At 44.8% G+C, this 115,343-nt stretch carries 98 protein-coding genes and 2 tRNA genes; 43 read left to right on the top strand and 57 right to left on the bottom strand.

Going from position 1 to position 115,343, the window contains the following annotated elements; genetic code table 11:
* Positions 1-84: 84 nt before the first annotated feature.
* The 4 genes from IKG78_RS03550 to IKG78_RS03535 form a co-directional block, all read right to left on the bottom strand.
* On the bottom strand, positions 85-1,068 hold the full coding sequence (locus IKG78_RS03550) for an SIR2 family protein (protein WP_290939394.1): 984 nt from the start codon (positions 1,066-1,068) through the stop codon (positions 85-87).
* 117 nt (positions 1,069-1,185) lie between these two features.
* Complete coding sequence (locus IKG78_RS03545; RefSeq protein WP_290939391.1) at positions 1,186-1,926, bottom strand: histidine phosphatase family protein; 741 nt, start codon at positions 1,924-1,926, stop codon at positions 1,186-1,188.
* Positions 1,927-2,086: 160 nt separating this feature from the next.
* Positions 2,087-2,632, bottom strand: coding sequence for a phosphatase PAP2 family protein (locus IKG78_RS03540; RefSeq protein ID WP_290939387.1), 546 nt, complete (start codon positions 2,630-2,632; stop codon positions 2,087-2,089).
* A gap of 77 nt (positions 2,633-2,709) precedes the next feature.
* Entirely contained in the window at positions 2,710-3,570 is an 861-nt protein-coding gene (locus tag IKG78_RS03535) for a hypothetical protein (protein WP_290939384.1), read from the bottom strand.
* A gap of 264 nt (positions 3,571-3,834) precedes the next feature.
* Here IKG78_RS03535 and IKG78_RS03530 point away from each other — a divergent pair, with 264 nt between their 5' ends.
* The gene (locus IKG78_RS03530; protein WP_290939381.1) at positions 3,835-8,793 is read left to right on the top strand and encodes a RecQ family ATP-dependent DNA helicase; all 4,959 of its coding nucleotides are present in this window, start codon (positions 3,835-3,837) and stop codon (positions 8,791-8,793) included.
* A 96-nt stretch (positions 8,794-8,889) separates the two neighbouring features.
* Here IKG78_RS03530 and IKG78_RS03525 read toward each other — a convergent pair whose 3' ends face one another.
* The 5 genes from IKG78_RS03525 to IKG78_RS03505 form a co-directional block, all read right to left on the bottom strand.
* A complete protein-coding gene (locus IKG78_RS03525; protein ID WP_290939378.1) occupies positions 8,890-10,149 on the bottom strand; it encodes an Rpn family recombination-promoting nuclease/putative transposase in 1,260 nt (419 codons plus the stop codon).
* Positions 10,150-10,398: 249 nt separating this feature from the next.
* Complete coding sequence (locus tag IKG78_RS03520; RefSeq protein ID WP_290939375.1) at positions 10,399-11,364, bottom strand: IS110 family transposase; 966 nt, start codon at positions 11,362-11,364, stop codon at positions 10,399-10,401.
* A 384-nt stretch (positions 11,365-11,748) separates the two neighbouring features.
* The gene (locus IKG78_RS03515) at positions 11,749-12,609 is read right to left on the bottom strand and encodes a hypothetical protein (RefSeq protein WP_290939373.1); all 861 of its coding nucleotides are present in this window, start codon (positions 12,607-12,609) and stop codon (positions 11,749-11,751) included.
* 79 nt (positions 12,610-12,688) lie between these two features.
* Entirely contained in the window at positions 12,689-13,096 is a 408-nt protein-coding gene (locus tag IKG78_RS03510) for a hypothetical protein (RefSeq protein WP_290939370.1), read from the bottom strand.
* Between the two features lie 143 nt (positions 13,097-13,239).
* Positions 13,240-14,562: an aspartate kinase gene (locus IKG78_RS03505; RefSeq protein ID WP_290939367.1), complete on the bottom strand. Its 1,323-nt coding sequence runs from the start codon at positions 14,560-14,562 to the stop codon at positions 13,240-13,242.
* A gap of 288 nt (positions 14,563-14,850) precedes the next feature.
* Between IKG78_RS03505 and IKG78_RS03500 the strand changes: the two genes are divergently transcribed.
* Positions 14,851-15,798, top strand: a complete 948-nt coding sequence (locus tag IKG78_RS03500; RefSeq protein ID WP_290939365.1) for a sigma-54 dependent transcriptional regulator — start codon at positions 14,851-14,853, stop codon at positions 15,796-15,798.
* A 7-nt stretch (positions 15,799-15,805) separates the two neighbouring features.
* Here IKG78_RS03500 and IKG78_RS03495 read toward each other — a convergent pair whose 3' ends face one another.
* Positions 15,806-16,720 (bottom strand): PorV/PorQ family protein, encoded by a 915-nt coding sequence (locus IKG78_RS03495; protein WP_290939362.1) that lies wholly within the window; start codon positions 16,718-16,720, stop codon positions 15,806-15,808.
* A gap of 274 nt (positions 16,721-16,994) precedes the next feature.
* The gene (locus IKG78_RS03490) at positions 16,995-18,503 is read right to left on the bottom strand and encodes a phosphomannomutase (protein WP_290939359.1); all 1,509 of its coding nucleotides are present in this window, start codon (positions 18,501-18,503) and stop codon (positions 16,995-16,997) included.
* A gap of 320 nt (positions 18,504-18,823) precedes the next feature.
* Here IKG78_RS03490 and rsmA point away from each other — a divergent pair, with 320 nt between their 5' ends.
* The 3 genes from rsmA (at position 18,824) to IKG78_RS03475 (ending at position 21,190) form a co-directional block, all read left to right on the top strand.
* On the top strand, positions 18,824-19,609 hold the full coding sequence (rsmA, locus tag IKG78_RS03485) for a 16S rRNA (adenine(1518)-N(6)/adenine(1519)-N(6))-dimethyltransferase RsmA (RefSeq protein WP_290939356.1): 786 nt from the start codon (positions 18,824-18,826) through the stop codon (positions 19,607-19,609).
* Between the two features lie 100 nt (positions 19,610-19,709).
* Complete coding sequence (locus IKG78_RS03480) at positions 19,710-20,588, top strand: MBL fold metallo-hydrolase (RefSeq protein WP_290939353.1); 879 nt, start codon at positions 19,710-19,712, stop codon at positions 20,586-20,588.
* 110 nt (positions 20,589-20,698) lie between these two features.
* Positions 20,699-21,190 carry a hypothetical protein gene (locus IKG78_RS03475; protein WP_290939350.1) on the top strand — a complete coding sequence of 164 codons (492 nt, stop codon included), beginning with the start codon at positions 20,699-20,701 and terminating at the stop codon, positions 21,188-21,190.
* Positions 21,191-21,433: 243 nt separating this feature from the next.
* On the opposite strand, the gene IKG78_RS03470 is transcribed toward IKG78_RS03475, so the two are convergent.
* Positions 21,434-22,216, bottom strand: a complete 783-nt coding sequence (locus IKG78_RS03470) for a YggS family pyridoxal phosphate-dependent enzyme (protein WP_290939347.1) — start codon at positions 22,214-22,216, stop codon at positions 21,434-21,436.
* A gap of 313 nt (positions 22,217-22,529) precedes the next feature.
* Here IKG78_RS03470 and IKG78_RS03465 point away from each other — a divergent pair, with 313 nt between their 5' ends.
* Complete coding sequence (locus IKG78_RS03465) at positions 22,530-23,636, top strand: ATP-binding protein (RefSeq protein ID WP_290939344.1); 1,107 nt, start codon at positions 22,530-22,532, stop codon at positions 23,634-23,636.
* Positions 23,637-23,740: 104 nt separating this feature from the next.
* Here the strand turns inward: IKG78_RS03465 and lon are convergent, their stop codons facing one another.
* From lon to IKG78_RS03430, 7 genes are all read right to left on the bottom strand, one after another.
* A complete protein-coding gene (gene lon / locus IKG78_RS03460; RefSeq protein WP_290939341.1) occupies positions 23,741-26,248 on the bottom strand; it encodes an endopeptidase La in 2,508 nt (835 codons plus the stop codon).
* Between the two features lie 50 nt (positions 26,249-26,298).
* Positions 26,299-27,585 (bottom strand): ATP-dependent Clp protease ATP-binding subunit ClpX, encoded by a 1,287-nt coding sequence (gene clpX, locus IKG78_RS03455; RefSeq protein ID WP_290939337.1) that lies wholly within the window; start codon positions 27,583-27,585, stop codon positions 26,299-26,301.
* Entirely contained in the window at positions 27,585-28,175 is a 591-nt protein-coding gene (locus IKG78_RS03450; protein ID WP_014546088.1) for an ATP-dependent Clp protease proteolytic subunit, read from the bottom strand. Before IKG78_RS03450 ends, clpX begins: the two co-directional genes overlap by 1 nt.
* 12 nt (positions 28,176-28,187) lie before the next feature.
* Positions 28,188-29,447 carry a trigger factor gene (gene tig / locus IKG78_RS03445; protein WP_290939332.1) on the bottom strand — a complete coding sequence of 420 codons (1,260 nt, stop codon included), beginning with the start codon at positions 29,445-29,447 and terminating at the stop codon, positions 28,188-28,190.
* Positions 29,448-29,491: 44 nt separating this feature from the next.
* Positions 29,492-29,571, bottom strand: a tRNA-Leu gene (locus tag IKG78_RS03440).
* Positions 29,572-29,651: 80 nt separating this feature from the next.
* Entirely contained in the window at positions 29,652-30,341 is a 690-nt protein-coding gene (locus tag IKG78_RS03435; protein ID WP_290939329.1) for a class I SAM-dependent methyltransferase, read from the bottom strand.
* A 166-nt stretch (positions 30,342-30,507) separates the two neighbouring features.
* A complete protein-coding gene (locus IKG78_RS03430; RefSeq protein WP_290939324.1) occupies positions 30,508-31,401 on the bottom strand; it encodes a hypothetical protein in 894 nt (297 codons plus the stop codon).
* Between the two features lie 286 nt (positions 31,402-31,687).
* On the opposite strand from IKG78_RS03430, the gene IKG78_RS03425 reads away from it, so the two are divergent.
* The gene (locus tag IKG78_RS03425) at positions 31,688-31,897 is read left to right on the top strand and encodes a hypothetical protein (protein ID WP_290939320.1); all 210 of its coding nucleotides are present in this window, start codon (positions 31,688-31,690) and stop codon (positions 31,895-31,897) included.
* Positions 31,898-32,175: 278 nt separating this feature from the next.
* Here IKG78_RS03425 and IKG78_RS03420 read toward each other — a convergent pair whose 3' ends face one another.
* The 5 genes from IKG78_RS03420 to secA form a co-directional block, all read right to left on the bottom strand.
* Complete coding sequence (locus tag IKG78_RS03420; protein ID WP_290939316.1) at positions 32,176-34,014, bottom strand: penicillin-binding protein activator; 1,839 nt, start codon at positions 34,012-34,014, stop codon at positions 32,176-32,178.
* Between the two features lie 18 nt (positions 34,015-34,032).
* Positions 34,033-34,353, bottom strand: coding sequence for a nucleotidyltransferase domain-containing protein (locus IKG78_RS03415; protein WP_290939312.1), 321 nt, complete (start codon positions 34,351-34,353; stop codon positions 34,033-34,035).
* 43 nt (positions 34,354-34,396) lie between these two features.
* Entirely contained in the window at positions 34,397-35,497 is a 1,101-nt protein-coding gene (locus IKG78_RS03410) for a metallophosphoesterase (protein ID WP_290939308.1), read from the bottom strand.
* On the bottom strand, positions 35,494-36,126 hold the full coding sequence (gene tmk / locus IKG78_RS03405) for a dTMP kinase (RefSeq protein ID WP_290939303.1): 633 nt from the start codon (positions 36,124-36,126) through the stop codon (positions 35,494-35,496). Before tmk ends, IKG78_RS03410 begins: the two co-directional genes overlap by 4 nt.
* A gap of 183 nt (positions 36,127-36,309) precedes the next feature.
* Complete coding sequence (gene secA / locus IKG78_RS03400) at positions 36,310-39,315, bottom strand: preprotein translocase subunit SecA (RefSeq protein ID WP_290939298.1); 3,006 nt, start codon at positions 39,313-39,315, stop codon at positions 36,310-36,312.
* A gap of 208 nt (positions 39,316-39,523) precedes the next feature.
* On the opposite strand from secA, the gene IKG78_RS03395 reads away from it, so the two are divergent.
* Together IKG78_RS03395 and IKG78_RS03390 are read left to right on the top strand one after the other, a co-directional pair.
* The gene (locus IKG78_RS03395) at positions 39,524-40,939 is read left to right on the top strand and encodes a histidine-type phosphatase (protein WP_290939295.1); all 1,416 of its coding nucleotides are present in this window, start codon (positions 39,524-39,526) and stop codon (positions 40,937-40,939) included.
* Between the two features lie 9 nt (positions 40,940-40,948).
* The gene (locus IKG78_RS03390; protein ID WP_290939292.1) at positions 40,949-42,049 is read left to right on the top strand and encodes a tetratricopeptide repeat protein; all 1,101 of its coding nucleotides are present in this window, start codon (positions 40,949-40,951) and stop codon (positions 42,047-42,049) included.
* Position 42,050: 1 nt separating this feature from the next.
* On the opposite strand, the gene IKG78_RS03385 is transcribed toward IKG78_RS03390, so the two are convergent.
* A complete protein-coding gene (locus IKG78_RS03385) occupies positions 42,051-42,314 on the bottom strand; it encodes a Txe/YoeB family addiction module toxin (protein ID WP_290939289.1) in 264 nt (87 codons plus the stop codon).
* Positions 42,314-42,571, bottom strand: a complete 258-nt coding sequence (locus tag IKG78_RS03380; RefSeq protein WP_173567884.1) for a type II toxin-antitoxin system RelB/DinJ family antitoxin — start codon at positions 42,569-42,571, stop codon at positions 42,314-42,316. The genes IKG78_RS03385 and IKG78_RS03380 overlap by 1 nt, the downstream gene beginning before the upstream one ends.
* A gap of 160 nt (positions 42,572-42,731) precedes the next feature.
* On the opposite strand from IKG78_RS03380, the gene IKG78_RS03375 reads away from it, so the two are divergent.
* Complete coding sequence (locus IKG78_RS03375; RefSeq protein WP_290939284.1) at positions 42,732-43,838, top strand: iron-containing alcohol dehydrogenase family protein; 1,107 nt, start codon at positions 42,732-42,734, stop codon at positions 43,836-43,838.
* 127 nt (positions 43,839-43,965) lie between these two features.
* Positions 43,966-44,574 (top strand): LemA family protein, encoded by a 609-nt coding sequence (locus IKG78_RS03370; RefSeq protein WP_290939281.1) that lies wholly within the window; start codon positions 43,966-43,968, stop codon positions 44,572-44,574.
* Between the two features lie 287 nt (positions 44,575-44,861).
* Here the strand turns inward: IKG78_RS03370 and IKG78_RS03365 are convergent, their stop codons facing one another.
* Genes IKG78_RS03365 through IKG78_RS03350 form a run of 4 tightly spaced genes read right to left on the bottom strand, consistent with a single transcriptional unit; the run spans position 44,862 to position 49,979 of the window.
* Positions 44,862-45,896 carry a PDDEXK nuclease domain-containing protein gene (locus tag IKG78_RS03365; protein ID WP_290939278.1) on the bottom strand — a complete coding sequence of 345 codons (1,035 nt, stop codon included), beginning with the start codon at positions 45,894-45,896 and terminating at the stop codon, positions 44,862-44,864.
* A gap of 49 nt (positions 45,897-45,945) precedes the next feature.
* Positions 45,946-46,140, bottom strand: a complete 195-nt coding sequence (locus IKG78_RS03360) for a hypothetical protein (protein ID WP_290939275.1) — start codon at positions 46,138-46,140, stop codon at positions 45,946-45,948.
* A 3-nt stretch (positions 46,141-46,143) separates the two neighbouring features.
* Positions 46,144-47,499, bottom strand: coding sequence for a hypothetical protein (locus IKG78_RS03355; protein WP_290939272.1), 1,356 nt, complete (start codon positions 47,497-47,499; stop codon positions 46,144-46,146).
* Entirely contained in the window at positions 47,499-49,979 is a 2,481-nt protein-coding gene (locus tag IKG78_RS03350) for an AAA family ATPase (protein ID WP_290939269.1), read from the bottom strand. The genes IKG78_RS03355 and IKG78_RS03350 overlap by 1 nt, the downstream gene beginning before the upstream one ends.
* 237 nt (positions 49,980-50,216) lie before the next feature.
* Between IKG78_RS03350 and IKG78_RS03345 the strand changes: the two genes are divergently transcribed.
* The 6 genes from IKG78_RS03345 to IKG78_RS03320 all read left to right on the top strand — a co-directional run bounded on the left by IKG78_RS03345 (position 50,217) and on the right by IKG78_RS03320 (position 53,829).
* On the top strand, positions 50,217-51,482 hold the full coding sequence (locus IKG78_RS03345) for an ATP-binding protein (protein ID WP_290939267.1): 1,266 nt from the start codon (positions 50,217-50,219) through the stop codon (positions 51,480-51,482).
* A gap of 1 nt (position 51,483) precedes the next feature.
* A complete protein-coding gene (locus IKG78_RS03340; RefSeq protein ID WP_290939264.1) occupies positions 51,484-52,227 on the top strand; it encodes an RloB family protein in 744 nt (247 codons plus the stop codon).
* A gap of 12 nt (positions 52,228-52,239) precedes the next feature.
* The gene (locus IKG78_RS03335) at positions 52,240-52,896 is read left to right on the top strand and encodes a hypothetical protein (RefSeq protein ID WP_290939261.1); all 657 of its coding nucleotides are present in this window, start codon (positions 52,240-52,242) and stop codon (positions 52,894-52,896) included.
* 76 nt (positions 52,897-52,972) lie between these two features.
* Complete coding sequence (locus IKG78_RS03330) at positions 52,973-53,128, top strand: hypothetical protein (protein WP_290939258.1); 156 nt, start codon at positions 52,973-52,975, stop codon at positions 53,126-53,128.
* A gap of 8 nt (positions 53,129-53,136) precedes the next feature.
* The gene (locus IKG78_RS03325) at positions 53,137-53,646 is read left to right on the top strand and encodes a hypothetical protein (RefSeq protein WP_290939255.1); all 510 of its coding nucleotides are present in this window, start codon (positions 53,137-53,139) and stop codon (positions 53,644-53,646) included.
* Positions 53,647-53,679: 33 nt separating this feature from the next.
* Positions 53,680-53,829, top strand: coding sequence for a hypothetical protein (locus IKG78_RS03320; protein WP_290939251.1), 150 nt, complete (start codon positions 53,680-53,682; stop codon positions 53,827-53,829).
* A 19-nt stretch (positions 53,830-53,848) separates the two neighbouring features.
* Here IKG78_RS03320 and IKG78_RS03315 read toward each other — a convergent pair whose 3' ends face one another.
* From IKG78_RS03315 to IKG78_RS03260, 12 genes are all read right to left on the bottom strand, one after another.
* Entirely contained in the window at positions 53,849-54,577 is a 729-nt protein-coding gene (locus IKG78_RS03315) for a phage Gp37/Gp68 family protein (RefSeq protein ID WP_290939248.1), read from the bottom strand.
* Positions 54,578-55,678 carry a three-Cys-motif partner protein TcmP gene (gene tcmP / locus IKG78_RS03310; protein WP_290939245.1) on the bottom strand — a complete coding sequence of 367 codons (1,101 nt, stop codon included), beginning with the start codon at positions 55,676-55,678 and terminating at the stop codon, positions 54,578-54,580.
* 6 nt (positions 55,679-55,684) lie between these two features.
* Positions 55,685-56,704: a hypothetical protein gene (locus IKG78_RS03305; RefSeq protein ID WP_290939242.1), complete on the bottom strand. Its 1,020-nt coding sequence runs from the start codon at positions 56,702-56,704 to the stop codon at positions 55,685-55,687.
* A 4-nt stretch (positions 56,705-56,708) separates the two neighbouring features.
* Positions 56,709-58,547 carry a hypothetical protein gene (locus IKG78_RS03300; protein WP_290939239.1) on the bottom strand — a complete coding sequence of 613 codons (1,839 nt, stop codon included), beginning with the start codon at positions 58,545-58,547 and terminating at the stop codon, positions 56,709-56,711.
* Between the two features lie 20 nt (positions 58,548-58,567).
* Positions 58,568-62,272, bottom strand: coding sequence for an ATP-binding protein (locus tag IKG78_RS03295; RefSeq protein WP_290939236.1), 3,705 nt, complete (start codon positions 62,270-62,272; stop codon positions 58,568-58,570).
* A 14-nt stretch (positions 62,273-62,286) separates the two neighbouring features.
* Positions 62,287-63,612, bottom strand: a complete 1,326-nt coding sequence (locus IKG78_RS03290) for a restriction endonuclease subunit S (RefSeq protein WP_290939233.1) — start codon at positions 63,610-63,612, stop codon at positions 62,287-62,289.
* Positions 63,613-63,678: 66 nt separating this feature from the next.
* The gene (locus IKG78_RS03285; protein WP_100425349.1) at positions 63,679-64,062 is read right to left on the bottom strand and encodes a GxxExxY protein; all 384 of its coding nucleotides are present in this window, start codon (positions 64,060-64,062) and stop codon (positions 63,679-63,681) included.
* A gap of 473 nt (positions 64,063-64,535) precedes the next feature.
* Positions 64,536-65,447 (bottom strand): Abi family protein, encoded by a 912-nt coding sequence (locus IKG78_RS03280; protein ID WP_290939227.1) that lies wholly within the window; start codon positions 65,445-65,447, stop codon positions 64,536-64,538.
* A gap of 106 nt (positions 65,448-65,553) precedes the next feature.
* Positions 65,554-67,206 carry a class I SAM-dependent DNA methyltransferase gene (locus IKG78_RS03275; protein ID WP_290939224.1) on the bottom strand — a complete coding sequence of 551 codons (1,653 nt, stop codon included), beginning with the start codon at positions 67,204-67,206 and terminating at the stop codon, positions 65,554-65,556.
* Positions 67,207-67,400: 194 nt separating this feature from the next.
* Complete coding sequence (locus tag IKG78_RS03270) at positions 67,401-67,784, bottom strand: GxxExxY protein (protein ID WP_173802324.1); 384 nt, start codon at positions 67,782-67,784, stop codon at positions 67,401-67,403.
* Positions 67,785-67,933: 149 nt separating this feature from the next.
* Complete coding sequence (locus IKG78_RS03265; protein WP_290939217.1) at positions 67,934-71,110, bottom strand: HsdR family type I site-specific deoxyribonuclease; 3,177 nt, start codon at positions 71,108-71,110, stop codon at positions 67,934-67,936.
* A 6-nt stretch (positions 71,111-71,116) separates the two neighbouring features.
* Complete coding sequence (locus IKG78_RS03260; protein ID WP_290939214.1) at positions 71,117-71,671, bottom strand: excalibur calcium-binding domain-containing protein; 555 nt, start codon at positions 71,669-71,671, stop codon at positions 71,117-71,119.
* Between the two features lie 193 nt (positions 71,672-71,864).
* On the opposite strand from IKG78_RS03260, the gene IKG78_RS03255 reads away from it, so the two are divergent.
* Complete coding sequence (locus IKG78_RS03255) at positions 71,865-72,029, top strand: hypothetical protein (protein WP_290939211.1); 165 nt, start codon at positions 71,865-71,867, stop codon at positions 72,027-72,029.
* A 23-nt stretch (positions 72,030-72,052) separates the two neighbouring features.
* Positions 72,053-73,105 carry a hypothetical protein gene (locus tag IKG78_RS03250; RefSeq protein ID WP_290939208.1) on the top strand — a complete coding sequence of 351 codons (1,053 nt, stop codon included), beginning with the start codon at positions 72,053-72,055 and terminating at the stop codon, positions 73,103-73,105.
* Positions 73,106-73,147: 42 nt separating this feature from the next.
* On the opposite strand, the gene IKG78_RS03245 is transcribed toward IKG78_RS03250, so the two are convergent.
* From IKG78_RS03245 to IKG78_RS03235, 3 genes are all read right to left on the bottom strand, one after another.
* Complete coding sequence (locus IKG78_RS03245) at positions 73,148-73,951, bottom strand: hypothetical protein (RefSeq protein ID WP_290939205.1); 804 nt, start codon at positions 73,949-73,951, stop codon at positions 73,148-73,150.
* A 681-nt stretch (positions 73,952-74,632) separates the two neighbouring features.
* Positions 74,633-75,031, bottom strand: coding sequence for a pyridoxamine 5'-phosphate oxidase family protein (locus IKG78_RS03240; protein ID WP_290939201.1), 399 nt, complete (start codon positions 75,029-75,031; stop codon positions 74,633-74,635).
* A 305-nt stretch (positions 75,032-75,336) separates the two neighbouring features.
* Positions 75,337-75,843 (bottom strand): O-acetyl-ADP-ribose deacetylase, encoded by a 507-nt coding sequence (locus IKG78_RS03235; protein WP_290939198.1) that lies wholly within the window; start codon positions 75,841-75,843, stop codon positions 75,337-75,339.
* Between the two features lie 180 nt (positions 75,844-76,023).
* On the opposite strand from IKG78_RS03235, the gene IKG78_RS03230 reads away from it, so the two are divergent.
* The 13 genes from IKG78_RS03230 to IKG78_RS03170 all read left to right on the top strand — a co-directional run bounded on the left by IKG78_RS03230 (position 76,024) and on the right by IKG78_RS03170 (position 85,899).
* The gene (locus IKG78_RS03230) at positions 76,024-76,578 is read left to right on the top strand and encodes a VOC family protein (protein WP_290939195.1); all 555 of its coding nucleotides are present in this window, start codon (positions 76,024-76,026) and stop codon (positions 76,576-76,578) included.
* Positions 76,579-77,028: 450 nt separating this feature from the next.
* On the top strand, positions 77,029-77,562 hold the full coding sequence (locus tag IKG78_RS03225; protein WP_290939192.1) for a hypothetical protein: 534 nt from the start codon (positions 77,029-77,031) through the stop codon (positions 77,560-77,562).
* A gap of 486 nt (positions 77,563-78,048) precedes the next feature.
* Entirely contained in the window at positions 78,049-78,750 is a 702-nt protein-coding gene (locus tag IKG78_RS03220; RefSeq protein ID WP_290939189.1) for a hypothetical protein, read from the top strand.
* A gap of 59 nt (positions 78,751-78,809) precedes the next feature.
* Positions 78,810-79,541 carry a hypothetical protein gene (locus IKG78_RS03215; protein WP_290939186.1) on the top strand — a complete coding sequence of 244 codons (732 nt, stop codon included), beginning with the start codon at positions 78,810-78,812 and terminating at the stop codon, positions 79,539-79,541.
* A 514-nt stretch (positions 79,542-80,055) separates the two neighbouring features.
* Positions 80,056-80,862 (top strand): RsmG family class I SAM-dependent methyltransferase, encoded by an 807-nt coding sequence (locus IKG78_RS03210; protein ID WP_290939182.1) that lies wholly within the window; start codon positions 80,056-80,058, stop codon positions 80,860-80,862.
* Positions 80,855-81,640: a ParA family protein gene (locus tag IKG78_RS03205; RefSeq protein ID WP_290939178.1), complete on the top strand. Its 786-nt coding sequence runs from the start codon at positions 80,855-80,857 to the stop codon at positions 81,638-81,640. Before IKG78_RS03210 ends, IKG78_RS03205 begins: the two co-directional genes overlap by 8 nt.
* A 127-nt stretch (positions 81,641-81,767) precedes the next feature.
* Positions 81,768-82,775: a ParB/RepB/Spo0J family partition protein gene (locus IKG78_RS03200; protein ID WP_290939174.1), complete on the top strand. Its 1,008-nt coding sequence runs from the start codon at positions 81,768-81,770 to the stop codon at positions 82,773-82,775.
* Between the two features lie 10 nt (positions 82,776-82,785).
* Complete coding sequence (locus IKG78_RS03195) at positions 82,786-83,586, top strand: M23 family metallopeptidase (RefSeq protein ID WP_290939171.1); 801 nt, start codon at positions 82,786-82,788, stop codon at positions 83,584-83,586.
* Between the two features lie 8 nt (positions 83,587-83,594).
* Positions 83,595-83,951: a polymer-forming cytoskeletal protein gene (locus tag IKG78_RS03190; RefSeq protein ID WP_290939168.1), complete on the top strand. Its 357-nt coding sequence runs from the start codon at positions 83,595-83,597 to the stop codon at positions 83,949-83,951.
* 371 nt (positions 83,952-84,322) lie between these two features.
* Complete coding sequence (locus IKG78_RS03185) at positions 84,323-85,075, top strand: metallophosphoesterase (RefSeq protein ID WP_290939165.1); 753 nt, start codon at positions 84,323-84,325, stop codon at positions 85,073-85,075.
* Positions 85,076-85,110: 35 nt separating this feature from the next.
* Positions 85,111-85,182: transfer RNA gene (locus IKG78_RS03180), tRNA-Met, on the top strand.
* A 24-nt stretch (positions 85,183-85,206) separates the two neighbouring features.
* Positions 85,207-85,632: a hypothetical protein gene (locus IKG78_RS03175; protein ID WP_290939162.1), complete on the top strand. Its 426-nt coding sequence runs from the start codon at positions 85,207-85,209 to the stop codon at positions 85,630-85,632.
* A 114-nt stretch (positions 85,633-85,746) separates the two neighbouring features.
* Positions 85,747-85,899, top strand: a complete 153-nt coding sequence (locus IKG78_RS03170) for a hypothetical protein (RefSeq protein ID WP_290939159.1) — start codon at positions 85,747-85,749, stop codon at positions 85,897-85,899.
* Positions 85,900-86,232: 333 nt separating this feature from the next.
* Here the strand turns inward: IKG78_RS03170 and IKG78_RS03165 are convergent, their stop codons facing one another.
* Complete coding sequence (locus IKG78_RS03165) at positions 86,233-87,606, bottom strand: glycosyltransferase (protein WP_290939155.1); 1,374 nt, start codon at positions 87,604-87,606, stop codon at positions 86,233-86,235.
* Positions 87,603-88,067, bottom strand: coding sequence for a hypothetical protein (locus IKG78_RS03160; protein WP_290939151.1), 465 nt, complete (start codon positions 88,065-88,067; stop codon positions 87,603-87,605). The genes IKG78_RS03165 and IKG78_RS03160 overlap by 4 nt, the downstream gene beginning before the upstream one ends.
* Before the next feature lie 28 nt (positions 88,068-88,095).
* On the opposite strand from IKG78_RS03160, the gene IKG78_RS03155 reads away from it, so the two are divergent.
* Together IKG78_RS03155 and IKG78_RS03150 are read left to right on the top strand one after the other, a co-directional pair.
* Positions 88,096-89,964 carry a DUF4954 family protein gene (locus IKG78_RS03155; protein ID WP_290939148.1) on the top strand — a complete coding sequence of 623 codons (1,869 nt, stop codon included), beginning with the start codon at positions 88,096-88,098 and terminating at the stop codon, positions 89,962-89,964.
* A gap of 29 nt (positions 89,965-89,993) precedes the next feature.
* A complete protein-coding gene (locus IKG78_RS03150; RefSeq protein WP_290939145.1) occupies positions 89,994-90,554 on the top strand; it encodes a M48 family metalloprotease in 561 nt (186 codons plus the stop codon).
* 251 nt (positions 90,555-90,805) lie between these two features.
* On the opposite strand, the gene IKG78_RS03145 is transcribed toward IKG78_RS03150, so the two are convergent.
* Positions 90,806-91,483: a hypothetical protein gene (locus IKG78_RS03145; RefSeq protein WP_290939142.1), complete on the bottom strand. Its 678-nt coding sequence runs from the start codon at positions 91,481-91,483 to the stop codon at positions 90,806-90,808.
* A 116-nt stretch (positions 91,484-91,599) separates the two neighbouring features.
* Here IKG78_RS03145 and IKG78_RS03140 point away from each other — a divergent pair, with 116 nt between their 5' ends.
* Positions 91,600-92,616 (top strand): hypothetical protein, encoded by a 1,017-nt coding sequence (locus IKG78_RS03140; RefSeq protein WP_290939139.1) that lies wholly within the window; start codon positions 91,600-91,602, stop codon positions 92,614-92,616.
* A gap of 8 nt (positions 92,617-92,624) precedes the next feature.
* Here IKG78_RS03140 and IKG78_RS03135 read toward each other — a convergent pair whose 3' ends face one another.
* The gene (locus tag IKG78_RS03135) at positions 92,625-92,963 is read right to left on the bottom strand and encodes a hypothetical protein (RefSeq protein WP_290939136.1); all 339 of its coding nucleotides are present in this window, start codon (positions 92,961-92,963) and stop codon (positions 92,625-92,627) included.
* 255 nt (positions 92,964-93,218) lie between these two features.
* Between IKG78_RS03135 and IKG78_RS03130 the strand changes: the two genes are divergently transcribed.
* A complete protein-coding gene (locus IKG78_RS03130) occupies positions 93,219-94,130 on the top strand; it encodes a WYL domain-containing protein (protein WP_290939131.1) in 912 nt (303 codons plus the stop codon).
* An 11-nt stretch (positions 94,131-94,141) separates the two neighbouring features.
* Here the strand turns inward: IKG78_RS03130 and IKG78_RS03125 are convergent, their stop codons facing one another.
* Positions 94,142-94,774: an FISUMP domain-containing protein gene (locus tag IKG78_RS03125; RefSeq protein ID WP_290939129.1), complete on the bottom strand. Its 633-nt coding sequence runs from the start codon at positions 94,772-94,774 to the stop codon at positions 94,142-94,144.
* Positions 94,775-95,089: 315 nt separating this feature from the next.
* Between IKG78_RS03125 and IKG78_RS03120 the strand changes: the two genes are divergently transcribed.
* Positions 95,090-95,368, top strand: a complete 279-nt coding sequence (locus IKG78_RS03120) for a hypothetical protein (protein WP_290939126.1) — start codon at positions 95,090-95,092, stop codon at positions 95,366-95,368.
* Positions 95,369-95,446: 78 nt separating this feature from the next.
* Here the strand turns inward: IKG78_RS03120 and IKG78_RS03115 are convergent, their stop codons facing one another.
* The gene (locus IKG78_RS03115; RefSeq protein ID WP_290939123.1) at positions 95,447-97,033 is read right to left on the bottom strand and encodes a hypothetical protein; all 1,587 of its coding nucleotides are present in this window, start codon (positions 97,031-97,033) and stop codon (positions 95,447-95,449) included.
* Positions 97,034-97,532: 499 nt separating this feature from the next.
* Between IKG78_RS03115 and IKG78_RS03110 the strand changes: the two genes are divergently transcribed.
* Both IKG78_RS03110 and IKG78_RS03105 read left to right on the top strand, forming a co-directional pair.
* The gene (locus tag IKG78_RS03110; RefSeq protein ID WP_290939120.1) at positions 97,533-98,228 is read left to right on the top strand and encodes a hypothetical protein; all 696 of its coding nucleotides are present in this window, start codon (positions 97,533-97,535) and stop codon (positions 98,226-98,228) included.
* Positions 98,229-98,250: 22 nt separating this feature from the next.
* The gene (locus IKG78_RS03105) at positions 98,251-98,466 is read left to right on the top strand and encodes a hypothetical protein (protein WP_290939115.1); all 216 of its coding nucleotides are present in this window, start codon (positions 98,251-98,253) and stop codon (positions 98,464-98,466) included.
* Between the two features lie 125 nt (positions 98,467-98,591).
* On the opposite strand, the gene IKG78_RS03100 is transcribed toward IKG78_RS03105, so the two are convergent.
* From IKG78_RS03100 to IKG78_RS03090, 3 genes are all read right to left on the bottom strand, one after another.
* The gene (locus IKG78_RS03100; protein WP_290939112.1) at positions 98,592-99,644 is read right to left on the bottom strand and encodes an Rpn family recombination-promoting nuclease/putative transposase; all 1,053 of its coding nucleotides are present in this window, start codon (positions 99,642-99,644) and stop codon (positions 98,592-98,594) included.
* A gap of 340 nt (positions 99,645-99,984) precedes the next feature.
* Positions 99,985-101,232 (bottom strand): FISUMP domain-containing protein, encoded by a 1,248-nt coding sequence (locus IKG78_RS03095; RefSeq protein ID WP_290939109.1) that lies wholly within the window; start codon positions 101,230-101,232, stop codon positions 99,985-99,987.
* 2 nt (positions 101,233-101,234) lie between these two features.
* Positions 101,235-102,077, bottom strand: a complete 843-nt coding sequence (locus IKG78_RS03090) for a TIGR02147 family protein (RefSeq protein WP_290939107.1) — start codon at positions 102,075-102,077, stop codon at positions 101,235-101,237.
* 179 nt (positions 102,078-102,256) lie between these two features.
* Between IKG78_RS03090 and IKG78_RS03085 the strand changes: the two genes are divergently transcribed.
* Both IKG78_RS03085 and IKG78_RS03080 read left to right on the top strand, forming a co-directional pair.
* Complete coding sequence (locus IKG78_RS03085) at positions 102,257-102,817, top strand: LemA family protein (RefSeq protein WP_290939104.1); 561 nt, start codon at positions 102,257-102,259, stop codon at positions 102,815-102,817.
* Positions 102,818-102,944: 127 nt separating this feature from the next.
* A complete protein-coding gene (locus IKG78_RS03080; RefSeq protein ID WP_290939101.1) occupies positions 102,945-103,997 on the top strand; it encodes a M48 family metallopeptidase in 1,053 nt (350 codons plus the stop codon).
* A gap of 553 nt (positions 103,998-104,550) precedes the next feature.
* Here IKG78_RS03080 and IKG78_RS03075 read toward each other — a convergent pair.
* From IKG78_RS03075 to IKG78_RS03065, 3 genes are all read right to left on the bottom strand, one after another.
* Positions 104,551-105,870 carry a glycosyl hydrolase family 5 gene (locus IKG78_RS03075; protein ID WP_290939098.1) on the bottom strand — a complete coding sequence of 440 codons (1,320 nt, stop codon included), beginning with the start codon at positions 105,868-105,870 and terminating at the stop codon, positions 104,551-104,553.
* 287 nt (positions 105,871-106,157) lie between these two features.
* Complete coding sequence (locus IKG78_RS03070; protein WP_290939095.1) at positions 106,158-107,720, bottom strand: glycosyl hydrolase family 5; 1,563 nt, start codon at positions 107,718-107,720, stop codon at positions 106,158-106,160.
* Between the two features lie 240 nt (positions 107,721-107,960).
* On the bottom strand, positions 107,961-109,691 hold the full coding sequence (locus IKG78_RS03065) for a glycosyl hydrolase family 5 (RefSeq protein WP_290939092.1): 1,731 nt from the start codon (positions 109,689-109,691) through the stop codon (positions 107,961-107,963).
* Positions 109,692-110,441: 750 nt separating this feature from the next.
* Here IKG78_RS03065 and IKG78_RS03060 point away from each other — a divergent pair.
* Both IKG78_RS03060 and IKG78_RS03055 read left to right on the top strand, forming a co-directional pair.
* A complete protein-coding gene (locus IKG78_RS03060) occupies positions 110,442-114,617 on the top strand; it encodes a hypothetical protein (protein ID WP_290939089.1) in 4,176 nt (1,391 codons plus the stop codon).
* Between the two features lie 586 nt (positions 114,618-115,203).
* Positions 115,204-115,343 (top strand): GTP-binding protein (locus IKG78_RS03055; protein WP_290939406.1); only part of this gene is annotated, 140 nt, incomplete at its 3' end.

Here is a 115,343-nt window from a genome sequence, read left to right as displayed (position 1 = left end):
AAGAAGCGTCCTTGTGGCGCTTTTTTTATTTTACCCGATAGGGTCCATGCCGACGGCGGCGGAACCGCAGTTTTTTCCCAATCCCTATTTTAGTTTTTCCAAGAACTCTTTCGCATCGCAAGATTCGACGAGACCTTCGCCGAGCAACTTCTGCAAGCGTAGCAAGTCATTGCGACCATCGCGAGCAAACACGACCACCTTCTTGAAGCAATCGCGGTGGCGTAACAAAAATTCCAAATTGTTGATATCCGTCTTCGGGAAACCGTATCCGATAAAATAAATTTCTTTGGCATTTTTCAGATAGTAATCGGCCTTGGACCATAGCAAGTTGAAAAGGCTCCCGCGCAAGAACGATTCCTTGGCGTGCGCCATCGGGATGAAGATAGGCGTGTCTTCGCAATAAATCGGGAAACTACGGTCTTGCGGCTCGACTTCGCAGACGTTTTTCAAGTCGAGTTCGTCACTAGCGCCTTTGACGGGGAACCAGTTGAGCGAGCCGTGCAATTTGATAAGGTCGATGGTGCGGCTCGACTTACCGCGTTTCGCCGAGCGGTCCGCCGGATCGATTTTCACTCCGTAATCTACAGAAACTTGTTCACAAAGTTCCTTGTCGTTTGCAATCGCAGTTTCAATAAGCGTGTCGTAATTGAACGATAGCAAGAGCGTTTCGCGGGAACCCGATGCGGAATCGTTTTCGCAAGACACCAAAAATCTCTTGAGAATCGCCGCAGACGCAGCATCAAGTGCATTGTCGCTGCGGATGACACTTGCAATAAATCGCAAAAGCTCAAAACGCAACGACGCATGGTAAAGCCGCTCGCGTTCGCCCGGGAAAATCTGCGCAGAAAGAATCGATGTCGCCAAAGGCTCGATGCCCAAGTAATCATTGTCGCCATTGCAAAGCGTCAAAAAACGCTTGCAGTAATCGCGAAAATGCGGAAACTCATCCGGAATTCCAAAAGGGATAAGTTCGTTCAAGTCGCGGAGCGTGGGCATCTGCGGCGAAAAAGACTTGCTGAAACCAGAGCCAAGCACAAAAATACGACGATAACAATTCGACTGCATCATACTGTTAATGTATATTTTTTTAGACGAGAGAACACTTCGCTCTCAGACTAGAGACTAGAGATTATTTAATAAAAAATTTCTTTCGTCTTTCGTCTGTAGGACCGCAGGTCCGTTCTCTCATCTAAATAGCAGCCAGCCTGTTTCCATCGCGGTAATAGGCGTGACTTTCACGTCGCCTTTTTCAGGGAGTTCAAAAGCAAGACCCGTCAAAAAGTTCATCCAGCATTTCGGCGTGAACTTCATGTTGCAAAAATGCGAAAGACACGGCACAATCCACGCATCGTGTGTCACGAAAACATTAAATCGCGAACTCGCTTTTTCAAACATCATCTCGCGCATTTGTTCGGCACGTTCATGCAACGGGCAAAACGCATCATGCGTGCCCGACTCAAGCCACTTGCAAATGCCCTCGTAAAAACCTTCTCTCAACGTTTGTTCGTACGCATCCCGGTTTTGAACAAAGAAATCACCTAACGCATCAAGCGGAGTGACTTTTGTAGCATTTGAATTCGCGGACTCCGACGAAACATTTGCAGAACACGGCGTAATGCTCCCCGTTGTACCAGTAGCATGCCCTACATACCCCGCGAGCTTTCGGCCCTCGGCAACGCACTCCGCAGTCTCGATGCAACGACCAACCGGACTCGAAAAATACACCGCATCGCCAATCGCCGGGAATACACGCCCAAGCGCCACCGCCTGACGGCGCCCGCGATCCGTAAGTCCCACATGCGCCCCAAAGTCCTTGTCTTGCGGCGTGATGTGATTGCGTTCGGCATGTCGCAACAACAGATAAATTCTGGAATTCCAGTCTATCTGTGCAAAAAATTCAGATGCAGGGAGAAAGTCGGCGATCATTGGGGTATCAGTGAATAGTTGTTAGTCAATGGTCACTAGTCAATAGTCATTAGTTGACAAAACATAGATAAAATGTATCTGTGATGGAGACCTGGTATATACCGACCCCGGAATAAATCCGGGGTGACACATTGCAGGGATGACAAAGCGGGAATAACAATCATGTTCCTATTGCAGCAGAAATGGGAATCCACAAAACATGCCCGATAACAAAACTCAAAATTCCAAGAGCGAACCCGCACAACACATCCGTAAGCCAGTGCACGCCGAAATAAACACGCAAAAGTCCCCACGTGAGCGGCAACAACATCATGATCCAACCATACTGCGGCACGCAATAGAATACAGTGCTTGCAACGGCCAAGTTGTTCATCGTATGGCCCGACGGGAAACTGTACTTGTCGAGCGGTGGAACCTCGGCCTTGATCTGCGAATTCGCTGCAAACGGACGCGGACGCTTGGTGCTCAGCTTAACGCATTCGTAAATCACAAGACTCATCACAAGCGAAACCAACGCCTGCCAAAGAATCGGCAAAAAACTTTCCCAGCCAATCATCCAAATCAAAAACGCAATGAACAAAGCCCAAATATAGCCATCGCCCAAGCGAACGTAAAATTTGAGGAACTTCGTCGTCTTCGATGAAAAACGCCGGTTTGTCCAATATACCGAAACACGATTGTCAAAATCAGAAATTTTACTTAACATCGTCGCAAATGTAGAATTTTTAAATTAAATGGGAAAAGCCAATCATTCGATCAAATTCAGAAAGTACAATACAACTCTCATTTTTTCCATGAAAACAACAAACTCTTTATTTTTTGCAGATAAAATCTAGTCCGTTCCAGTTCAATAAAGAATACAGCAACACAAACCACAGTCGTTGCATGCAAAAGGGAATGGATTAGCAAATCCGGCACCATAAAAAATTCAAAGCCTTTCCTGCCGATAGTTTGCACCATACTCCAAAAGACTTGTGCGAATATCGCTAACGAACATACCATCAAAATTTCCGTTTTCTTTTTCACGAGAGCCCAAATACCAGCCAACACCGACACAATACCGAGCAAGACTTGCGATAAAATGAACACATAAACACTCCCCGCAACACCACCCAGTCCAGCCACAAGAAAATATATCGCGCAAAAACGGTACAGACCTAAATTAAAACCTTCATAAGTCGCAACATCCTTATTTTCTTCTACACGCTTTTTAGGCGCAATAAAAAACACCGCTACGGCAGCAACAAGATTAACATTAAAAATCAAACCCGTAACAACTGGGCCTGGAGCACCAAAATAGAAAGGCAACAAAACCTGCCAAGCAATCATAATCACCGCAAGGATTTTTAAAGCCGTCACGTTCTTTTTGACAAGTGCGAATATTCCCAACCCCAAAGAAACTAAAATCGCAAGGGCGGCAAGCGCAATCGGGCCAACCCAAATAGACACAAACAACAACCCGATTGCCGCAATAATGTCTTCAAATGACAAAGTCGTAAGAGTGCTCCACAGCAAAGCAAGCACCCCGCCATTCCCCATAAATAACACACTGGCAATTATCTTGAGCAGGCTTATTATAAAGATTATGGCGCAAACCCTGAACAGCGCCAAATTGCCATTGAAACTAACTTTTTTTTCATTCATTCGAAATTCTCCTGTTGCAAAAATAACAAATTCAAAGCAAAACCTGTCAACGAAATTCCGAATGAGTCAACCCACTTGCTCTTTGTTTTCCTCTTTTAAACATTTTTGAGCAGGGCAAAAAAACACACATTTAGAGAGTTATACCGCAAAAAAGTGCTTATAATTCTCTAAATCTCATTTTTTTAGGACATTTAGAGAATTATAGAGAGTTTTTGTAAAAAAGACCTTTTCTGTTATCCTTAAATTCTTTTATATTTCTAAAAAATGCCTGATTTTAGTAAATTCTTATTTTTCGATTTAGAATACAATCCCGAAACAAAAAAAGTTCGGGAGTATGGCTACATCTTCGATGAAGAATTTGTTCGGGCTAGCAATCCTGCAAAATTAGAACAAGCCGCATCAAAAGCAAAATACATCGTAGGGCACAATGTACTTCGTCACGACGCCCCAATACTCCGGCAATATTTTTCTATTGATTTTCCAAACGTCCATGCGCTAGACACTTTAATGTTGTCATCGTTATTGTTTCCTCGCAAACCTTATCATAAACTACGCAAGGAATATTTACACAACGAAGATGATCCTTCAAACCCATTGGAAGATGCCAAGCTTTGCAAGAAACTATTAGAGGACTGCATTGAAAAATGGGATAATTATCCGTGGCAACTTCAATATCTACTATTTCAATTTCTAAAAAACGAGCCTGGTTTCGCGCCATTTTTTACTTTAGTCGAAACACCAAATCCTATAAAACTACGATTGAAATCATCTGAAATTCAAAGGTGGTTTACGGCTAATTACGAGAGAACAATTTGTCTGCATCAGAATTTTCAAAACGAATGGGTCGCTTACCGAGCAGAATGGTGTTTTCTCTTGACTTTATTCTATGAAGAAGGTCCCAGTGATTACGTTCCTCATTGGGTGCGATATCAATATCCGCATCTTGAAAACATTTTGCATCGCAGGCGCCTTGTTCCCTGTGGTAATCCACAATGTCCTTATTGTTCCGAACAACTAAGTTCCACAAAACAGTTAAAGAAATGGTTTGGTTTTGACAATTTCCGTTCTTTTAACGGAGAACAAATTCCACTGCAACAACAAGTCGTCGAATCGGCAATGCGAGGAGAATCTTTGTTGGCCGTTTTCCCGACTGGTGGCGGAAAGTCCATGACATTCCAGTTACCCGCATTAATTGCAGGAACACAAATAGGAGCGTTAACAGTTGTAATATCTCCAATCGTAGCCCTAATGAAAGACCAAGTTGACGTACTTGAAAAACGCAGACAGATTGGAGATGCCGCCTATATCAACTCAATGCTATCTCCTGCCGAAAGAAAGGACGTCATTGAAAAAGTCAACAACGGCGAAAAGAATATTCTTTACATTTCTCCAGAATCACTGCGTTCCAACACGACATTCAATTTGTTAAAACATAGACGTGTAGAGCGCATCGTCGTTGACGAGGCGCACTGTTTTAGCGGCTGGGGGCACGATTTTAGAGTCGATTATCTTTACTTAGCAGATTTTCTTAAAGATTTGCAAAAGGAAAAGAATCTCGAAACCCCAATTCCCGTAAGCTGTTTCACGGCGACAGCAAAGCAATCTGTGGTAGATGACATTTGCAACTATTTCAAGGAGCGTCTAAATCTTGATTTGGTCAAGTTCATTAGCCCAGCAAAGCGTACAAACCTGACATACAAAGTTATAGAATCGTCGGAATCCCCCAACGAGCGTCGCAAACAATTGGTGAATGTTCTCCGTGATTACAACGGTCCTAAAATCATTTACGCATCCAAAGTCAAGACAACAGAATCTCTAGCCGAAGAATTGCACAATCGCGGTTTTGCAAGTGCGTGCTATAACGGCAAAATGGAATCCGAAAAGAAGATGACCATTCAAGACCAATTCCAAAATGGCGAAGTCGATACCATGGTCGCAACAACTGCGTTTGGAATGGGCGTTGACAAAGATAATGTAGAATTGGTCGCTCATTATGAAATTTCAAGCACGCTTGAAAATTACGTTCAAGAAGCAGGTCGTGCAGGCCGTGATCCAAAATTGCAAGCAAGCTGTGTTGCTTTATTCAATCCAAAAGATCTCGACACTAATTTTCAAATTCTTCAGCAATCAAAACTTTCTGCACAAGAAATTTCGGCTGTTTGGCGAGTGCTTAAAAAGGTCGCAGGTAATCAAAATCGTTTGATTATGTCGGCACTTGAAATAGCCGATCAATGCGGATGGACCGAGAAGGAAACAGACGCCAGCGTCAACACCACAAAAGTCAAGTTAGCCATTCTCGTTTTGGAAGAACAAGGATTCCTAAAACGTAAACGCAACAGAACTCAAATGTACGGTTCTTCAATTACGGTAGAATCCGCAGAGCAGGCGCGAGAAACTATAGGTTCTGAAAAAATTGAAATTGCAAATTCTACAGAAAACATCGCATATCGTATCATTCACCACATCATCAGCAAACGCTGGACACGATCTCCTGAATGCGCTCTTGACGAACTTACAGTCAATCTAGGATTAACAAGAGAACAAGCCAACAACGGCTTACGACTGCTGCGAGCATTACACCTTTTGAACGAAGATGATGATTGGAGTGCAAGATTACAGAGAAAAGGACACGATACTCCTCGCACGCTTTTGAAAGCGGCATACGAACTGCAAGAGGAACTATTAAATGCTTGCGAAGGCAAGGGTATTAACGATCGGTTTGTGTTAGATATGACCAAACTTAATTCCCAGCTAAATCAAAGAGGCGATGCCGTTGGTGCATCAACATCTCGCCGCAATCTGTTTATATTCCGTGGTATATTACGTTATTGGGCCCACGAAAGCGTTGCAGAAATTCATCTTGTAGAAGCGGGGCATCAAGTTTATCAAATAGAGTTCCTTGTTCCGCCAGAATCTGTCAAAGAAAATCTCAGAAAACAGTGGCAAATATTTGACAAAGTCATTGATGCCTTGACAGAAATGCAAAAGGAACAAACTCGTCAAAACGGAAATATTGTCTGGTTCTCCTTGAATGGTCTAATGAAGAGAATGTACAAGGAAAAAGGAGAAAAAGCAGTCGCTCGCATTGAGATGCAAAAGCAACTTGAATACGCGCTTCTTTTCTTGCATCTTGTAGGTTCGATCACGCTAGATCACGGACTCGTCGTTTTCTACACCGGACTTGTAATGGAATTAAATCCGGAGGCAAAGCAAAGGAGTTTCACGGCCAAAGATTTTGAAATGCTCAACACTCATTATAAGCACAAAGCCGAAGCTATTCACATTGTTGGTGAATACGCAAAGATGATGCTTATTGATGAAAAAGCGGCACAACAATTGCTAGACGATTACTTCGTCATGGATATTGCAGATTTTCGTCTGAAATATATGCAAGGTATTGAGCAGATGGATTCCGTATCCGATGAACTGAAACGAAAAATCGAAAGCGTCAATGACGAACAGCGCAAAATCATCAAGAGCCGTAAGAAACACATCCTCGTAGGTGCAGGCCCGGGTTCGGGAAAAACACACTTGCTCGTTCATAAAGTAGCATCTCTTTTATGGATTGAAGAATCTAAGCCAGATTCAATCTTGTGCCTAACATATACTCGTGCTGCGTGTCGCGAACTAAAAAAACGCTTGTTCAATTTAGCGGGACCTTTAGCTGCAAAAGTAAACATTACAACGTTCCATTCGCTCGCCTTTTCAATTCTAGGAGTGCAAGGAAACAAGAAAGCACTAGAAAACGCGGACGACGTTGTATCCAAAGCAGCAGAACTTTTAGAATCTGGAGAAGAATCCGGTGTAGGCGCACCCGCAGTTATCTTGGTTGATGAATTTCAAGACCTGTCCGCAGGAGAATATCGCCTATTACGCGCCCTTTATGATTTAGGAGAAAAAGATCCGCGCGTTATCGTAGTTGGCGACGATGATCAAAGCATTTTTGCGTTCCGAGGAAGTTCCTCCGAATACTTCCAAAAATTTGCCGATGAATTTCCAAATACAGAAAAATTCTATCTAACAACAAATTACCGTTCCGTTGCCGGTCTCGTCCGAACAAACGCAAAATTACTCGACTTGATGACAGAACGCGTAAAAGAAGGTTCTCAACAGTTCGCCATAAAACAGAATCAAGCAGAGCTTACACTTTACGAAGAAGGAGACAAGGCTACAGCTGCATTTGGCGCCGCAGAAATTCTTGCTCAAAAATTTATTTCAAATCCAGCGGAGTCTTACTGCATTTTAACTCGTGAAAACGCAGAAGCATTTTTGGCAGCTGCGAAACTGGAAGAAAAACAAGTTCCATACCGTTTGTTAAAAGGCCGAGACAAGGACAAATGTCCTATTGAGAAAACTCGAGAAATTTTAGGATTCTACGCAATTCTTCAAGAAGATCCGAGAGTAGGAAAATTTCCGTGGAGCGCAAAAGAATTTAGACACATTGCGGAAGATTACAAAGCAAACCATCAGGCAGAAAGTTCTTTTGAACTTTTAAATACGTTAGTAGATGATTTCATCGAAACAGAAACTGCTTGTGGTGAAGATTCTATTACTCTAGGCGACTTCAATCAATATTTAAGCGAAGTTTCTTACAGCGACTTTGCATCAAAAAACATGGGAGCCGTTTCTATTGGAACGATGCATAGCGCAAAAGGGCTTGAATGGGACAATGTCATTCTCGCATTAGGCTCTTGGGTTCTGAAAGATGCTGATGAAAAGAAAGCTCAGGAGAATTATCGCCTGCTATATGTTGCAGCCACCCGCGCAAAAAAATCATTAACTGTTATCGGTAATGAAAACATGTTGCCACGTGAATGGATTTGCCATTTTTCAAAACAAGGCAAAGTCAACAGCGTCCAAATTCCGAATGTTTTGCATATAGAAACAGAATATGACGAAGTTGTTTGGGATCTTTACCGTAAAACGGGAGGTCCCTATGATACAATTGTTCCAATTAGGCAAGAATTTTTATGTTCAACAAAACTTGAAAAATCTTTGGAAATACATCAGGATAAAAATGGCAACTATAACGTTTATTTGGGAAATACCGTTTTTGCTTGGTTTGCAAAAAAATTTAGGGACAAACAAATTTCGTATCTTGACAGATACCATTATTGTCCTTTGTCAGCACAAATAATACAAATTTGCCAAGTTCACTTTGACGATGGTCAAAATGGATGGGTACCCCTATTTAGGGTAGAGTTCGGGAATAAACTTCATTGAAATTTGAACAATGGCGGCTTGGCCGCCTCATTTATTTTCCCCGAATTTGCTCTTCTGTAAGATTAAGCCTTTTGACATGCGTTTTTCAAATTGCCGTCATTCTTTAGTCAATTTACGACGTTCTTCTTCAAATTGTTGTCGTTCTTTAACAAATTGTTGACGTTTTTCTTCTAATTGCCGTTGTTCTTCCGCAATTTGTTGACGAGCTTCTTCAACTTGCTGGCGTTCCTCTGCAGCTTGATGACGCAGCTCTTCTACTTGTTGACGAGTCTCTTCAAGTCGTTGTTGATCTTCCGTAACCTGTTGACGAGTCTCTTCAAGTCGTTGCTGCGCTCCCGTAACCTGTTGACGAGTCTCTTCAAGTCGCTGTTGATCTTCCGTAACCTGTTGACGAGTCTCTTCAAGTCGTTGCTGCGCTCCCGTAACCTGTTGACGAGTCTCTTCAAGTCGCTGTTGTGCTTCCGTAACTTGTTGACGTATATTCTCAACCTGTTGACGGGTCTCTTCAAGCCGCTGTTGATCATTCGCAGCTAGTTGACGCAATTCAGCCAATTCCTGGCGTTCATCAGCCATTTGCTCGCGGAGATAATCGCCGATGCTTACGAAACCGTATTTTTGCCCGATACTTACGAACGCCATGTCCAGCTCCTTTAGGAAATCTTTTCCAAGATACTCCTGTAAATATATACTTGTTTTTCCAAGCAGGCAAGAGGCCTCACTTCGCGGCATTTTCTGCAGAAATTTGCAAAACCGCGGCAACAGTTCCAGCAGCTTGTCCTTGTTGAACGCGTGCTTCAAAGCGATTATCCCCATGCCGGTCGCCGTGTCTTCGCAGGCGAGGCAGTCGCTGTCAGGAATGTCCGCCATGTTCACGAACGCGCACTGGAACGGCAGTACCTTTCCGCGGAAGTAATCCGGGTAAGCCTTTTCAAGGCTCCTGAGCGGGTTCCAGCTGTCACGTCCGTTGTAGAATATTATCGCCATCGTCGGGATTCCGCTGAACATCCGGCTCTTGTCCTGGATTTTCATGACGGAATGGATGTATTTGGAAATCTGGTCGAAGATTGCAGGGTCGCGTCCGGACTTGTGTTCGAGCAGGATTCCGACAAGAATCGGGGCGCCCGTTGATACATTTACGCGGAACGCTAGGTCCGCTTCGCCGGTGTCGTCAACTTCGGAATACGAATCGGGAATACGCATAAGCGTATCGAGATTGACCTGCGTCAAGAACGTGTAGATATCGTGATTTATTTTCCCGGCAAGTTCAAGCAGGTAGCGAACATGCGCGGTGTCGGCAAACAGCCAGCGGAAATAAGCATCGTGTCTTCGTTTGGTTATTTTGTTATCGTTTCCCATTTGTTCGGTGAATCCAGTTGTTTAAAGCGAACTGGTACGCAATTTCATATAGCAAAAGATATAGGTAACGATATAGCAAACAAAATTCTTGAAAATGTCTTGCACCGTCAAGAATGAACGTACCTAATTTAACAAACTCTTTTCGAAAAAGCAAGAGATTTTTTGTTTTCGCTTCATTTTGCAAACAACCGTTAGCACGAGCGTCACGAAAACAAGCTTGCTTGTTTTCATGACATACTGTATTAAATGTCAAGAGGTTTTGGTACAAAAATTTGGTACATAGGCCTCTTTTTTTGTAAGAACCGCATAAAGCTGGCGTAGCAGCTTATTCGCTACCGCAATTAAGGCCACCTTGCTTGGCTTGCCCAACTCCTTCAAACGATGATAGAAAGCCCTACAATCAGGATTGTACTTTATAGCGACAACGGCACACATATAGAATTGACTTCGTAATCGTGTGCAACCCATCCTTGAAATACCTCCGTTTTTATGAATACTTGTCCCAGATTGTGCATTCCGGGGAGTCAAACCAATCCATGATATCAGGCTTCTGGAACTGTCAAACCTATTGATGTTTCCAACATGAGTGAAGAACTTTATCGATGTTTCCAGACCAATCCCAGGAATGGAGCATGCCAAGGCGGTCTCCTCTTTCTTATTGGACTCAATCATCTCAAGTTGTTTGTTTCTAGCCCGTTCCATAAGTGCTTCAAGACTAGATATTGTTTTCTTGATTATGGATACCGCCAAGTCATCTCGCAGGCTGACTTGGGTTAGAGAATGCAGCATGTTCTTGCTTTGACGGATCTGTTTCTGCAGACCGTCCACAACGGCATCAAGATGCTTTAGCTTTATTTCATCGTCTGTCGGACAAGTCCAGCAATCGGAATTCTTTTCCGCTGCAAATTTTGCAATCAAATACGCATCAGACTTATCATTCTTACAACGTCTTAGATCGCTTTGCATGTGCTTCTTCACGGCAAACGGATTCAAGACAGCAACCATGTTTCCTCGGGTAAACAGGTATCTTGCGCAATTCAGGTGATATTCGCCTGTAGCCTCCATTGCAAAGCGAGACTCCGTCGGCACTTCTGTCAAGAGACGCTTGAAGCCTTTAACATTGTTTTCCAATTTCAAATGGTTCTTTTTTCCGTTCGACAACCATGCAGCGTCAAACGTGTCCTTAGAGATATCTATGCCAACCCATGTTTCCATTTCATGTATCCTTTGCTATATTATTGATGGGTAATCACCCCACGCCCCATTGTCCAAAGGTATTCGGCATCTGCGTTTTGCCAGCATACTTGTTCGGGGTCCTGGGTTGAAGGAGATGGGGCCCAATGTCATGCACTGCGTCGGACGCTACCGAGGCGCCGGGTTGCCCATCTCCCACCCATTTCTAAAATTAGACAAATGAAGGGGTGATTTCCGTTCTTTTTAAATATAGGACCGAGTCGCAGGTTGTTCTACAAACAACCGTTAGCACGAGAGTCGCAAGATTTGTGAAGAGCTCGGCATTACGCTAAGAGTCAGGTCGTTCGAAAGTTAAGCAATAAAGCAAAGCTGCTGCCACCGAAAAATCCGGCAGCATTTTTTAAATCACGTCATCTCTTTCCATTTGATAAACATGCTCTTTGCTTTCTGGAAATAAGCACAAGTTTTCTCGGGTTCAATAAAGAACGTCGCCACGTAAACGACAACGTACGCACTGAAAAATAATCCTATAACAACACTGCCGACATAATAAACGTTAATAAAACGTTCATGAGAATCTAGAATCGTATTCCAAACGGTTCCCACATAAGCCACTATAGAATAAACCATCAAAACCAGCGAATTCTTTTTTACAAATGCGTACAACCCCACCGCTATAGGAACAAAAGTCCACAGAACGGACATTCCCCAGAAAACCTTAAAATCACCTGCAGCCAATATATTGATAATGCCATTCAACCCATCTACCAAAAAGAATGTTGCACAAAAACGAAGCAAGCCTAGATTCGTATTTTCATTTTTGGTAACGCATGTGCCTTCCTTTACTCGACTCTTTGCATCAATCAAAAAAAACGAAACGGCTAGCACAGCATTAACATTCACAAGACGACTTACATACTTCCAAACAATGTAACTAATTGGATAATCGGTAAAAAGCAAATCATGGGGAGCAAAAGCAATCACGCTCCACACCATCGAAACAAACATAAATACCGCACAGATTTTTAAAACCAGCGTTTTCTTTTTGACAAGTGAAATAACGCCAATCGCAGCAACAATCAAACCAGCCGGAAGATAAGCCCAACTCAAAGAATCATCGTTCACCTCTGACATCAACAAGGTCCATAATAAATCCAAAGATTTACTCAGACCGCTTACAATCACTATAATCGCACAAACTCGAAGCAAAGCCAAGTTGCCGGTGAATTGAGTTTTTTCTTCCATTTTATTTTCGCCTTCGCACATTTGGATTCCTTTTTATTATGCGCAGTTTCCCGCGCGTTTTTTATGCAATGGATGGGGCAACGCTAGATTCACAACTTCCCTATTTCGTTAAATATTTTTTCAATTCCGAAAACGAATGCGAATAAAAAAGCACAAACCGACCACGAATAAAAATAAATCCACCCCACTTTTCTGATTTAGATTTAAACTTCTTAATTCTAAACTTTCCAGATTTCAACTTCACGGAATCGCCAAGAAAAAAAGTAATGCGAGCGGACTCATCCTCGAATAATTCGACTTTCCTTGGAAACAGGTGAGCTATAGCAAACAAAATATAAAGACTTGCAACAGCCATATAAATCCAAAAAAAGACGTTGTCCTTATAAACGTCCGAGTTCATAACTCTATTTATATACATGCCCATAATAACAGCATAAATAACAATACCTTCTATTGACCCCCAAAGCCAAAGTTTGCTTTTAGACTCATATACTTTATTTTCTTCCATTTAATTACCTCGTTCTAATAATAAAAAAAACGGCCCGGATTTTATTCCGAGTCGTTTTTGAAATTAACTGGATCCCCTCCCTCGCGCTGCTCAGTCGAGGATGACGAGGAACGCGCGCTCAGTCGAGGATGACGCCGTTGGCGTTACTTCACGAATGCGTTGTAAATCGCCTTGATAGCCTTTTCGGTATCGGATTCGTCAACACCGGTGATGATGTTGATCTGCGAAGAACCCTGGTCGATAATGCGGACGTTCACCTTGCTTTCTGCGAGAGCCGTAAAGAGCGTCGCGGCAACACCGATCTTGTTCGTCATGCCGTGACCCACGGTAGCGATAAGAGCGATGCCCGGGAAAATCTTAATACGGTCGGGGCGCATCTGCTGCGTGATGTCTTCAAGGACAACGTCTTGCACGGCATCGAGAGCTCTAGAATCCACGACGATGCTCATGGAGTCAATTGCACTCGGGCAGAGTTCGTAAGAAAGTCCTTCGCTTTCGAGAACGGCGAGCACGCGGCGGCCAAAGCCGACTTCCTTGTTCATCATGGACTTTTCGATGTAAATCATCGAGAAGCCCTTGCGGCCTGCAACACCCGTAATCGGGAGCTTTGCGCTTTCCGGAGTCGGGCCAATGATGGTGCCAGCGTCTTCCGGGCGGTTCGTGTTACGGATGTTGATAGGAATCTTCTTCGCACGGCACGGAGCGATGGATTCGTCGTGAAGCACGCTTGCGCCGGAGTAAGCGAGTTCGCGGATTTCGCGATAGCTCACGTATTCGATCGGCAGCGGATTTTCGACGATGCGCGGGTCAGCCATGAGCATGCCCGAGACGTCGGTCCAGTTTTCGTACTTGGCAGCGTCAATGCCGTTAGCAAGGATTGCGCCAGTGATGTCGGAACCGCCACGGCTGAAGGTCTTCACTTCGCCACGGAGGTTACTGCCATAGAAGCCCGGCAATACGTACAACTGATTTTCGTCGCCGAGAGTCTTTGCAATTTCTTCGTAGGTCTTCGGAGCGATGCGATACTTGTCATCGAAAGTGATGAGCGGGTAGCTATCGACGAAGTTTGCGCCGAGGTACTTGGCCATGAGGCGAGCGCAGAGGAATTCGCCACGGCTCACGAGGAAGTCCGTGCTCACGGATTCCGGATGGTTCTTGAGCTTGTCTTCGAGACTGTCGAGGTCTTCAGTAAGCTTGTCTTCAAGACCCAAATCCTTGCAGATTTCGTCATAACGCTGACGGATCAAGTTCCACGGGGTCGAAAAGTCGAGGCCCTTGGAGGCGAGATCATAAGTGCTGTAAAGGAGGTCGGTAAGCTTGGTTTCTTTCGGATTACGCTTACCAGGAGCGGAAACGACGATGACCTTGCGGTTCTTGTCGGATTCAACGATGGCCTTGATTTTCTTGAACTGGCCGGCATCGGCGACAGAGCTGCCACCGAACTTGCATACGATTCTTTGACTCATTTTTTCCTTTCGGGCCACCAAACCTCTCAGCTTCGAGCGCAACCGCTTTCCTCACGATTGTCGTGCCCAAGCCTACCCATCTGGCCAGCCACTTTTGGTAATATGGTTGTCTATGTCTGCGACGGCACTTTACCGCCGCGCGGCACATATATAGAAAAATGCAAGGATTACGGCAAGGCTTTCGAGCTTTCTCCCCTGTTTACGAACCGCCGTTTACTCACCATTATTTTTAACAAAAATTTACAGGACAAATCGGCAAAAAAAGCGTGTTTATATAGTAGAGGGTCTATGAAAAAACACGAAAAATTGATGCTTATCGCCGCCCAATCCAACATTCCGGTTCTTTTGCAAGGGGAATCCGGGGTTGGCAAAGAGATTGCGGCCAAATTTATACACAATAACAGTTCACGGAGCAACGGGCCGTTTATCGCGCTCAACTGCGGCGCCATCGTCAAAACGCTTGCCGAAAGCCTTTTAGAAGGAGCCAAAAAAGGTTCCTACACCGGGGCCGCCATCGATCATCAGGGCATCGTGCAAGCGGCAAACGGCGGCACGCTTTTCCTCGACGAAATCGGCGAAATGCCGTTCGACATGCAAAGCAAGCTGTTACGCATTTTGCAAGAGCGGTCCGTTCTGCCTCTCGGGGCAACGCAGAGCGAACCTGTAGATTTTAGACTTGTGTGTGCAACAAACAGGGATTTGCAAATTGAAATCAACGATGGGAATTTCCGCAAGGATTTATATTTTAGACTAAACGCTTTCCCCATTGTCATCCCGCCGTTACGCGAACGAGACGATTTTGCCGATATCGTGCAAAACGTATGGAGAGACATTTCCGAAAGAACTTTTGCAGAGCACATCCCGCTACGCGACAAGCAAATTGATATGTTGTCCAAACACAAGTGGCCGGGGAATATCCGCCAACTGAAAAACGTACTCCAGCGCTACGCCCTCCTCAAGCAGCACGACATCACCCTTGGCGAAGTCCTTGCCGAAGAATTTTCAAAGACATCGTTAAATGAGAAGGAGTTCATAAACGATTATCCCGCACAACGTGCATCAGCCCCTAACTGGTCGTTTATTCAAAAAGCACTTTTCGAAAACAAAGGAAACAAGAGCAAGGCCGCAAAATCTTTAAATATCAGCCGCGGCTGCTTGTGCTACCAAATAAAAAAACACGAGTTCCAAAATAGTTGGGACCCGTGCAAAAAAATGCAAAAATATTCTCTAGCTTAGAACGCGTCTAGAACTTCACGCCGACTGCAATGTAATGATTGCCGCCTTCAAACGCGGGGCGTGGACTGTACGCGTAATCGAACACGATCATGCCGAATACGACTCCAAGACCACCGCTGATCGCATCTTCGGTATCTGGGCGGATTGCATAGCCCATTCGGAACGAAAGCATGTCGAAGTAAACGACTTCGCCGCCAAGCAACAATTGCGCTTTCGTATCGGCACGGCGATACGCATCAACAGACAAGTGAACCTTCCAGCGGTCAAGAATCGGGATGAATCCCGTCACGCCCGCCTTAAGTGCAAGCGGAGCCGCTTCCCTCTCTGTATCGTACTTGCTTGCAAAACCGAGGTTCGTGAAATTCGCGCCAAAGGCAACGTATTCATTCACACGGTAAGAAGCTCCCGCATCAAACGTAAAAAGAAAACCCGTCTCGTCGTCGATGGTCTGCGTCGCAAAGCGCATCGAGGCTGCCCAATTAAAAATCTTGGAACGGCTACCAAAACCAGCCAAAATGGACCACGCGTAAGAGCCATACTCCGAAGTCTTGAGACCGTTCTCGTCACGACCTTCGATATCATCGTAGCCTAAAAAATCAACCGTGAACGCAAGAGTAAACTTATCCGCAACAGGCAGTCCGTAATAAGCGGATATAAAGTTGTCGGCACCGCCTTCGCCAAAAATCACCTGACTGAGTCCAAATTCCGCATCGTTTGCAACGCTCATCGCAAGCGGATTTCGCGAAACTTCAGAAACGCGACCCGGATCAGCAACGCCAGCACCCGAAAGTGCAGCAGCACGCGGCGACACCGGCATCGACAAAAACTTCATCGTCACACCACCCGGATCCACATGCCAATAATCCCCGGCAAGCGCAAGGGAACCAACAGCAAAAACGAGTGCAATAAACTTTTTGAACATACGAGGTATAAGATACTAAAATAGACGAGAGAGTAGAGACGAGAGACGAGAGATTTTCAAACAATATACGCGCGAAGTGCCACTATCATCTTTCGTCTCCAGTCTGTAGGCTCGCAGAGCCGTTTTTTGTACAAGTACCAAATGCTAGGCTCGGAACAAACCTATAAGCGAGTAAAGCAGAAATGTTTACATTTCTATTTTCGAGCGACGGGTTTGGTACTTGTACAATGGTCCTGCAAGCAGTCCCGCTTCACTCGCCTTACGCATTTGTCATCTAAACGCGCCAGCCTTCCATGATTTTGAGGCAGTCCGCGAGGAGTTCTGCACTGCGTTCCTTGCCTTCGGTTTCCACGTAGCAGCGGAATTCCGGAGCGTTTCCGCTCGGGCGCAAGTGAATGATGTCGCCGGAATCGAATTCCATGCGGTAGCCATCGACTTCGTTGAGCGAAACCATCTTGCCCTGGAACGTCTTGTCCTTTGCAAACTTCGAAGGCTTTGCAGCAAGAGCGCCGAACAATTTTTCGCCGAGATTCTTTTCGCGGATTTCAGCGAGTTTCGCCTTCGACTTTTCAGTCGGGAATTCCTTGAGGCGGTCGCTCACAGTAAAGCGCTTGGGCAACTTGCGCAACAAATCCACAACGCACATGCGTTCCTTGCGGACCATCACCATCACGGCAATCATCGGGAGGAGAGCGTCACGCGTCGGGAGAGCCTTGAGCGTGCGACCATCGAGCGTCAAATCCGTCTCAAGCAAGAAGCCGCCATTGGCTTCGTAACCTGCAACCGTGAGGCTCTTGTCGTTTGCATCGACCAGGCTTTCCATGCCGGCAATCACATACGGGCTACCAATGCGCGTGCGGCAAATCTTTTCAAAGCTACCGGACTTTTCAAGCGAAGTATTGCAGCTCACCGGAGTCGCAATGCGCTTGATGCCAAGAGACTGTGCGGCCAAAATGCCAAGCACGTCGCCACGGAGCCACATGCCCACGTCGTCAGCCAAAAGCGGACGGTCTGAATCGCCGTCGGTGCTGAACACGGCATCCACGTAATCCTTATGAGTAAATTCACGGGCAAGTTCTTCGTCTTCCTTGCGGATAGCTTCGGTATCAACCGGCACAAAGACATCGCTACGGCCAAACGGCTTGACCGTCGCACCGAGGCTTTCGAGAACCTTCACCACAATGTCGCGGCCCACAGCGGAATGCTGGTAAACGCCAATCGTAAGTCCATGCAAAGCATCGCTACCGAAAAAGTCCGGATAACGCTTGCAGTAATTAGCTTCGGCTTCCGCCTCGACCGCCGGGAGTTCAGGCGCCGCCTTGAGCATGCCCTTATCGTCAAAAAGTGCTTCATCAAAATCCACCGACTGCGAAACAATTCCCTGTTCGTCAGCCTTCGTGATTTCGCCATTCGGGTGATTGAACTTGATGCCGTTGCGATCTGCCGGAATGTGGCTACCCGTCACCATGATGGTCGGCAAATGCTTGTCGATGCCGTACATCGCAATCGCCGGGCTCGGGATGCGACCGCAGTAAATCACCTTCCAGTTCGCATCGGCGCCTGCCTGCACAAGCGACTTCAAGATGCGTTCCGTACTCGGACGCAGGTCACCTGCAATCGCAATCGTATGTTCGCACTTGTAAGACACTTCGCAATACTTGATAAAGGAACGCGCATATACATAGCACACACGGTCAGTCATAGCGCTCACGAGACCGCGGGCACCACTCGTACCAAATGCCACCCCGGACTGTTTCATCACATCTTGCATCGCAACGGACATATTAAACCTCTATTTAGTAGGCGGTAGGAAGTAGTCAGTAGGAAGGACGCAATAGTGAGTTGCAAAATCCAAAAGCACTGCTAAACCGCCAAATGTTTTTACAAGGTAAAAGATACTAAAAACCGCTTAATATAAAGCGGCCCTCATTTCAACGATAAAAGAAAAAGAGGAGCATCGTGATAATAATCGCAAAGAATAGAGAACACATATCATGAATATACATTTCTATTTTGACACTTTACTGTCAAAAAAAACGCCCAACAGATACGTTTCATCATTAAAGTTCGCAACAACCCCCATCAATTTCTATATTCCCCGTCATGGATAGAGCACGCCGCCGCAAATTTGGACAAAACTTTTTAGATGTCGAAACCGCCACCGCCATCGCAGGCGATTTACCCGCCGAAGTTGGCGAATACGTCCTCGAAATCGGCCCCGGCCACGGTGCCCTCACGGAGCATTTGCTCCAGCGCGGTCTAGAACTCACCGCCGTCGAAATCGACGAGCAATGCGTCGAAGTCCTAAAAGAAAAGTTCAAGGATTGCAAGAATTTCAATATTGTCAACATCGACTTCTTGAAATTCGACTTGCAAGCATTCTTGGATGCACACGCAAAGCCGTGGGTCACCGGCAATTTGCCGTACAACGTAAGCACCGCAATTATCGCAGGGCTCATGCCGCGTTTGCACTTGACCAAAGGCTTTATGGGAATGGTGCAGCTCGAAGTCGCCGAACGCATTTGCGCTGAACCCTGCACCAGCAATTACGGAAGTTTGTCCGTACTCGTTTCTGCATTTGCAAACACACAAATTCTCCGCAAAATCGGGCCGGAGCATTTCACGCCGAAGCCGAACGTCGATAGCGCCACTATGCTACTCACTCCACGCGAAGACGCGATTCAAGCCCCCGACGGATTCTTCGACTTTGTCCGCACCGCATTCACGCAAAAGCGCAAAACACTTGCCAATTCGTTCGGTAGAAATTACGACAAAAAGAAAATCCAATCGACAATTGAACTTTTGGATTGGCCCACGACCATCCGCGCCGAAGAACTCAGCCCCGAACAGTTCCTGAATTTCTACAAGGCATTTAAAACCGAATCATAACAACGCAAACCCACAGCCAACACATTCCTTTTAATGCCCCCCCCAAACGCGTCATTCTCGACCGAAGGGAGGGAATCCATTATTTCTTCTCCCATACGCAATGAAAATTAAAATCCTTATCGACAACATCAGCGGTTGTGCCAACAGCGGCAACACCTGCGAATCCTGCACAGCCAAAGCTTCACAAAAGCAATTGAAAGGCGAATGGGGACTTAGCGTTTATACGGAATTCAACGGCAAACGCATTTTGCTCGACACGGGAGCCTCCGCACAATTCGCGAAGAACGCCGCCATCTTGGGCATCGACATCTCGCAAATTGACGTAGGCATCTTGAGCCATGCCCATTACGACCATGCAAACGGCATGCAAGAATTTTTCAAGCACAACAATCACGCCAAATTTTATCTGCGTGATTCCGCCGCCGAAAACTGCTACCACACGCACAAATTCTTAAAATTTTTCACGTACCAAGAATACATCGGCATCCGCAAAGGCACGCTAAAACACTACGCCGACCGCATCGTATTCGCGAAAGGCGACTGCGATATTTTTCCAGGCATCACCCTCGTCGGCCACAAGGCTCCACACCTCGACGAAATCGGCAAACGCGCCCACATGAGCGTCAAAGAAAACGGCAAGTACCGCCCCGACAGTTTCGACCACGAACAAAGTCTAGTCTTCGATACGCCCAAAGGCTTGTTCATCATGAACAGCTGTAGCCACGGCGGAGCCGACAACATCGTCAAAGAAATCGAAGCGACATTCCCCGGCAAACAAATTTACGCCATCCTCGGCGGATTTCACCTATTCCGCACGCCAGATGACCGCGTGAAAGCATTCGCCGAATGCCTCCGCGAGTTAAACGTTCAAAAAATCTACACGGGCCACTGCACCGGGCAACGTGCCTACGAAATCCTGCACAACGTGCTCGGCGACAAAGTCGAACAAATGCACACCGGCATGGAAATTGAGGTATAGTCCTCCAAAACTGCTAAAAAAGATTGATTATTCCAAGCAAAGGATAATCCAATATTTTATTTATTCTAATTTATCATTTAAAGTCGATTTCCATTAGAAAGGTATTTCCTATGAAAAAACTTTTTGCAGTTCTACTCATCCTCTGCTCCACAACACTTTCTTTTGCACAAGCAAAAAAACACACGCTAACCATGGACAGAGGCTTTTTCACAACCGACTATACCATTGACGGACAAGAAGTCGATTGCGACGCATTCGAAAGGGAACTCTCCAATGTTTATGAAGCAATCGACAAATGGAATACCGGAAATACAATGAGATATATTTCGTGGGGTGCAGCATTTGGTGGTGGATTTCTACTCGGATACAGCATATACCAAGGTTCATCTTATGGAGCGGGAAGCAGCTACTTAATGGGAGTAGCGGCAGGTGGCGCAATCATTGTCGCGGCATTTATTATCGATTACATCGGCAACTCTAAAAAAGATAAAGCTGTGGAAATTTACAACAATTACAAGGGCGATATCATAGGCAACGGCTCATTCAGCATGGGAATCGTCCCGACCCAACAAGGCGGCATCGCCCTAGCGTTCAATTTCTAAAATAAAAGCCTCTTGCGAGGCTTACGAAATTTTGCACAACGTGCTCGGCGACAAAGTCGAACAAATGCACACCGGCATGGAAATCGAGGTATAAAAAATCACTGGATTCTTCGTCTAACGACTCAGAATGACGATCTCCATTACACTGGATCGTTTGTGAGCAACAAGTTCTTGATATTAATCAAGAACGGTTGCGAGAGTGAGCGCATATTACACTTCACCTTTAACTTTAGCGCGAACGGTCTATAACTGCTTAGAGTAATCGCGCTCGCCAAAGAGAGCTGTACCCACGCGAATCATCGTAGAACCCTCTTCAATCGCGACTTCCAAATCAAGCGTCATGCCCATCGAAAGCTGATCGAACTTGGCAAACGCGCCACCTTTCGTAAGGAACTTGTCGCGCAGCCCACGCAAAAACGCAAAGCACTCGCGGCTATCTTCAGGCACACCCGTATTCTTGCCAATCGTCATGAGACCGCGGAAACGCAAATGCGGGAAATTCGCACTTTCGCCATCCGCATTCGCCGCCCCGGCACGCTTTTCCAAATCTTCAAGGAACGCTTCAGCCTCATGCACGTCAAGGCCGCTCTTCGTCTCTTCTTCGCCCGCATTCACTTGGAACAAAATATCAAGAACTTTGCCCTGACCATTTGCAGCCGCAGCACAAACCTTCTCCAGCTTTTCCACCGCTTCAATGCTCGCGATAGAATGAATGCAATCCGCCACAAGAGCCGCCTTCTTGAGCTTGTTACTCTGCACAGGACCAATTACATGACAACGCACGCGACTCCCGTCCTTCGCAACACGCGGCTCGGAGAACTTGAGTTCTGCTTCTTGCACGCGGTTTTCGCCAAAGTCCGTCGCGCCAAGCGCAATCGCATTTTCCACAGCCTCTGCCGGGTGGAACTTGCTCACCCACACAAGCTTAACCGATTCACGGTTGCGGCCCGCAATCTTGCAAGCCTCGACAATCCTTGCTTCGAGAGCTGCAAGGTGCTCACGCATTTCATCAAGTGTGAATTCCATAATTTTTAGTAGACAGTAGGAAGTTAGAAGTAGACAGTTGTTAGATTAGTGGTTAGGTACTTGCAAAAGATAATAATTTCACAAAGCTCTTGACATCTGGTTTTGCATGAATTTTACCGGTTAGCACATAAAACACATTTTATTTCCATAATTATGCATTTTTCCATAATATCGGAAATAAAACCAACTTTATTATTTATAAAAATTTTTATACCATTTGGTATTATACCAAATGGTATAATTTTTCAATTTCCCTATTGACCATCCCACAGAAATAAATTATACTATATAGTATAAGAAAGAGGACTATTACATGAATCCATTCAGATACGGTTGCGTTGTTGACGGGGAATATTTCTGCCCACGTCCTGTGCTTGAAAAAGAGTTAAGCCGCTTGGTATCGGCAGGACAAAACATTGTCATTCAAGGAGAACGTCGAATGGGAAAAACGTCCCTCGTTTGTCAAACCGTCCGCAACATGCGAAAGTTCAAGTTGCTGTACATCGACTTGCTAGGGATACGGACAATAGACGATTTTTGTAGAAAAACGACTTCAGCAATTTTATCTTTGGACAAACGCAAATCTTTCTTGACTTCTTTAATTGACCTGCTCAAAAATATCCGCCCAACATTGTCATTCGACCCCATGACAGCCAACCCAACGCTTTCCGTTGACGTATCTGCCACCACGCCATCTGATAGCATCGAAACAATTCTAGATGCCATCGAAAAGCTCTCCGAAAAAAAGAAAATCTGCGTTGTCTTTGATGAATTTCAAGACATGCTTTACTTGGATAACGCAAACAGCATTCTCGCTTCGCTCCGTAGCAAAATTCAATTTCAGCCAAGCATTCCTTACATATTCATGGGCAGCGTCAGGAATTCCATGGCAGAACTTTTCTCAAATTCCCGTAGCCCATTCTATAAATCGGCGGCTCTATTCGACATTGGCAAAATAGACGACGAAGATTTCATACCGTTTTTAAAAGAGCGCTTTAAATCGGGAAATCGAAGCATTGACAATCAAATTTTAAAAAGGATTATCGAACTCTCTGGGAATGTTTCTGGAGATGTTCAGGAACTGTGCGACGCTTTATGGACCGTCACAGATCACAACAAAGAAATTGATAATGAGGACATTTTTGATGCACTGAATTTAGTCTTCGCCCGTGAATCGAAATCTTACATGCCAATTTTATCGCAGCTGACAAAACAGCAATTGGCCGTTTTGAAGTGCATTTCCCTTATAGGTGGAGAAAATCCATTCTCTGTAGAGTTTATAAAAGCAAGCAAAATCAGCAACGCAAGTTCAATCCGAAAAGCAATTTTGCGACTCGTCAATCTGGATATTCTATACCTAAACGATGGAGTTTACAAGTTTTCTAATCCGTTCTTTAAAGAATGGCTAAAAAGACAATAAATTAATTATACTAAATAGTATAATACTAAATGGTATAATTTTTCAATCGCATATAAATGAGAGATGCCCGCTCGGAGGCGGGCATGTCAATATAATAAAAACAATTACGCTTTCTTCGTAGGCTTTTTCGCAGTTTTCTTTGCGGTAGGCTTGACGACTTTCGCAGACTTCACAGATTTCGCGGCGGTATTATCCGCACCTGCAGCCTTCTCGTCACCACCTGCACTAGCCTTTTCCACAGGAGTCTCTTTCGTCTCTCGCCTCTCGTCTTTCGTCTGAGCCGCCACTTTCACGCCAGCAAACAAAATCTTGACGATTTCGTCGATGTGCTTGTGCGTGAAAATCTTGAGGCCCTTCTTAGCCGGTTCCGGGAGTTCCGCCACATCCTTCTTGTTGCCTTCGGGCAAGCGGAGCGTTTTAACGCCAGCGGCGAGTGCAGCAAGAGCCTTTTCGTTGAGCCCACCAATCGGGAGGCAAGCACCCGTGAGGCTCACTTCGCCCGTAAACGCAATGTCCGGTGCAATAGGATGCTTCGTAAATGCACTGAGCAAGCAAAGCGTAAGCGCAATACCTGCAGACGGCCCGTCCTTCGGCACGGCACCTTCCGGCACGTGAATGTGGATGTCCGTCTTCCGCACAATCGCGGGGTCAATGCCAAAGCGCTGCAAGCGTTCACGCACAAGCGAAACAGCAATCTGTGCCGATTCCTTCATCACATCGCCAAGCTTACCCGTCAAAATCAGTTGCCCTTTGCCGCTCAAGAGCATGCATTCAATGGGCAGAATTTCGCCACCGACGCTCGTCCAAGCAAGTCCCGTCACAACGCCCGGGCGGCCCGGTTCCGGCAGCTGGTTGTCAAGGAAACGCGGAGCACCGAGATATTCATGGAGAATTTTCTCCGTAATTTCAGACTTAAACTTCTTGCCCATCACGATGTCTTTCGCACGATGGCGAACCGCATTTTCAAGCGTACGTTCAAGTTCACGCACGCCCGCTTCGCGAGTCCATCCACGCATCACGTACGAAATAACATCGTCGTCAAAGTGAATCTGTTCGTCAAGCTTCACGCCCGTGCGTTCACAAATGCGAGGCAGCAAATACTTGCTTGCAATCTGCAACTTTTCGTGCGGATAGTATCCCGGCAAGCGCACGATTTCCAAACGGTCGCGGAGTGCTTCTGGAATTTCGCCTTCGCTATTCGCTGTCGCGATAAACAGCACACGGCTAATGTCAAGCCCCACTTCCATAAAGTGGTCCGTAAAATCGTGGTTCTGTTCCGGGTCCAAAACTTCGAGCATCGCACTCGCCGGGTCGCCCCTAAAATCGCTTGCCATCTTGTCGATTTCGTCAAGCAAAATCACAGGGTTCATGCACTTCGCACGGCGCAACGCATGGATAAAGCGTCCCGGCATCGCACCGATATAAGTACGGCGGTGTCCGCGAATTTCAGCTTCATCACGCACGCCGCCAAGCGTAATGCGGACAAAGTTACGCTGCATGGCTTTTGCGATAGATTCCACGAGCGTCGTCTTGCCCACGCCCGGAGGCCCCACAAGGCAAAGAATCGGAGCGCGGCGTTCCGTACCGGTAAGCTTCAGCACGGCCACGTATTCCATGATACGTTCTTTAACTTTATCCAAACCGAAATGCTTGGAATCGAGTTCAGCCTTCACCTTCTTCATATTGAGAACGGTGTCGGTATAAACGCCATACGGCAAAGCCAAGAACCAATCCACGTAATTGCGGCTCACCGCATATTCCGGGGAAGTAGGCTGCATCATGCGCATGCGGCCAATTTCGTCTTCGAGCTTTTCTTCAATCGCCTGGCTAAACTTTTTGGCCTTGATTTTCTTGAGCAACTGGTCGGGTTCCGAAGATCCGCCGTTATCGGCATCCAGCTCGTCCTGGAGTTGGCGAATTTGTTCCGAAATAAACCATTCCTTTTGCTGCTGCGCCATCTTCTGGCGAACATTCTGCTGCACACGGATAAGCACGTTCTCGTTGTCCTGTGCAAGCTGCATCAGGCTAATCAAACGTTCCGCAAGGGCATCAATCGTTTCCTCTTCCAAAAGGGCCTGCTTCTCGGAAAGCGAAACCTGCAAGAACGGCACCATTCCATAAAATGCATTGATGTGGCTGTCCATCGTGAACATCGCTTCGACCATGCCTTCGGCGATATTCCTGTGCATCGCATAGTTGCGGAACATGTTCAGCACATCTTCAAACTTGGCGCACTTATCTTCGGGCTTGATAAAGTTCACCCTCGGAGAAACCGTCACCTGCAAAAATCCGTCACGCAAAACAATCGAGCGGAGATCCACTACGGATTCCCCTTCCAGTACAACCTTCACGCAGCCGTTCGGGAACGGAGTCACGTTCGCCACATGCGCAATCACGCCCACCGTATAGAGGTCGAGCATCGGATTGTCGAGCGATTCCTGCTCCACGTTCTTCTGGGCGACAAGAATAATTTCGTTATTGTGGTTCTCTGCAAATTCAAGGGCGCGAAGCGACATCTCGCGGCCTACCAAAATACGCCGCGTCGTCAGCGGGAATACAACAGCATCCCTCAGAGGGAGCAACGGATACGTTTTATTAAAATCAAAAGCCATGTTATAAAAATTAGTAAACCCCGCAAAAAATTCTGCGAGGTGTTGTGATACTATGCCATGTTCGTTTTATTCTTCGCGACCCCGCCGCCCGAAGTTGGTTTCGTATAAAGGCTTTCCTTCACCATCTCCGTCGTAAGAGTCAACTTCTTTTCGCCAGAACCCGGCATCTTGAACATCGCCTGCTGCAACACACGCTCCATGACAGAACGCAGCCCACGGGCACCCGTCTTGCGGGTCATTGTTTCGCGGACAATTTCCTGGAGGGCTTCGTCTTCGAATTCGAGCTTGATGTTGTCCATTGCGAACAAGCTCTTGTACTGCTTGACAAGGGCGTTCTTCGGCTGCGTCAAAATATTGAGGAGAGCCTTTTCGTCGAGTTCTTCGAGCGCAACGGCAATCGGCAAACGTCCGACGATTTCCGGAATGAGGCCGAACTTGATCAAATCTTCCGGTTCGAGCTGCTTGAAGAGTTCGCTCAAGCTGTTTTCGCTCGCCGTGTGGATTTCAGCGCCAAAGCCCATACCACCCTGATTCACGCGCTGCGAAATAATTTTGTCGAGCGTTTCGAAAGCGCCACCGCAAATGAACAAAATGTTCTTCGTGTTCACCTGCACGAGCGGCTGTTCAGGGTGCTTGCGTCCACCCTTCGGAGGAACAGAGGCAACCGTGCCTTCCAGGAGCTTCAAAAGTCCCTGCTGCACGCCTTCGCCGCTCACATCGCGAGTGATGGAGGGGTTCGCAGTCTTGCGTGCAATCTTGTCGATTTCGTCGATAAAGATAATGCCGCGTTCCGCCTTGGAAACGTCGTAATCGGCAGCCTGCAACAAACGAACGATGATGCTATCGACATCTTCGCCCACGTAACCCGCTTCGGTCAAAACCGTAGCATCGGCAATCGTGAACGGCACGTCCAAAAAGCGAGCCATCGTCTGCGCAAGCAAGGTCTTACCCGAACCCGTCGGACCTACCAAAAGCAAGTTCGACTTTTCGACATCGACATCGTCCTTGGACTTGTGCGTCTGCTTGTAACGCAAGCGTTTGTAATGGTTATACACCGCTACAGAGAGCGCCATCTTTGCACGGTCCTGCCCGATGACAAAATCGTCCAGATGAGCCTTGATTTCTGTCGGGAGCGGAAGCGGCTTCGTCGAAATTTCCTTCGCTTCCTGTTCCTGTTTCGTACGGGCCAAGTCTTCTTCAAGAATACGGCTGCACATGCGTATGCAATCGCTGCAAATATACGCACCAGCGCCCGTAATCATCTTTTCGACTTGTTCCGCCGGCTTTCCGCAAAAACTGCAACTTACAGCCGGATGGTTCTTCCCGCTACGGTACATTAAATTCCCTCTTTACGCGGCACAAAAATTTCATCAATGACGCCAAAGGCCTTTGCTTCTTCCGGACTCATGTAAAAATCGCGGTCCGTCTTTTCGCGGACTTCATCGACCGGCTTTCCGGTATGCTTCGCGACAATTTCAGTAAGAGTATCCTTTGTACGGATAATTTCCTTGGCGGTAATCTGAATATCAGTAGATTGCCCGGTAGCGGCACCCGACGGCTGGTGCAACATGATGCGGGAATGCGGCAAAGCATAGCGCTTGCCCTTAGTGCCTGCAGCAAGGAGCACGGCGGCCATCGAAGCACAACTGCCAATGCAGATAGTCGCGATATTCGGGCGAACATGCTGCATGGTATCATAAATGGCAAGCCCTGCCGACACGTAACCACCCGGGCTGTTGATATACAGCGTGATATCCTTTTCCGGATTCTCGTATTCCAAGAAAATCAACTGGGCCATGACGTTGTTCGCCACTTCGTCGTTGATCGGCGTGCCCAAAAAGATGATACGTTCCTTGAGAAGTCTAGAATAGATATCATAAGCGCGTTCACCGCGCCCGGTAGTTTCAATGACGGTAGGGATGATCATTTATTCCTCTTATTACTTTGTTTCTTCTGCAGCCGGACGGATACCGACGATGAAGTCAGCAGCCATCTGGAAGCGAAGTTCGTCGCGCAGCTGGTTGATACGGCCAGACTGACGGAAGTGGTTCTTCAAGTTTTCGAATTCCACGTGGTAAGCGTTAGCCATCTGCTGGAGACGTTCGTCAACGACAGCCTGCGTCGGCTTGATCTTTTCCTTCGTAGCGACGAATTCGAGAATGCGATGCTTCTTGATTTCGCGGACTGCTTCAGCAGAAAGTTCGTTTATCTGTTCTTCGGTCGGTTCGACAACGTCCTTTTCGCTCTGGGCATTGCGGTTCAAGGTCCACTTGATGAGGTCATAGACACGGGCCTTCGGCACTTCGAACGGGTTAGCTTCGATGAGCTTGTCGATAGCTTCGTTCACAGCCTTGTTCTTTGCAGCGTCCTTCTTCTGGGCGGCGAGGCTTTCGGCGAGGTTGTTCCTCAAGTCAGCTTCGTCCTTCACGCCAATCTGCTTGCAGAATTCTTCGTCCAAAGTCGGCGGAACGATTTCGCGAACGTCCTTGATTTCGACGTTGAACTGAGCGGTCTTGCCGCGGTAACGTTCGTCCTTGTGGTCATCCGGATACTTGAAGTTGATTTCCTTCTTGTCGCCAGCCTTAGAACCCATGAGGCCTTCGTCGAATCCCGGAGAAGCAGATTCACCGAGGAGAGAACGGAATTCCTTGTTTTCCGGGAGTTCCTGCTTTTCACCATCGATAACAACTTCGATATAGTCGCCCACGACAACGTCGCCCTTCTTGGCTTCGCGGTCAACGTGTTCGTCCTTGCTCCACATCTGCATGAGGCGGTTGAACTCGTTCTGGACTTCTTCTTCGTGGACGGCAGTGGCCGGAACGGTGATGCCCGTGTCAGCGTAACCCTGGATATCGATTTCCGGATCGACTTCGACTTCCACCTTCAGTGTGATGTCAGCCTTTTCGTCATCTTTGAAATCCGTGACAACCAACTTGCCTACCGGATTGATGTTCGCCTTCTTGAGCGTGTCCTGCACGATGGAGTTCACGACATCATCAACCGCTTCGTGACGGATGGAAGGTCCGAACTGCTTCAGAATCATGGACTTCGGCACCTGACCCTGGCGGAATCCCTTCAAGGTGACCTGCTTCTTGTACTGAGCAAGCTTCTTTTCGAACGGAACCTTGAGATCGTCCTGCGGGATTGTAATTTCAATGGTGCGCACGGTAGCGCTAGTTTCTTTGATTTCAGCGGACATATATACTCCGATAAACGGTTGTTAAAAAGGTGGTAAAAAAGAACTGCGAGGGGTGGGAGTCGAACCCACACACCGAAGTACCAGATCCTAAGTCTGGCGCGTCTGCCAATTCCGCCACTCTCGCGATTTCAAGACCAAAGATACAAAATCTTCAAAAATATTTTTTGACTACTTGCGTAAATAGCCGTTTACAAGTGCCCAAAATCACCCTTTTTCAATAATTCCGTAAAAACGGGACGGGTAACGTTTTGGGATAAGCCCAAGTTTGTTCATCACGCGGAACGGCAACATCAGGACAAAGCCGATCGGACCGCTAAAACAATTCCTCAAAAGCTTGATGCCGGACCCCGGGAAAAGATAGTCACCCATCGCGAGGCTGTACTTCACACCGAGGCCGTCCAACAACTTTTTCATCTCGTCGTACGAAAAGTGCCAAAGGTGATCGGACACCGCAATATGCGCATACGTGAGTCCGCTTTCGAATAACGTTTTAAAGTCATTCGTACACGGGAGCGTGAACAGCACCCGCTTTTTGGCTATCCCAATCGCGTACTTCAAGAATTCCGTCGGGTTCGGCACGTGCTCCAGCACCTCGATCAACATGACCGTGTCAAAGGAATTTTCGCCAAGCGTCTCGCCCGGTTCAAGTAGTTTCGTCTTGAGGCCGTTCTGGTCTGCAACCGCAAGCGACTTCTCGTTGATGTCGGCAACAGTCGTTACAAATCCGGACTTTTTCAATTCAAACGAGTAAGCGCCTTCGCCACCACCGAGATCAAGAACCGTCTCCCCGCGAATTTCCTTGAGCAAGAATTCGACAATAGGCAGATGAGCTTCGCCCGGCTTCGCCGGAGGCCCCGGAACAAAAAATGAAGATTGACCCTGCAATTTTCCCATAGTTTGAAATATAGTAAACAGTGGTTAGTGGTTAGTGGTTAGTGATTAGTAGACAGTAGGCAGTAGGAAGTAGACGGTAGACAGTTGACTGTCTTTTTGCGTCATCCTGACGACCGAAGGGAGGAAGGTCCAGTGACTGTTTGTAATTGGTAGGAAGTAGATTGTCTTAGATCAAATTGCGGCCTTTAAGGTCGTCCATGAGCGATTCCGGCATCCAATTCTTTTGCTTTTCAAATTCCGGGTCTTTGAGTTTTTTACGCTGTTCTTCGGCCTTGGCATCATTGCCCGCATCGTGGTAAATGCGGATAAGATTCAAGACAGAGCACCAATAGCGAATGGATTTTCCGGTGCGTTCCATATATTTGGATGCACTTTGTTCGTAAATACCGGCAGCTTCATCATAGCGTTTGAGTCTGTAGAGCATGTCCGCCTTGATTTGAAGCATAATCGGATGATTCGGAGCTTTTTTAAGCCCACGTTCAGCAAGTTCCAGCCCCTTTTGAAAATCTTTGCGGTCGTAATGAATCCAAATGAGCGGAGTCAAGAACAGCGGCCAAAAACGATTCGACTTGAGGGACGCCTCATCAAGCGTTTTAAGGTACGATTCACGGTTATCCGATTTAAACGGAAGCCAGCCCAAGCTGTTATCCACGAAATAAGCATAGACGGCATAAAACGCCTGCGCCTCCAATTCCGGGGATTCTTCGAACATTTTCGCCGCCGAACGCGTTTGCATCGCGCCCTTGACGGAATGGCCCGTTTCTAAAAGAACGTACCCAATTTCGTAATTGCGGAGAGCATCCCAAAGCCCATCGGTCTTGCAAGATTCCAGATTTTTAGCGGCAACCTTGAGCGAAGCCGTATCGCCCTTGTCGTCGTACAAGCTGATATGAATAATGTTCTGGAAAAGGCAACCCACGCCATCATTTTCAAGACGAAGTTTGCGTGCCAAATTAAACGCCTCGACATAATCGAGTTCCATCGTCTTTTGCGTAACCTGTTCTGCAAGCGCATTTTGCGTCGGGGTAAGTGCAAAAGAAAGATTGTCGGCAAAGGACATGCCAACTGCAATTAAAAGCGATATCAATAGTCTTGAAAACATTGTAAAAATAATTTAGAAATTTTTGATGAAGCTCACCACATTCCATTTTGGAATATGCTAACACTTGTTTATTAATGTAAAAAAATATATAAATACAATAGATGTTAATAAGAACTAAACATTTTATTAACAGCTGTTGGCTACTTTTTGACGTTAAGTGGTTGAATATCGGGAAGATATAACGAATTGGAATGAAAAAATTTTGAGATTGGGTGTAGGTTAAACATTTTTTATGGAGGCTCCCATGAAGTTGCTCCACAAAACACCGGCTGCGGCACTCTACTATCTGTTCCATCCAGGTTTCCAAACCTTCAAGGAACGGATTAAAGACGAACTGACTTCGAAAAGCAGCGTTAATCTCGAAGATGTCATGGATGACTCGAACCTTTACGCCTACTACCAACAGGGCGAATCGGCAGATTACGTAGCAGCCTATATCGCCGCATGCTGCTAGGATTTAGAACTAGAAACTTGAGGAATGCAAAGGGTAAAATGAAATCACACGAATGGGTTCGTAGCTAACGCTACCCACTAAGAAATTGTGTGTGTGTGGAGAAAAGACCCTGTGGCTTATGCCACAGGGTTCTTTTTTATAGTAAACATAATAAGAATTATCTCAATTTAAAAAAATGCCGGAATAAATCCGGCATGACAGACCTTAACAGGAAAATTTTAATGTCGTTTACTATAAAATGATACTTTTCCTAAGACCTAAAACCTAGCACCTATCAACTACTTCTTTTTCTTGGACTTGGCTTCTTTAGCGGCAGCGTCTTGCCTTTCGCAAGAAGTCACGACTTCGAACTTGCCTTTGTTCACGGTCACGATTTTCGTGTTGGCATTTGCGCCGCGACGGAACTTGATGTCTCCGTAAATTCCTCTAAAGTCCTTTGTCACATTGATGAAATGCGTCATGTCATCTTGCGAGTCCCTGACAGCGTTAAAGGCCGTGAAGATGATGTTTGCGGCATCATAGCTGAGTCCGCTTACTTTATCTTCACCAGGTTCAACACCCCAGCGTGCAGTAAAGTCCTTGACGAACGACGTATAGCCGACATTTCCTTTGTTCATATCAAGATCCGGGACGCTGAAATAGGAACCATCCACAAGACGCTTGCCCTGAATCAAAAGTTCACGACCGTACCAGCCGGATGTTCCGAGATACGTGCCAGTAACTTTATGGAATGCAGCCTGGCTCACCATGGCGCCAGCATCTGCCGGGTTTGTCGCAGGAATAAAGAGACCTGGAAATTCAGCATCGGCATCGGAGAGGTAAGCCTTGCGGTTCGTTCCCGATGCACCGAGGTCGCTTACGCCCTTGGCAATGTTACGGCGGCGGTTTTCACGATTGAAGTAAACATCGCGCATAATGTTGAATTCCGTCTTGTAGTCCGGGCGGCCTTCTTCGTAATTGCGGAAAGCGAAAACTTCTCCGCCACGGCGTTCAACAGCACGTGTAAAGGTTTCAGACATCGCCGTACCGAAATCGCCCAGCGGGCTCATCACGCCAAATTCACGAATGTCCAAGCACTTGATGGCGAAGTCCGCGATAGTTTGCGCAAGAATGTCCATTGTAATATTGACTTGGAAAATGTTCGGGCCGAGTTTCGCAATCCCACCGTCAGTCGCCGTCGGGGTAAGCATCGGCACGCTCTGGAGGTTCGCTCCAAGCCATGCGGCCACAGCCGTCGCCGGGGCACTCATGATGGGGCCGATAATTGCGATGACGCTATCTTGATTGACAGCGCGCTGCGTACGCATGATTGCAATCGCCGCATCGGCGTGCGTGTCCTGGAAACGAATATTGACCTTGTCCTTGAGTCCGGACTGTTCGTAAGCGAGAAGCGCACCCTGAACCGCAGCGGCACCAAATTCGGCATAATCGCCGGAAAGCGGAGCCAGGACGAGAATCGTCGGAAGTCCTGCGCCCAGGCCTTCAAGCGCGTTGAGTCCCTTCTTCGCGGTGCTTGTCAAACTTTCAGAAGTACTGCTCTTGAGAACCATCTTGTACCAATACCTTGCGGCACGGAAACGCTTTGCATTTTGGCACTCGCGCCCAATCTGGAGTTCAAGCCAACCCATGACATCGCGATCGACGGGATACTTTTCCAAGAGCGCCTGGAGCTGGTCTGCGTTCAAGAGGGAAGCGGCGAGCGTCTGGATGACGACATCTTTCGCACGCGACCTTGCAGCCGGGTTCGTCGAATAGGAAAGCACACGGAGCATGGCTTCGACACCGTCGAACACGGAACCCTTTTCGACATCGATTATGGCACGGGCAATTTCCATGAGTTCACGGTAGGCGGACTTCACATGGTATTCCAAGAAACGTGAAGCCACATCGTATGCAGCGTCCTTCTTGCCAGAGCGGAGATAGCATTCCGTCAACATGACGGCAGCTTTTTCGCCATCCAACTTGCTGAAAGAAGAACTGTAAACCTTTTGAAGCGACGCAATCGCTTCGGAGCAACGGCCACCCTTGACCATCGGCTTCACGCGATCGACTTCGCTTTGGGCGAATGCCGCAGTAGAAAGAAGAGCGACTAAAAATAGGGGAAACAAGCGATTCATAATTAAACCTCGCCAGCCTTACTGAAAGCTATCGGCGGCCTCCTGCACGACAGCATGTTCTTTCTTGATTTGCTTCTGGAGCGATTCGGGGAGCTTGGACCAATCGACGACATCGACGCGGAACGGAAGTCCGCTTTCCACAAAGGCCTTTTCCACCGAAGTCATATCATCAAGGGCTATGGGGGCATCCGAGATGACAACCAATTCCAGTTCCGTATCCGGGGTCAAATCAACGCCCGTAACACGCGTACCATAAGCCCAAACCTGAAAACCCTCAAAATGGAGTCCAAGTATTCTCTGTACTGTTTCCAGTTGATCTGATTCTAAACAAAGAGTCATAGTTCACTAAAATATAGTTAATGTATTTTGACACTCAGTGACATTACGGCGCAACAGGCACAAAACGGAGGAACCAAACCTCGGTTTCGCTACCGATGCGGACTGGCGGCCCCCAGGAATCGACTCCGCTGGAGACAAGCCACTTGATTTGGTCAAGTTCGCCAAGACCGTATGCGAGGCGCCAAACCCAATTAATGATGACCGTTCCCGGGAAAAACTGGCCGTTATGCGTGTGGCCAGACATGGCAAAGTCAGGACGACGGCCGGGATGTTCCGGTTCAATGCCGCGAGGCTGGTGGTCGAGGAGCAACCAAGGAATTTTTGCAGCATCAGTCGGTGGACGCAAGTCAAAAAGCGGTTTGCGTTCGACTTCGCGGATTTTCGCGACATTGTGGTCATTACGGCCGGTAACACAGGCCAAAGGCGTACAGACCGTAGAATCCTCCAGCACGATAAAGCCGTTATCTTGCATCCATCCCTTGAAGTTGTTGCCTTTGTGTTCGAGGAAGCCTTCGTGGTTGCCGTTCACGGCGATTGCAGCCACCTTGGCCGTCGCCGCAAGCTTCTGCACCAAGAAGTCATATTCCCACGCTGAAAGCGTCGAATCCACCACGTCCGAAAAGTCTCCGCCGAACAACACAAAATCCGGGTGGAGGCTGTCACTCACATGCACAATGCGTTCCATCTTTTCGCGGCTGAACAAAGGATCAATGTGGAGGTCACTAAAAAATACTGCCGTAAATTCACGCTCCGTCGGAACAGCCACCTTAAATTCACGGACCTTGAAGTTCTCGTTGTTGCCGACGCCAATCGCCACGAACACAATCGTCATCACGATCGAAACAAAAAGCAAAAGCCTCGACACCGAAATGACGATGCGGCGATCAATCGGTTTCTTCACCACGACACGGCGAATACCGCGAGCAATCCACCAAAGAATATAAAGGAAAAGAGCTTCGCAAAGCCAAACAGAAAAGAACGACATGCCGAGCGAGGCGATATAACTTGTTCGAAGCTTTAAACAGACGGAGAGGACAACAATCGTAAGCCCAGCAATGATGCTCCCCTTGATTCCTGGAGCCACGTTCCTCACATTCATGAACAGGAACAGCACGCCGAAAATGAGTATAAACAAAAAAATCATATCAGCCTTGCCTGTATAAGTGAAAGAACATTGCGATGAACTTCTTCGGGCGTACGGTCTGCATCGACAACGGTCACAACGTCGCTGTAATCGCGACCAGCAGCCAAATAGCCTTCGCGGACGCGTTCAAAAAATTCCGCCTTTTCGCTTTCGAGACGGTCGGGGGCGCCACCGCGATTTGCCATGCGCTTGCGGCTCGCTTCGACAGTCAAATCCAGCACAATCGTGAGTTCCGGGAAGCAACCGCCGCATGTGAGTTCCGTGAGGCGTTGTACTTTGTCTGCACCAAGGCCACGAGCATAGCCCTGGTAAGCAAACGTACTCCATGCAAAACGGTCCGCAATAACGATGTTCCCCGCATCAAGCGCAGGTTTAATGATTTCGTGAATGACTTGAGCGCGGGCGGCATTGTACAGCAGAAGTTCTGTATCATCTGCCATGATTCCCTTGAACGCAGGGTCGAGCAAGAGTTCGCGGATACGCTCGGAAATTTTTGCGCCGCCCGGTTCACGCAAACGCACGACCTTGTGGCCAGACGCTTCAAGGGCAGACACCAGCAAGTCGATTTGCGTCGATTTGCCGGAACCATCAATGCCCTCGAGGCTGAAAAATTTCTTCGCTGTTTGCATGGCTTCGCAGTGGTTAGTGGTTGGTGGTTAGTGGCTAGGGCACCTTCGGTGCAGTAGGCAGTAAACAGTAGGCAGTGGCTAGTGGTTGGTGGTTAGGAATTGCAAATAAAAGCATCTTGATATCTGCAACACTGTTTACAAACCACTTGAAAATCCTGTTTACTAACCACTAATCACTGTTTACTATTCCACGTCCTTGCCGTGGCACTTCTTGTACTTGAGGCCTGAACCGCACCAGCAGAGGTCATTGCGACCGAGCTTTGCACCGGCTTGCTTCTGCGCACGCTTGACGGCGGCTGCAAGTGCCGGATTCATGACACGATTCGGACGAGTTCCCGGAAGTGCGCTCTGCGACATCGGCTGATTTTCGGCCTGATCTTCGGAAAGCGCATTCGATTCAGAAGAGGCGGCTTGGCCTGCGAGGCCCGCAGCCTTTGCACCGTCTGCACTCAGCTGTTCGGCGGATTCCTGAGACGGCTGCGCATCAGCGGATGTCCCTTCGGCAGGCTCACTTCGACCCTGCTCAGTGCTGGCAGGGACCTTATCGGTTGGTGAGCTTGTCGAACCATCAGCAGCTTGGCGTTCGGCATCGATCTGTTCCTGACTCTTGAGCTGCAGCTGGTCCGGAGAGACCGTTACGCCGTTCGGGAGCGTGATGCGGATGTTCAAAATGCGAAGAGCCGTGAGTGTTGCAATCTTTTCGAGGCAGCTTTCGAACATCTTGAAGCCATCGTTCTTATAGACCATCAGCGGATCCTTCTGGGCGTACCCGTGGAAGCGGATGGCATCCTTCAGCTGGTCCATGGCGTACAAGTGTTCCTTCCACACCTGGTCAATCGTCATGAGGAGGAAGCGGCGTTCAATATTGCGGAAATCGGTATCCGGGATAATCTTCGTGAGCTTGTCGTAACGAGTCTTGCAGAGGCCGATGATTTCGTCGAGCACCTGTTCCGGAGTTTTAGTCACGGCATCTTCAAGCGTCAGGTTGTATTCCATGCCGAGCGTGCGCTGCAAGTCCGTATGCAAGTCTTCGAGCTTCCACTGTTCCGGATAGCTCTTCGCCGGAATGTAGGCGGAAACCTTGATATCGCAAGCGTCTTCGATGCGGTTCATGATTTCGTCGCGGATGTCCTCGCCGTTCAAGATGCGGCGGCGCAGCCCGTAAATCACCTTGCGCTGCTCGTTCATCACGTTATCGTAGTCGAGCAAGTGCTTACGGATATCGAAGCTCTGGCTTTCGACGCGGCGCTGTGCACCACGGATGGAGCGGGAAACAATCGGGTGCGTAATCACTTCGTCTTCGCCCACGCCAAAGCGGCTCATCAAATTCTTGACGCTGTCGCCACCGAAGATACGCATCAGGTTATCGTCGAGGCTTAAGAAGTACTGGCTAGAACCCGGGTCGCCCTGACGGCCAGAACGACCGCGCAACTGGTTGTCGATACGGCGGGATTCGTGGCGTTCCGTGCCGAGCACGTGCAAACCGCCGAGTTCGGTCACTCCCGGTCCAAGCGCAATGTCGGTACCACGGCCAGCCATGTTCGTCGCAATCGTCACCTTGTCCTTGTAGCCTGCGTACTGGATGATTTCAGCTTCGCGGCCATGGTTCTTGGCATTCAAAACTTCGTGCGGGATGCCTTCTTTTTCAAGCATGCCGTGGAGAATTTCGGACTTTTCGATGGAAGCCGTACCCACGAGGAGCGGCTGGCCCTTGCTGTGGCGTTCCTTGATTTCAGCGACAATGGCACGCCACTTGGCATCTTCGGACTTATAGACCAAGTCCTGCAAGTCCTTACGGATGCACGGCTTGTTGGTCGGGATGACCCACGTGTTCATGTTGTAAATCTTGATGAATTCCGTTGCTTCGGTTTCAGCCGTACCGGTCATGCCCGAAAGCTTCTTGTACATACGGAAGTAGTTCTGGAACGTAATCGTCGCAAGTGTCTGGTTTTCACGGCGTATAGGCACACCTTCCTTCGCTTCGATGGCCTGGTGGATACCGTTCGAATAGCGGCGGCCTTCCATCAAGCGGCCCGTGTTCTCGTCAACGATGATGATTTCGCCGTCACGGACGATGTAATCGACATCCTTTTCAAATAAGTACCAAGCACGGAGTGCGTTATCGAGGAAGTGAACCCAGTCGGCATGTTCGCCGTAGAGGTTCGTAATGTGCATCAAGTCCTGGATGTGGAGCACGCCCTTTTCGGTGAACTGGATGTTCTTGTCCTTTTCGTCAACGGAGAAGTCCTTGTTGCGGACGAGCTGCTTGGAAATTTCGTTTGCCTTCGCGTACTTCTCAGTAGCGTCTTCGGCCGGACCACTGATGATGAGCGGCGTACGGGCTTCGTCGATCAAGATGGAGTCCACTTCGTCAACGATACAGAAGTTGAGTTCGCGCTGCACCAGCTGGTTCGGTTCTACAGCCATGTTGTCGCGGAGATAGTCGAAACCAAATTCGTTGTTCGTACCGTAAGTCACGTCGGAGTTGTAGCTTTCGCGGCGCTGTTCCGCATCGAGACCGTTGATGATGAGGCCGACCGTAAGGCCGAGGAACTTATAGACAAGGCCCATTTGCTTTGCGTCACGGCCAGCGAGGTAATCGTTCACCGTCACCACATGCACGCCATGGCCTGTAAGACCGTTCAAATACACCGGGAGAGCAGCAGCAAGCGTCTTACCTTCACCGGTAGCCATTTCAGCGATGGCACCTTCGTGGAGAACGAGACCGCCAATCATCTGCACATCGAAAGGCAACATGCGGAACGGTTTCACGGATTCCGGATAGAGTTCGCGAACCTTGGCGTAAAGAGCTGCCGGGAGATAGACTTCCCATTCGTTCTTGCCACTTTCGAGTTCAGCCTTGGCCTTGTTGGCAGCTTCTTCGAGTTCAGCGCCCAAGCGGCTGAAGTCAAAGCCGAATTCCGGCTTGAAAATGTTGAAGATACCCAAGCGGCGGTCGCACGCTTCGCGGCAAACGGCAAACGCTTCGACCTTGATATCTTCGAGCGTGGAACCGTTATTGAGTTTTTCGCGGAATTCCGCACTTTTGGCAGCAAGGGCCGCATCGTCCAGTGTTTCGAGAGCCTTGCAGGCTTCGTGAATTTTCGCAATCACCGGGCGGAGTTGCTTCACCTTACGTTCATGAGGTGTACCAAAAATTTTATGGAGTACTGTATCTACAATGCTCATGTCTATCCTTTATAATTGCTATGGGAGTACCCACAGCTCAAGATTAAAAATTAAACGTGGTTAAAATTAGCAAAAGACGTGCCAATTTATTTTTGTTTCAAGATGAAATGTAGGCTAATCGCCTAAAAACCAATTTTTTTGTTGTCTGAACAAACATTTTCTTGATTTAATTTACTTAAAGAGAAAAATCAATATATATATTAGTTACATGAAGAATTTGCATTTCGTAAAAAGCTTTTTTATGATCGCGGCGGGATTTCTCCTTGCTGCACCCCTGAACGCACAGGTCACTGACGAAGAACTTGCCAAACACCCCGAATTCACGTCCAGCAATTATCTGGTATATCCAGAACCTGTAAATATCAAATACACTAAAGTTCCCGCAGGCTACAAGCCGTTCTATATCAGCCATTACGGGCGCCATGGCAGTCGTTTCCACCACGACGCCGACGAATACAAGTACCTCTACAACACACTTTCCAAGGCCGATTCCGCAGGCAAGCTCACCGAACTCGGCAAGCAAGCGCTCGCATACGCCAAAGTGCTCGCCACCAAAGCCGCCCCGCAAAAAGGCGACTTGACACAAGTGGGCGTCCACCAGCACGAAGGCATCGCCAAGCGCATGTATAAAAACTTCGCAGAAGTATTCAAGGACTGGAGCGTCGCCGGCAAAAAAATCACGCCGCACGTCAAGGCTTACGCAAGTACCAGCGGGCGCTGCATCGTGAGCATGGCCGCGTTCATGGGGGAACTCCGCGCACTGAACCCGAAAATCAAACCCGAGCTCATTTCCGGCAAGAGCTACATGAATTTCATCAGCGCCTTTGACTGGGGCAAGCTCGACTACTCCAAAGTCAAGACTTACACCGACGAAAGCGACAAGCTGTGGAAAAACGTAAACCCGCAACCATTCCTAAAAAAGCTCTTCAATGACAGTAATTATGTTGTAAATAATTTTGAAGCAGACAAATTCTATAACCGTTTCTTCGAAATTGCGACATCGCTCCAAGGCATGGACAAACCGCTCCTCGACGAAATCACGGCCAACGCCAAAGTGCCCGCCGACAGTTTCGTGAACATCTTCACGACCGAAGAAAAGATTGCCCGCTGGAAAGCCCAGAACGCCTGGTGGTACAGCCTCGAAGGCACAAGCCCGCTCATCAACAGCCCCAACGGTCTCAACTTCGCAAAGCCCACCCTACAGAACATCCTTGACGAAGCAGATGCAGCCATCGCCGCCGACACCACGCGTGGTTCAGCACCGATTGCAGCGACACTCCGATTCGGCCACGACGCAGCCCTTCTCCCGCTTGCCGCCCTCATGCAGTTGCCAATCGCAAACGCCAAAGTCTCGGACCTCTCCAAGCTGCACGAACAGTGGAACGACTTTAGAATCATCCCGATGGCAGCAAACCTTCAGATGGTATTCTACAAGGCTCCCAAAAAGCCCATCCTCGTAAAATTCCTCTACAACGAAATCGAACAGATGCCCGGTATCGAACTCGAATTGCCAAACCCTGAACATAACGCAGTCAAGATTGCCCACGGCACCTACTACTATTGGAACGATGTCCGAGAATTTTACAGAGCCATCCTCAATAACGAAAAAGCCATCCGCCATTAGTCATTTATCATGAATAAAGTTGTCGCACTCATTTTCAGCCTTGCCGCTTGCACACCGCTCTTTGCCGCTCCTAGTGCCGCACCCAATGGAGCGTCTAAAAACGCGACAACTAAAAACGCCGCCGTAACTGATATTGTCAATACATTAGTCAACGAAGGTGTACAATTCCACGAACAAGGTCAATACGACGAAGCCATCGCCAAGTACAAGCAGGCCGAAAAGAAGGCGCCCAAAAACGCACTCGTCAAATACGAGATGGCATTCTCGTACCACGCCAAGCACGAAATGGACAAGGCGCTCTCTTACGCCAAGGCCGCAGCAAAACTCGATACGAGAAACATCAACGAAAACCTCTACAGCCTGATGGGCACCATCTACGACGAAAAGGGCATGCCCGATTCCGCCCTCGCCGTCTATCGCAAAGGCTTCGAGAAAGAACCGAACTCGTTCAACATTCCCTACAACGCGACCATCACCTACATGCGCCAAAACAACGCCGATAGCGCTTATGCCTGGGTCAAGCGAAGCATCAGCAACTCCCGCATTCACGAAGGTAGCTATTACTATGCAGGGTTCATCGCAAGCTTGATGGGCAAATGGCCGCAGTTCTACGCCTATTCGATGTACTCGACGTTCATCACCAAAAAAGACGAAATCATCCGCGACAACCTTTCGAGACTTTACGGCAAGACAAAATATCTCGTCCAAAAAGAAGGGGACGAACTCAAATTGAACTCCCCGAATGTCAAGCAGACCGGCAGCGATTCCACCGTGAACAACGAATTTCTCCTTTCGCTCCAGACCATGTTCGCGACGGATTCCATCGGGGCCCGCAAGCTCTACGACAAGGATTCCACCTCGGCACAGCAAACCGAATTCTTAATCTACATATTGGAAAAAAGCATCAAGCTCATCGCCTTTACCGACGAAATCGACGACCCGATACAGAGATTTTACCAGGGACTGATCCATAACAGGCTGGTAGATGCGTTTATCTACACTATCTGCGAACCCATTGACCGCCCGACATTCGCCCAGTGGCTCATCAAGAACAGGAGCGAACAAACTCGCCTCTACCAATGGTTCAACAAAGAATGGCTGATGCTGTAATTTATTTATGATAATGAGTGCCGCAATAGGCAATATATATGGCACTTCCATCAGATTCTACTTTATAGACAATTCTATGAAAATCATCTATACGGCGACTCCAATATCCTGTCAAATCATCTTTTAAAGCTTCTGGTTTTCCAAGACCACTAAAAGGATTGCGTTCGATATCCTTAAGTAATTCATTGGTCTTTTTCAAAAGCTTCTTATCACTTTGCAAAGCTAAATAGTCATTCCATGCCGCATCCGACCAATTCTTTTGCATTAATCATCCTCAATCAAATCGTGAGCTTGATAGTGACCGGCTTCAATTTCAGCGACAGACTTTCTAAGATATGCAAGATTGGATTTGTTCCAATAAGGGTCAGAACTTCCCTTTATGTCAAAAGGAATTCGATTTTCACGCAGCGTCATCTTTGCAAAAAGATTCACTGCCGCAGACGGAGTCAAGCCAACGGACTCGCAAAATGCATCAAACGCATTTTTCACTTCATCATCCATGCGAACACTAAGTGTAGCCATAAAACTCTCCTTTCATAACACAATATATATTTTTTATTGCACATTGTCACACATTTTATAGACATTACCACACTTTTCATCTATTTCAACATCATTGATTCAAAATTCCATTATTTTCTCAGTAAAATTTTTATGTTTGATACATACTCAAGGAGCTTTTATGCGTTTTTACGTTCCCACAGACATTTACGTTGAAAAAAATTGCGTTAAAAACCACGCAAAAGATTTGCTCGCCATCGGAAAACGCGCACTAGTCATGACCGGTCGCAGTTCCGCCGCTGCAAACGGCTCATTAATCGACGTGACCGAAGTCCTGAAAGCAGGGGAAATTCCATTCCAAATTTTCAACGAAGTCGAAGAAAATCCGTCAACGGACACAGTGGGGAAAGCGCTGCAAATCGCCCGCGATTTTAACGCAGACTACGTCATCGGCATCGGGGGAGGTTCCGCTATCGATGCCGCGAAAGCCGTGGCTCTGCTCCTTAGCAATCCAGACCTACACGCGGACGAACTCCACAAAGTGCCTCAAAATCCGCTGGACCACGTGCCAGTCGTAGCCGTCCCGACCACTTGCGGCACAGGCTCCGAAGTCACCCCCGTCGCCATCATCACGAACCGTAAGATAAATCTCAAAAAAAGCATCCCGCACGTCATTTTCCCGACACTCGCCCTCGTCGATGGGAAGTACCTCGCCTCCGCAAAAAAAACGCTTATCGTGAACACCGCCGTCGATGCGCTCGCCCACATGGTCGAAAGCATCCTCAACGTCAAATCGAACACGCTCAACCGCATGTGCCCGGAATACGGACTCAAGCTCTGGGGAGAATACAAAGACACCCTCCTTTCCGATAGCGATGTAGATGAAAGTTTATACGAAAAACTCATGTTTACATCCACAATTGCCGGCATGTCTATCGCACAAACGTCAACCGCCGTGCCGCATGGCATGAGCTACGACCTCACTCTCCACGCAGGCGTTCCGCACGGCCCCGCCGTCGGCTATTTCCTTGCCGCCTATACCGAAGTCTGCGCCAAGTTCGTCCCTCAAGACGTCGCAAAAATCCTCTCGCTTTTGCAATTACAGAACATCGGCGAATTTTACGAAATGCTCCGCCACCTCATCGGCACATGCACCGTCACCCGCCAAATGCGTGACAATTTCGCCGCCGCCATGAAAGTGAACCACTCCAAGCTCGATCTCGTCCCCGGCAGCATCACCGCCAAAGACATCGACTACATCTACGAAAAATCGTTAGTGGTGGAATAAGAACTCTTCAACTGTCATCCCGTCCTTTCCTAGCTGTCATCCCCGCGAAGGCGGGGATCTCCTTATACCCTCCGAAATTTGTATATTATTACACTGAAAAACAAACGGTCAACCTACTGGAACCCACATGAAAAAAGCCCTTATCATCACAGCCGCCGTTATCCTCCTTATCATCCTCATTGTCGCAGTGAAAGGCGTCAGCGCTTACAACAACATCATCGCCCTCGAAGAAGGCGTAAAAACGCAGTGGGCACAAGTCGAAAACACCTACCAGCGCCGCTTTGACCTTATCCCGAATCTCGTCAGCACCGTGCAAGGCGAAGCCAACTTCGAAAAAAGCACCCTCACCGAAGTCATGGACATGCGCAGCCGCATGGGCGGAACCGTCAAGCTCGACGAAAGCCTCATGAACGACGAAGCCGCCCTCAAGCGCTTCCAGGAAATGCAAGGCAGCCTCAGCGGAGCTTTGCAGCGCCTCATGGCCGTCTCTGAAAACTACCCTGACTTGAAGAGCAACAAAAGCTTCCAGGAACTCCGCGTGCAACTCGAAGGCGCCGAAAACCGCATCGCCGTCGAACGCAAACGCTACAACGAAACCGTCAAGGAATACAACACCACCATTCGCCAGTTCCCCACAAACCTCGTCGCAGGTTTCGCAGGCGCAAGCCCCAAGGCACTCTTCTCCGCTGACGCCGGCGCAAGTACAGCACCGAAAGTCCAGTTTGATATAAAGTAGAATAGGTATTAGGTTTTAGGGGTTAGGGATTAGGAACGTCATTCTGGAGGGCAACGCCCGATAGGATCCAGTAAAATCTAGACGCGCTAAAAGCATTTTAAAAACGGTCATCGTGAAGCAACGCGATGACCTTTTTTTGAACTTCTCTAATCCATATTAGCGAATTAGGTGATTTTCCCGCTTTTCCAACCATTTTCAGTGCATTTTTGCCCGTTTTTCCAACTTTTTATCAAAAAGCCCTATTTTTTAAATCCTTCATTATCGAGACATGCTTATTCTTATTCAGCTCATTGTGCAGTTCGACAAGCTTCTTGCTTTTTTGCCAATTCCTTAGCTTCATTGATTTCGTTGACCAACTGCTCTGTAGTGGGCAGATACAATTTATATTCACTGGCAAGGATAGTTTTATTGTTTTCGGGCAATGTCATTTTCACCACAGAGTCATTCTTGCCTGCGCACAGGAGAATGCCGATTGTCGGATTTTCATCGGGAAGCTTTTCAATGCGGTCATGGTAATTCACGTACATTTGGAGTTGTCCGAGATCTTGATGCGTGATTTTGCCCGTCTTGATTTCAATAATCACAAAACAGCGAAGCAGCCTGTTGTAAAGAACGAGGTCGATGAAAAATTCATCGTCTTCAAGCATAATTCGCTTCTGCCGAGCAATAAAGGAGAATCCCTTGCCCAGTTCGAGCAGAAATTCAGTAATGTGTGAAATTATTGCACCTTCCAAATCGCTTTCATAAAAGGCTGGATTCTTTTCTAATCCAAGAAATTCCAGAACCATCGGATCCTTGATAACCTCTTGCGGAGTTTCAGGGAAGCGCTCCTTGCGAGCAACCGCCAATACGGCTTCCTTGTCGTTGCTGAGCAAAAGACGTTCGTACAGTTGGCTGTTAATTTGGCGTTCAAGTTCGCGACCGTTCCATGCATTGTTCACCGCCTCAAGTTCGTAATATTCACGCTTGTCGGAGTCGGAAATAGCAATAAGCATCTTATATTGAAACCAATTCAATTGCGTCCGCAATGCGGACGCAATTGGGTACAACAGAAAAAATTGACGAGCACGTTCAATTTGGCGAACACCAAACCCACTCCCATATTCAACTTCCAGTTTTTCAGCAAGCGACTTCACGATATACGCTCCATAATCAGCACGCTTCTTGCCATGCTGCTCTTCTTCGAAAATCCGCTTGCCAAGATTCCAATACATTTGAACACGGCAGAAATCGACACTCCTAACTGCATTTTTCCGTGCAGTTTCGATGATTTGCTTGGCGTCTTGAACCAACTTAGCCGAGATAACTTCTTTAGACTTCATATAGCCTCCATTAGCCGATTTTGCGGCTGGTTGATGTGAGAGGCGTCCCCTAAATATCACTTACTTCTACAAGTAACTTGCTTTTATCATCAATCCACTTTTGAAGTGAGTCCTTAGTCTTGCTCGCATCAATATAATCCGAAAGAGCCCAAGAAACCCGTCGCAGCAAATCGTTACATAAACGGTTACGTTCGGCAGCAAGGGCCCTGCGGCGTTCAAAGAATTTGCGGATGAAGGAAAACATAGATTACTTTTTGGGCAATGGAATCGCTATTTTATAAAGCCCTTCAAAAGCCTTTATTTCGTCGCATTGGCTAACGATAGACGCATTTTTATCAAATTCATATTTGCAAGAACAGGCTTTTTCAGCGACAACATTCGGCAACTCCCCATTGTCATTTTCTTCTACTTGTACAACAGGGTAAACAATCACACAATCCGGCAAAAATTTGCCTTTCTTGTCAGCTATATTCGCGTTCCATTTTAAAACTTTAAGAATTTTCTTATCCCTTGCATAACCGCTAATTTCTCTCACATCTTCGGTTATGCCAATATCACCTTTTTTATAGCACGGCTTATACTTCGCGTCAAGAATGATCTGTTCTTTGACATCAATATAATCAACCTGCGTCTTGTGTGATCCCTTCACCTGGAATTTAATCTGGTCGCCATAAGCCTTGCGGAGCAGACTCAACACATACATTTCATAAAGGCGAGGCATATCTATACAGAATGGTCGTACACTCTGCGCAGTTTCCGAAGCGTTGTCAATGGAATAATCGAAATGCCGAAGAATCAGTTTCGCGACCTTGATAGCGGATTCATAATGGCGGAATATCTTGCCGGCATTGACCTTTGCAACTTGAGCAATCGTTACGTCTTCAGAAACATTCTCGAAAGCGGAACCAATCATTGACAACTGTGGAGTCAATTCTTGCAAATGGCTTTTGAAACTATCGTATTGATTTATAAACCGCACAGAGAACGACAAAGCCTTTTTGAGAATCCTGTTCTCTGGAATATCTTCCGTGAATTCCTGAAATCGGCAAAAAACACGGTCTTCACGCTTGGCGAAAACATTTTTCGTCAAATGCCTTTGCAACAGGATTCGCCCACGGATTTTGGACTGCAAGTTTTCTTCCCGAACGACATAGCCCTTCTTGAGTCCCCTTGAAACAAGGTGCCTGAGCAGGGAGATGTAATGCAGAATAAGAAGCGGCGTGATTACATTATCCAAGGCATTCGTCTTAATTGCAGGCTTTTCAAAATCAATGTAATAGTAATTAGAGAAATATGCAGCCTCATTTTCGGAATTCAGTTCCAGCGCCGTCATGAATAACTTGATATAATCAACTTCCACTTTGGGCTTTACGACAAAAGCACACTTGTCTTTTATGAACCAAGAGGCACCAATATAATAATGGGCTTTTAGGTTTTCTCCGTCTTTGACAATACCGAGGTATTTGACATCTTTAATAGATTTGATATTTGGAATACTTGACGGAATATTGGAAAAGCCACCCGATGACATCATCGCATCGAATTCAGCCTTTTCCGCACATCCGCAAAGGCCATCATGCTCTGTAAATGGAAATACTGACATTATGAATTAGGCGAATCAGATTCTTTCTTTTGCCATGCTTCTACAAATTTGGCATAGTCCTTCTTTACATCCGCAATTTCATTACCAGAATCATCCTTCAATGGGGACATGCTGATGATTCCGTCTTTATGATACTCCATCAGAAGTGGCAGGATTTCATATCGCCATTTCATTTTCAACGAATCTTCGTTAGCAGTCATAAAGTAACTATGGCCAACCATCAAGTCTTCGATGTCCATGTCGTACTTAGATTTATTTAGGAAGTTTTTCACGGCATTGAATAAATTCCGAGCGTTTCCTTCGGGAACCTTATTTTCATCCGCTTCCAGAGTCACAAACGCAAATCGACGGCGCACGGCATAGTCAATTGAACCAACGCTACGGTCTGTTGTATTCATCGTACCGATGATATAAAGGTTCGACGGAACAGAGAAAGATTCCTTAGAATACGGGAGCGTTACAGTAAGAGGATGGTCCCCGCCAATACGCTTGTCAGCTTCCAACAAAGAAATCAATTCGCCGAAAATCTTGGAAACGTTACCACGGTTGATTTCGTCAATAATGAGGACGTAGTTCTTTAATTCGACTTTTTCTGTTTGCGTCGAAGCCATACTACCATTAGCCTCTTCAAACGCCTTCATTTTTTTGAACAATTCATAATAATAGATGGCATTTCCATGATACAAAGATTTACTTTCATATTTGGGTTTTATATCCTCATATGATTTGATTTCGCCATTTTTAAATTTTTGATAATCTCGTTGTACCATATCTAGCGAAAGTGATTGGTACGGACTATCAACAGTTCTTGATATGGAGATTGATTTGGCAGAACCATCACTTTTACGAAACACATCTCTAATCTTTAAAATGCTATGAGGTATCAACTCTATGCCGTCATTTTTTAATAAATCTTCTTCTAACTTTGAACAGAATTTTTCAAAAAGGATTTTTGTATCGGTTTCTGATTTCAATTCCTTGTCGGATTTTTTGCTATCCTCATAATTTGTCAAAGCCAAATCTTTAATCTTTTTAAAGATTCCATCCTCAATATCATAAATTACGCCATCGCCTTTTTTCTGGGGTTTAATACCTTCAACGAAATCTTCATAATCCAGCGATTGATGGAATGTTGTAAATGCAATTTGGCCTTCCTTTTGAAGCTCTTCATAGCGAGCCATAACAAGGGCATGATCGTCAAAAGCGTTGAAATTAGGGTCCACCATAGATAAAGCTAAAGCAGCTGTTGCATATGTCTTTCCTGTCCCCGGCGCTCCTTGAAGAATAATGTTCTTTTTCTGTTCAAGTAAGCGTTTGTTATCCTCTCGCATTTTATCAGCCTCCGTTCTATTTGTCGCAAAGTGTCCGTCAAGTTCCTTTATTTTCCCTTTAGCCCATTCAGATTTAACGCTGAAAATTGAATGTACCGAAAGTCCTCCCGCTGCATCTTGCACGCCAGAATTGCTCACGGGATTTTTAGGACAGAAAGATTCCCATCTTTCAACATCTATAAATTGACTCCAATCAGAATTGCACCCTTTGTAATTCTGTTCGTAATACGCGCTACAATCATCGTAAGCAATAAAGCCTTCTTTGGCAGGATATGTATGCACTCGCTTTTCTATAATCTCCTTCAACGAGGCCTTCGCAATAACATTCTTAGGGCTCTCTTTAACAACTCCATATGCATACAAAGCACCTCCATTATCCAAAATAAGAATATCACCTTTATGAACCTGTTTTGCATTTCCTAAGTTTATTGTAACTGCATTTGCATACTTTTCATGATCATATCTCTGCTGCATTCGCCAATGATTATGAATGACTGATTCTGCAAATATTTTTGGTGCATCTGTAATTTTTGCAATGAAGTATTGCTGTTCTTTTGTATCGTTCTTATCACCTAAATATTTACCAAGAATACTTTGCTTAATTTTTTCAATTTCTTCTTCTTTTAGAAAATTGTTATCAACAAGTTCTTTAAGAAAGAAACGCAGACAATCGTCTTTTCTCGTTTCACTCTGCTTGAAATAATACGATACATATATTGCGTTAGCCCCGCCCCTCGGATTATTAGATGAGCTTTCATATTGAAGAAACAGTTGCTTCTCTTTTATTCGATATAAGTTATAACATTCTGCATCATAATATTTAGACAAGGATTCATCTTCTGTTATTACATTACAGAGTTCTTCTTCGCTATCGCAATTAAAGAAATCTTTTCCATTTCGATACAAAGCGAAAGCATATACAATGTCTTCAGGACCAATCGGACTAGAATTTTTCCAACCTGTTTGACAGTATAAGTCAATACTACTCAGGTGTTTTTCGGATTCAGAATCTTCAAATTTACAGAGATTCACCCAACACGACTCTACTTCATTAGCGGGAGCTTCTATATCTCCATTCTCTAGCTCTTTTTGGAAAAGATCTTTATAAAATGAGCTTAAACTATTTTTTAAATCATTCAGGCTAATCATATTAATCTCCGCAATTTTCCACAAAAATACATAAACATCTTTCTCATAGGTGCCGAAATTGTCGATTTTGAAGCAATACGACCAAAATCTGGGAATTTACCCTTCCAGTGCGCGTAATTGGCCCAAATATTGTTTATTTTTGAAACGCTTTCTCATTTTCTAAATCGAAATCTTGTTTTTTATAAAGAAATAATGTAAATTTTGAGAAATTCTCTCAAAATTCAAGGATGTAGAATTATGCTTTTATCGTTTACCGTCGGCAATTTCCGTTCCTTTAAAGAAAACAAGACCTTTTCTTTGAAGGCAGCCTCCATCCAAGAACATAAGGAGTTCGTCCGGGAAGACAACAACTTTAAACTGTTGCCGTCTGTAGCTATTTATGGCGCGAATTCTAGCGGCAAAAGCAACTTGATCTCAGCTATAGGAATGATGAAAAAGGTTTTGCTTTCTTCCGTGAAGACAAATCCGACAGAAGAACTGAAAACCGATCCTTTTAAACTGGACGAACTTTATTTGCAGAAGCCAACTTTTTTCGAAGTTGTATTTACATCGGACAACAATACCTATAAGTATGGCTTTGAATACAGTCCAAAGAAAATTAATGGCGAATGGCTGTACATCATAAAAAATGATCACGAAAAGATTCTCTTTATTCGAAACAATGAAGGAATCGGCGTGACAAAAGATTTTCCTGAAGGAATAGGCAAAGAAGAATCCACTGCAGACAACCGCCTGTTTTTATCCCTTGTGACACAGCTGAATGGAAAAACTTCACTATCTATAATGAAATGGTTTGAAGATTTGAGAGTCACCTCCGGCGTAAATGATTCAAGTTTTAAAATCTTTTCATGCAATTACTTATTCGCAGATGACAAAACTTCGAATCAAGCAAAAGCATTTGTCACCAATATGGATTTAGGATTTTCAAACATTCAAAAATCTGAAATAGGTCTTAAAGAATATCTTCTAACCGAAGCTCACGCTGAAAGTGAATTGAGAAATATTTTGCCAGAAGATTTAAACGAAGCCAAAACTCCTACAATAAAAACAGGACACATGGTTCATAAACTAGACGGTTCCATCAAGGAAATGTTCTTTTATAACGACGAAATGGAGTCGGAAGGGACGAAAAAAATCATCAATATGTCCGGACCGATTATAGACACTCTTGAAAGGGGAGGACTAATCGTTGTTGATGAATTTGACGCCAAACTGCATCCTTTGCTTACTAAGAAAATCATTGAAATATTCAATTCTCCCGAATCAAATCCGAATAACGCGCAATTAATATTCGCAACACATGATACAAATTTGCTCAGTAACAAAATTTTCCGCAGGGATCAGATTTGGTTTGCAGAAAAAGACAGAAACGACGAATCAACAGACATTTATCCACTAAGCGATATCAGAGAACAGAACGGCGACAAAATCCGCAACGATCGTGTTTACGAAAAAGACTATATAAATGGTAAATATGGTGCAATCCCCTTCTTAAGGAGTTAGGATGAAAAAACTCTCGTTAAAAGAAATTGCACAGGAAGAAGAACTACACGCTAAACGAATTGAGCAGGAATCGCAACCCAAAGAGCGATTCGTAAAGCTCACGTTTTTGATTGCAACCGAAGGCACGCAGACAGAGCCGAACTATTTCAACGCGCTTAAAGCGGAACTCGAAAAATCGAACCGATTCAGTATCAACATTTCCGTGCAGGGCAAAGGGAAATCAACGACCGCTCTTGTCGGAAAAGTTCATCGACAAATAAAATACAACCACCAGGAATACGACCGCGTCTGGGTAGTCTTCGACAGAGACGAATTTCCCGATTTTGACGAAGCCATCCAACAAGCCGCAGAACACAAAATCAATTGCGCGTGGTCAAACGAAAGTTTTGAACTTTGGTTGCTACTACACTTTAAAGATGTTTCAACAAGTACAAATCGCAAAGATCTCTGCGATTTGCTAGAAGCCGCCATCCGCAATGAATTGCACAAAACCAATTCTGAAGCTCTTTACGACTATTCCAAAGGTGATTCCCAAATTTACGAGCATGTAACAAAACTCGGCAATGAAGCGGATGCATTTGCACGGGCCAAAACGCTTAGAAATAATTTCAAAGATTCAACAAATACGCCGAGATCACAAAATCCTTGCACACACGTCGATGAACTTGTATTTGAATTGAGAAATCCGGAATTGACGGCAGAGAAAGTTCGGGAAGAAGAAAAGACCGGAAGCTCAGGCCACTAAAAGGTGAACAAAATGCTTTTAGATAACGATCCACTCGGTTTATATAGCATCGACATCAAATATGAAGGTTCGACAAGTGCGACTCAATACTGTATTGACGACTTTATGAGGCTTCTCTATGGGAGTCGCAAAATTGTGGACATGACAATCCTGACTTGCGAAAATTATCACGCTCTTATGCTATGCTTTGAAAATCAGGATTACATTGTCTTTATCAAAAGTGGATTAACATCAGGTTATCCAGGCACAGGTCCCAAGGGGACATCACTTATCATCCGCCTTGCCGAAGAAGCTGGAATTATCATTAAGGAAATGAAGGCGGCACCTTCGCTATTCAAGAGAATCAATTCCTCTCGTGCCACAGTAAAAGATGTGGAATTCATCAAAAAGAATAGCAAGGAAAGTCTTGATTACGACCGTCTTTGCCTAAAGAATGTCGATAAAAAATATATCCAACAAGCGAAGGATTCCTTCAAGAAGGACAAGGATATCATTTTCGTTAGGGCCGAAGACGAAAAAACAAAAGACGCTGTTGAGATTGACAGGGCTAAGGCATTAAAGATACTGCAAGAAATTCACGATGCCGTAATCAATTCAAAAGGTTCATCACTTTTGTCCGACTTTGGGAACGCATCATCTATTTTATCACTAATTAAAAGTTTTCTATAAATTATCATGCATTTTTGCTTCAGCGCACTTACTCATAAAAAAATATTGTATATTTCTGCAAAAAGAGGAACCAAACATGAAAAAAAACTTGCAAGAAAGTATTACTGGTTTTAAACAACTTAATCCAACCGCCCAAAAACCACCACAAACACAAGGAATATCTACAAAAGCCAGCGTTGAGGGGTTTAATAAACTTAATCCAATTAACAACACTTCTAATCAAAAGAAGTAATATTTGCAATGAAAAATAGTATTAAATTCTGCTTACTAGAAGTAAGCGAAAACACATCCTCACATAGGGAGGATTGCCCCAAACAGGGATCTTCTATTGATGAACAAAAGCACCTTGCATGGTTTGAGCAAGGAATCTCTGCATGGTTACAAACAAAAATGGAACATGACAAAACCATGCTTACCATTTCATCAATTTTAGTAGGATTTATAGCAACAATTTATGCTGCTTTGATAAAAAATCCAATGAATCATTTTCAATTTACCATCATGTTGATTTCAATAATTAGTTTCGTTGTGTGTATGATAACAAACGCAATGATTTTTAATAGAAATGCGGATTATCTCAAGGCCTGCTTATTTGAAGCAGATGACTCCGACATAGACACGTATGAAAAAAAATTGTCAAATTTTGATTCCATTTCTAAGTGGTCTTTCATTATAGGAATAAGCGCATTTGTTACTTTTATTTTCTTTTTAGGATTTTGCTCAATCCAGGTAAAATGCCTTTCAACTTAAAGCCACCTATATTTCACAAAAAAGGACATTTTTATGACAGAGAAAAAGGTATTAAATCAAGATAGTAATGGAAATTTTGGCAACCACAATTCAAATGGACAAACAAATTCAAATAAAGTAAACTCAACATGCTATAGTTATGGGGGATTCAGCAAACTCAACCCCAAAAAGAAAACAAAATAATTTTTCAAGACCATACATTCTACCCTTTCGGCATCGCTTGGTAAATTTTCCCGTTTAACAACTTTCCGTTTGCCTTTTTAGAACGGCGAACGCCGTCAACGCCCCATGTTCCCCACTGTTTAAAGAAAAATGCAACTTTCTGTTCCAAAGCCTGCCTCTGGATATTTTCAACCCATGCCTTTTGCATCGGTCTCGCCTTAGGGCCGCTTTCGCCACCGACAATAACCCAGTGAATACCATCAAGATTTATCTTACCAAGATCACTCAGCAACGGCTCACATGAAAGAAAGCGAACTTTTGCGTTTATCTTACGTAATACTGCTATACGATTTTTACGAGCGGCATTTTCAACGGTCACTCCAATCCATGCATTATCCGGCACACTTCGAGTTTTAAAATACTCCTCCATTCGTTCCGCTCTTTTTGTTAGTATTTGAAAACGATGGTTCGTTGCCTTTTTGATTGTTTTGAAAACCTCGTCAATAAAAGTAAACGGAACCTTTTCATTAAACAAGTCGCTCATGGAACATACAAAGATATTGCTGGGTGAACGCCAATGAAGAGGCTCATCTAATGATTCTTCGTGTACTGTAACATCAAAACCATTTTTATACTTATCAAGCCCCATATTCTGCAAACGCAAAGACATTGTTGCCGCATAACAATTTGCACAGCCTTCAGATAAACGGTCACACCCTGTAACCGGATTCCAAGTCTGATCAGTCCATTCAATTTTTGTAGTCTTCATCTAGATAGCCTTGATATAAATTTTTTCGGTTTTATCATCGTCAAGGTAGAACGCATTCTTTCTTAATTTTTTAGATTCGTCGCATGCACAAACTTGAATCTTTCCTTGTTCTACAAATTTTCTCAATGCCGCATTACCATGTTTAGGCAGAGAGCCATGTTCATAACAAAAATTACGGACCTCTATATTCGTTTTAGAACCAGTCTTTAAATAAAACATCAACTTATCTTCAAGAGAGTCTCTGAAAAAAGATTCCAAGAAAGAAACTTGATCATTTTTATTCCTTTCATAACCAGTTCCCTCTTCTCCATCAATTTCCCATTTCGTTTCGACAAATTTTTCCAGACCTTTGCGGTTATTGGAAAAATAAATCAAACAATTATGTCCTTTACCAGAATTGTCTTGAATGATAAAACTATCAACAAATAAGCCCAACTTTTCTCGAAGCGTATCAAGAATGCTGCGAACAAAGGCAACATCACTTCCTATCATAGATGGATTTGGTACAGATATAAAATCATCTAAGAACATTCTTATAGCTTTATAATCTTCGTCCTTACTTTTAAAACGATAAATAAAGGATACAGGCAAAAAGAGCAAAAGTTCCGTATTTCTATCATTCAAAATAGCCTTTATGTCATCCAAATGAATGCCCTTATAACCGAAAGGATCTATAAAGAAGAATCTCTTGAAATAATTATGATTTTTGTGTTTTGCAATTATTTTAGGAAGTAACTCCGAATAGTCCTGATTTTGAACATTCACCTCTACCCAGGATTGTTTGGGAGCCTTATGTTCATATACAAGTTGATTGAGCTTTTGGCATTTTTCAGGATTCATTTCGTTAAAGCAAATTTTTACTTGCAAGTCATCCAAATATGTTTGAGAAAGATAGTCCAATAAAATCATGGGACTTCCAGGATTTCCCATTTCGTCTTGTCCAGGACCAGCGAATAAATCTGCTATATAGACGGAATTCTTTGTATTCCACGTTTGCTTATAGGCCTTACTCAACACCTTAAGGTATTTTGTTATATAGGCCTTATAAATACCAAGCTTTGCCTTGGTTGAATCGTTAAATTTGTCAAAGAATTCATGCATACAAACCTATTTGTAAAATTTCTTCCAAAAATCCTCTTTTAACTTTTTAAAAAGATAGTTTTTCGTTTCTGCACCTAGCGGGATTCCTAAAAGTAAACTTTTGATTTCCTCTTTTGAGCCTAATATTTTAGAGATATTTTCACCTTTAATTTTATTACATTTTTGAAGTCTTTTTATTAAATCGACTAGTTCTGCCTGAAAACAATTATATGATTCATCTAATTTAAAAGCCATTCTCGCATGATTTATTTTAATTTTTTCAACACCTTCACAATCCACTTTTAAGAACAATTTAATATTTCCATAAAAATTTTTTCTTAAAATAATTTTATCAATATCATCCTGTTCTTTATCCTTGACAGTAATACGAAATACAGCGTTATTATCAAACCCGCAAACATATGGATTAAACAAGGGCCATTCTTTATCCGCCTTCAAATGATTGCAATTATAACAAGATGGGACCATATTATAAACTGAGCAAGAAAAAATGGGATTTTCTGCTTTTGGGAAAAAATGATCTATTTGCGGTTTAATTCCTTCATTATTTGAAGATACATATATATATTGAGCATTGCAATATGGACAAGTAGACACCTTCAACAAATCAATAAATTTTCTAGAGCACCAATTTGCACTATCTTCGCAAAATGAATCATAACCCATAAATTCCAAAATTTCTTTCCCCATACTAATTAGGAATTTTTCGTATTTATTATGCTTTCTTTTTGACAAAATTGACTTGCTGATATGCAAACAATCGTATTTTAATTTCAACTCTTCAAGACGAGAAAAATTTCCAACAACAACATCATCCAAATCTTTCAAAAATTCCTTGGATAATTTGGAAGGAAATTTTGAATATCTATTTTTATATTTTTTTTCAAAAACATCTAGTTTTGCAACTAAGGACATCTCTCTATTTTTTGTTCTGCCTTTTTTTACTGAAATTCTTCTTGCGGCAATAAACGCAAGGTGTTTAGATTTAATCGTACTTATATTCGGAGAAATATCTATGTGCATCATAATATCAATCTCTTAGATTAGAAACAAGCTCTTTTAATATAGGGTCACCTATTTGCGATATCAACATATTTACATAATCTCTCTTTTCCCTCTTTTTTATCAAATCAATACATTCTTTTATTTTATTTTCAGCAAAATTTCCTATTGTATTTTCTACAAAAAAACCAGAATTTAATATATCAAACATATTGCCAGCAAAGAATGTTGATGGTTTATCTTCTACCAAATAATCCCTAACTTCCACATTTTGCCAAAAACCATTCTCTTCGTTATACACCCTTTTCAAAAAGACAACGTTATCACGCAGTAACTCCGTAAGAACAAATGGAGAATGCGTTGTTAAAAAAATCTGGCAAGATAAATCTTTTAATATATATCCATTTTGTCTAAGTGAATCACTTATCTTTTTTAAACCTAAAACAAATCTCTCAATCCAATGATATTGCCAGCTCGGATGCTGGCACGTATCCGCCTCATCAATAAACAAATATAAATTTTCAAAACGTTCATTTTTCAACGCAGAATACAACCGATAATAGAATTTTAGGAGATATCTTTCTCCCGAACTTAATGGCCTAGGTAATGAAAATTCAAAGAATGGCGTATCAAGTAAAAGACTGTTATACAATTGATTGATTTTTTTCAACGGCTCCTTATTTCGTTCAGCATTAAATTCATAACCATTTTTTTGTAAAATACCTATTTTTCTACATTCGCTAAGAATTTCTTCGATTACTTTCTGCAATTCAACAGGGAAAGATCGCTTCCATAATTCCAAATCACGAACTTCCTTAAAGCCAGTCAATTCATTCAACACATCTTCAGATTCAAATTTATCATGACAATAATAATTCAACAACAAGGAATAGCGAAATTTTTCATCCAAACTTAACGAGTTAAACTGATTTACTATTTCTATTCTTGATTGCTCTAGAATTTTTTGTTTTGCAACATCGTCTAAAGATTTAAACTCTTTAATTTTATCTTCATTTTGCAATTCGTAAACAAAATGTAAATTTATAAAGGCATCCTCATTGCGAGACACAAGTACATTTGTACATGCCAAAACATTTTCTAGCATTGGTTTAAAAACTAATTGATTTGGAACATTAAAAAATGTTGAAAAATATTCACCATTTTCGATTAAAAAATCGTTAAGCCTCTGATGCTCCATTTTAAGATATGCACTAAGACGATCACAATCTTTATATTTTTTGTCCAACTCTTCGTGAAGAATTGTTAAACTACTCACATCATAGGCCATCAAAGCATCTGTTGAAATATTTTTCAAATTCAATGACATAGGTGTATAAGACATTGTTTCCAATCTATAATCCACATCATTGAAAATAGGCGAATAATACACATACAAACCTCCAAGTAAAGACTCTTCAGAAGTATCTGCCAAATCATAACGTTTTCCACTATATCCATCAAATGTATTTTCAGCTATAACGCATTTTATTTCGGATTCAATATTTGTAATATAACCATACTCTTTATTTTCATCGTCTACACATAGCAGTACATATTTCTCTTTGCACTCATTATATCCAGCAGCAATCCTCGCTATTTTTTTTAAAAGCTGCGTTTTACCAGCACCATTGTCACCGATAAATACTTTCATATCAGAAATATTTTCCGAAAAAAATGATGAAGGATTATACCCTTCCTTTTTGCAAATACTTTTATTTATTGTAAATACAAGTTGTTGTTCATCCTTTTGAACATAATATTCAGATGAAAGATTGACCAAGAAATTTTCAAATAAGCATGGACCACTAGAGTCAAATTCGTCTAATGGAATATATTTGTCAATCCAAAAAGAAATATATTTTTTCATAAATTTTCTTCCTTATCTTTTCACGAACTTACTCGATTCATAAAATGATTCATTTTTACAGTAGGTTTACCACATCTCATATACCCAATTCCCGATAATGTCATCCATGTATAATCATCTTCGTTTTTTAAGGAATCTATTCGTTTTTCACCAAGAATTGTCCACGCAATTTTAAGTCCATTATTTTTCAGGGCGTTTAAAAATTCTTTTTTCCTAACCATCAAACATGAGGGGTGTTTTTCGTTTACAGAAGGATTTTTGCAAACAACAAGACCAGATTCATCAACAAATTCGCCATCTTTAATTCCTTGACGCAAGCCCATTAATTTGCATAATTCTTTTGAAGGTCTTATAAATGAAAAAAGACTTCTTTTTGAATGATCGTATTCATTTTCCCAATAATAATAGTAGTTTGTCAATGCAACCACGGCAACATCTTTCTTCTTCAAATCGCTAATCGTAGCCCAATCATAATCATCACCATATTCAGCTTCATAAGCTTTAGACCAACAGTACTCTCTAGAATAAACCTTGTAACATTGATGGCTTTCTGGCAATAATCTTCCATAAAAATTTTGTTTTTTCGCCCAACTCTTAAACGAATTAAAATCGTTATCTGTCATAATATAACTGTTTACACTACAAAAGAAATCCTTCTTTGGCTTGAACATTCCATTTAATCGATCTGATTGTTTTAAATGCATTGACTTGTTCAAAATTATCCATTCTACGTTATCAGCATCTTTTTCAAAAAGAAATTTTCCTACAGAAGGAAAGTTATTCTTTTTTGCAATCCATTTTCTATTTTTTTGATTCCAATGAAATTTTTTCATTATGCTAGAATAAAAAGATTCATCTGCACTATAAATAGATTTTTTTATAGTTGTCGGATCAAAATCTCTTACAAAGGGTTCAAAGCTCCCCTTATACGAACCTTTTTTCATTTGGCAATTATCAGACACTCTTGCAAGCAAATCATAGAAAGCAATCCACTGATATTTTTTTCCTATCCGTTCACATATATTTCCAAAACGTTCGCCATGAGACACACTCATATCAAATTCACCGTGAATATTATAGTCATACCCACTATCTTTTAGAATCCACATTATGGCGTAATTACTCAATAAATTGGTATCAATATTCCAATCATCAAAAGCACTATCCCAAACATATCTTCCAAAATCTCCATAATGCGATGTTCCTCGACCATATTCTGTTGTCATGGAATGTAGAATTATATTTATTGCATATTCTGGAGAACTAACAACCTTTTTTCCATAAGGAATCAAGTTTGCATCAACATCACTATTTGTGGGGAAATGCGTCGGCATTACACTTCTATATGGTGGATAAATTTTCCTTATGTCAAAATCAAATTTTATACCTAAATATTTCCCATATTCAATTGTATTCATTGCATAATCACGTAATAAAATATCAGGAACAACATTTGCAGATTCAAAAATATTTTTATATACACATTCGCACAAACTTTTTATACTTTCCCTATTAAAATTATTTGTCACACATCCAAAAGCAACTGCGTACATTCTCTGCAAAACATATGGATCATTCACATTCTTAAACTTATCTAACAAGAAAATCAAAACATCTATTTTATTTTTCAGCAAATTTACAAGAGCTGCTGATGATTCATCTCGTACTTCTCTATTCATTGATGTCAAAAACCAAATCAACATTTGGCCTAATAACCGAGTTGATTCATCAGATAATAATTCTAAATCATCATTATGCCAAGTCCAATCAATTATTCGTTTAACATTATTTATATCAGAGTCATCTTGTGTACTTATAAAAATAGACCATTCAGCATCCCGGTTTCCCATACTTAATGGGAATAAATATTCATGGAGATAATCGCTATTTAATGCACATTCTGGCTTTGAGCACAAAAGTAGAAGCGTGTCTAGCCATTTATTTTTATAATATTTTTCTGGCAAAATATATGTAATTATGTAATTATGAATTTTTCTTATATCTATTTTCTTACGCCACAACAGCCCTTCAATAAAAGGCTCTTGCGTTGCTATGATATCTTCATCCGCAATTATTTCGAAAAGTTCCAAATCATAATTATCTGGTAAAAGAATTGCCCACGCATTCAAAAGCCCAACATAATTGAAAAAACCAAATTCAGATGTAACATACTCATGCAATGAACCACCATCTTTAAACATTAATTTAATATTTTCAGGATTATGTTCTGTTCCGAGCAAAGCTTTCGCGACCAATAAATCATAATATCTTTCATAAGCAAACAATATACTTACTTTTTTTTCTTTATCATAAGATTTTATTAGAATTCCCTCAGACACTAATTCACTAAAAATATCTACAGCTCTAATTCCTGAACTACAGAATGATTCATCTAGTGATTTGAGAGCGCATTCGCTAGATATCAGTTCTTTTTTTTGTTTCAACATTTCTAAAGCAATATTTTCTATAGATGTTCTTATTAAATACAGTGAAGGATCTATATTATATTTTCTTGAAATTCTTTCATTAACATCTTCAATATAGTTTTTGAAAATATCAAGAAGACTATTGAACCCACTAGGAATTTCGTGCAATCCTCTTTTTTTTAACAATTCACAAAAAAGTTTTAAAAATAAAGGGTTAGAAAATTCAGGATTCAGCATGGGCGTATTTGGAAGATTTATTTCATAATATTCAAAAAAGTGTTTAACAGCCTCAAAAGAAGCCGTGTTAAATCCTTTATGCGTAACAAGGCAAAGTAAAGATTGTACCCGCTCAGATATAACATAATCTTTATATTCTGAACGAACACTTAAAACAACCCCAACATTGGGATATTTGCGAATATCGTTCAGAAACATTTCCAAATTTTGCGCCCAGAAATTCGGAACATCACATTCATTTAACGCGTCTATAAAAATCAAACATCGACAACGCTTTAACCAACCATATAGATTAAGGCAACGCAAAAAGATTATCTCATCCCATTTTACCGACATCTTTTCTAAAAATTGTTTCCAAAGACTTCCCCTTTCAAAGGTATTCCCCAAAAAAAGACAAGTCCATTTTTTACACTGAAGTCTTTTCGTAGCTATATCAGCAAGCAAATGCGATTTGCCAGAACCAGCTTTACCTACAATTAACATTATTTGATTTTGTATGAAACGCCCTGATTCATTAAAAAATTTCTGCAGTTTCCTTAATTCGTTTCCAGCATCATTTATTTTTACTTCATTATATTGTATCTGATTTTTGATTTCTTTTGGTACCGTTTGTTTTTTTAGGTTCAATCCACACATATAAATATTCACCAACATTTTGTTGGCTTTTTCGATTTCGTTTTTTAAAGAATCAAGATCAACAGGCTTTCTTCTATTTTTTTCAAAAGAAAAATAAAAATTCGCTATAAAATCTACACTTTGTTTAAAATTATCAACTAAGTTATCGTATTGAGAATTTCCAACCAATCCTACACCATTGCTTTTTTCACTAAATCCCTTAAAATAGGGAAACATACAGCTAAGGCTATCTTCATCTTTAGCTAACATTTTAAAATTTTCTTCAATTGGCAAATTCACATGCAATTCAGGCGTATAACGAGGGCCTAACTTGAAAATACTATCATCAAGTTTTCTTTTTAAAACATCTAATGAAAAAATTTTCCGAAAATCCAATATTATAGGTATAATTTTTGGTATTGAATTCAGTATAGTTAAAATAGACATATATTGTACCTTTTTCAATGTACCACTACTTGGCCGTTCATGAGGAGTGGGAGGAGTTTGTCGCGGAGGGCGGTGAGTTTTTGATTTTCAGCAATCAACCTTTCTTTCTTTTTCATGAATGATTGATACATTTCATCAAATTTATACATCAACTCTTTTGGTGGATGAGCCCAAGGAGTCGCTATAAAAGAATCTGTTTGAAAATTCTTTATACCGCTTGTCTTTCCTTCAAAGTTGAAGAAAATATCACTTGCATAGAATTTCTGCCACATTTCAAAGAAATAAGAAGCGCATTTGGCATCTTTCAATCGAATAATTTGACAGAAATTTGAGCACGTCATGGGAGAATCAAAACGATTTAATGTATTCCGCGTTACAAAAGTTGCTCTTCCCGTAGATTGCGTTGGGCTACCTCCAGATATTTCAACAATGATGTCATTTGGATTCAGAATACGATCTTTCTTTTTTGTTGAAATATAACGGACGGGCATATCTACCATATCAACGATATCAGCTCCACGAACACAGTGTACACGAATGTCATCTTCGGAAGCATCTTCTTTTCCCCATTCTCCATTAAAATTCTTTTCAATAAATTCAGATATAGGAGCAACGTCCCACCCTACAGGGATTTCACGTTTGAGGGTTTCGTTGTAGGTCATGGGGCCGCCGGTGGTTTTGTAGGGGTGGCCGTTTTTGTCGGGGAAGTCGTATTGGACGAACCAGTAGTCGTATAGGCGTTTTGCCATTGCTTCGAGTTTCTGGTTCATCTTTTTGTTCAGGGCGATTTTGTCGTCTAATGCGGAAAGAACGGAAGCGATTTTCTTTTGCTCTGATAAAGGAGGCAAAGGAATCAGCAAAGACTTTAAATCCGGAATATTTAAATTACTAACAATAGAGCCTGTTTGATCAATAATCTGAATCTGCTTTTGAACAAATTGACTTTGAATAGCAAACAATATATAGTTTGAATCTGCAACATCTTTATTAACCTTTAGAAGAACCAATCTTTGTCCCAAGCAACATTTTAGATTTTTTGGAATCATACAAACAGCTCCCATTGGGGCTTCTCTTGATATCACTAAATCTTCAAATTCAGGACATGCTCTTTGTGTTCTTTTTTCAAAAGTTTCTTCATCAACAAAGAACCCATTTGAAAAATCTAAAGAGCCATTAACAATATTGAAATTTCTAATGACACGAATTCCTTCGTTTTTCCATTCTGGTGTGGAATGAGGGCAATCAACAACATCACTGCACAAGTCTCCTAGCTTGTACATTCCCATACCGCTAACTTTTTCGTCTTTCGTCTCTCGTCTTTCGTCTAATATCATTTCCATATTCAAGTTCACCAAGATTCTTTTTCTTTGCCACACGGATTCGAAATTGCTAACGCAATTTCTTGGTTAATTTTCCTTTTTGAAATTCGTTATACGTTCCCATTTTAACGAGGTTTCCCCAAAGTTCACCAACAATCCAACATCTTTTTTTGCAGCATTCAGATAATTCAATACTTGAGCTTTGTGCGGTTTCGACAATACACTCACTGATTTTAGTTCAACGATTATTTTGTCATAACAGATGAAATCCGCATAGTATTCTTTCTTCAGCGGTTTTCCCTTATAAAATACAGGGAGCAGTTTTTCTCTCTCATACGGGATACCTTGCATTTTAAACTCTTCTTCCAAGGCTTCTTGATATACGGCTTCAAGGAATCCATGACCTAGTTCATTATGGACTTCAAAACAAGCCTTTATTATGTTTCCCGTTTCGTTCTCGTTAATTATCATACATTTTCCTTGATTTTCCGTTAGGAAAATCGAATCCGTGTGGCATTATAGACTAGCATTTGGTTCCTTGAACAATCCGTGTGGCGTTATCGGGGCGTTGCGGGGTGCCCCCGCTAGAAGGGGTAGCGGAAGCCCGGCCCTTCGGCAGGCTCAGGGACCTTAGACGGGGCTGGAGCGAGGGGGAGACTTCCCCCTTTGTATATCCATTCAAATAGTTCATCTTTCTTTTTTCCTAGATTCTTCCCCAAAGGGGATAACTCAACTAAACCAACAAGTTGTCAAGTTTCGTTTATCGACTTCACTTCGTTTCGCTCAGAATGACACATCCCTTATGATTTCTACAAAGATTTTCCGTTAGGAAAATCGACAAATGCGTAAGGCGAGCGTCGCAGGGCTGCTTGCAGACCTATAACCGAGCCTAGCATTTGGTACTTTGTACAATCCGTGTGGCATCAATAACTTCAATTTCCTCTTTATGTAAATAAATCCTGTTCTCGCCAGTTCTCTGGGAATCCCAATGACGGCAGCTGATCACGACGAACTTTTTTCATCAGTTCTTTCAATTTTTCCTTGAACTGATAATTTGGCGCACAACTATCCAACAACTTTGTAATGATACACAAAGAAAAATAAATCCGGTCCTGCCGTGGAATGCTATCAACCCATTTTGTAGGCCTGTGAATCGGTATCATCGGCCGCACGATAAAACTTCTAGTGAAAAGTCGCGAATAATGGGCACAAATGTTACGGACAAGGTTTAAATGCTGGAACCAGCTTACCAGGACACGCATGGTATTGCGGCTGAATCCAAAATATTGGGCCACGGCGGTTTTGGCGGGAATGTTGTTTTTGAGGTTAGAGAAGGTCTTTGATACCGTACCAAAAGTGGTCGTTTCAAAAATCATCCATGCAGGCGGCGAAACAGAGGAATCATATTTGTTTAGATAATGCTCCTTGAAAACCTCCCGCGAACGGTTCCAGTGCTTACGCAGTTCGTCCAAGTTGTCCCGGAAAATATTCTGGCTATTGCACAGGGCCGAATCTTCATACCAGCGCGATCCATGGGATAACGAAAGATGATATTCCATCTGTGTGCGAACAGCTATTTCAATGTAAGATAAAGCTTCCGAAACAATGGTCCTTAGACCCACATCAAACTCGTAATCGTTCTTGATATAAGCCCAACAGACCCCAGTAAGGAATGGGCTCCCCGGCACGGCATTATTCTGATATGGATATGTATATCCACGCAGGCGGTAATAACTGATATTTGAAAGGACCTGTACAAGTTCCGACTCCGTAATTCCTTGAAGTCCTCTGGAAATCAAAAGTCTCGCCTGATCCTGCAACGACAAGGGAGGTTTATTGTAAACACTTAGCGGCACCTACCCCTCCCCTAAAAAAAGAACCCCGCTGGTTGCGCATTGCAAAGAGGCGTGCAGGGTTTTCTTGTTCATAAATATACATAATAAAAGGCCTAATGTCAAGATTTTACTTTACAAATTTCAAGTTGCTCAACTGTTTCTGTATTTCACGCTCGAGTTTGTGGCTTTCGGCGAACATGGCGGCGAGTTCTTCGGTGTCGGCTTTCATCTGGGCGTTGAATTCGTCGGCGGTTATGTCCACATAATCAATCTTGATGTCGAAATACTGGCCGGCGCTCAGGCTGTAGCCTTTTTCCTTGACTTCGCTGTAGCTCACGACTACGCTAAAGTCCTCGACGGCTTTCGCCTTGCGGAAGGTGGTCACGATTTTCTCGATTTCGTCGTCTTCGAGGCGGACTTTCTTGAGGCCGTTCGCGTCTTTGTATTCCTTGCCGAGTTTGCTTGCGTCAACGAGTGTGACTTTGTCGTTGTCGGTCTTTTTGCGGGTTTTGTCGAAGAAGAGCACGCTCACGTTGGTGCCGGTGTTCGCGAATACGTTGCTCGGCATGCTCACCACGCCATAGACGATGTGTTCGTCAACGATGCGTTCGAGGATTTTGTGCTCGATGCCGGATTTCGCGGTGATGAACCCGGTGGGGATTACGATGGCGCCCTTGCCGCCTGCCTTGATGCTGTTCACCACGTGCTGGATAAAGCAGGTGTAGATGGCCATGCTCTCCTTTTTCTTATTCGGGACTTTCGGCACGCCTGCCCAGAAACGGGCGTTCCATTTCTTTTCGATGTCGTCGCGGGTGTCGCTGAAGTCCATCTTGAAGGGTGGATTGCTCACCACGTAATCGAACTGCTTGAGGCTCTTGCCGTCGTCGCTCTTGTGGTAGGGTTCCAGGAGGGTGTCGCCCTGCACGGCGTGATCGAGGCTCGAAACGAGTCCGTTCAACAGCAGGTTCAGCTTGAGCATTTTGTTACTGCGCTGCGAGATGTCTTGTGCAAAGATGGTGCAGCGGTCTTCGCCTATCTGGTGGCTAAGCGCCATGAGCAAGGTGCCGGTACCTGCGCTGGGGTCGTAGCATTCTACGTTGTGCAGGTCGGCGTTGTCGCCCACCAAGAGGCGGGCCATGATCTTTGCGATGGCCTTGGGGGTGTAATATTCGGCGTACTTGCCGCCGCCTGCGGTGTTGTAGTCCTTGAGCAGGTATTCAAAGATGTCCGAGAAAAAGTCGTAGTGTTCGGCGAAGGCGTCTTCGAAGCTGAAGTTCACGAGTTTATCGACAAGGGCGCGGGCGAAGTTTGCACGCTGGGCGTCGTCGGTCACGAAGATGGTGAGCTTTTCGAAGATGGGGATTTTCGTCTCTTGCGCGGTCTTGGTGTAGAATACGTCCAGGTTGTCCTTTGCGATGGCGACCATGGTCTCGTCAAAGATGACGTCGAAATCGCCCTTGGCCTGCTTGTTCCAGAGGTTTGCAATCAGGTAGTCGGGCTTGAACACCGGGACTTCGGGCGGCAAGAAGAGGCTCACCTTTTCACGGTCGGCCTTGGAGAGTTTCGCGTATTCCTCTTCCCACTTGTCGGATTTTTTGAGTGCCTTCAGGCAAGGGTCGTTAATTTTTTTGAGTTCGTAGCCGAATTTGTCGGCCATAAACTTGTACAAAAACACCTGGGTGATAATCTTGTATTCGTTGCCGTCATTGCCCATACCGTATGTTTGGCAAGTGGCCTTGAGAGAGTCAATAAGGGCAATGGTCTTGTCTTTGATGTTCATCTTTAGTTCCTAAAATCTAGTATAGAAAATCTCTTTTGGTTGCCACACGGATTGGAAATTGCTAACGCAATTTCTTGGTTTTAATAAAAACACTTAATTCTGCATTTATCACTTTCATTCCCATTTTTTCTCCTTGATTTTCCGTTAGGAAAATCGAATCCGTGTGGCATCATTATAACTATCTATTTTCCTGATTAATTTTCCTTTTTAAAATTCGTTATCCTTTCCCATTTTAACGATGTTTCGCCAAAATTTACCAACAATCCGATATCCTTTTTTGCTGCATTCAAATAATTTAGCACCTGAGCCTTATGTGGTTTAGACAAAACACTCACAGATTTTAATTCAACAATTATTTTATCATAGCAGATAAAATCCGCATAATACTCTTTCTTAAGAGCCTTTCCTTTGTAAAATACAGGGAGCAGTTTTTCCCTCTCATACGGGATGCCTTGCAATTTAAATTCTTCTTCCAAAGCTTCTTGATATACGGCTTCAAGAAATCCATGACCCAATTCATTATGGACTTCAAAACATGCCTTTATTATATTTCCCGTTTCATTCTCGTTAATTATCATACTTTTTCCTTGATTTTCCGTTAGGAAAATCGACAAATGCGTAAGGCGAGTGTTGCAGGGCTGCTTGCAGACCTATAACCGAGTCTAGCATTTGGTGTATACAATCCGTGTGGCAAAAAAATCCGTGTGGCTCCTTATTTTATAGCATTCTAATTTCCGTAGTAGGCGTTATACTGGTTAATATACTGCTTGGCGATGCGCTGTTGGATAAACAGATAGTCGGGCATTTCAGGCTTGATTTGCGGGAAATGCGCGAGTCCGTCTGCAATCTCTTTCATCACAGTCTTGCCGAAGTAGGCATCCTGCTTCAGGATGTCGTTGCGGTCGAAAACTTTCGCGTCAATCGTACCCTTGATAGTCAAGAGAGCCTGCACAATTTCTTCGTCGAACTTCGAGATAATTGGTGCCTGGTGCTTGGGTTCGCGGGCCTTATTCTCTTCGCGGATGCGCTTGTGGACGTAGGCGAATTTCGTGTCGCCGTTGTACTTGCGCAAAAGGGCGTCGTTTGATTTGCGAAGATCTTCGAGGCGTTTCAGGATGTCGTTCATCGCCTGGTTCTGCTCGTTATAAACGGCAAGGTTTTCCGGGGTAAAGCCGTGCTCGTCAAAGATGCGCTTGAACTCCTGTTCCAATTCAACAAACACAGGGTCTTCGTGGTCGAAGTTATCCAGAAATCCGCGAAGAGCACGTTTATACTTTTCACGCAGTTCCGTGCCATTGTCAATGATTTTCAGTTCTTCAGTGCCGATGCAGCTAAAGTTGAACTCGATGTTCATCATGGCTTCGTTTACAGCAAACTGCGTCGCCTCGCTGCTCACCCACGCCTCTTTCTGGTTAATCATCGCAATGCGGTGGTTCACTTCCGAAAGCATGAGCGGCAACTTTTCGATGTTCAGCTTTTCAAAGTCCTTTTTAAGGGCATCGTCACCGAAAGTACGCACAAGGTTCATCGCATCCTTGGCGAGTTCCAACGCCTTGCGCAGTTCTATCAAAACCTTCTTATCTTCAAGGCTAGAAATTTCTGTAGAGAAAACTTCCACGTTGTCGGTGGTATAACTGAACAATGCCTGACGTGCCACCTTCATGTGATTGATAAGGGCGTCCTTATCTTCCATGACTTGATTGTACATGTCGGGCAAGTTATCGTCTGGGTCAGTATCGGCATCATTATAGCGGTTCAGTTCCTGCAAATACGCGGCATTGGTCTCGTCGAAATTCTTCTTGATGTCGGCAAAGTCAATCAAGAATCCGCGTTTCATGTTCTTGTACGGGCGATTCACGCGTGTAATCGCCTGCAACAAATTATGATCTTCGATTTTGCGACCGAAATACAATCGCTTGAGGCGCGGTGCGTCAAAGCCCGTCAGCAACATGTTGTAAACAATCAGAATATCAATCGTGTAGTTCTTCTTGAAGTCGTTGATAATCTGCTTGCGGGTTTCCTTGTCATCGCTATCGAAGAGAATCAGGCCCGCTTTCAAGTTGATTTTCTGGATGCGGTTTTCATTGAGTTCGTCCTGAATCTCGTTGAAGAACTTGTACAAGTTTCGAGCCTGTTCCGAAGATTCAGCAATAATCATGCCGCCAAGGTCGTTGTCGCCCTGCATGGCACGGAACTTCACCAAATCGTTGATGATGTAGCGGAGCAACGCCTTAACGTATGTGGGGTGCCGAATAATCATGTCCTTCGAGACAGAACCCTTCTCCACCAGTTTCTGCACGCTTTCGTAAGCATCGTTCAGTTTTTTGCGGTAACTTGTTTCGATATCTTCGCGGATAATCTTTAGCGTGTAGCCGTCTTGAATGGAACGGTCGTAATAATACGTGTGGAAGTAATCGCCAAAGACCTTGCAGCTCGCCTTTTCGCTCCCGATGAGCGGCGTGCCGGTAAGCGCTATCTTGATGGCGTTCTTGTCGGCATTGAAAAGGTTCGAAAGGAAACATCCGCCCGGTTTGTAGCCGCGATGCGCTTCGTCCATAATGAACACGCGTTGCAAATTCGTGGCGTAATTCGGGATTTCCACTTTCTCGGTGTCATTTTCAAACTTCTGGATGTTCACCACGGTAATTTCATCGACACCGGCGTTGCCCTGCAAGGCCTGCTGCGTGCGGAACTGTTCCATGAGTTCCGTGCGGGAATTTGCCGTTGTCACCTTGAGGCCGCGATTGCTCAATTCCTCGGTCGCCTGCTCCAGCAAATCTAGGCGGTCCACAATAAAGTAGAATTTCGCGACTTTGTTCTGCTTGGCGTAATAGTCCTTGAGGACTTTGCTCAAGTGGAAAGAAAGTGCTGTCTTGCCCGAACCCTGCGTATGCCACACAATGCCGGATGTCGCACCCGCTGCCAGTTTTTCACGGATAATCATGGCCGCAAAAAATTGCTGGTACCGCATGATGTGCTTTTCGTGGCGGCTCTCGATTTGACCGTCCTTCTCTTTTTCGACATGCAAGTAAGCGATGCCGTACTTGAGCAAAAAGAGCAAACGCTCCGGGCTCACCATAGAAGTAAGCACGCGGTTCGTGGGCGTGTTGATATCGAGATTCGTCTTGTATTCCGGATTCTCTTTCAAGACCGGAACATTGAAATCCATCAGGACTCTCTTTTCGAGATCCGCAGGAATCGGCAAATAAGGATAATTGGCGTGGAACGGCGCAATTGCCGCGCGCTTGGGGTTCTCTTCCCTGAAGCAGTTGAAACGCGCTTCGTTTTTCGCAGCCGTGCAATAGAACACGCCTTCAATCGGGACAACGCCGCCCTTGGCATCGTACTCCATGTTGTTGGAGAAAATCATCAACTGCGTGATGTTGATAAAGCGGCGGAACTTTTTCTTCGGGAAGCGTTCGTCGTTCATCCGCTTACTTTCGGCCACCATGCCACCTACGTTGTTCGGCTTCTTGACCTCGATAAAAACAAGCGGGAGCCCGTTGACGAACAACGTAATGTCGGGGCGAAAACTTTCATCGCCATTCTTGCAAGTAAATTCCGCCGTGCAATGGTACGTGTTGTTTTCCGGGTGTTCAAAATCGACTAGGCGAAGTGAAGAATAGCTAGTAAGGCGCTTGTAGAACTGCTGGCCCAAATCGTCGTCATCCAGTTCCTTCTGAATGTCCGAAAGCACGCTCTGTGCAGAAACAGTCGCAGCCGGATTCAGCTTCTTGAACTGCTCCGCAAAAATATCTACAAGGATGTTCGTCTCTGGGTCGTAGGGAATCGCCGGCGTTGCGCCAGACTCCGAAATTTTTCCCAAATACGTATAGCCGATGCGAGCCAAATGCTGAATTGCAGTCAGTTGAACGCGCGTCGCTTCTGTAAAAAGACCAGGCATAAAAATCTACCTTCCAAACTGGCGTTCGCAGGGGATGCCATCACCGTCGCCGTCCATTTGAGTTCCTGGGCAATTTCTCAAAAAGAACAACGCTTCTTCATAACTATTCATTTGGCTGCAATGCGTACGTCCATCGCAATGGAATCCAGATCCAACACCACTATCCGTATTTTGGGGAACAGTTCCAATCGCTGATTGAGATGAATTTTTATTGAACGAATGTTCCTGACAATACACAAACAACATTATCGGAACAACAATCAATAAAAGCATCAAAGCTGCTTTCATTTTTCGTTTGCGATAATAGCCCGGTACATACGGAGTCCGCTTTTCCTGAAATTGTTTTAACGGAACACCTTCCAGCACCCCCGATGATATACGAGGACCTTTCGGCGTTTCTTCAAACTGCGTCACAACAATCGTATCGCCAGCTTTGGGATTACGTGAAATCGGCCCTAAAGCGCTTCGATGAACAAAATATTTTTTCCCGTTAGCTTCGGCAAAACCAAAACCTTTGGCATCATTCCAATTGGAAATTTTCACAACATTTGTTATAGGCATAGTAGTCTCTTACGAGAATATAATTTTTTATGCTGTCAGTAAAGTGACATTGTGAAAAAAATATTAACTTTCGGTACATTTATAAAAAATCCAATTTTACCTCTTGACAATTACTGCACAAAAGTGTAGTTTTATTTTTGTCTTGATAATACATCTGCGTTTAAAAAAGCTTGTACGCAGAAAGGAGTTCAAAATGTACAGTACAGCCAACGGCACAGTCACCGATGCCGAAGCCGCCGAAATCGATTCCCTCAACAATGAAATCTGGAAAAACTTCTGGAGCATCCCTCGCGAAAAGCGGACTAAAACCGATTGGGAAAAGCTGCTCGATATCCAGATATTGGTGAAGAAGGGATAACTTTTTTTACTACTTTTCCAACTATGAATAGAACGCAAGTTATCGTACATCCTTACGACATGGCGCAATCCGACTGGGTTCGTTGCATTTTGCCTTTTACCCAGTTCATGGGACATAACGATTTTCAAGTGATTCCGTCAATCACGCAAATCATCTGCACCAACAAAGAAGCGCTCAAGCAAACGCGGGCGGTGATTTTACAGAAACCGACGGCACCGGGTCGTGCACAGATTGCGTTGTACTACTCAAAGCTTAAAAAAGAATGTGGGTTCAAGCTCGTGACCGACATGGATGACTTGCAATGGGATCTTTCTCCAGTCATCGCCTCATACGCAAAAAGCATCCCGAATCACGACCAGATGATGCTCGCAAGTCTCAAGCAGGTTCTGCCGCTTTTTGACATAGTGGTTTGTTCTACGCGTTACCTCGCGAGCCGCATCAAGTCCGATCTCGGCGTAAACGCGGTGGTGATGCCGAACGGTATTTCCAAATCGATGTTCGGCATGAACCAGAGGACAACTGCATTCACAGGAAAACCGAAAGTGATGTACGCTGGCAGTCTCGGACATTTCACGAACGAGATTCCGGGCGATTTTGACGGGGCGTGGATTCCCTGGATTCGCAAGCACATCGAAGACGGGAGCATCGACTTCTACATTTTCGGCGAAGCAGATTTTCTCAAAGATCTCGAAGGAAAATTCACGAAAATTCCTTACACGAACTTTGTGCCTTTCGCACAAACTGTCGCAAGCTACAAGCCCGACTTTTTCATCACGCCGCTTGCCAACAACAACTTCAACAAAGCCAAAAGCGACTTGAAGCTTAAAGAAGCTGCAGCCCTTGGTGCAGTGTTCATCGGAAACGACTTCGCCGGGAGTCCGTACAGCTACGCCCCGAAAGAACAGCTTGTCAGCGCGAACGCAACAGTCGATGATCTTGATGCAATTTTCAAGAATCTCTGCGAGCCGGAAAAGTTCATGCAGGCCATCAACTGGCAATACCAAGCGATGGAAGAAAAGCACTGGGCGCACGAGGATCCGGAATTTCAGAAGAAATTTGTGGCCACGTATTTGTAGTGGCTGGGGTAGGGGAGTGCCGCAACAGAAACGGGAATTTTCTTATTCCTCTTGATTAGTTTGAGAGGATTCGAGACCTTTGCTTTTGCGGAGCATTTCGGCAGCACGTAAAATTTCTCGTTCACGAACAACCTCGTCAACACGCTTGTTGAAAAGTTCTTCCGTATGAATCCGGAAAAGTTCGCGTTCCTGCTTGATGTACGCCGAGAAACTCTTGATGTACAAAATAGGGATTATAAGAATAAGCGTCTTTTCCCCAAAATTAAAGGCACCGCTCGCGTTATAGTCAATCATCGTATAAACAATCTTCCACAATCCAAGCTGGTCAGGATCTACAAAAACAAGTATCAACAACACTAGCGATGCGATAAACCACACATTCAAAATTTTTTTCGGGAATCGTTCCTTGAGAACGCCATGCTGCTCCATGTATCTTTCTTGTCTTTTGACCATATCACTAAAAATGAAGTAATTCAAAAAGTAACCAAAAAACGGAATGCAGGTGAGGAGTACCGCTGCCACCGGCGAAAATGATGTCGTCGTCAACAACCGCAAATTTGAAACCGCTCGATACAGCCACGACAAATATCTAATGCAAAATACGAATATTGCCCCCAGCAGGGCAAAAATCCAAAACATCCTCAAAATAATCATGAGTATCCCCACAAGATACCAGAATCCGAAAGTAGAACTCATAATCGACTGGACAAAATCGAATTCTGTCAGTATTGCCAAACTCCCAAATACAAAAAGTGAAAGCGGGATAAACCAAAGAACAAACAAAAGAACGATGACGACCTTCATCCAAAAAAGCACTCGGTTGGCTCGTTTCGTATTATCTTGCATAAATCCTCCATGCTGAAATATAACATTTACAAATCAAATTCACAAAAAACGAGGTACTTTTTTTTAAAATCTGCTTAAAATTAATGTTAATAGAATGTGAATACTAAATTCCAGTCTCTTCGGTTTTTTACTCCATTCTTTACATATTATCCACATACACATTCATTGTTTCACGTGAAACAATACGGTTGTGGAAAAGTTTGCGTATTATTTATCAACATATTTTTTGAAAGTGGATAGAATGGGAATAAAAAATTTTAAATTGTTAATTAATTTTTGCAACTTATCAACCATGCAATATATGTTGTCTTAAACAGGCGAGACGACTCCGAGCCTAAATAGAACTTTTCTTTTCGTAAAGTCTGCGTTGTACTTCTTGATTGCAATAGACATAGCCATCTTGATCCTATAAAGGATAAGAGATATTCTTCCGTCATCCAGAGGACCGAAGGGACGAAGGATCCAGTTATTTTTTTGCAAGATAACCGCTGCGATCAAGGCTTATAAAGCGATGACGTACAAATCCCAATTTTACTTTTCAACAATCATAAAGTTTAATAAAACTTTTCGAAAAAAAAGCCGAGTTCGTGAGGAACTCGACTTCAAACGTCATGGCGGACCTGATCCGCCATCTCCATGACATCGCTATTCATCCACCTTGATGTGGCCTTCTAGAAAACTCTAAAATTTCACTGTACGAGGTGCTTCGGTGAAACTGCAGAATGTGGCAGTCGCATCTTTGAAGTAAAGCACTTCAGTGTTTTCGTCGTCGGGGGAGTACATCGCCTTAAGTGCGGGGTAGTTGTCGAGCATGTGGACCTTCGGTTCGCGGCGGTCATCGCGGACGAGCGTTCCGCTCAGACGCAACCACTTGGTGCCGGACTTGTCCAAAGCACAAAGCTGCACTTTGCCGTTCGCCTGAATCTGCTTCGAGACGTTCTTGGATTTGCCCGTCTGGATGTAGAGCTTGCCCTCGAAAATTTCGATAGTCCCAAACGGACGTACCTTCGGCTGGTCGCCATCGACCGTTGCCAGAAAATACGCACCGCATTCCTTGATGAAATTCTTGACTTCTTCCATGTGTTTTTTCTCCTGTTAATGATTAATAAATTCGTTCAAGGCACGAGTTAGGTGACCGACGGAGATTGCTTCAGGGCTTCGCCCTTCGCAATGACAAACCCTTTTTCTCGTCTGTTTTCCTAACCACTAATCACTTCCTACTTTCTACACCTCATACTCCAAAGCGATCGAAAGTCGCGAGTTCACACCTAGAGATTACTTCGCCTTCGGCTCGCAATGACATTTTTTTCTCTCGTCTGTTTTCCTAACCACTAATCACTTCCTACTTTCTACACCTCATACCTCAAAGGTGCAACGCACCGACCTCATACTTTTTGGCCTACAACCTCTCTATAAATCTTTTCCATTTCCGATCCGAAGCAGCAGAAGATGACCTTCTTGACATTCTCCGCTGGGAATTCGCGGACTGTTTTCACGGCAATTTCGGTAGCGTCTTTCCAAGGGTAGCCATAAACGCCAGTGGAAATAGCGGGGAAGGCGACCGTTTCGCAACCGTTTTCTTCGGCAAGTGCAAGACAACTTTTGTAGCAAGATTTCAAAAGCGCAGGTTCCCCATGCTGGCCGTCACGATAAACCGGCCCCGGAGTATGGATCACGAACTTCGCCGGCAACTTGAATCCGGGAGTGATTTTTGCCTTGCCTGTCTCGCAACCTTTTAGCGGAATACACGAACGCAAAAGTTCTGGCCCAGCCGCCCGATGAATCGCCCCATCGACACCGCCGCCGCCCAACAACGAACAGTTTGCCGCATTCACGATGGCATCTACCGCAAGCTTAGTGATGTCCCCCTGAATAACTTCAATCTCTATCATGAAAACCTCCAATGAAAATATATATAATTAGTAGGAAGTTAGAAGTCGGCCATACCCAGTATTTTCCACATCAAACGTTTCACGTGAAACAAAAATGTGAATAGATGTTGAAAACTCATAAAAGATGGAATGAAGGAACTCCCCGAAATGTACATTTATGTATATTGTGCATGAGGTCCTATGAAAATCGAACATGTTGCTATATGGGTGAAAAACATCGACAAGGTGTGCGAATTCTACCATAAATATTTCGGTGGGGTAGTCCATCCCCTTTACCACAATCCAGCTAAACAGTTCACCAGCCGATTCGTCACTTTCGACGACGGCGCCCGATTAGAAATTATGCACCGCCCTGATATAAATGCTGGAGAAAATGTTGGGACTGTAACTTCGTTACAGTCCAACACCCATCGGTCAGCAAATGAAAAAATGCGAGCATTTTTTCGCTTTCTGACCTCGGCCGTGTTTCACGTGAAACCTCTGCAGGGCGAATGCAGCGCCCATACTTGTATGGGCATTGCTGAGCCCCAAGAGGTAGGACACGAAGTGTCCCAACATATCGGTTTTACCCATCTTTCTTTTTCCGTTGGTTCAAAAGAAGAGGTGGACCGTTTGACCCAGCAGATGTCTGCCGATGAAGTTCCCGTTGTAGGGCAGCCGAGAACTACCGGCGACGGATATTACGAAAGCGTCGTCCTCGACCCCGAAGGGAACCGGATCGAGATTACTATATAACTTTTGGATTATGTTGGGACTTTCGCCTCATGTTGGGCCTATGGCTTTGCCATAGGCCTACACTCTACGGATACCAAATAAAAACATACAAGTATGTTTTTGCTTGGTATCCTTGATTGTGTTTGGACACTGTGCGTCCTACCTTAATCGACTCGGAAATAGGAACAAATATATTTGTTCCTGCTTCACTCGTCTCATAAGGTTTCACGTGGAACATTTTAAATATGTATATTACGTATCAAATGATATCAAAAGTCCTTACCATATTCCTTATCTCTATATCTTTTGCTTTTGCCCAAACGCCTGAATTGGAAAATCCCTCACAGGATTCTACCGCTTCTATAGAATTAAGCAACATTTACGAGAATAAATACAATCCCTTCAACATTTTATTTTTAGGCGGGGTAGGGGTTACCTCTACAAAAAAGAATTGAAATCGACATCGTCCAAATGAGTGCACTCAATGTCGGAAGCAAACTATTTAATTTAGATCGTCTATTAACGGACCCAACCATCTTCCGAATCGACATCCGATTAGACAAAACTGAAGATAACAAGACAATCAGCGACATATCTATCGGAAGCGCCATCTTAAATACAGTTTTAGGTTTTACCGGAATGGCAATCCCTGAAAAAAGTTTCTTCTCGAATATCATACTTGGCGGATTATGGTTTTCGTCCGGGACTACAAAACTAATCCTCTGGGGCAACAATGTCTCCGGCGTATCTCTCGCCGAAAGCCATGCTTTTGAATGGTTTCTCCGTCAAACGACATACGACAACAAGACGCATTACTCATTCAAAGAATTTGGTTTTATCGAGGAGGTCGGCATCCAATTCGGCATTATGTTTGCACAGGCAACAGCTGGAGTTTCTTTCGAAATCACGAATAAGCAACGTAACATCGGATGTTTTTTGAAGTTAGTCACGCTCCCCATCCCAGTAGATCATCTCCCTCGCACGAACGAACAAACCAAAGAATAGTATCCTTGATTGTGTTTGGACACTGCGTGTCCTACCTTAATCGGCTCGGAAATAGAAACAAATATACTTGTTCCTGCTTCGCTCGCCTCATAAGGTTTCACGTGAAACAATCGCAAACCGAGGAAATGACAGTAAACTTGTTTACTGACATTTCCGAGGTGCAGCAAGTTGGCTCCAAAGGAGCAAACAGTCGATAGCGAGAGTCGCGACGGGGTGCTCGCACACCGGCATGACCGAGCATAAGACTGTAAGACTATAACGAAGTTATAGTCGCGACGGGGTGCTTGCACACCGGCATGACCGAGCATAAGACTGTTAGACTATAACGAAGTTATAGTCTCAACAATAGCGAGGTGAGCGCAACAAAAAACACTTGCACTTTTTTATTCATTTGATTAAATTTACGCATAACTTAACTGAACATGCTATCTGGCTAGCAAAATTTTTATATACTATTATAAATACAATCTCATCTTGGAGGGTTTCATGAAAACAAAATATTTTCTTTTGGCAGCTGCACTTTTTGTCGCCTGTAGCGATGATTCCACTAGCACAGCCGTCAATAATCCCGCAGAATATACCTACACCGACTGTCTTCAAACAGTATTCGATTTTGAGAAATCGATTCTTTCTGCATACGACAAGGACTATCATGGTTTAGTAACAGACAGCCTGTACATGGACAAGGGGAGTGCCAGCAGCAGAGGCAAATCTATCTACATTTATAAAGCCTACTGGAGCGGTACACATCTCGACAGCGCTTACGAAGCAAACCTCCGCAACGGAGAATGGGCATACCAGACCACCGTAAACGCTCTGGAACCCAAAGTTGTACACGAAGGCAACGTCTGGACGATAACTGCAACAGCTGGCGGTAAAAGCGACACGATGACCATCTACTTCGACGGAGATTCTCTAGCTACTATTTCATCCTACGAAAACGGCAAAGACACTATTATATATGTCATGAAAAAGGATACCCTTTTTAGAATGGACCAATACGAAATTATCGTCATGGATGAGAACGATAAAAACACTTGCTATAGAAGAGAACATCGCGGCGACATTTGGTACACTTGGAATCGTTATGAAACAGGAATCAAGGACGGAATGGTTATATATACCGATACACATATGGAAGATGGGGAAGACCGCAAGACCGGAACTTACTTTATGTTCTACCGCTAATTTAAACAAGCTATCAAAATTTTTATATACACTAATACAATCTCATCTTGGAACGATTAATGAAATCAAAATATTTTCTTTTGGCAGCTGCACTTTTTGTTGCCTGTAGCGACGATTCTAGCAGTACATCTGTTAACGACACACCAAGCAATAACGGCCAAAATCTAGCTGAACCCTCTTACACCAACTGCATTCAAACTGTCTTAGAATTCCAAAGAACAAAAGCTACTTCTTTCAGCGAAAATGGAATAGCCATAGACAGTGTATATTGGGACTACGGTTCAGCTAACAACAGAGGCAATTCCATCTATACTTATAAAAACTATTGGACCGGCACACACATCGACAGCACTTACGAAGCAGAACTCCACAATGGTGAATGGGCTTACCGAACCACCATAAACACTGCGGAAACTAAATTCTTTCATGAAGGCAACATCAGTACACTTATTTCAATAAAAGACGGCATTAGTGATACTGTTATTACCTACTTCGATGGAGACTCCCTAGCCACCACATACACAGAAAAAGGAGGAAAAGAAACCCGTATCTACGTTTTGAAAAACGACACCATCTTCAATCCTATTGACACCGAGCGGATTATAGTCATGGACGAGAATGACAGCAACACTTGTTACGATAAAATGCATCGTGATGGAAAATGGTTTATCTGGGATCGCTACGAAGCAGGAATAAAAAACGGAATGATAGCACTCACCAAAACATCTATCGAGGATGGGGTAGATGGTAAGACCGTGACTTTTTTCATGTTCCGTCGCAAACAGCAATAATAATTTAGACTTTTATAAATTCACTTCCTCCCCGAACAAGGAGGATTTTTTTTCAGCTCTCATCCCGCGTATGTTTCACGTGGAACATGCAAGGTTGTCATTTTGACATTCGGATTAACAACATTTGTGCAAGCACAAAACTAGCAGCTCGGTCATGAAAACAAGCAAGCTTGTTTTCGCGACACTCGCTTTAACAGTTTTTGCGCAAGCGCGAAACCGACGGTTCGGTCATAAAAAATAAGCAAGCTTATTTTTTGCGACTCTCACCTTAACAGTTTCTCAACATTTATCAAAATGTTATCAACATATATTTTATAAAAATTTGAATGTGGGGGAGTCTGTTGATTGTTTTCTAAAAAAGTTATGCTAAATTTCAAATCGGATTGAAATTTTATGTTGGGAAAAATTCTCGGTTTCACGTGAAACAATCGTAATAACGAAGTTATAGTCCCAACAGTCGATAGCGAACCAAATCCAATAAAACTTAACTGGATCCTTCCCCTTACGGGTCAGGATGACGGCGAAAAGAAAATTGAGTTATAAAGAAAACACTGAACAGAAGAATCTTTTGAACCAGTTCCTTGCAGAACATGGCGTACAGCTGTCCGAAGAAACGCTCGACAAGCTTTACCAGTTTGCAGATTTGGTCGTCGATACTAAGGAATTCGGGAATCTGATTTCAGCGAAAGATGCAGGAAAATTCTTGTCCAGACACATCGCCGATTCGCTGGTACCCTATATATATATTAGACGAGAGACGAGAGACGAGAGACGAGAGAATGTTCCAGAATCTCTTTCATCTTTGCTCTTCGAGCCAAGACTTGTCGGCTCAGCTATGGATGTGCAAGCACCTCCACAGCATTCGCCTCTTTCATCTTTCGTCTGTAGCGAGCCTGCAAGCGTTCTCTCGTCTAAACGCTGGGCGGATATGGGTGCGGGAGCGGGCTGCCCGGTTTTTCCGCTTGCGATTGCAATGCCAGAGATTCAGTTCTATGCGGTCGAACCGCGTCACATGCGTGTGAACTTTATGCAGATGGTCAAGGAAAAACTGCACTTGGACAACTTGACTGTCGTAGGCAAACGATTCGAAACTTCCGGCCTCACGAACCTTGACTTTATCAGCTGCCGCGCTCTTTCGACTTTCGAAAACGACTGGGAACGTGCATTGCCCGGACTTAAAAAAGGCGGAACTTTCGTGACGCTGAAAAGCTTTAACAATATTGCCCATTTGGAAAACGATCCGAAAGTGCATATTCAGAAGTATGAACTTCCAGAAGAAGAACAGGTGTACGCATTAGTCACCCGAGGTAATAATGAGTAAAATTATTGCGATATGCAACCAAAAAGGTGGCGTCGGTAAAACTACTACGGCCGTGAACTTGGCCGCGAGTTTTGCAGCCCTTGAAAAGAAGACTCTTCTTATAGATATGGACCCGCAGGGGAACGCCTCGCAGGGTTTAGGTTTCTTAGAGTCACAGGACATGGATATCCATGAAATTTTGGATATGGCCGGAAACCCGGACAACTTGACGCTCGAAAACATCAAGCCTGCCATCTTGGAAACGCCGCTTGACTTTTTGAAAATGATTACCGCAGGTCCTGACCTCGCCGTCATGGAAATTGAACTGGTGAACGCCATGAGCCGCGAACGCAGACTTGAACGCGTGATGAACATCCTCAAGCAGGAATTCGATTTCATCATCATCGACGCACCTCCGAGCTTGAACTTGCTCACCATCAACACGCTTACCGCAGCTACAAGCGTGCTTATTCCGGTGCAGTGCGAATACTACGCTTTGCAGGGCATGACCGAACTTTTCAAGACTATCCGCGAAGTGCAGAAAAATCTGAACTCTAGCTTGAAAATCGAAGGCGCCCTCCTCACGATGTACGATTCACGCTTGAGCCTCTCAAAGCAGGTCGCCGAAGAAGTTCGCGAAAACTTGAGCGACACCGTTTTCCAGACGATGATTCCGCGCAACGTAAAATTGTCCGAAGCTCCGTCGCATGGTAAGCCGGTCATCCTTTACGACGTGCAGAGCACAGGTTCGCAGTCGTACATGAAGCTCGCCGAAGAAATATTGAATAAGGAAAAGTGAATTAGGTTTTAGGGATTAGGCCGTTAGGGATTAGGATAACACATTCCGACAACTAAATCCTGCCTACTTCCTACCGACTACTTCCTACTGACTACTAACCACCAACCACTAACCACTAGTCACTATTATGGGTAAACAAGCACTTGGTCGCGGTCTCTCTGCAATTTTTAAAGCGCACGATGTTCTCGGCAACTCTGTCGATAACGCTATCAACAATTCCGCAGCTCCCGAAAACGCAAACACGGACAACCAGAAAATCGTCGAAATCGACATCGACTTGATCGACCCGAACCCGTTCCAGCCGCGTAAATATTTTGACGACGACGAACTTGTCGAACTTGCGGAAACTATCGAAAAGCACGGACTTATCCAACCGATCGCTGTCCGCAAGGTGGGCGACCGTTACCAGATTATCAGCGGTGAACGCCGCACCCGCGCATCGAAACTTGCCAACTGCCGTACCATCAAGGCACAGGTTTACGAAAATCTCGACGACAAGACCATGAGCGAATGGGCGTTGATTGAAAACATCCAGCGTGTCGATTTGAACCCGATTGAAATCGCTCAATCTTATCAACAATTAATTGACAATCATAATTACACGCACGACGACCTGGCAAAGACGGTAGGCAAGTCGCGTTCCGCCATCACGAACGCACTCCGCCTTTTGAAACTCCCGAACCAGGTGCAGGCTTGGATTCAAGAAGGCAAACTTGCAGGCGGCGCCGCCCGTGCACTTTGCAGTGAAAAAATTGCAGACCCCGAAGCTCTCGCAAAACGCGTCATCGAAGAAGGCCTGAACGTCCGCCAAATCGAGGCCATCGCCCGCGGCGATGGTTCGACAGGCTCACCAACCGATTCAGCAACCGAAAACGACAAGGGCACTGATCCAGTCGAAGGGGGCGAAGAAGAACTTCCGCCGGAAGTCCATGGCAGCGAACCGCCAGCTGCTCCGACACCGAAACCGGAACTCAGCGCCGACATGAAGCAGTTCGAATCCCGTCTCGAAACATTCTTCGGGACAAAGGTCGCCTTGAACCCGAACGCCAAGGACCAGACCAAGGGCACCATCGTCATCAACTACTATTCCATGGACGACCTGACCCGCATTCAGGAAATTATGGAAAACCGTTAACGGTAAAAACGTGAGTCGCAAGTATTACACAATCCAAATCATTCCGGAAAATACGGATGGCGTCAGGAAATACCGTATTTCGAGCAAGCAGTTCGTCTTGTTCCACATCGGGCTTGTCGTTGTCGCCATAATCCTGATTCTATTCATTCTCCACATCGCAAAAATCAACAAGACGCTTGCGAATTACGAAAAGATGCGCGTCCACAACGCCCAGCTCGTCAAGCAAAACGCAAACTACGAAGAGCTCTTTTCGCGACTCGATTCGCTGTGGATCATGGAAAACCGAATCCAGAATATTTTCGAGACGTTCCTAGAAAACGACTCCAACAAAATCAACAGCATCATCGAGCGCAACCGCTTTGCGCACGTGCCGTCCAGCAAGAACGATATCGATTTCGAAGGAATCCACAACTGGCTCACGACCGACGAAAAAATCAGGATGGAACGCATCCCGAACGTCATCCCGGCAGTCGGCATCATCAGCAAGAAGTTCTCATACGAAAACAGGCACTTGGGCATCGACATTTCAGCCCGAAAGGGCAACCCGGTTTTTGCATCCGGCAGTGGTAAAGTCGTCTTTGCAGGTAACAGCGGCGACCTCGGAAACACAATTACCATCGACCATCAAAACGGATACAAATCAACATATTCACACCTCAAGAGTATTAGAACCAAAAAAGGGGCTAATGTTACAAAAGGTGAAGTTATCGGCTACATAGGCGATACAGGCAATACAAGCGGTCCGCACTTGCATTATTCCATCACCAGGAACAATTTACCGCAGGATCCTGAAACTATATTTACTTACTAGGGAAAAACATGGCTATCAAGAATGAACAAGAATTGACTCAAGTCGGAAATGCAGTCCAGGTCAACGGAGATATCATCGGAAAGACGGATGTAAGGATTGCCGGCAAGGTCCATGGGAATGTACTAGTCGATGGTGAACTGGTACTTGAAAAATATGCAAATATCGAAGGCGATGTCAAATGCAGCGCTGCCCTTATTGCAGGATCCATCAAAGGCAATGTGGAATGCAAGGGAAAGCTTTTCCTTCAAGACAACGCACAAATCATCGGAAATGTAAAAGCTGAGCAATTAATCATTAACGAAGGTGCCATCTTTCAGGGCAACTGCGAAATGACTGCTATGCTTCGCAAGGGGAAAGACAAGTAATCAACCGACTATATTAAATAATACTATGTATATTTATATATGGTAATTAATATTTAATGTAGTGAATAGTGGATAAAAAAATAAAGCCTAGAACGTAAGTCAATGATATTCAACGAGATACGAAAATAAACAGAATGTGGATTAATGTTGAAAATTTAAATTCTATTCACATTATTCAACGTTGATAGATGTTGAACCCTAGTTTTCAATGTTTATTCACGAAGTAGTCACGAAAGTATGTTGAAGATCGAGTTGGGAGTAGAGGAAAAACCGTAAAAGTGTGAGATTCATCACACAAAACAAAAAACGTAAATAAATCAATCGCTTTTTATTCTCAATAATTATATTCTAGTATGTTCTACGTAGAAGGTATGGAAAAAAAAGTACTTAAGATAGGCCAGATATCCGATATCCATATAGGAGAGGATGCTAGCCTGATGCAAGGGATAGATGTTCGCAAGAACTTTCTTGCTGCATATTGCTCCGAATCAATGAAGGATTTGGATCTTTTAGTGCTTTCTGGTGATTTGGCATATGAAAACGCCGAACCTGGCGCATATGTTTATATTTCTAACTTGCTGAAGGACTGCAAAGTTCCTGTTTGCATTATTCCGGGAAATCACGATAAAGTGGAGGTCATGGAAAAGTACTTTGACCTGAAGGGGAAAGTGCACAACGGCAAGTGTTATTACCGTTACGATATTGACGGTCGTTCGATTTTCTTTTTGGACAGCACCGACGGGACTGTATCGGCAGACCAACTTTCGTGGTTTGAAGAAGAAGCTGCAAAGATTGAAGATGAGATATTGCTTTTCTTGCATCATCCGCCTTGCCATTGCGACCACAAGTTCATGGATTTGCGCTATGCGATGAAGAATATCGAAGAAGTCCAGGCGACGCTTGCTAGAGTCAAAAATCTCAAGCATATTTTTGTCGGGCATTACCATTACGAGTCCGTTGTCGATATTGGTAACCAGATTGTGCATGTGACTCCATCGACTCAAATGCAGATTGATCCGAGCAAATCGTTCTTCTGCTTGAGTTCGGCGGCTCCTGGGTGGCGTGTGATTGAATGGGGTGAAAATTTTTTAGAAACTAGTGTTTATTTTTCAAAAACCCCTTGAAAATTCTAAACGCTTTTGCTAAATTTGCAATCAATGGCGGTTTAGCTCAGCGGTAGAGCACTGGAATCATAATCCATTGGTCCGGGGTTCAAATCCCTGAACCGCTATTAATTCAAAAAGAAGAGGCGAGCATGTCAAAAAAAATTCTAGCAATTTCACTTTTGGCAGTCGCCTCTCTTTTTGTTTCTTGTGACTCCAAAGACGATACTAAGGCGGCAAATACGCAGGCTGTAATGCCTAAGTCTAAGCCGATTCTTGACAAGATTCCGTTTACGGCTCCTGCGAAATCTACGATTACAGTTGAAAAAGCTAATTTCTATGCAAAGGCGAGCAATGGTCTCGTTGAACTTGCCGTGAAATGGTCGGAGCGTATCGACAAGGCGAAAGATACAGAAAAGCTCCAAATTCTCAATGCGTACAATGTGGCACGTGACCAGCTTTGCATCCGTGCAGGTCTCAAGAGTGGCATTGATGAATACAATTGGATTACGAATGTCGCCATGAAGAATCCGGAAAACAAGGCTGCCTTTGAAAAGGCCGGATTTAAGATGAAGTAAGTTTTAGGTGTAAATTCACCATAAGAAAAAACGCGAATAATCGCGGTTTTTTTGTTCTGTTCCACCGAAAGCAAAGACAATAATAGCCAATCCAACAAGAAAAAAAAGTGGCTCATGGTTCTCTTGAAGTTGAACATGGCAGCGGCAAGCTTGGCGTTGAGCATGCACTCTTGGCATCTGGATATGCATGTGTGTGGAATGCTCGCACGAACGAGTCGAAGAATCCCGCGTGGCTTCATCAAGCTTGAATTGATTGAAACAATTTGAGCTTACAAGGTGGTTTTCTGTATTCTGGTCTGGCGTTTTCCGCCATTCCGGAATGCAGGTTTATTTTCGTCGGAATATTTACATACTAAAGTGGCTTTTTGCAGTATAAAGTATGTAAAAACGTTTTGTTTACTTTATATGTTTACATACTGAAATTTATTTTTTTCTTTTTAGTATGTAAAAAAATCAGAAAAAACGGTGAGAATAGCCCGAAAAACACCTTTTTTGATGTCAGAAAATGCTTTTTCGGTGTTTTTCCGGAGATTTTTGATGAAAAAGGCGGCAAGTTTACATACTAAGAGCTATAAAATTTGAATTTAGTATGTAAAGTCCTTAAAAATGGCTGATTACTTTATTGTAAACTTCCACTTGACGTTCAATAATGCCGTCCCAGGTGAAGCATTCATCAATGCGTTTGCGGGCGCCGGCGAGAAGTTTTCCGGTCAACGATGGATCACTAGCGAGTCGTTTGAATGCGTCGGCGAGAGCGACGGGATCTTTTTCGGGAATGAGAATTCCGGACTCTCCGTCAATGACGACATCCGGGATGCCGCCGACGTTGCTTGCCACGATGGGAAGTCCAAGCTCCATGGCTTCGATGAGTACGACTCCGAGGCCTTCGGTGTCGCCCTTGCTATCGACGATGGCTGGGAGCACAAAGACGTTTGCAGTCTTGTATTCGTTCGCGAGGTCTTCAGGAGAAAGCTTACCCGTGAAAATGATGGATGCAGGAGATCCTTCGATTTCGCTAAAATTGACTGGATCCTTCGACTTCACTTCGTTTCGCTCAGGATGACACAAGGTTGGTGCCTGTGCTGAGCAAGCTTGCTGCTTGAGTTGCTCGGTCAGGTCGCCGACACCGACGATGCGGATTTCGAATTCGTTTTGGGGCAAGTATTTCGCGGATTCGATGAGGTAGCGGATTCCCTTGCGTTCGATGTGTCGACCGACAAAGAGAATCTTGAACTTGCCGTTCACCGGATGCGGGGTAATCGTGACTGGATGGGGCGTCGCCCCAACCTTTGAGGCTCGGTCATATCCATGCAAGCATGGCTGCGACTCTCGCCTTTTAAGGTTGTCTTCACGTTCGTTCAGGATGACATCTCTCTCGTCTCTCGTCTCAAGCGTCGTTCCGTACGGGCTCCATTCGACGTTGACATTGCGGAGCGCCTTGATTTTAGAAGCGGTGAAGCTGGAGTTTGCAAAGATGGCTTGAGCTTGTCCAATGGCGAATTTTAAAAGCGGTTTAACCCACTTCTTTTTGCGGATGAGCAAAAGTTCTGCACCGTGGAAGTTCAGCACGAGCGGAATCTTGAAAAGCTTTGCGGCGCCAAGCGCGATATAGGCATGCGGGAACGGCCAATGGGCGTGAATTACATCGGGTTTCCATTTGCGGCAAATCCGAAGGCACTGGATGAACCCGTTGATGATGTAAGGAATGGCGAGCAGTTGCAGCCACGGCTTGGAGGCCATCTTGCTTGGGGCGCCTTCTTCGTGCGTGAGGATTTCCCAGGCGGCAGGCGCGTAGCGGAAGCGGTTTACGGGGGTACCGTCGATGTCGTGGCTTTTGAGGCCCTTGTAGGCGGGAGCTAGTACTTGTATTTCTACGCCCGCTTTTTTTAGGTGGGCGATGGAAGTGCGTAGCCATGGAACTTCGGCGTCTTCTTGGAAACGCGGATAGACAGAGCCTATGACGAGAACTTTCATTGTTCCTGCTTTTCTATTTCTTGTGCCTTGACGTCTTGGATGCAGGCGGGATAAACAATGGGTCTTACGATTTTTTCGATTACGAGATCCATGATGCTAAAGCCATGACTCGATGCGGTTTGCATTAAACGACCTACGAGTCGAACCCAGCCTTCGATTTTCGAGTCCAGCAGCAAAAGTCCGATTCCGCTATCGTGTTCCAAAAAGCCAAGGATATCATCGCCACGTTTGTTCTTGGAGAGTGTTTCCATGAAAATATTCCAGAACTGCTGCGTGTTCGTATCGTTGCCCAGCGTATTTTCGATGGTTTCGAAATCAAATTCAATATAGACGAATGAGCTATTGTCTTCGTCGCTGCGGATAATTTCTTCTTGACAACGTCGTTCAAAAATATCTTCAGTATAGATGGAGATATTGTATTGATGTTTTTTTATCAAGTTGAAGAGGTAGTCCTTCATCATCGCCTCTAATTTAGTCTATTTTTTAGCTATGCAGCGATTGTTAAAATTAAAAAAAGTGCTGAAGAGCAGTGTTTTGGCGACTTCGGTCGAAAATTTTAAAGTTATTAAGACTTTGACGAACAAATACCGTCCGATGACGGCGTTCGAAATCCAGATTTTAGAGAAAAATGGGAACAGCTGCGATGACTGGTCCAAGGTGCTGGTCGAGCCGGATTTTGACCCGAATAGGATTTTCCGTTCGAGTTTCATGGGCGATGTGCGCCTTCCGAAGTTCTTCGGCACGCTTCTTCTGCCGGGCGATGTTTCTGTCGCGACAGGCATTTACGATTGCATGGTGCACAACTGCATTATCGAGAACGCGCTGATTTACAAGGTCTCTACGCTGAGCAATGTTCTTGTGCGTAGCAGTGCGGTCGTGCAGAACGTGGGCACGCTTGTAAGTAGTGGCAAAATCAATTACATGGTAGGTTCTTCCATCAATGTCGGTAACGAGATGGGGGGACGTGAAGTGTTCGTTTTCCCGGAAATTACGACGGAGCTTGTCGATTTGCAGCTGTTCCACAAGGCAGAACAGAGCGTCCAGGATTCGTTCGTGGAAATGCTCAAGACATTCAGGTCCGAGCTTGCGCTGCCGTTCGGGATTGTGGGGAAGGGCGCAGTTGTTTCGAATACGAACATTATCCGCAATAGCTGGATTGGGCAACATGCCCGCGTCGAAGGGGCTGCAAAGATTCGCAATTCCATCATCATGAGTTCGCTCGAAGAGTCAAGCCATGTCTATGATTCCGTGATTCTTGAAAACACGGACGTGCAGATGGGCGTGAAGGTGCATACGGGTGCCGAAGTGCAGAACTCCGTGTTGATGAGCCGTTGCAAGGTAGGGAGCAAGGCGATTGTGAAGTCTTCTATCATTGCTCCGTGCTGCCATATCGAAGAGGGTGAAGTCAACAGTTCGTACATGGGGCCGATGACGCAGATGCACCACCATTCGCTGTTGATTGCGGCGCTTTGGCCGGAAGGATGCGGCAACTTGGGCTATGGCGCGAATGTCGGCAGTAACCACACAGGCCGCATGCCGGACCAGGAAGTGATGCCTGGGCAGGGGATGTTCTTCGGGCTTGGTGTGAATATTAAGTTCCCCTCGAATTTCCGCGAGTCGCCGTTCACTTTGATTGCAAGCGGTCTTACGACTTTGCCGCAGCGGCTTAAGTTCCCGTTCTCGTTGATTCACGCGGGCGACCCGCAATTGGTGGGTGTGGCTCCACGGTTGAACGAGATTGTGCCGGGCTGGAATTATGCGAAGAACGCATATGCGCTCGACCGCAATGCGTATAAGTATGGCGTACGTGGAAAGGGACTTGTGTCATCGACTTTCTATTCCATTTACAATTCCGAGACGGCCCGCCTTGTATTTGATGCGTACAACCGTTTGCAGGTATCGAAGGTCAAGGACGTTTATACTAAAAACGATATCGACGGGCTTGGCGAAAATTTTTTGCGTGAACGAGTACGTCAGGATGCCATCAAGACATATACCGATTATTTGGAATACTACGTGTTCGATTTGATGCTTTCGTTGGTCGAAGGGGATGAATCGCTTTTGAAGCAGTCTCCGCGCGAGTTGCGCAAGCTCCTAACGGATACGAATAAAGAAATTGCAAGGGTTGTTAATTTACCCGAAACCCTAGACGATTTGGTAAAGCGTTTTAGGCAGCTTGGCAGGGATTGGTTCGAGAATGTGAGCCATGGCCTTGATCGCGATAACGAACGTGGTCGCCAAATTTTTGATGATTACGATAGCGCACATCCGATCGATAAGGGATTCATGGAATGGGAAAAGGTGCGGTTCGAAGAAGCTACCAAGCGTTTGAATGCGTTTGTGAAGAATCTCGCTTAGGCGTGTGAACTGCGCGGATTTTTTCTGTTATGTTGTTGTATATTTTACTTTGTGTGGAGGTTGCCGCACGGATTGCGATTGAAATTCGCGAACGCAGGCTTACGCAGTTGCGCGGTGGCGTGTTTGCGGTTTTGCGATTGATTCCGCTAGTGAACGACTTTGTGCCTTTGCCAGAGAATCGCAGCGATCCTCCGAATAGCTTATTCGTAGAGAAGCACGAAGAAGGGCACAAGGCGTTGCACCATGCGGTGTTGCGGAACTTGATGAAGGTTGCGTTGTGCATGGTGGCAGTGTGGTTCTTTGTGGCGTTGCTCAAGCGCTGGCATGTAAGTTTTTTCGAAGCGGTGCTGTGGCTGCATTTGGTAGCGATTCCGTTCAAGTGGTTTTTCAATTGGTATTGCTGGACTCAAGAATACGAGGCGGATGCGTATGCTTTCAAGGAAGTAGGGAAGCAGAAGGCGAAAGCCGCGATGCATGAACTTGCCGCTTGCGAAATCCCGTATTCAAAGTTTTTTGCCTCGATTTACAGGGAACACCCGACCGTCGCACTACGCAGCCAGAGAATGTTGAAAAAAGTGATTAGTGGTTAGTCAATAGTCATTAGCCATTAGTTATTTGTTAATGCTTCTCCGTCATCCCGAGAAGCAAAGCGACGAGGGATCCAGTCAAGTCTTGTGTTCGCATTACAAGATTTCACTGGATCCTTCCCCTATCACTACGCTCCAGGGTCAGGATGACGTGTGTAGCGACACTGTTCGGAATGACGTTCCTAACCCCATACCCCAAAGCACCCGTAAGGGTGCGAGCTCATACCTAACCCCTAAAACCTATAACCTAACTCCTACTCAAACTTCGCTTCTTCTATTTTGCGGTTGTGCAAGACTTCATCTACCTTCTTTTTCAATGTGTTCAATATTTCGTTCTCGTGAATTTGAAATAGTTGCTGTTCTTTTTTCAGGAACGGTTTGATGACCCGGACAAGGCAAATTATTATGCCGGCGATGATGATTGTGCCGGTGGTAATGCTAATCGGGAATGTGGTGCTTAAGTGGTTTGAGTAGAGTAAGAAAGCACAGCAGATATTGACGGCTAAAAATGCGAATGCAATATAAACCGGTTTCAAGTTGATGGGGGTTGTGGGGTTATTCGGTTGTTTTGCGTCAAGTTGTCGTTCCGTGTTTTGGACGATATCTCTGAGAATGAAAGCGTCCATTATCGGGAAGAAAGAAAAGAAGACGGCTATCCACGGGGAAAATGTCGTGGTCGCTACTTCCCGCAAGTTTGCTTCGGCACGGAAAATCCACAAAAGCCAGAACAGGCGAGAAATGAATGCCGCAACAATGGTAATAAAAAAGCATGGCATAAAGAAGGTAAACATGAATAAAGCGGCTTTGCCATTGATATCTTCTAGAGCGGTTGCTAGTATGATGCAGTCTGCAATGCTGAAAATTACTAGTAAAACAGCAAAAAACTTAAGCGAAAGGAGTAGTTTTTCTCCATTTGGAGCGTTGTCTTGCATAATCCCTCCTTTTTGTACAATATACAAAAGGTGCACTACGGACTTTTGGCGGTGAACCCGGTTTTACTTGTGCAAGAGCTTTATTTTTTTGTATATTCTTTGCCACAGAGGTTTTTATGTCACGAATGAATGTTTTTGAAGCGCAAAATAGAATGGATGGTCGTGGTATTTCGCAGAGAAGCGGATTTTTTCACGCAGCTTTTTTAGTGGTATTTGCGTTTTTGGCAGTTTCTGCCCATGCTTTTGATTTGTCGGTCAAGGCGAATGTCGATAACGCGCAGGTTTTTATTGGCGACAAGTTCAATTACGAAATCCAGGTCACGGCGCCTGAAAACGCCATTGTCGATTTGCCGAGCTTTGTCGGGAACCTTGGCAGTTTTGAAGTCAAGGAAATGAAAAACGAGAAAATTACCGAGGGCATGCCCAAGGGGATGGCGAAGTTCACTTGGCTTGCGACGCTCAACACGTTCGTGGGCGGCGACTTTTTGATTGCCCCGCAAGAGGTGAATGCCATCGTTGGCACGGATACTATCAAGACGCACACGGACCCCGTCGCGGTCAAGGTCTCTGCACGCACGAACGGCGAAGAGGCGGACATTATTGAAGTCGAAGACCCGATGAGCGACCCGAGACTTCCGCAGTGGCTCTATATTCTTTTTGTAGTGCTTGGCGTTGCCTTGCTCGTGTTCCTTGGATGGTTCTTGCATAAGAAATTTGCAAAGCGTGGCGAAGCTCCGCAGCTGCCGCCATACGAAGAGGCCGTGCTTGCGCTCAAGAATCTGCGCAACAGGAATTACCTCGCCGAAGGCAATCAGGGTGATTACTTCATGTCGCTCGGGTTCATCACTCGCCGTTACATTGAAAGGCGTTTTGAAGTCGATATTCTCGATGCGACCGTCGCCGAACTCAAGAAGCGCATGTCGCATGTGGCAGGGCTTCCGCAGGCGTACAAGGAATCCGTCGTGACGCTTGCCGTCGAAACCGAACCGGTGAAGTTCGCGAAGATGAAGCTTGAAGCGGAACGCTGCACGTTCTGGATGGAATGGGCCGACCGCCTGCTCGAAGATACGAAACCGATGCCGGAAGAAGAACAGCAGAAGAAAGAGGCCGCGAAGACTTCTGTGAAAAAATAGTGTCGCAGTTAATCGTCGCGGTGGTTCTTTTCGTAAATTTGGTCAATGGCCGCACCGACGGGGCTGTGTTGCAACTTGTCGATAGCGTTCATGGTCGCCTCTTCTGCTCCATCTAGAAAATTCATGACTTTGTTATAAATTCGGTCGCAGCCTGCTTCCCACGAGGGGCCGATTTCTTCCATGTAGTTGGCGACGCGTTCCAAGCCATCTTCGACTGCCTTTGGAAACAGGTCGTGTGCAATATCGATAATGCTTTCGAAAATGCCCATGGATTCTTCGGCATCTTCGTCAGTGACGTTTTCAATTTCCGGTTCGATTGCTTTGATTTGTGATTTTGTAGCAGCCATTTTGGCCTCCTTTTGATGTTGTCATTGCGTGCCAAGGGCGTGGCAATCTCTTTTGCGTTTAATTTAACAGATTTTTATACGTGCTCAAATAGGCAATATTTTTGCGTTCTGAAAGTTGGAACTTTTAAAAAAGTGTGTGTTTGAGCAAATTGGGCTAAAAATGCATGAAATCGCGGATGTTGCTGTAAAAACTGGAACTTTTAAATTTTGGCTGCAATTGCACAAAAGCTCTACAATTGAAATTATCTTTAGGGTATGATTAGCGTATCTCAGAAAATTAAGGTGGCATCGTCGCATTTGCTGCGTAGCCAGATGGAACTCGACGTCGAAGATTATGGGCTCAAGGGGATTGGCGACTTGTGTAACCGCATTCTTGCCCGCTATGCGGAGTTCCCCGTGCCAGATGTAGCCCAACTTGCGATGGATGATACTTTGTACAAGACTGTCGCACCGCTACAGTTCTCGCTTTCGAAGACTGGCGAAAGTTTTGCGAATTATGCGAATAACTTAGCAAGTGCCCGTAATATCAAGGTGGCGACTCTTTGCCGCTATTACTTTGAATGTTATGTCAACTTGCCTCGCGGTAAACGTGAATGCTTTATCTTCGGCGATGATTTGAATAAACTATTGAATGCTATGGAAAAGCGGGTAAACGTGACGCTGAACTATCGCGGTGACGTGAAAAACGTTTCGCCATGTTTTTTGGCTTTTTCGTCTTCGCAAGTGCGTGCCTATATCGTTGTGTGCGATGGCAATGTGAGTAAGCTTGTGCCAAGCCGTTTCCATTCGTTACGCCTTTGCCATATCAGGGGTGTCGCCGCCGATCTAGAAAGCGAAGCGTACCATTGCGAAAATTTTGAGCTTTCGCATCAGGTTGATCTGTACCGCGAACATTTCGATCCGTTCCTCTGTTACGGGCAAAGTGTTAAAGTTCGATTGACGGAGAAAGGTGCGGAGCGTTACAACAAGCTCACGACGAACCGCCCGAAAATAGATGGTGCAGAAGTTTGTGGTGCTGGCGATTACACTTTCGAGTGTTCCGAAAAACTCGCGAAAATCTACTTCCCGCAGTTCCTTGCCGAAGCCGAAATATTGGAGCCGCGAGATTTAAGGCTCTGGTTCAAGGAAGAGTTTGAACGGGCCGCGAAAGTTTATAGCGGACAATAAATTGTTGAGTCTTAATCCTCGTCTTTAATCAAGCGGACGGATGCGTACTCAGGATATTCCTCGTCATCGTTTTCGTCAACGCCATTTTCGAAACGCACGCTTGTATAGAATTTGTTACGACCGATTGCGTGACTTAATGGGTCAACCGTTTTTTCGACACACCAGAAGTGAGCCGAAAAATCAATGAAATCAAAGTCATCGTTGTCATAGCGCATTCCCCCAGCGACCATGGAAAAGCCGTACTTATCGGAACTTGACTCGATCCATTCCTCCGAAGCGAGAACGCTCAAAACGTCCTTGCAGCGGGAATCTTTTTTGGCAAAGCGGATCATCGTTTCCCATTCCTTTCTTGTCGGCAAGTGCCAACCTTCGGGAATCGCTTCTTCCAAGCCTTTTTCGTTATACAGATAACCGTATTTGTCGAAGTACTGGTAATCGTCATCGTAGGCTACACAGTCATCGGAATTTAACTCGAATTTTAGATTTTCGGCGAGCCATACCTGGTTACCGATTTTGCAGGTCTTGTATTCTGTACTGTCACGCGGGTCAACGAATGTCCCCATTTCGGCAGCGGCTCTCTTTGCGGTCATTTCGCCCTCGGTCTGGGGCTGGGCGGGCTTCTTGGGATTGACTATAACGGACATAAGCATTCCTTTTTATGATAATTAATTTACTTTGGATACCGCAAATTTAAGAACAAAAGGAGTACAATCAAAGCGATTTTTTTGCAGGACATATTTCTTGCAACTTTTGATTTTGAATAAAAGTTTCAATTGCTGAAGCTTAAAAAGCGACTGTATGGATAACACATGCAAAATAACAAATTTTTTGAGAGCGGGCGCAATTTTCGAAGTTCCATTTTTTGGAACCTTGATATTTTAAGCGTTTGAAACTTTATATGTATCGCTTATATTTGGTGGTGAAAACTCGAATTTTTAAAAACTTAATAGGAGACTCAAATGCCTAGACTTAAAAGAGCCGTAGTGAGATGCGAAAAATGCAATTCCGAATTCGAAGTTTCAGAATCATTTGCAAAGAGTATGAGATATTGCCCCGCATGCAGTAGTGCTCTAGCACCATCCATCGAGGAAGTTCAAAAGGACCTCAAATTTTTAGTCGCTTCGTACATTGACAAATACGGCATGGACTTCGTGCTCGATGCCATCAAGAGTATCAAAATGAAAGAAGGAGTCACTGCTTTGCAAGCACTTTCGGATGAGTACTATTTGTTGAGGTAAAGGAAACTCCTCCGCAGGGGAGGAGTGAGTATCCTTTATTTGTTGGGTGTATTGCCAAGTTTTTTGAGAGGTAAAAAATCAATTCTTCTTCCAAGATTTGTCAATATACGGATGCCAAGAAACATGAGTGTAAGGAACTTCATCTAAAATCTTTTTGGGCTTCCAAAGGGTTTTCTTGTCCTTTGTAAAGAGTTCTTTCATTTGATTCGCGTTACGAGCATTTCGAATGGTTTTGTTAGTGACAAAATACTCGTATACATGAGATAGTACTGTGTTACCATTATTATCAATAATCATATCATCTTTAGGTTTGCAACTTTCATAGTTGACTTTTATGCCAAGTTTCAAAATAATTTCATCAGGACTTTTGCCATTTAGTGCCCATTCTAACAAGATATAAAATAATATCGCATTATCACAAACAGATTTTAGTTCACCTTTTTTAGTTTCATAATCCAAAATTCTAAGCCTTTTTACACATTCAATAATTGCATTCACTTTAGCACAAGGCATTGTATTCTCATCAGTATTCTCATCAATTAAATTATCTCTTTTTTTAAAATCGAAAAAATCTATAATGTCATCAATTATACCGGCATTTAGAATCAACTTATCGGTTTTTGAAATTTCGTTGTCATTCTCGTTGTCTGTCTTCAGGCGATATATGAGTTCTTTGAGTTCTTTCTTTACATCAAAAGATTGTATAACATCACCAATTATATCAGCATCTAGAATCAACTTATCGGTTTTCGAAATTTTTTTGTTTTCTATCAAGTGATATTTGGTTGACTTGAATTCTATGAGATCTTTTTTAAAATCAAAAAAATCTATAATGTCATCAATTATACTAGCATTTAGAATCAACTCATCGGTTTTCGAAATCTCTTTGTTTTCTGTCAAGCGATATTTTATTTCCTTGAGTTGTTCCCACAGACGATGTAAAGAATATTGAACTTCTAGTTTATCAGCAAGAGTTTCACCATCAAAATACGTGGCATTATCAAAATATGCCTCTGCTTCATCATTTACTTCATTTTCAACGAATTCAAAAATATCATGGACATCAGCTATAGCATGCCCCATCTCGTCAATTATATTTTCTAGTTTCTCAATTTCAGAAAGAGGGCGATATAATGGAAGGCCCACCAATTGACAATTAGGTTCAATTGTTTTTAAATGAGTTCTTAAGATTTTGCCATCAAAAGTGTCATCTATTTCCCATATTTTTTTAGCGGTATCCTCAAAAATTTCGTTGACGAGGAAGTTACGTGTTTTTGCTCCATCAATAATAATTTCTATCGGTTTTACTATATCGAGTAATTGGCAAAACGCAGTACTCCATTCTTCGAGTTGCTGTTTTTCATCATCTTTGAGATTTTTTATTTTGGTAAACGGGAAATAATAATAGATGGTTTTTTCAATAGGGTCGTTCTCTGGAGATTTACCGTCCAAAGCTAAAGAACTATACTTTTTTCGGAGGTCCTTGCGGAATTCACCATTTTTAAATGCTGGAGCATATTTATTGTCTGCATTTAAATTAGGTATTTTTTTACTACCCACAAACACCCTCATTCCTCCACTAGGAATTGGAGGGATAGAAAGATATTTTTCATATTTCGCTTGTTTGAAAAACTCTCGTAGTTCGCCAATTTCTTTTGTTTTCATATTTCTATCTCCTTTTTCTGTATATATATACCTTTTTTGGAAAATTTCCAAATTTATTTTTGAGCATTCAGGTTTCGCCAAACAAAAAAGAAATGGTATATTTGGAATATAACAAGAGCTAAAAAGCTCTGAGTCAAATCAACCCAAGACAATCTCCCGAAAAGGCCCTAAAAGCCCACAGGATAGCGCATGCTACCCTTATCTCGAATGTTGTCTTAAACCATAAGGAAGGTAAATATGCATACGAATACACCCACTAACCGAGAACTTTGTGCTCACAGTATTCGTGGGGTGACCTGCCAAGTTTTGTTTAACCCCTATTCTTGCTAAGGACTCGTCGTGTTTATTCTAGCTGCTCTGATAATCAACTCTCTAGTGGACTAATCCACTTCAAACCTAATCATTAACCACAAAAAAAAGGAGCATTTTTTTATGTTCGAACTCATCGTTTCTATTGCTGTTCGCGAAGTCATTAAAGAAATTGCGAAGGGTCTTTAATATGAATCGTTTGATTACCCCCGTCATTGGTACTTGCCACGATTCCTTTTGCCAGCTCTGTTGTGGTTCCGCAAGCATCAAAAGCCAGTCAGCCACTCTATGGGAATATTTAGAAACGGCACTGGACCTGATTGAACTTGAACATGCACGCGGAAACTCTGCACCAATTAAGTTGGCCATTGTGGGTCGAGACCCTTATCCAGAAGAGGCGATTGGCATACCGTTTGCAAAGCCGACTATCGCCAAAACGGCGAGTTCCCTTTCTGGAGGAGTCATCTTTCGTTCGTTAGGCGTGGATATCCATGCCTGGCGCGGCAACGATGTCAAGATTCTCTTTGAGAAACTTCTCAAGCAGCGTATTGTTTTCTTAAACGCTTCGTATGTATTCTTAGGCAAGGGGCCCCTTGTTCAAGGAAAACACGGTGCTTACCTTCACTGCGCAAATACTGCCAACTCGATCATCGTCAATGGTACCGAGCAGGTAGTTTTGTGCGGTGAAGCCGCTAAAGGCTATAAATGGGCTAACGGGTTGAAAACGAAGACAGTCTTGGCTCCAAAATTCCACTGTGTTCCTCATCCTTCGGCAAGGGTATATAACAGAAACGAAGCCGAATTCCAAAAATATTGGGCCCCTGGTGCTCTTGTCAACATGTTCGGCCTTCAAACCGTCATGTCGGCAGTAAATTGCGGCCGATAACTAAAAAATAGGAGAAACCTATATGCCAATAGAAACTATCGCCGCCATTGCGGCAAAGAAAATTGTAGCGGACGCTGCACCCGTTTTGGCAACTGCTATTGCAAGTACGGTAACGAAGGAAATCATTGATAATAGCGAAGATATCGGAAAAACGGTTGTCAATGTTGCTGGAGAAGTGTTTTGCGCCCCTTTCAAGCTTGCGACCGGCATTCTTGAAGGTATTAACAGCTTGTTATAAAAAAAGTACGTAAGATGTGTTGTGGACGTACTTAGCGCATACTCGGAAATGAGTGTGCGCTTTTTTATTGAAACTTTAAAAAAGAACCCACTTCGGTGGGTTCTTTTTAAATGATGTAATTGGGATTATTTCCCTAGAATCTGTTCTTCTGTAAGATTGAATCTTTTGACAAGAGTTTCTATGGGAACACCGTCTTCGTAAAGCGCACGAGCCGTACGGAGCTTTTCTTCTTCGGCTTTTTGACGTTCTTGGTCGAGTTTCTCTTCAAGTTGCTGACGTTCTTCTGTCATCTGTTGACGTTCTTCTGTCATCTGTTGACGTTCTTCTGTCATCTGTTGACGTTCTTCTGTCATCTGTTGACGTTCTTCTGCCATCTGTTGACGTTCTTCTGCCATTTGCTGTCGGAAATAATCGCCAATGCTTACGAAACCGTATTTTTGTCCGATGCTTACGAACGCCATGTTCAGCTCCTTTAGGAAATCTTTTCCAAGATACTCCATTAAATATATACTTGTTTTTTCAAGCAGGCAAGACGCCTCGTTTCGCGGCATTTTATCCAAGAACTTGCAGAACTGCGGCAAGAGTTCCAGCAGCTTATCTTTGTTGAATGCATGTTTCAGTGCGATTATCCCCATGCCGGTTGCGATATCTTCGCAGGCGAGACAGTCGCTGTCGGGAATGTTCGCCATGTTCACGAACGTGCACTGGAACGGCAGCACCTTTCCGCGGAAGTAATCCGGATAGGATTTTTCGAGGATTCTGAGCGGATTCCAGTTGTCACGTCCGTTGTAGAATATTATCGCCATCGTCGGGATTCCGCTGAAAATCCGGTTCTTGTCCTGAATTTTCATGACGGAATGGATGTATTTGGAGATCTGGTCGAAGATTGTGGGGTCGCGACCTGATTTGTGCTCCAGTAGGATTCCGACGAGAATCGGGGCTCCTGTTGAAACGTTCACGCGGAACGCCAAATCAGCTTCGCCGGTATCGTCAACTTCCGAATAGGAATCGGGAATACGCATGAGTGTATCAAGATTGACCTGCGTCAGGAACATGTCGATATCATGATTTACTTTCGCTGCAAGTTCAAGCAAGTAGCGGACATGAGTTGTGTCGGCAAACAGCCAACGAAAGAATGCATCGTGTTTTCGTTTGGAAGTCTTTTTTTCGTTTTCCATGGGTTTTGTGGGGCCAATTATTCAAGGTGAACTGGCACGCAATTTCATATAGCAAAGGATATAGAAAACGATATAGCAAACAAAATTCTTGAAAATGTCTTGCATCTTCAAAAACGTATGTGCTTAATTTAAAAAACTCTTTTCAGAAAAGCAAGAGATATTTTGTTTTGAATTCATTTTGTCAACAACCGTTAGCACGAGAGTAGCAACAACAAGCGAATAGCGCGAATTTTAAATAAGGTGGTGACGTGATGGAATATGTCGGAACGAAAATAGGCATGTGCAAATTCTACACATACCTTTTAATCGGAACCTTGCCTAAGATTCGTGTTTATTCTGTTTAATCCTTCAAGCAGCGGACGGACAGTCCGTCGTTCTCGTCGCTTGCACAGACGCTGACCATTCCTTCGGAACCGCTGCCGAAATGAATCATTGTAGCGCAGTTATTGTTTCGCGTGTCTATCGTCATTGTCCAGAAATAGGTGGTGCCGCCGCCCGGTTCAAAGAAATACTGGGATTTGGCAGAGTAATTCCCGGCGGGCAGGATGGAAAAGCCGTATGTGTCTTTTCCACCATACCAACCTACGACGGCGTAGTTGAGGAATGCGGGGTGTCCGCCATTTCCTCTTTCGGGCCATTCTTCAACTTCGGGCAGGTGCCATCCGGTAGGGCATGCGTAGGTTGCGGACTTGTATGTGTATAAACGACCATACTTGTCGCAGTTTTCTTTCTTGTTGCCGTTGCACCAGCTCTTGACGCCGTCATCCATTTCGTAGTTGAGGTTTTCGGCCATCCAAATTTTTTCGCCGAGCTTGACGATTTTATATGTTTTTCCGTCACGCGTATCTGTTAAAACAGAATCGTTTTGCGCTGCAGTGGAATCTGTCGGTGTTGTTTTCGATGGTTCCGGAGCCGGCCCGTCACTGACTTGGTATGTGGTTCTGTTGAAGAACATGATTTGGATAAACTTCACGTTCGCATTTTCGGGTTCGATATCAAACCAGTGGTCGCTATAGCATGTGCATGTCGTTTCTGAATGGACGACTCCATAATCAATTTGTAAGGTGTCGCCGGAACGTTTTGTCAAAAGGTCCGCTTCGACGAGGCAGTAATCTCTTACGTTCAAGGCCATCACTTGGTAATGCCCCTCGCCATCGTTAAGGATGTACGCTTTGGGCATTTCTCCTGAAGATGCTTCTGCGAGACTTGCGATTGGAACGGCGCGTATCGGCAAGGGTTCCAAACCAGAAGCAATGCAAGAGCCTAACTTAAAGCCGTTTTTCGTGTCTTTAGCAAAAGCGGGTGACGCTTCTTGGGTGCCTGCGGAACTCGAAGGCGGTTGGCTCGCCGATGACGTTGTTACGCTGGACGACGAGAGTTTCGGCGGCTGCTGACTGGACGACGATTTTGCTTGAGCGCTGGATTGCGGTGTGCTCGACGAGGATTCCTGTCCTTGGATTTCGCTCGAAGAACTTTCATTTTGACTCATCGTATTGTCGATTATGGTGGTTCCAGTCACGTCCGGAGAATCTGAACAGGCCCAGAATAGTGCTGCACATAACGGAATCAGTTGTATTGTCTTTTTCATGTTCATTTCTCCTTCCTTGAATCCGAAGATTCTATTTTGTCCGTAAGAGGGAATATTTGTAAGTTCATTTGATAAACTTGGTCGATGGTTTGGCATTCGTTGGCGATGTCAACAATCTTTTTGCGGAAAATGTCGATTTCCTCGGTGATGCGGTCGTAAGTGGGTTTGTCGATGCCCATGGTGATGCCGGAAAAATTGCGTTCTTCCACGGAATCCTTGATGATGGACCGTACCGCAAGTTCGCTCATTTTCCTGTTCATGGTGCGTATGGCAAGAGGAATTGCTTCCTTGGAGCCTCTAACCGTTTTTTGCGTTTGTTCGTAAGTCCCGTCCGCGTTTTTCTGGAGCAGGTTTGCATTGACGAGGAACTGCAAGATTTCGCGGACTTCGGCGGCTGTAACGCCTTGCCTTATTTTGGATGCAATTTCGCCAAATGTTGCTCCCGGCATGATGGGGGCGAGTTCTCGAATGATGGGGCAGGCGGGCGTTTCGTAGTAGCGGAACGCGTCCGCATCGACTATGCGGATTTTGTTCATGCGTGCTTCGTGTTCGAGTTCGCTCAAGGCGGATTCTTTTTCGTCGTCGTTTTTGGCGTTCCCGAATTTTACGAGCAGGGTGAAATAGGTGTAGTCGAACCCTTCGAGACCCATGGCGCGTGCGACTTTTGGAATTCCCGGCTTGCTGAGGGTTGTCTGTCCGTCGCTGACCAGTTTCAGATACGCCGATGAAGCAAATCCTGCGAGACTTGCGAATTTTCGCCAGGTGAAATACGAGCTTCTCTTGCGCTCGGCATAGAAATCTCGCATGTATTGGCGGTAATCTTGATATTCGGTAATCGGTTTCATATTCATAAAAATAAAACAAAAATTGCGTTTTTTGCACTAAAAAGTGAAGATTTTATATAAATATTTTATACGAAATTAAAATATGAAACAAAAGCGTTTCATAAACATTTAAAATTGATTTTTTATTTGTTTTCCGTTTTTTTATATATTCCCGATGTAAGGTATAAAAAGGAGATTCTATGACGATTGGAATAATCGTAATTATCGTTGCCGTTATTCTTGTAATTTGGGGCGTTTCTATGTACAACGGACTGGTGAAGCTCCGCAACAATCGCGAAAATGCGTTCGCAAACATTGACGTGCAGCTCAAACAGCGTTATGATCTTGTGCCGCAGCTTGTTTCGACGGTCAAGGGGTACGCCGCCCACGAAAAGGATGTGCTCGAAAAGGTGACTGCGGCACGTACTGCCGCGATGAGCGCCTCGACGATTGACGAGAAGGTTGCCGCTGACAAGGCGATGAGCAGCGCCCTTTCCGGACTCAAGGTTTCGCTGGAAGCTTACCCGGAACTCAAGGCGAACCAGAACTTCTTGCAGTTGCAGACGGAGCTTTCGGACATTGAGAACAAGCTTGCCGCTGCTCGCCGTTTCTTCAATTCCGCGACTCGCGAATTCAACAACGCTTGCGAAGTTTTCCCGAGCAACATCCTTGCGGGTATGTTCAATTTTAAGCGTGCCGCTATGTACGAGGCTACGGAAAACAGGGCCACATTAGAGAAAGCACCGGAAGTGAAGTTTTAATGAGTAGACAGTAGGCAGTAGACAGTGAAATAATGGCGCGACTGGTGTCGCGCGTTATATAGGGCGGCGAAGCCGCGATTATTTTCCTAACCACTGCCTACTGTCTACTTCCTACTTCCAACTGCTCATGAAATACGTCGGTATCCAGACTCAGATTTGGCGGAATAACCGTAATACGGCTATTCTGCTTTGTATGTTCCCGGTGATTCTTTTGGCGATGGTGCTTGCGTTCATCATGCTGCTGGATTGGCTCGGAATTTTTTGCAGTATGCAGGGCTATGGTCTAGAATCGGAGAATTTGCGGAAAGCCTGCCGCGATTTTGCCTCTGCCGGTTTCCATTGGGATTTGGTGTGGGAATATTTCCGTATAGCACTTCCCTATACGATTGGGATTACCGCATTGTGGTTTATCATCGCCTATTTTGCGAATACGTCTATCATTCGGCATGCGACTCATGCGCGTCCGCTTGAACGCAAGGAGAACGTGCGCGTCTATAACATCGTCGAGAATCTCTGCATTGCGGGCGGCATCGAGATGCCGCAAATCAACATTATTGACGACCCGAACTTGAACGCTTTCGCAAGCGGTATTGATATCCAGTCCTATACGGTGACGCTTACGACTGGAATTATAAACAAGTTAGATGATAGAGAGCTTTCGGCAGTCGTGGGGCACGAGCTTACGCATATCAAAAACCGCGATACGCGCCTCTTGGTCGTGTGCATTGTGTTTGTCGGGATTCTCTCGACGCTCATGACGATTTCAATCCGCATGATTGGCGGGCTTCTCAATTCGTCCGGTTCGCGGAGGCGCAGCAAGAATGGGGGAGGCCTCTTTATCGTTCTTGTCATTCTTCTTGTCGCGTTGCTCGTTTCTTCGGTTGCTTATTTTGTCAGTACCATGACACGTCTTGCGATTTCGCGTAAGCGTGAATACGTCGCCGATGCAGGTGGCGCCGAGCTTTGTGGCGATCCGCTGGCTCTTGCGTCGGCGTTGCGGAAGATTTCTGCGGAGCCTGGGCTTTCGAGTGTCGGTCGCGATGACGTGGCGCAGCTTTACATTGTCCACCCTGACGAAGAAGACGATGGCATGCTGAGCGGGCTTGTCGCAAAGCTGAATATTATTTTCAGCACGCACCCGGACACGCCCGAACGCATCAAGCTGCTAGAGCAGTTCTAGCGGTATGGTTATTGGTCAATGGTCGTTAGTCGATGGTCATTGGTTGATGGCTGTTGAATTTAGGGTGTCTGTACCTATAAAACAGATGAAAATGAATATTTATAGGTACTGAGAACTTCGTTTTTTATTTTCGTACCTATAAATCCCTGAAAACCATCACTTTTATAGGTACACTTTTCTGTTTTTACATGTAAATTAAGTGTAAAAATACCTATAAAAACGAATTTATGGGTTGTTTATAGGTTCAAGTTTAATAGAATTTGTCTTGACGTTGCCTTACTGGAATGGAAATAACCTGTTTTGTACCGATAAAAGGGCATAAAACAGCAATTTATAGGTACGAATTCCAAAATTTTCTTCAATATGGTCTTGAATTTTGCAAATTTTCACTTCAAAATAAATATTTTTTCTTAAAAAATCAATTTGAGCGAGGGCCGGAGGCCTTGGCTAATCTCATTTGACGCTTGAGTTCTTTGGCAAATAAAAAAGCACCCTTGCGGGGTGCTTTTTAATCTCTTATGTCGCCCGCTGTGGCGGGCGCCCTTTTATGTAATTAGTATTGGGCTTTGAGGCCAGCCGGGCATTCCACTTCTTTGTATTCGTGTGTCGGGTTGCCAGCGGCTTCCATCCATGTTGCAAGGAACATACAGCCTTCTTTTGCTTTTGCGTCGTTGGCAAAGGCTTTTTCGCACTTTTCAGCAAGGCAATCTTTACGTGCGGTGTATCCTTTGCTGTCGCCTTCGCAGCCGTCGGAGAGGAGACCACCGTATTGTTTGCCCTGATTGCCCCAACCCATGCTGGCACAACCGTTGAACAAGCCGACACCGCCGCCCGGAATCATCACGTCGAACTGGCCTTGCTGAACGTCGCCACCGATGTTCGTTGCCATGACGACGAGAATCTTGCCTTTGAGTTTCGAGTGGTTCATTTTACTTTCGTACTTGCCCTTGCCGTCAAACTTGAGGGCATAGCACTTGCCGCACGAACCGCCGTCTGCTGCGGGCACTGCCGCGAAAGCGTAGGCGAGGCTGTCATTCACGATTATAGGAATCTGGCTTGTGCAGGTCATGAGGCCGCCGCCACTACAGACGCTTCCGCCACCCCAGTCGGTGCTTTCTTTAGTGCCTTTGTTGGTGCACTGCTTGGAGTAATTGCCGTGGGCGTGTTCGGGCCAAGAGCAGTGGGGCTTGCAGCAGTCCCAGTAACGGCTTGCGAAACCCTTTCCGCTTCTGCCACCGGAGATGTACTTGAGTTCGACGCTCGTTTCTAAGTTGGATGTAGAAGATGCAACAGTCTTGCTAGAAGAAGACTTCGGTTGTTGAGATTGGCTGCTTGCCGGTTTGGAAGCCGCCATGCTTTCGCAATTTTTATTGTTGGGATCGTAATAGCAGTTTATTTTGCAAGATTCATTGTAGGCGTATTTTTCGCCTTTGGGACCAGTTTGTTGATCATGATATCCAACGCATTTGTCCGAGGCGCTGTCGTAGCATTGGCCGTTACATTGCTTTGTTGATTTGGCAGAGGAGGATTTTGCCTGTTGCTGAGAAGAACTGCTCTGCTTGTTTGCGACCGAGGAACTGCTTTGCGTTTTTTGTGCAGATGATGCGGGTGCTACTACGGAGCTTGAACTTGCGATAACGGGGCTCGTTACCGAACTGCTGGAAACCGTGACCGGAGCGGTCACGGAACTCATCGGAGTTGTTGCGATGGAGCTGCTGGAAAGCGCGACTGGTACAATTGCGGAACTACTTAAATCTGTTGGATTGTAAGCGGGATTCTGGTTTGGTATGGGTGAAGCCGGGTCACCGGAGCAGTTCCAAGCAATGAAGGAAAGCCCGAAGACAACGAGGGTTGTGAAAAGTTTATTCTTCATGATACAATAAGCCCTTGTAAATTTGCAGCACCCTATTCCAATCCACGTTCAAAAATAAAAAACTATTCATAAAAAGTTTGTAAATAAGAGTAAAAAGAAACTCATTCGAGAATAATTGTGATATGACGCAAGTTATTAAATATCAATGAGTTGTGAAAAGAAAACGCCCCAAATTTTGGGACGTTTCGTTCCATTCTTTTCGCTGTCACCCCGGCAGAGCCTGTGCTGCTTGCACTGAGTTCAATCGAAGTGAGCAGAGTCGAAGCATGCCGGGGCCGGCTATTGACTTAGAACTTGGCCTTCAGTGCTTCGGGGCAGGGCACTTCCTTGTAAGTGTGCAAGGGGTTGCCGGCAGCTTCCATCCATGTCGCAAGGAAGAGGCAGCCTTCCTTGGCCTCGGTGTCGTTTGCAAACGCACTGTTGCACTTCTTGGTGAGACATTCCTTGCGCTTGGAGTAAGTGTCGCCATCATAACCGGCTTCGTTTTCGCAGTCGGAGAGGAGTCCGCCATACGTTGTGGTGTTTTGCGGAATGTTCCAGCCCATCTGGCTGCATCCGTTAAAGGCGCCGAATCCGCCGCCCGGAATCATCACGTCGAACTGGCCGCCGGAGACATCATAACCGATGTTCGATGCCATCACGACGAGGGTCTTGCCTTTGAGTTTTTCGTGATTCTTTTTGGTTTCGTACTTGCCTTGACCCGTGAAGGTGAGGGCGAAGCACTTGCCGCATGTGCCGTCGTTACCCGGCGTTGCCGCGAATGCATAGGCGAGTTTTTCGCTCACGATAATGGGGGTCTGGCTTGTGCAAGTGGTACCTTGGCCGCCGGAGCAGATGCTGCCGAGATCGTTGCTGATGGGGGTCTTGCCCTTGGCGTCGCAAGTCTTGGCTGGGTTATTGCCGCCGTGTTCAGGCCAGGAACAGTGGGGCATGCAGCAGTCCCAGTAGCGGGTTGCAAAGCCCTGTTGTCCGCCCGCACCGGCATTCAGGTACTTGGCTTCTTCGGCAGAAACATCACCTGCGCCTTGAGAATTGCTCGACTGGACGCTGGTCGAAGATTTTACGCTGTTCGAAGAGGCTGCGACGGAGCTTGAAGACTTGACAGAGCTAGAGGACTTGGGCTGTTGCTGAGACGAAGAAGACTTTACGCTGCTGGAGCTCTTTGCCGTTGTGCCGCTAAGCGTCAAGACGAAAGAGAATTTCTGGCCGTCGATGGTGATTTCTTCGGTTTCCTTTTCTGTGCTCCAGTAATCGGGCACTGTGCCTTCGAGGGTGTAGGTCTTGGCATTCTTGTCGTAGTTTGCTTGCAAGAAATGCAGTTTCCAGTTGCGCTGCGGTTCGGATTCTACTCCGCTAAAGGTGATTTTGCTGATGGCGCTACCCTTGGCGACGGTCTGGGTCAGGCTCCCCGTGACGGTGATTTTGCCTGTGGACTGCTGCTGTTCCGAAGAACTCGGCTGGTTTTGGGCCGAAGAGCTGCTCTGCAATGTTTTTGCAGAAGAACTTGCAACCTTGGCGCTCGAAGAATTGGCTTTTGCGACGCTGGAGGAGCTTGCCTTCACGTTGCTGTTCGAAGATTGCACGTTAGCCGAGGATGTTCTGGGCATGACGCTTGCCGAAGAAAGCTGCGACTGTGCAGTTGCAGACGATGCAGCCGTAGCTTCGCTTGTGGAAGATGCCTGAACGGAATTGGGGGTTGCCGCTGCCGAAGACGTGAGAGTCGGGTCGCTCGGCTGAATTTGGATGCCGCCGTTGTTGTTGTCGGGGGCGCTTGTGGCCTCGTCGGAGCAGTTCATGAATGCAAGAACTGAGCCAAGGACTAAAACTGACTTTAGGAATTGGTGTTTCATAAGTATCCTCATATACCAAAATGACTTTCTTGCGAAAGTACCACCAATTCCATCCACGCTAAAAGATAGTTTGATTCATGAAAAATTTCACGTAAAATTTTATAAGGTAATGATTTTGTAATAAAAGTGATTGGCTATTGGTCCTAAAACCTAACCCCTAAAACCTATTACCTAACTAACAAAAAAGCCCAGGCGTTGCGGCCTGAGCTGAAAAACTGTAGTGTACTATATTATATAGGCTTATTTGTAACGCTGCTTGAGAACGTCGGGGCATTCCACTTCGACGAAGTTGTGCTCCGGGTTGCCCGCGGCTTCCATCCATTCGACAAGGAACATGCAGCCCTTCTTTGCTTCTTCATCGTTGCCGAATGCCTTGTTGCACTTGTCGGTGAGGCACTTGGCGTAAGTATTGGCCTTGTAGTTGGATTCCTTTTCGCAGTCGGAGAGGAGACCGCCGTATTGTTCACCTTGCGGACCCCAGCCCATCTGGCTGCATCCGTTGAACATGCCGACGCCGCCACCCGGAATCAACACGTCGAACTGTCCTTGCTGGACATCGCCACCGATGTTTGTGGCCATGACGATGAGCTTCTTGCCTTTGCTCTTGAGTTTTTGGGTGTTGGCGTTGGTAGAATTGTAGTGACCCTGGCCGGTAAAGGTGAGCTGGAAGCACTTGCCGCACTGACCGCCTGCGCTGGCCGGTACCGCCGCGAACGCAAAACCGTATTCTTCACAGCCTTCGACCGTAAACGGAATCTGGCTTGTGCAAGTGGCTTGCTGGCCGCCGGCACAAATATTTGCACCGCCACTCACGGGGTTCTTGCCTCTCGCATCGCATGTCTTCGACGGGTTTCCGCCGGAGTTCTCAGGCCAGGCGCAGCTAGGCATGCAGCAGTCCCAGTAACGTGAGGCGAATCCGCTACCTTTGGCACCGCCGTTTTTCTCTACAATCTTCGGGCATCCGCCAGTGACCACAGAAGAACTGCTCTTTGCCTGCGAGCTGCTGCTCTTTGCTTGGGAACTGCTGCTCTTTTTCTGGGAGCTGCTGCTCTTGACCACGGCTGCACTGCTCTTTGGAGTGACGCTGCTGCTGCTAGGAGGTGGAGGTGGTGCGACTTCAGAGCTGCTTGGCGGAGGAGTCACGCTCGAAGACGAAACGACCGGCTGAACGTAATCCACGCACTTGGAAGTCGGTTGCAGAATAGGAAGTGCTGCAAAATTCGTCGTAATCGGAGCGACTCCGTTAGTCAATGTGATAGTTCCATTTGCGATGTCTGCGGAACCGATTATGTTTCCGTTTGCGTCTGTTACGACACCGTTTCCGTAAATGAGATAATCGCCAGTTGCATGCTTCAAGTGGAAAACGGAGTCGGTAATCTTGTAGCGGATGTTGTTGCCGGAAATAACCGGGTAAGCGGCGAGGTCAACGTTTGCAATAATTGGGGCACCTGCCATGTCATTCACCATGACGAGCGAAGTACCAGGAATGGCTGCAATCCTGCCGACTTGATTGCCTGCTACATCTGTGACCGTAGAATCGGGGTAGATAAGGTACGGCTTTTCAGCGACGATATACCAAGCGGGAGTGCAAGTTGTAACGGAGGGATCGGGAGCCGGTATGTTCGGTTTTACAGTGCACTTGGCAGCGTCTCCGTTGATGATTTTTACCTTGCTCTGGTCGTTCAAGTCAATTTGGATGACCAGGACTGAGCCTTTCAAGTCAACGACGAACACGAGATTCGGAGTGGCGGGATCGCTTACGACTGCCGTGCCGATTTGATTCCCGTTAAGGTCAGTGACTCTGTAATCCTGCAAAATGACGATGCCTTCGGAGGGCACATGCCAAGCAGCTTCGCAGGGCACAAAAGTTACTTCGTTGTTATCGCTAGCAGACACCTTGTCGTCTGAGCACGAGCACGCCAAAACTATAGTCCCTAATGCGAATAGGGATTTAAAAAGGGGGTATTTCATAGAAGTTCCTCAGAAATGATCCCCAAACACCTCGATTAAAGATAGTAATATTATACTTAATGTCCAGTAAAAAAACAATTTGCGTTGTTTTTGCGTTGTAATTGCGACACTATACCCCTCACATTTGTCATCTCGGACTTCTGGCTGTCATTCTGGAGGGTTCGTAGAACCCGATAGGATCCATGCAGTTCAAATCGCTTACACGTCCTCCCTCACGCTGTCATCCCGGACATCGTTCCGGGACCAGCTTACACGGTACTTATTGCAATCGCCCATACCCCATGGTTCGGCAAAAGGTTGGTGAGCCTGTCGAACCACACCAACCGGTTCATCGTTTAGCGGGCGACCCCATACCTCATTCCCCCTTACCTTTTTACATCCCTGCATACTAACCACTAATCATTAACCACTGCCTGCTGCTTACTGCGGTTTCGCCGCCCACTTGACCCTTATCACATCGCTAGACCTTTGTATTGACAAGCTTGTTTGCGTTAGATAAATTTTATGTAATGAAAAAATCAGAACCCCTTCAGTTCGTGCAGGATGCACAACATGTTGTGGTGTGTAGGGTGTTAGGTTGGTATCACGCGGTAGCGAGGTGCCTTTTTGTGCTTACACAGCACTTTTTGCATCCCTGCCTACTAACCACTAATCACTAACCACTTTTCACTACCCCCTAAAACTCCCATGTCTCTCTCCAATCTCTTCCATCACATGCGTCCTCTCCACGTTGGACAACGCATTGCGTTAATGCTAATCTTCTCACTCCTCGCCGTTGCCCCCTCATGGGCGACAGACGGCAATATTTCGGGCTCAGGTTCTGAAACGGACCCATACATCATCCATGACGCAAAAGATTGGGAAACGTTTGCAAAAGAAGTCAATAACGGCAATACGTACGTGGACAAGTATATAAAGCTTGAATTGGATATCTCCGTTACCCAGCAAGTCGGTTCCCACACCGAAATAAAAGTAGGCAACTCGACTGTGTCGATAGACAAACCTTTTTCTGGCACGTTCGATGGCAACGGTCGCTCCATCCATGCCAATATTTTTGAAAGTAATGGTATAGGTACGGCTTTGTTCGGTTGCATCAATGGGGCTATTATCAAGAATCTCACTGTGACAGGTGAAATCCATGGCGGAATACATGCTGCGGGGCTTGTGGGGGTTTCTATGGGGGCGAAAAACAGAATTGAAAATTGTGTGGTGTCAACTACGGTCAACGGCGATACGCACATTGGAGGCATACTCGGACACGGGAGCACGAGTGACATCGCTATCGACAACTGTGTGTTCAATGGAATACTTGATGGCGGTTCAAAAGCCAAGGGAGTTTTCTTTGGATGGGGCGATAATGGCGGTACAAAGATTGTTTCGAACTGCCTTTATATTCAACAAGATGGTCAAAGTATGGACAATCTTGACCTTGTGAAAATGAACGCTGGAAGCGTGGCTGTGACGGACTGCTACAAGACGGCGGAAGTTGGCACGTATGGCGCACTAGTATATTTGGTTGCTCCTACAGACGCTATTACAGAAGAAAAGACCGTGGCGGGTGACACCAAGTTTTATGTAGTTACGAAAAAATTATCGTTGACGGGCAGTGGCTCCGAATCGGCCCCGTACATTATTAATAATGCAGACCAATGGGATGAGTTTGCTGAATTCGTTCGTGATGGGGCTTCATTTGCCGGTAAGTTTATAAAGCTTAGTGCGAATATTGCTGTTTCTACAAAGGTGGGCGTGGTGAACGGAGGTTCGTTGGTCGCTCCGTTTTCTGGCACGTTTGATGGCGGCGGAAATACCATCACGGCTTCAATTGAAGATGTGGATAACTCTGGTACGGCTTTGTTCAGCTACATTAGTGGCGCTACGATTAAGAATTTGACATTGGCTGGGAACGTTACTGGCGGTATTCATGCAGCTGGCATTGTGGGTTACTCCAATGGAACAGGCAACAAGATTGAAAATTGTGTTGTGTCCGCAACAATCAACGGTGGCTCTCACATTGGCGGCTTTCTTGGACACGGGCTCACCAGCGATATTTCTATCGATAATTGCGTGTTTAGAGGTATGCTTGTGCACGGCGAAACTGCGAAGGGAGTTTTCTTTGGCTGGGGCGATAATGGCGGCGCAAAGACCGTTTCGAACTGCCTTTATATTCAACAAGATGGCCAAAATACGGATAATCTTGACCTTGTGAAAATGGACGCTGGAAGCGTGGCTGTGACGGACTGCTACAAGACGAAGAATGTTGGAACGTATGGAAAATTGGTTTTTTTGAATGCTCCCGCAAATGAAATTTTGCTTGAAAAAATTGCGTCGGACGGCACACAGTTCTATATCGTGGCTGTTTCAATCAGTGGCGTAAAGTCTTATTATCTCTATACCGACGAAGAAATTGCTTTGACGTACAAGGTTACGGATGTCGAAGGAAATGAACTTATCAAGAATAAGGATTACACGGCAACCTTCACTCCGTCGCTTGTCAAGGATAAGGGCGACTACACGCTTACCATTACTGCGATAGACGGTGGCATCTATACTGGTTCTAAAACCATCAGTTTTACTGTATTTGATGGAACTGTAACAGCAACAACTACAGCGATGACTAGCGGAATTTACAGGGTGTCGAGCAACGTAACCGTTGACGAACGGATTGTCGTCACGGGCGATGTGACGCTCATTCTAGATGAGGGCAAGACTCTTACCGCATTGAAAGGCATAGATGTGTCTAGCGGAAATATGTTGACTATAGAGGGAATGGGATCGCTCTATGCAACAGGCGACAATTATGCTGCAGGCATCGGTGGCGGAGATAATGGATCTGGCGGAACAATCACCATCAATGGCGGAACTGTTACAGCTACGGGAAATAATGGTGCAGGCATCGGTGGCGGAGATAATGGATCCGGCGGAACAATCACCATCAATGGCGGAACTGTTACAGCTACGGGAGGTCTGGGTGCTGCAGGTATCGGTGGTGGAAATGGAGGCTCTGGCGGAATTATCAACATTATTAACGGAACTGTTACAGCAACAGGTGGAATGTATGGTGCAGGCCTCGGTGGCGGAGAAAATGGTTCAGGAGAAACAATTTATATCGTTAGTGGAACTGTTACAGCAACAGGCGGAATGTTTGGTGCAGGTCTCGGTGGCGGAAGAGGAGGCACTGGTGGAATCATCATCATTTCTGGCGAAACTGTTACAGCAACAGGTGGAATGTATGGTGCAGGCCTCGGTGGCGGAGAAAATGGTTCAGGAGGAGCAATTTATATCAGTGGTGGAACTGTTACAGCAACAGGTGGGGATGGAGGTGCAGGCCTTGGTGGCGGAGAATATGGTTCAGGAGGAGCGATTTATATCAGTGGAGGCAAGGTGACTGCAAATGCTGGCATGCATGCGTCTAGTATCGGTTCCGGATTCATTGTGTCTGGCTCTGTAGAAAATGGCATTGTTTATCTCGGCTATACGACTGAAGACGACTTTATCTATGCCAGCAGCTATGGCCACGTTGAAATATTTTTTGAGAATTGTCCTTTTGATTTTGATCCAGAAAATTACAAAGTGACTGTAGAATATGGGTATGGGTACAGCCAATCATTTTATTACACTGAAAATGGCATAAACAAAGTTGCATCGACACCGATAGATATCGCTGGTAAGGAACTTCATCCGTACTATGGAGAACATAACCTCAAAAACGCTTCTATTAGCAGCATCGAACCATCTTATACTTACACGGGCGATGAAATCATCCCAACGTTTAAAATTGTGGATTTTAACGGCGATGAAGTGTCTAATGATAATTATGTTTTCTCTATTACAAAGGATGGCATAGAAACTCAGGCTGTCAACACTGGCGAATACATTATGGTATTTACGGGCAAGGGTAATTATGAAGGGACGAAAAAAGTGAAGTTCTCCATCGTCCCGGAAGTCGTTCACAACTACGCTGCTGTGCAAGTGCTGAAAGACGAAAACGGCACGCGTGCGGTCATCGACGGCGAGTACAGCGGAACGGATGCGGTGAAAATCACTGAAGACATAGAGAATGTCGCCGTCACGTTCAACCGCAAGTTTACTGTGGATTTGGAAACTGGAGGTTACTCCACATTGATGCTGCCGTTCAGCGTGAGCACTGAAGACGTAGAGGGCATCGAAGGCATTTACAAGTTTGCCTACGTGGGGGTATGCATCAAGAATAGCAAGAAGGAAGGCGTTTGCGTGAACAAAGTCTGGGAAAGCTCAGATACAAAGCATAATACCTTGGAAGCGAATACGCCGTACATGGTCAAGATGAATAAATCGACCCTTAAAATCAAAACTAACGTAACGCTGAAGGCGACCTCTGATGCTACAGTATATGACCAAAACGCTGCAGAAAGTGAACGCGAAAGCAAATGGCAGATGCGCGGTGTATTCGGTTACAAAAAATGGGCATGCAATGACGGTGAATTGGGCAAAGTCTGGGGCTACACCGGAGAACCACGCAATGGTGTAAAAATCGGCAAGTTCACGAAGTTTGGTCATGATGTATGGATAAATCCGTTCCGTGCGTACCTGTACGACCCGAGCGAAAAGCCGCAGGAATGTACCGACGGCTCTAATCCTCAGCCTGTTGCCGCGTCGCCATACGCCAAGGCCTACACCGCAGACTTCTTGCCGGCAAATTCTGCCGCAAGCGCTACGGCAAGTTCCGAAGTGGCAAGCATCGACGAGTTCGGCGGCATGCAAGTTATCGTCATCGAAGACGAAAGTGGCAAGAGCATCGCAGGCGGCAAGGGAACAACTGCCGTGGGTCGCATGAACCCAGCCACCGGCGAAATCCGCATGCAGCCTCGCACCAAGCAAACGTACGACCTCAAAGGCCGCCGCGTGAAAGAGGGCAAGAACGCGAAAGGCGCATACTATAAAAAGTAGGTTAAGGAACGTCATGAACGACAGAAGGAGCAGGATCCAGTAAAGTCTTGTAATGCGTGGACCCTATCAGTCATCCTGCGGAGTTCAAACCCGATAGGACCATACTGTACCCCCTAACACTGTCACCCCGGATTTATTCCGGGGGCGGCATATACAGTCTCCTTGCGGATTAAAATGTAAAATATTGTAAAAATTTTAAATGTAAAAATCTTTTTACTTTGGATAGTGGTCAGTGTGGATAGAAAATTCTGACTATTGTTGAAAATGTTGATAAAATGTTAAAAAAGTGGTTTTATGGTTGAAATAAAATATTGAACCTTTAAAATTGAGCGAAAAAAGCCATTTACAATCAACGATTTGCGTGTGATTTTGGTCGCAGAAAAACGCCGAAAAAATTGTGGATAAGTCCGAAAATCCGCATTTTTGACGAAATTTCAAAAGAAAAATACTTGCAAATTACCTAGAAATTATTAAATTTGTGTTCCAATTTCGCAGAGTACCGCTTCCTATGCTCTGTGAAAATACGGAGAATCAAGTATTCTCTTGAACTAGAAGCGATAAACCTTCTGCTGAAGAAGAGGAAAAAATGGCAAAAGAACATTTTGACAGAAGCAAGCCGCACTGCAACATCGGCACGATCGGTCACGTTGACCACGGTAAAACCACTCTTACTGCTGCAATCTGCACGACTCTCGCTGCTAAGGGTCTCGCCGCAGCAAAGCGTTT

It is taken from the genome of Fibrobacter sp. (assembly GCF_017545445.1).
Classification (GTDB): Bacteria; Fibrobacterota; Fibrobacteria; order Fibrobacterales; family Fibrobacteraceae; genus Fibrobacter.
The sequence above is the reverse complement of the archived record's forward strand: the minus strand, read 5'-3'. Positions and strand labels throughout refer to the sequence as shown.

What these genes read in the sequence shown, in the direction of transcription:
- IKG78_RS03550 (WP_290939394.1), bottom strand. Translation starts at nt 1,068, where the DNA reads ATGATGCAGTCGAATTGTTATCGTCGTATTTTTGTGCTTGGCTCTGGT.
- IKG78_RS03545 (WP_290939391.1), bottom strand. Translation starts at nt 1,926, where the DNA reads ATGATCGCCGACTTTCTCCCTGCATCTGAATTTTTTGCACAGATAGAC.
- IKG78_RS03540 (WP_290939387.1), bottom strand. Translation starts at nt 2,632, where the DNA reads ATGTTAAGTAAAATTTCTGATTTTGACAATCGTGTTTCGGTATATTGG.
- IKG78_RS03535 (WP_290939384.1), bottom strand. Translation starts at nt 3,570, where the DNA reads ATGAATGAAAAAAAAGTTAGTTTCAATGGCAATTTGGCGCTGTTCAGG.
- IKG78_RS03530 (WP_290939381.1), top strand. Translation starts at nt 3,835, where the DNA reads ATGCCTGATTTTAGTAAATTCTTATTTTTCGATTTAGAATACAATCCC.
- IKG78_RS03525 (WP_290939378.1), bottom strand. Translation starts at nt 10,149, where the DNA reads ATGGGAAACGATAACAAAATAACCAAACGAAGACACGATGCTTATTTC.
- IKG78_RS03520 (WP_290939375.1), bottom strand. Translation starts at nt 11,364, where the DNA reads ATGGAAACATGGGTTGGCATAGATATCTCTAAGGACACGTTTGACGCT.
- IKG78_RS03515 (WP_290939373.1), bottom strand. Translation starts at nt 12,609, where the DNA reads ATGTGCGAAGGCGAAAATAAAATGGAAGAAAAAACTCAATTCACCGGC.
- IKG78_RS03510 (WP_290939370.1), bottom strand. Translation starts at nt 13,096, where the DNA reads ATGGAAGAAAATAAAGTATATGAGTCTAAAAGCAAACTTTGGCTTTGG.
- IKG78_RS03505 (WP_290939367.1), bottom strand. Translation starts at nt 14,562, where the DNA reads ATGAGTCAAAGAATCGTATGCAAGTTCGGTGGCAGCTCTGTCGCCGAT.
- IKG78_RS03500 (WP_290939365.1), top strand. Translation starts at nt 14,851, where the DNA reads ATGAAAAAACACGAAAAATTGATGCTTATCGCCGCCCAATCCAACATT.
- IKG78_RS03495 (WP_290939362.1), bottom strand. Translation starts at nt 16,720, where the DNA reads ATGTTCAAAAAGTTTATTGCACTCGTTTTTGCTGTTGGTTCCCTTGCG.
- IKG78_RS03490 (WP_290939359.1), bottom strand. Translation starts at nt 18,503, where the DNA reads ATGTCCGTTGCGATGCAAGATGTGATGAAACAGTCCGGGGTGGCATTT.
- rsmA (WP_290939356.1), top strand. Translation starts at nt 18,824, where the DNA reads ATGGATAGAGCACGCCGCCGCAAATTTGGACAAAACTTTTTAGATGTC.
- IKG78_RS03480 (WP_290939353.1), top strand. Translation starts at nt 19,710, where the DNA reads ATGAAAATTAAAATCCTTATCGACAACATCAGCGGTTGTGCCAACAGC.
- IKG78_RS03475 (WP_290939350.1), top strand. Translation starts at nt 20,699, where the DNA reads ATGAAAAAACTTTTTGCAGTTCTACTCATCCTCTGCTCCACAACACTT.
- IKG78_RS03470 (WP_290939347.1), bottom strand. Translation starts at nt 22,216, where the DNA reads ATGGAATTCACACTTGATGAAATGCGTGAGCACCTTGCAGCTCTCGAA.
- IKG78_RS03465 (WP_290939344.1), top strand. Translation starts at nt 22,530, where the DNA reads ATGAATCCATTCAGATACGGTTGCGTTGTTGACGGGGAATATTTCTGC.
- lon (WP_290939341.1), bottom strand. Translation starts at nt 26,248, where the DNA reads ATGGCTTTTGATTTTAATAAAACGTATCCGTTGCTCCCTCTGAGGGAT.
- clpX (WP_290939337.1), bottom strand. Translation starts at nt 27,585, where the DNA reads ATGTACCGTAGCGGGAAGAACCATCCGGCTGTAAGTTGCAGTTTTTGC.
- IKG78_RS03450 (WP_014546088.1), bottom strand. Translation starts at nt 28,175, where the DNA reads ATGATCATCCCTACCGTCATTGAAACTACCGGGCGCGGTGAACGCGCT.
- tig (WP_290939332.1), bottom strand. Translation starts at nt 29,447, where the DNA reads ATGTCCGCTGAAATCAAAGAAACTAGCGCTACCGTGCGCACCATTGAA.
- IKG78_RS03435 (WP_290939329.1), bottom strand. Translation starts at nt 30,341, where the DNA reads ATGGGAAAATTGCAGGGTCAATCTTCATTTTTTGTTCCGGGGCCTCCG.
- IKG78_RS03430 (WP_290939324.1), bottom strand. Translation starts at nt 31,401, where the DNA reads ATGTCCTTTGCCGACAATCTTTCTTTTGCACTTACCCCGACGCAAAAT.
- IKG78_RS03425 (WP_290939320.1), top strand. Translation starts at nt 31,688, where the DNA reads ATGAAGTTGCTCCACAAAACACCGGCTGCGGCACTCTACTATCTGTTC.
- IKG78_RS03420 (WP_290939316.1), bottom strand. Translation starts at nt 34,014, where the DNA reads ATGAATCGCTTGTTTCCCCTATTTTTAGTCGCTCTTCTTTCTACTGCG.
- IKG78_RS03415 (WP_290939312.1), bottom strand. Translation starts at nt 34,353, where the DNA reads ATGACTCTTTGTTTAGAATCAGATCAACTGGAAACAGTACAGAGAATA.
- IKG78_RS03410 (WP_290939308.1), bottom strand. Translation starts at nt 35,497, where the DNA reads ATGATTTTTTTGTTTATACTCATTTTCGGCGTGCTGTTCCTGTTCATG.
- tmk (WP_290939303.1), bottom strand. Translation starts at nt 36,126, where the DNA reads ATGCAAACAGCGAAGAAATTTTTCAGCCTCGAGGGCATTGATGGTTCC.
- secA (WP_290939298.1), bottom strand. Translation starts at nt 39,315, where the DNA reads ATGAGCATTGTAGATACAGTACTCCATAAAATTTTTGGTACACCTCAT.
- IKG78_RS03395 (WP_290939295.1), top strand. Translation starts at nt 39,524, where the DNA reads ATGAAGAATTTGCATTTCGTAAAAAGCTTTTTTATGATCGCGGCGGGA.
- IKG78_RS03390 (WP_290939292.1), top strand. Translation starts at nt 40,949, where the DNA reads ATGAATAAAGTTGTCGCACTCATTTTCAGCCTTGCCGCTTGCACACCG.
- IKG78_RS03385 (WP_290939289.1), bottom strand. Translation starts at nt 42,314, where the DNA reads ATGCAAAAGAATTGGTCGGATGCGGCATGGAATGACTATTTAGCTTTG.
- IKG78_RS03380 (WP_173567884.1), bottom strand. Translation starts at nt 42,571, where the DNA reads ATGGCTACACTTAGTGTTCGCATGGATGATGAAGTGAAAAATGCGTTT.
- IKG78_RS03375 (WP_290939284.1), top strand. Translation starts at nt 42,732, where the DNA reads ATGCGTTTTTACGTTCCCACAGACATTTACGTTGAAAAAAATTGCGTT.
- IKG78_RS03370 (WP_290939281.1), top strand. Translation starts at nt 43,966, where the DNA reads ATGAAAAAAGCCCTTATCATCACAGCCGCCGTTATCCTCCTTATCATC.
- IKG78_RS03365 (WP_290939278.1), bottom strand. Translation starts at nt 45,896, where the DNA reads ATGAAGTCTAAAGAAGTTATCTCGGCTAAGTTGGTTCAAGACGCCAAG.
- IKG78_RS03360 (WP_290939275.1), bottom strand. Translation starts at nt 46,140, where the DNA reads ATGTTTTCCTTCATCCGCAAATTCTTTGAACGCCGCAGGGCCCTTGCT.
- IKG78_RS03355 (WP_290939272.1), bottom strand. Translation starts at nt 47,499, where the DNA reads ATGTCAGTATTTCCATTTACAGAGCATGATGGCCTTTGCGGATGTGCG.
- IKG78_RS03350 (WP_290939269.1), bottom strand. Translation starts at nt 49,979, where the DNA reads ATGATTAGCCTGAATGATTTAAAAAATAGTTTAAGCTCATTTTATAAA.
- IKG78_RS03345 (WP_290939267.1), top strand. Translation starts at nt 50,217, where the DNA reads ATGCTTTTATCGTTTACCGTCGGCAATTTCCGTTCCTTTAAAGAAAAC.
- IKG78_RS03340 (WP_290939264.1), top strand. Translation starts at nt 51,484, where the DNA reads ATGAAAAAACTCTCGTTAAAAGAAATTGCACAGGAAGAAGAACTACAC.
- IKG78_RS03335 (WP_290939261.1), top strand. Translation starts at nt 52,240, where the DNA reads ATGCTTTTAGATAACGATCCACTCGGTTTATATAGCATCGACATCAAA.
- IKG78_RS03330 (WP_290939258.1), top strand. Translation starts at nt 52,973, where the DNA reads ATGAAAAAAAACTTGCAAGAAAGTATTACTGGTTTTAAACAACTTAAT.
- IKG78_RS03325 (WP_290939255.1), top strand. Translation starts at nt 53,137, where the DNA reads ATGAAAAATAGTATTAAATTCTGCTTACTAGAAGTAAGCGAAAACACA.
- IKG78_RS03320 (WP_290939251.1), top strand. Translation starts at nt 53,680, where the DNA reads ATGACAGAGAAAAAGGTATTAAATCAAGATAGTAATGGAAATTTTGGC.
- IKG78_RS03315 (WP_290939248.1), bottom strand. Translation starts at nt 54,577, where the DNA reads ATGAAGACTACAAAAATTGAATGGACTGATCAGACTTGGAATCCGGTT.
- tcmP (WP_290939245.1), bottom strand. Translation starts at nt 55,678, where the DNA reads ATGCATGAATTCTTTGACAAATTTAACGATTCAACCAAGGCAAAGCTT.
- IKG78_RS03305 (WP_290939242.1), bottom strand. Translation starts at nt 56,704, where the DNA reads ATGATGCACATAGATATTTCTCCGAATATAAGTACGATTAAATCTAAA.
- IKG78_RS03300 (WP_290939239.1), bottom strand. Translation starts at nt 58,547, where the DNA reads ATGAAAAAATATATTTCTTTTTGGATTGACAAATATATTCCATTAGAC.
- IKG78_RS03295 (WP_290939236.1), bottom strand. Translation starts at nt 62,272, where the DNA reads ATGTCTATTTTAACTATACTGAATTCAATACCAAAAATTATACCTATA.
- IKG78_RS03290 (WP_290939233.1), bottom strand. Translation starts at nt 63,612, where the DNA reads ATGGAAATGATATTAGACGAAAGACGAGAGACGAAAGACGAAAAAGTT.
- IKG78_RS03285 (WP_100425349.1), bottom strand. Translation starts at nt 64,062, where the DNA reads ATGATAATTAACGAGAACGAAACGGGAAACATAATAAAGGCTTGTTTT.
- IKG78_RS03275 (WP_290939224.1), bottom strand. Translation starts at nt 67,206, where the DNA reads ATGAACATCAAAGACAAGACCATTGCCCTTATTGACTCTCTCAAGGCC.
- IKG78_RS03270 (WP_173802324.1), bottom strand. Translation starts at nt 67,784, where the DNA reads ATGATAATTAACGAGAATGAAACGGGAAATATAATAAAGGCATGTTTT.
- IKG78_RS03265 (WP_290939217.1), bottom strand. Translation starts at nt 71,110, where the DNA reads ATGCCTGGTCTTTTTACAGAAGCGACGCGCGTTCAACTGACTGCAATT.
- IKG78_RS03260 (WP_290939214.1), bottom strand. Translation starts at nt 71,671, where the DNA reads ATGCCTATAACAAATGTTGTGAAAATTTCCAATTGGAATGATGCCAAA.
- IKG78_RS03255 (WP_290939211.1), top strand. Translation starts at nt 71,865, where the DNA reads ATGTACAGTACAGCCAACGGCACAGTCACCGATGCCGAAGCCGCCGAA.
- IKG78_RS03250 (WP_290939208.1), top strand. Translation starts at nt 72,053, where the DNA reads ATGAATAGAACGCAAGTTATCGTACATCCTTACGACATGGCGCAATCC.
- IKG78_RS03245 (WP_290939205.1), bottom strand. Translation starts at nt 73,951, where the DNA reads ATGCAAGATAATACGAAACGAGCCAACCGAGTGCTTTTTTGGATGAAG.
- IKG78_RS03240 (WP_290939201.1), bottom strand. Translation starts at nt 75,031, where the DNA reads ATGGAAGAAGTCAAGAATTTCATCAAGGAATGCGGTGCGTATTTTCTG.
- IKG78_RS03235 (WP_290939198.1), bottom strand. Translation starts at nt 75,843, where the DNA reads ATGATAGAGATTGAAGTTATTCAGGGGGACATCACTAAGCTTGCGGTA.
- IKG78_RS03230 (WP_290939195.1), top strand. Translation starts at nt 76,024, where the DNA reads ATGAAAATCGAACATGTTGCTATATGGGTGAAAAACATCGACAAGGTG.
- IKG78_RS03225 (WP_290939192.1), top strand. Translation starts at nt 77,029, where the DNA reads ATGAGTGCACTCAATGTCGGAAGCAAACTATTTAATTTAGATCGTCTA.
- IKG78_RS03220 (WP_290939189.1), top strand. Translation starts at nt 78,049, where the DNA reads ATGAAAACAAAATATTTTCTTTTGGCAGCTGCACTTTTTGTCGCCTGT.
- IKG78_RS03215 (WP_290939186.1), top strand. Translation starts at nt 78,810, where the DNA reads ATGAAATCAAAATATTTTCTTTTGGCAGCTGCACTTTTTGTTGCCTGT.
- IKG78_RS03210 (WP_290939182.1), top strand. Translation starts at nt 80,056, where the DNA reads ATGACGGCGAAAAGAAAATTGAGTTATAAAGAAAACACTGAACAGAAG.
- IKG78_RS03205 (WP_290939178.1), top strand. Translation starts at nt 80,855, where the DNA reads ATGAGTAAAATTATTGCGATATGCAACCAAAAAGGTGGCGTCGGTAAA.
- IKG78_RS03200 (WP_290939174.1), top strand. Translation starts at nt 81,768, where the DNA reads ATGGGTAAACAAGCACTTGGTCGCGGTCTCTCTGCAATTTTTAAAGCG.
- IKG78_RS03190 (WP_290939168.1), top strand. Translation starts at nt 83,595, where the DNA reads ATGGCTATCAAGAATGAACAAGAATTGACTCAAGTCGGAAATGCAGTC.
- IKG78_RS03185 (WP_290939165.1), top strand. Translation starts at nt 84,323, where the DNA reads ATGGAAAAAAAAGTACTTAAGATAGGCCAGATATCCGATATCCATATA.
- IKG78_RS03175 (WP_290939162.1), top strand. Translation starts at nt 85,207, where the DNA reads ATGTCAAAAAAAATTCTAGCAATTTCACTTTTGGCAGTCGCCTCTCTT.
- IKG78_RS03170 (WP_290939159.1), top strand. Translation starts at nt 85,747, where the DNA reads ATGGTTCTCTTGAAGTTGAACATGGCAGCGGCAAGCTTGGCGTTGAGC.
- IKG78_RS03165 (WP_290939155.1), bottom strand. Translation starts at nt 87,606, where the DNA reads ATGAAAGTTCTCGTCATAGGCTCTGTCTATCCGCGTTTCCAAGAAGAC.
- IKG78_RS03160 (WP_290939151.1), bottom strand. Translation starts at nt 88,067, where the DNA reads ATGATGAAGGACTACCTCTTCAACTTGATAAAAAAACATCAATACAAT.
- IKG78_RS03155 (WP_290939148.1), top strand. Translation starts at nt 88,096, where the DNA reads ATGCAGCGATTGTTAAAATTAAAAAAAGTGCTGAAGAGCAGTGTTTTG.
- IKG78_RS03150 (WP_290939145.1), top strand. Translation starts at nt 89,994, where the DNA reads ATGTTGTTGTATATTTTACTTTGTGTGGAGGTTGCCGCACGGATTGCG.
- IKG78_RS03145 (WP_290939142.1), bottom strand. Translation starts at nt 91,483, where the DNA reads ATGCAAGACAACGCTCCAAATGGAGAAAAACTACTCCTTTCGCTTAAG.
- IKG78_RS03140 (WP_290939139.1), top strand. Translation starts at nt 91,600, where the DNA reads ATGTCACGAATGAATGTTTTTGAAGCGCAAAATAGAATGGATGGTCGT.
- IKG78_RS03135 (WP_290939136.1), bottom strand. Translation starts at nt 92,963, where the DNA reads ATGGCTGCTACAAAATCACAAATCAAAGCAATCGAACCGGAAATTGAA.
- IKG78_RS03130 (WP_290939131.1), top strand. Translation starts at nt 93,219, where the DNA reads ATGATTAGCGTATCTCAGAAAATTAAGGTGGCATCGTCGCATTTGCTG.
- IKG78_RS03125 (WP_290939129.1), bottom strand. Translation starts at nt 94,774, where the DNA reads ATGTCCGTTATAGTCAATCCCAAGAAGCCCGCCCAGCCCCAGACCGAG.
- IKG78_RS03120 (WP_290939126.1), top strand. Translation starts at nt 95,090, where the DNA reads ATGCCTAGACTTAAAAGAGCCGTAGTGAGATGCGAAAAATGCAATTCC.
- IKG78_RS03115 (WP_290939123.1), bottom strand. Translation starts at nt 97,033, where the DNA reads ATGAAAACAAAAGAAATTGGCGAACTACGAGAGTTTTTCAAACAAGCG.
- IKG78_RS03110 (WP_290939120.1), top strand. Translation starts at nt 97,533, where the DNA reads ATGAATCGTTTGATTACCCCCGTCATTGGTACTTGCCACGATTCCTTT.
- IKG78_RS03105 (WP_290939115.1), top strand. Translation starts at nt 98,251, where the DNA reads ATGCCAATAGAAACTATCGCCGCCATTGCGGCAAAGAAAATTGTAGCG.
- IKG78_RS03100 (WP_290939112.1), bottom strand. Translation starts at nt 99,644, where the DNA reads ATGGAAAACGAAAAAAAGACTTCCAAACGAAAACACGATGCATTCTTT.
- IKG78_RS03095 (WP_290939109.1), bottom strand. Translation starts at nt 101,232, where the DNA reads ATGAAAAAGACAATACAACTGATTCCGTTATGTGCAGCACTATTCTGG.
- IKG78_RS03090 (WP_290939107.1), bottom strand. Translation starts at nt 102,077, where the DNA reads ATGAAACCGATTACCGAATATCAAGATTACCGCCAATACATGCGAGAT.
- IKG78_RS03085 (WP_290939104.1), top strand. Translation starts at nt 102,257, where the DNA reads ATGACGATTGGAATAATCGTAATTATCGTTGCCGTTATTCTTGTAATT.
- IKG78_RS03080 (WP_290939101.1), top strand. Translation starts at nt 102,945, where the DNA reads ATGAAATACGTCGGTATCCAGACTCAGATTTGGCGGAATAACCGTAAT.
- IKG78_RS03075 (WP_290939098.1), bottom strand. Translation starts at nt 105,870, where the DNA reads ATGAAGAATAAACTTTTCACAACCCTCGTTGTCTTCGGGCTTTCCTTC.
- IKG78_RS03070 (WP_290939095.1), bottom strand. Translation starts at nt 107,720, where the DNA reads ATGAAACACCAATTCCTAAAGTCAGTTTTAGTCCTTGGCTCAGTTCTT.
- IKG78_RS03065 (WP_290939092.1), bottom strand. Translation starts at nt 109,691, where the DNA reads ATGAAATACCCCCTTTTTAAATCCCTATTCGCATTAGGGACTATAGTT.
- IKG78_RS03060 (WP_290939089.1), top strand. Translation starts at nt 110,442, where the DNA reads ATGCTAATCTTCTCACTCCTCGCCGTTGCCCCCTCATGGGCGACAGAC.